102 protein-coding genes and 10 pseudogenes (2 of these 112 only partly in view) are annotated in these 115,343 nt (G+C 32.9%); 85 read left to right on the top strand and 27 right to left on the bottom strand.

Features of this window, described 5'->3' with window-relative positions; translation table 11 throughout:
- Positions 1-394 carry the 5' portion of a cupin domain-containing protein gene (locus AC0IXC_RS05015; protein WP_326997824.1) on the bottom strand. 239 nt of this gene lie to the left of the window's left edge, so the window shows 394 of its 633 coding nt (coding positions 1-394); the start codon lies at positions 392-394; its stop codon lies off the left edge, out of view.
- Positions 395-687: 293 nt separating this feature from the next.
- Positions 688-2,070 (bottom strand): HD domain-containing protein, encoded by a 1,383-nt coding sequence (locus tag AC0IXC_RS05010; protein ID WP_471652659.1) that lies wholly within the window; start codon positions 2,068-2,070, stop codon positions 688-690.
- A 219-nt stretch (positions 2,071-2,289) separates the two neighbouring features.
- Between AC0IXC_RS05010 and AC0IXC_RS05005 the strand changes: the two are divergent.
- The 3 genes and pseudogenes from AC0IXC_RS05005 to AC0IXC_RS04995 form a co-directional block, all read left to right on the top strand.
- Positions 2,290-2,571: pseudogene (locus tag AC0IXC_RS05005) on the top strand (luciferase domain-containing protein); the annotation flags it as partial.
- A gap of 94 nt (positions 2,572-2,665) precedes the next feature.
- On the top strand, positions 2,666-3,976 hold the full coding sequence (locus tag AC0IXC_RS05000; protein WP_193653835.1) for a phytoene desaturase family protein: 1,311 nt from the start codon (positions 2,666-2,668) through the stop codon (positions 3,974-3,976).
- Entirely contained in the window at positions 3,954-4,823 is an 870-nt protein-coding gene (locus AC0IXC_RS04995; protein ID WP_193653834.1) for a sigma-70 family RNA polymerase sigma factor, read from the top strand. Before AC0IXC_RS05000 ends, AC0IXC_RS04995 begins: the two co-directional genes overlap by 23 nt.
- A 35-nt stretch (positions 4,824-4,858) precedes the next feature.
- Here the strand turns inward: AC0IXC_RS04995 and AC0IXC_RS04990 are convergent, their stop codons facing one another.
- Positions 4,859-5,017, bottom strand: a complete 159-nt coding sequence (locus tag AC0IXC_RS04990; RefSeq protein ID WP_002085567.1) for a hypothetical protein — start codon at positions 5,015-5,017, stop codon at positions 4,859-4,861.
- Positions 5,018-5,322: 305 nt separating this feature from the next.
- Here AC0IXC_RS04990 and AC0IXC_RS04985 point away from each other — a divergent pair, with 305 nt between their 5' ends.
- The 3 genes from AC0IXC_RS04985 (at position 5,323) to AC0IXC_RS04975 (ending at position 8,235) form a co-directional block, all read left to right on the top strand.
- Positions 5,323-5,916: an O-methyltransferase gene (locus tag AC0IXC_RS04985; protein WP_002085565.1), complete on the top strand. Its 594-nt coding sequence runs from the start codon at positions 5,323-5,325 to the stop codon at positions 5,914-5,916.
- A gap of 348 nt (positions 5,917-6,264) precedes the next feature.
- Positions 6,265-7,377 (top strand): toxic anion resistance protein, encoded by a 1,113-nt coding sequence (locus AC0IXC_RS04980; RefSeq protein ID WP_002085564.1) that lies wholly within the window; start codon positions 6,265-6,267, stop codon positions 7,375-7,377.
- Between the two features lie 24 nt (positions 7,378-7,401).
- Positions 7,402-8,235, top strand: coding sequence for a DUF3974 domain-containing protein (locus tag AC0IXC_RS04975; protein WP_002035109.1), 834 nt, complete (start codon positions 7,402-7,404; stop codon positions 8,233-8,235).
- 56 nt (positions 8,236-8,291) lie between these two features.
- On the opposite strand, the gene AC0IXC_RS04970 is transcribed toward AC0IXC_RS04975, so the two are convergent.
- Positions 8,292-9,851 (bottom strand): glycoside hydrolase family 10-like protein, encoded by a 1,560-nt coding sequence (locus AC0IXC_RS04970; protein WP_002035110.1) that lies wholly within the window; start codon positions 9,849-9,851, stop codon positions 8,292-8,294.
- Between the two features lie 226 nt (positions 9,852-10,077).
- Here AC0IXC_RS04970 and AC0IXC_RS04965 point away from each other — a divergent pair, with 226 nt between their 5' ends.
- The 7 genes from AC0IXC_RS04965 to AC0IXC_RS04935 all read left to right on the top strand — a co-directional run bounded on the left by AC0IXC_RS04965 (position 10,078) and on the right by AC0IXC_RS04935 (position 16,451).
- Positions 10,078-10,383, top strand: a complete 306-nt coding sequence (locus AC0IXC_RS04965; protein ID WP_000865888.1) for a PTS sugar transporter subunit IIB — start codon at positions 10,078-10,080, stop codon at positions 10,381-10,383.
- A gap of 11 nt (positions 10,384-10,394) precedes the next feature.
- Positions 10,395-11,678, top strand: coding sequence for a PTS sugar transporter subunit IIC (locus tag AC0IXC_RS04960; protein ID WP_002035111.1), 1,284 nt, complete (start codon positions 10,395-10,397; stop codon positions 11,676-11,678).
- A 78-nt stretch (positions 11,679-11,756) separates the two neighbouring features.
- Complete coding sequence (locus AC0IXC_RS04955; RefSeq protein ID WP_002136308.1) at positions 11,757-12,023, top strand: hypothetical protein; 267 nt, start codon at positions 11,757-11,759, stop codon at positions 12,021-12,023.
- Between the two features lie 21 nt (positions 12,024-12,044).
- Positions 12,045-13,196, top strand: coding sequence for an anhydro-N-acetylmuramic acid kinase AnmK (anmK, locus tag AC0IXC_RS04950; protein WP_471652775.1), 1,152 nt, complete (start codon positions 12,045-12,047; stop codon positions 13,194-13,196).
- Positions 13,197-13,214: 18 nt separating this feature from the next.
- Entirely contained in the window at positions 13,215-14,114 is a 900-nt protein-coding gene (locus AC0IXC_RS04945) for a BadF/BadG/BcrA/BcrD ATPase family protein (RefSeq protein WP_002035114.1), read from the top strand.
- A gap of 135 nt (positions 14,115-14,249) precedes the next feature.
- Complete coding sequence (plsY, locus tag AC0IXC_RS04940) at positions 14,250-14,798, top strand: glycerol-3-phosphate 1-O-acyltransferase PlsY (RefSeq protein WP_033709641.1); 549 nt, start codon at positions 14,250-14,252, stop codon at positions 14,796-14,798.
- A gap of 69 nt (positions 14,799-14,867) precedes the next feature.
- Complete coding sequence (locus tag AC0IXC_RS04935; protein WP_137076831.1) at positions 14,868-16,451, top strand: aminotransferase class V-fold PLP-dependent enzyme; 1,584 nt, start codon at positions 14,868-14,870, stop codon at positions 16,449-16,451.
- Positions 16,452-16,578: 127 nt separating this feature from the next.
- Here AC0IXC_RS04935 and AC0IXC_RS04930 read toward each other — a convergent pair whose 3' ends face one another.
- Positions 16,579-16,716, bottom strand: a complete 138-nt coding sequence (locus tag AC0IXC_RS04930; RefSeq protein WP_002127410.1) for a DUF3956 domain-containing protein — start codon at positions 16,714-16,716, stop codon at positions 16,579-16,581.
- Positions 16,717-17,059: 343 nt separating this feature from the next.
- Here AC0IXC_RS04930 and AC0IXC_RS04925 point away from each other — a divergent pair, with 343 nt between their 5' ends.
- Positions 17,060-17,272, top strand: a complete 213-nt coding sequence (locus AC0IXC_RS04925; RefSeq protein WP_000416118.1) for a hypothetical protein — start codon at positions 17,060-17,062, stop codon at positions 17,270-17,272.
- 247 nt (positions 17,273-17,519) lie between these two features.
- Here AC0IXC_RS04925 and AC0IXC_RS04920 read toward each other — a convergent pair whose 3' ends face one another.
- Entirely contained in the window at positions 17,520-17,849 is a 330-nt protein-coding gene (locus AC0IXC_RS04920; protein ID WP_002035120.1) for a YkvA family protein, read from the bottom strand.
- A gap of 217 nt (positions 17,850-18,066) precedes the next feature.
- Between AC0IXC_RS04920 and AC0IXC_RS04915 the strand changes: the two genes are divergently transcribed.
- From AC0IXC_RS04915 to AC0IXC_RS04900, 4 genes and pseudogenes are all read left to right on the top strand, one after another.
- Positions 18,067-18,321 (top strand): hypothetical protein, encoded by a 255-nt coding sequence (locus AC0IXC_RS04915; RefSeq protein WP_080683282.1) that lies wholly within the window; start codon positions 18,067-18,069, stop codon positions 18,319-18,321.
- A pseudogene (locus AC0IXC_RS04910) lies at positions 18,275-19,283 on the top strand (N-acetylmuramoyl-L-alanine amidase); the annotation flags it as partial. The gene AC0IXC_RS04915 and the pseudogene AC0IXC_RS04910, both read left to right, overlap by 47 nt.
- Positions 19,284-19,325: 42 nt before the next feature.
- Complete coding sequence (locus AC0IXC_RS04905) at positions 19,326-20,225, top strand: exosporium leader peptide-containing protein (RefSeq protein ID WP_471652774.1); 900 nt, start codon at positions 19,326-19,328, stop codon at positions 20,223-20,225.
- 66 nt (positions 20,226-20,291) lie between these two features.
- Positions 20,292-20,493 (top strand): annotated as a pseudogene (locus AC0IXC_RS04900) (N-acetylmuramoyl-L-alanine amidase); the annotation flags it as partial.
- A gap of 216 nt (positions 20,494-20,709) precedes the next feature.
- Here the strand turns inward: AC0IXC_RS04900 and AC0IXC_RS04895 are convergent.
- Positions 20,710-20,898 (bottom strand): annotated as a pseudogene (locus AC0IXC_RS04895) (hypothetical protein); the annotation flags it as partial.
- Between the two features lie 18 nt (positions 20,899-20,916).
- On the opposite strand from AC0IXC_RS04895, the gene AC0IXC_RS04890 reads away from it, so the two are divergent.
- The 8 genes from AC0IXC_RS04890 (at position 20,917) to AC0IXC_RS04855 (ending at position 29,282) form a co-directional block, all read left to right on the top strand.
- On the top strand, positions 20,917-21,186 hold the full coding sequence (locus AC0IXC_RS04890; RefSeq protein ID WP_240379987.1) for a hypothetical protein: 270 nt from the start codon (positions 20,917-20,919) through the stop codon (positions 21,184-21,186).
- Between the two features lie 73 nt (positions 21,187-21,259).
- Positions 21,260-22,612 (top strand): DEAD/DEAH box helicase, encoded by a 1,353-nt coding sequence (locus AC0IXC_RS04885; protein WP_193653830.1) that lies wholly within the window; start codon positions 21,260-21,262, stop codon positions 22,610-22,612.
- A 256-nt stretch (positions 22,613-22,868) separates the two neighbouring features.
- Positions 22,869-23,504 carry a TetR/AcrR family transcriptional regulator gene (locus AC0IXC_RS04880; RefSeq protein WP_002069302.1) on the top strand — a complete coding sequence of 212 codons (636 nt, stop codon included), beginning with the start codon at positions 22,869-22,871 and terminating at the stop codon, positions 23,502-23,504.
- A 46-nt stretch (positions 23,505-23,550) separates the two neighbouring features.
- Positions 23,551-24,813 (top strand): MFS transporter, encoded by a 1,263-nt coding sequence (locus tag AC0IXC_RS04875; RefSeq protein WP_471652658.1) that lies wholly within the window; start codon positions 23,551-23,553, stop codon positions 24,811-24,813.
- Between the two features lie 6 nt (positions 24,814-24,819).
- Entirely contained in the window at positions 24,820-27,159 is a 2,340-nt protein-coding gene (locus AC0IXC_RS04870) for an ABC transporter permease (RefSeq protein ID WP_098635010.1), read from the top strand.
- Positions 27,160-27,171: 12 nt separating this feature from the next.
- A complete protein-coding gene (locus tag AC0IXC_RS04865) occupies positions 27,172-27,933 on the top strand; it encodes an ABC transporter ATP-binding protein (protein WP_471652657.1) in 762 nt (253 codons plus the stop codon).
- A 106-nt stretch (positions 27,934-28,039) separates the two neighbouring features.
- Entirely contained in the window at positions 28,040-28,750 is a 711-nt protein-coding gene (locus AC0IXC_RS04860) for a class I SAM-dependent methyltransferase (protein ID WP_002189612.1), read from the top strand.
- A 118-nt stretch (positions 28,751-28,868) separates the two neighbouring features.
- Complete coding sequence (locus AC0IXC_RS04855; protein WP_326997925.1) at positions 28,869-29,282, top strand: VOC family protein; 414 nt, start codon at positions 28,869-28,871, stop codon at positions 29,280-29,282.
- A gap of 176 nt (positions 29,283-29,458) precedes the next feature.
- Here the strand turns inward: AC0IXC_RS04855 and AC0IXC_RS04850 are convergent, their stop codons facing one another.
- Positions 29,459-30,091 carry a type 1 glutamine amidotransferase family protein gene (locus tag AC0IXC_RS04850; RefSeq protein WP_002017047.1) on the bottom strand — a complete coding sequence of 211 codons (633 nt, stop codon included), beginning with the start codon at positions 30,089-30,091 and terminating at the stop codon, positions 29,459-29,461.
- 273 nt (positions 30,092-30,364) lie between these two features.
- Here AC0IXC_RS04850 and AC0IXC_RS04845 point away from each other — a divergent pair, with 273 nt between their 5' ends.
- From AC0IXC_RS04845 to spoIISB (AC0IXC_RS04825), 5 genes are all read left to right on the top strand, one after another.
- Positions 30,365-30,841: a MarR family winged helix-turn-helix transcriptional regulator gene (locus AC0IXC_RS04845; protein ID WP_002017049.1), complete on the top strand. Its 477-nt coding sequence runs from the start codon at positions 30,365-30,367 to the stop codon at positions 30,839-30,841.
- Between the two features lie 153 nt (positions 30,842-30,994).
- Entirely contained in the window at positions 30,995-31,732 is a 738-nt protein-coding gene (gene gpmA, locus AC0IXC_RS04840) for a 2,3-diphosphoglycerate-dependent phosphoglycerate mutase (RefSeq protein ID WP_326997715.1), read from the top strand.
- A 341-nt stretch (positions 31,733-32,073) separates the two neighbouring features.
- Positions 32,074-32,814: a type II toxin-antitoxin system SpoIISA family toxin gene (locus AC0IXC_RS04835; RefSeq protein WP_002189615.1), complete on the top strand. Its 741-nt coding sequence runs from the start codon at positions 32,074-32,076 to the stop codon at positions 32,812-32,814.
- 112 nt (positions 32,815-32,926) lie between these two features.
- Positions 32,927-33,052, top strand: a complete 126-nt coding sequence (locus AC0IXC_RS04830) for a hypothetical protein (protein ID WP_002069312.1) — start codon at positions 32,927-32,929, stop codon at positions 33,050-33,052.
- A gap of 75 nt (positions 33,053-33,127) precedes the next feature.
- A complete protein-coding gene (spoIISB, locus tag AC0IXC_RS04825; protein ID WP_002141782.1) occupies positions 33,128-33,304 on the top strand; it encodes a stage II sporulation protein SB in 177 nt (58 codons plus the stop codon).
- Positions 33,305-33,347: 43 nt separating this feature from the next.
- On the opposite strand, the gene AC0IXC_RS04820 is transcribed toward spoIISB (AC0IXC_RS04825), so the two are convergent.
- Together AC0IXC_RS04820 and AC0IXC_RS04815 are read right to left on the bottom strand one after the other, a co-directional pair.
- Entirely contained in the window at positions 33,348-33,527 is a 180-nt protein-coding gene (locus tag AC0IXC_RS04820) for a hypothetical protein (protein WP_201052116.1), read from the bottom strand.
- A 121-nt stretch (positions 33,528-33,648) separates the two neighbouring features.
- Positions 33,649-34,179, bottom strand: coding sequence for a hypothetical protein (locus tag AC0IXC_RS04815; RefSeq protein WP_471652656.1), 531 nt, complete (start codon positions 34,177-34,179; stop codon positions 33,649-33,651).
- 321 nt (positions 34,180-34,500) lie between these two features.
- Here AC0IXC_RS04815 and spoIISB (AC0IXC_RS04810) point away from each other — a divergent pair, with 321 nt between their 5' ends.
- Positions 34,501-34,677 carry a stage II sporulation protein SB gene (gene spoIISB, locus AC0IXC_RS04810; protein WP_002189619.1) on the top strand — a complete coding sequence of 59 codons (177 nt, stop codon included), beginning with the start codon at positions 34,501-34,503 and terminating at the stop codon, positions 34,675-34,677.
- 18 nt (positions 34,678-34,695) lie between these two features.
- Here the strand turns inward: spoIISB (AC0IXC_RS04810) and AC0IXC_RS04805 are convergent, their stop codons facing one another.
- Positions 34,696-35,085, bottom strand: a complete 390-nt coding sequence (locus AC0IXC_RS04805; protein WP_002189620.1) for a YxeA family protein — start codon at positions 35,083-35,085, stop codon at positions 34,696-34,698.
- Between the two features lie 217 nt (positions 35,086-35,302).
- Between AC0IXC_RS04805 and pepD the strand changes: the two genes are divergently transcribed.
- On the top strand, positions 35,303-36,772 hold the full coding sequence (gene pepD / locus AC0IXC_RS04800; protein ID WP_471652655.1) for a beta-Ala-His dipeptidase: 1,470 nt from the start codon (positions 35,303-35,305) through the stop codon (positions 36,770-36,772).
- 650 nt (positions 36,773-37,422) lie between these two features.
- Here the strand turns inward: pepD and AC0IXC_RS04795 are convergent.
- Positions 37,423-38,778, bottom strand: coding sequence for an exosporium leader peptide-containing protein (locus tag AC0IXC_RS04795; protein ID WP_471652654.1), 1,356 nt, complete (start codon positions 38,776-38,778; stop codon positions 37,423-37,425).
- Positions 38,779-39,694: 916 nt separating this feature from the next.
- On the bottom strand, positions 39,695-40,165 hold the full coding sequence (locus AC0IXC_RS04790; RefSeq protein ID WP_002189624.1) for a DUF5065 family protein: 471 nt from the start codon (positions 40,163-40,165) through the stop codon (positions 39,695-39,697).
- 454 nt (positions 40,166-40,619) lie between these two features.
- Between AC0IXC_RS04790 and AC0IXC_RS04785 the strand changes: the two genes are divergently transcribed.
- The 21 genes and pseudogenes from AC0IXC_RS04785 to AC0IXC_RS04685 all read left to right on the top strand — a co-directional run bounded on the left by AC0IXC_RS04785 (position 40,620) and on the right by AC0IXC_RS04685 (position 64,796).
- Positions 40,620-41,279 (top strand): CatB-related O-acetyltransferase, encoded by a 660-nt coding sequence (locus AC0IXC_RS04785; RefSeq protein WP_471652653.1) that lies wholly within the window; start codon positions 40,620-40,622, stop codon positions 41,277-41,279.
- Between the two features lie 716 nt (positions 41,280-41,995).
- Positions 41,996-42,757: an ABC transporter ATP-binding protein gene (locus tag AC0IXC_RS04780; RefSeq protein ID WP_098635016.1), complete on the top strand. Its 762-nt coding sequence runs from the start codon at positions 41,996-41,998 to the stop codon at positions 42,755-42,757.
- A gap of 16 nt (positions 42,758-42,773) precedes the next feature.
- Complete coding sequence (locus tag AC0IXC_RS04775) at positions 42,774-44,621, top strand: FtsX-like permease family protein (RefSeq protein ID WP_002189632.1); 1,848 nt, start codon at positions 42,774-42,776, stop codon at positions 44,619-44,621.
- 322 nt (positions 44,622-44,943) lie between these two features.
- Positions 44,944-46,110 (top strand): annotated as a pseudogene (locus AC0IXC_RS04770) (hypothetical protein).
- A gap of 347 nt (positions 46,111-46,457) precedes the next feature.
- A complete protein-coding gene (locus AC0IXC_RS04765; protein WP_002189634.1) occupies positions 46,458-47,144 on the top strand; it encodes a response regulator transcription factor in 687 nt (228 codons plus the stop codon).
- On the top strand, positions 47,141-48,223 hold the full coding sequence (locus AC0IXC_RS04760; RefSeq protein ID WP_016101995.1) for a sensor histidine kinase: 1,083 nt from the start codon (positions 47,141-47,143) through the stop codon (positions 48,221-48,223). Before AC0IXC_RS04765 ends, AC0IXC_RS04760 begins: the two co-directional genes overlap by 4 nt.
- Positions 48,224-48,388: 165 nt before the next feature.
- Positions 48,389-48,691, top strand: a pseudogene (locus tag AC0IXC_RS04755) (SDR family oxidoreductase); the annotation flags it as partial.
- Between the two features lie 448 nt (positions 48,692-49,139).
- Positions 49,140-50,453 carry a D-alanyl-D-alanine carboxypeptidase family protein gene (locus tag AC0IXC_RS04750; protein ID WP_113769428.1) on the top strand — a complete coding sequence of 438 codons (1,314 nt, stop codon included), beginning with the start codon at positions 49,140-49,142 and terminating at the stop codon, positions 50,451-50,453.
- A 754-nt stretch (positions 50,454-51,207) separates the two neighbouring features.
- Positions 51,208-51,723 carry a transglycosylase SLT domain-containing protein gene (locus AC0IXC_RS04745; RefSeq protein ID WP_326997836.1) on the top strand — a complete coding sequence of 172 codons (516 nt, stop codon included), beginning with the start codon at positions 51,208-51,210 and terminating at the stop codon, positions 51,721-51,723.
- Between the two features lie 142 nt (positions 51,724-51,865).
- Positions 51,866-53,023, top strand: a complete 1,158-nt coding sequence (locus AC0IXC_RS04740; protein WP_080019327.1) for an acyltransferase family protein — start codon at positions 51,866-51,868, stop codon at positions 53,021-53,023.
- Positions 53,024-53,112: 89 nt separating this feature from the next.
- Positions 53,113-53,244: pseudogene (locus AC0IXC_RS04735) on the top strand (Fic family protein); the annotation flags it as partial.
- Between the two features lie 162 nt (positions 53,245-53,406).
- A complete protein-coding gene (locus AC0IXC_RS04730) occupies positions 53,407-54,438 on the top strand; it encodes a VanZ family protein (RefSeq protein WP_044440859.1) in 1,032 nt (343 codons plus the stop codon).
- Between the two features lie 169 nt (positions 54,439-54,607).
- Entirely contained in the window at positions 54,608-55,201 is a 594-nt protein-coding gene (locus AC0IXC_RS04725) for an SGNH/GDSL hydrolase family protein (RefSeq protein ID WP_002141809.1), read from the top strand.
- Between the two features lie 450 nt (positions 55,202-55,651).
- Positions 55,652-57,625 carry a penicillin-binding transpeptidase domain-containing protein gene (locus tag AC0IXC_RS04720; RefSeq protein WP_471652652.1) on the top strand — a complete coding sequence of 658 codons (1,974 nt, stop codon included), beginning with the start codon at positions 55,652-55,654 and terminating at the stop codon, positions 57,623-57,625.
- Positions 57,626-58,020: 395 nt separating this feature from the next.
- On the top strand, positions 58,021-58,725 hold the full coding sequence (locus AC0IXC_RS04715) for a response regulator transcription factor (protein ID WP_002085493.1): 705 nt from the start codon (positions 58,021-58,023) through the stop codon (positions 58,723-58,725).
- Positions 58,726-58,727: 2 nt separating this feature from the next.
- A complete protein-coding gene (locus AC0IXC_RS04710) occupies positions 58,728-59,714 on the top strand; it encodes a sensor histidine kinase (RefSeq protein ID WP_002017026.1) in 987 nt (328 codons plus the stop codon).
- 128 nt (positions 59,715-59,842) lie between these two features.
- Positions 59,843-60,613 carry an ABC transporter ATP-binding protein gene (locus tag AC0IXC_RS04705; protein ID WP_002017024.1) on the top strand — a complete coding sequence of 257 codons (771 nt, stop codon included), beginning with the start codon at positions 59,843-59,845 and terminating at the stop codon, positions 60,611-60,613.
- Positions 60,588-62,525 (top strand): ABC transporter permease, encoded by a 1,938-nt coding sequence (locus AC0IXC_RS04700; RefSeq protein WP_341085859.1) that lies wholly within the window; start codon positions 60,588-60,590, stop codon positions 62,523-62,525. Before AC0IXC_RS04705 ends, AC0IXC_RS04700 begins: the two co-directional genes overlap by 26 nt.
- Before the next feature lie 35 nt (positions 62,526-62,560).
- Entirely contained in the window at positions 62,561-63,241 is a 681-nt protein-coding gene (locus AC0IXC_RS04695) for a lipoprotein BA_5634 family protein (RefSeq protein ID WP_471652651.1), read from the top strand.
- A 204-nt stretch (positions 63,242-63,445) separates the two neighbouring features.
- Positions 63,446-63,979, top strand: coding sequence for an RNA polymerase sigma factor (locus AC0IXC_RS04690; RefSeq protein ID WP_002127457.1), 534 nt, complete (start codon positions 63,446-63,448; stop codon positions 63,977-63,979).
- Positions 63,969-64,796, top strand: a complete 828-nt coding sequence (locus tag AC0IXC_RS04685) for an SH3 domain-containing protein (RefSeq protein ID WP_341085858.1) — start codon at positions 63,969-63,971, stop codon at positions 64,794-64,796. Before AC0IXC_RS04690 ends, AC0IXC_RS04685 begins: the two co-directional genes overlap by 11 nt.
- 11 nt (positions 64,797-64,807) lie before the next feature.
- Here AC0IXC_RS04685 and AC0IXC_RS04680 read toward each other — a convergent pair whose 3' ends face one another.
- Positions 64,808-66,568 carry a peptidoglycan D,D-transpeptidase FtsI family protein gene (locus AC0IXC_RS04680; protein ID WP_471652650.1) on the bottom strand — a complete coding sequence of 587 codons (1,761 nt, stop codon included), beginning with the start codon at positions 66,566-66,568 and terminating at the stop codon, positions 64,808-64,810.
- Between the two features lie 409 nt (positions 66,569-66,977).
- Between AC0IXC_RS04680 and AC0IXC_RS04675 the strand changes: the two genes are divergently transcribed.
- Together AC0IXC_RS04675 and bla are read left to right on the top strand one after the other, a co-directional pair.
- Entirely contained in the window at positions 66,978-69,113 is a 2,136-nt protein-coding gene (locus AC0IXC_RS04675) for a peptidoglycan D,D-transpeptidase FtsI family protein (RefSeq protein WP_060751857.1), read from the top strand.
- 282 nt (positions 69,114-69,395) lie between these two features.
- Positions 69,396-70,322, top strand: coding sequence for a class A beta-lactamase Bla1 (gene bla / locus AC0IXC_RS04670; protein ID WP_431179596.1), 927 nt, complete (start codon positions 69,396-69,398; stop codon positions 70,320-70,322).
- 7 nt (positions 70,323-70,329) lie between these two features.
- Here bla and AC0IXC_RS04665 read toward each other — a convergent pair.
- Positions 70,330-70,416: pseudogene (locus tag AC0IXC_RS04665) on the bottom strand (undecaprenyl-diphosphatase); the annotation flags it as partial.
- A 607-nt stretch (positions 70,417-71,023) separates the two neighbouring features.
- On the opposite strand from AC0IXC_RS04665, the gene hblC reads away from it, so the two are divergent.
- From hblC to AC0IXC_RS04645, 4 genes are all read left to right on the top strand, one after another.
- Positions 71,024-72,343 carry a hemolysin BL lytic component L2 gene (hblC, locus tag AC0IXC_RS04660; protein ID WP_341085856.1) on the top strand — a complete coding sequence of 440 codons (1,320 nt, stop codon included), beginning with the start codon at positions 71,024-71,026 and terminating at the stop codon, positions 72,341-72,343.
- A gap of 62 nt (positions 72,344-72,405) precedes the next feature.
- Positions 72,406-73,635 (top strand): hemolysin BL lytic component L1, encoded by a 1,230-nt coding sequence (hblD, locus tag AC0IXC_RS04655; RefSeq protein WP_471652773.1) that lies wholly within the window; start codon positions 72,406-72,408, stop codon positions 73,633-73,635.
- Positions 73,636-73,666: 31 nt separating this feature from the next.
- The gene (gene hblA, locus AC0IXC_RS04650; RefSeq protein ID WP_002016983.1) at positions 73,667-74,800 is read left to right on the top strand and encodes a hemolysin BL binding component B; all 1,134 of its coding nucleotides are present in this window, start codon (positions 73,667-73,669) and stop codon (positions 74,798-74,800) included.
- A gap of 511 nt (positions 74,801-75,311) precedes the next feature.
- The gene (locus AC0IXC_RS04645; RefSeq protein ID WP_471652649.1) at positions 75,312-77,921 is read left to right on the top strand and encodes a putative mucin/carbohydrate-binding domain-containing protein; all 2,610 of its coding nucleotides are present in this window, start codon (positions 75,312-75,314) and stop codon (positions 77,919-77,921) included.
- 681 nt (positions 77,922-78,602) lie between these two features.
- Here the strand turns inward: AC0IXC_RS04645 and AC0IXC_RS04640 are convergent.
- On the bottom strand, positions 78,603-78,857 hold the full coding sequence (locus tag AC0IXC_RS04640) for a DUF5065 family protein (RefSeq protein WP_078177185.1): 255 nt from the start codon (positions 78,855-78,857) through the stop codon (positions 78,603-78,605).
- Between the two features lie 524 nt (positions 78,858-79,381).
- Between AC0IXC_RS04640 and AC0IXC_RS04635 the strand changes: the two genes are divergently transcribed.
- Both AC0IXC_RS04635 and AC0IXC_RS04630 read left to right on the top strand, forming a co-directional pair.
- On the top strand, positions 79,382-80,581 hold the full coding sequence (locus AC0IXC_RS04635) for an NAD(P)/FAD-dependent oxidoreductase (RefSeq protein WP_016120229.1): 1,200 nt from the start codon (positions 79,382-79,384) through the stop codon (positions 80,579-80,581).
- Between the two features lie 66 nt (positions 80,582-80,647).
- Positions 80,648-82,084: an MBL fold metallo-hydrolase gene (locus AC0IXC_RS04630; protein WP_002141829.1), complete on the top strand. Its 1,437-nt coding sequence runs from the start codon at positions 80,648-80,650 to the stop codon at positions 82,082-82,084.
- Between the two features lie 502 nt (positions 82,085-82,586).
- Here AC0IXC_RS04630 and AC0IXC_RS04625 read toward each other — a convergent pair.
- The 4 genes from AC0IXC_RS04625 to AC0IXC_RS04610 form a co-directional block, all read right to left on the bottom strand.
- Entirely contained in the window at positions 82,587-83,714 is a 1,128-nt protein-coding gene (locus AC0IXC_RS04625; protein ID WP_471652648.1) for a Ger(x)C family spore germination protein, read from the bottom strand.
- Positions 83,711-84,814, bottom strand: coding sequence for a GerAB/ArcD/ProY family transporter (locus AC0IXC_RS04620; RefSeq protein ID WP_002127474.1), 1,104 nt, complete (start codon positions 84,812-84,814; stop codon positions 83,711-83,713). Before AC0IXC_RS04620 ends, AC0IXC_RS04625 begins: the two co-directional genes overlap by 4 nt.
- On the bottom strand, positions 84,801-86,309 hold the full coding sequence (locus AC0IXC_RS04615) for a spore germination protein (RefSeq protein WP_002085466.1): 1,509 nt from the start codon (positions 86,307-86,309) through the stop codon (positions 84,801-84,803). Before AC0IXC_RS04615 ends, AC0IXC_RS04620 begins: the two co-directional genes overlap by 14 nt.
- Positions 86,310-87,137: 828 nt before the next feature.
- Positions 87,138-88,181 carry a Fic family protein gene (locus tag AC0IXC_RS04610; protein ID WP_098636732.1) on the bottom strand — a complete coding sequence of 348 codons (1,044 nt, stop codon included), beginning with the start codon at positions 88,179-88,181 and terminating at the stop codon, positions 87,138-87,140.
- Between the two features lie 1,112 nt (positions 88,182-89,293).
- Between AC0IXC_RS04610 and AC0IXC_RS04605 the strand changes: the two are divergent.
- Positions 89,294-89,494, top strand: a pseudogene (locus tag AC0IXC_RS04605) (helix-turn-helix domain-containing protein); the annotation flags it as partial.
- Between the two features lie 179 nt (positions 89,495-89,673).
- Here AC0IXC_RS04605 and AC0IXC_RS04600 read toward each other — a convergent pair.
- Positions 89,674-90,801: an alpha/beta fold hydrolase gene (locus AC0IXC_RS04600; protein WP_050000495.1), complete on the bottom strand. Its 1,128-nt coding sequence runs from the start codon at positions 90,799-90,801 to the stop codon at positions 89,674-89,676.
- A gap of 147 nt (positions 90,802-90,948) precedes the next feature.
- Here AC0IXC_RS04600 and AC0IXC_RS04595 point away from each other — a divergent pair, with 147 nt between their 5' ends.
- Positions 90,949-91,524: a TetR/AcrR family transcriptional regulator gene (locus AC0IXC_RS04595; RefSeq protein ID WP_002016995.1), complete on the top strand. Its 576-nt coding sequence runs from the start codon at positions 90,949-90,951 to the stop codon at positions 91,522-91,524.
- Between the two features lie 288 nt (positions 91,525-91,812).
- On the top strand, positions 91,813-93,189 hold the full coding sequence (locus tag AC0IXC_RS04590) for a lytic polysaccharide monooxygenase (protein ID WP_002016996.1): 1,377 nt from the start codon (positions 91,813-91,815) through the stop codon (positions 93,187-93,189).
- 153 nt (positions 93,190-93,342) lie between these two features.
- On the opposite strand, the gene AC0IXC_RS04585 is transcribed toward AC0IXC_RS04590, so the two are convergent.
- Together AC0IXC_RS04585 and AC0IXC_RS04580 are read right to left on the bottom strand one after the other, a co-directional pair.
- Positions 93,343-94,758: a phosphatidylinositol-specific phospholipase C gene (locus AC0IXC_RS04585; RefSeq protein ID WP_471652647.1), complete on the bottom strand. Its 1,416-nt coding sequence runs from the start codon at positions 94,756-94,758 to the stop codon at positions 93,343-93,345.
- 421 nt (positions 94,759-95,179) lie between these two features.
- Positions 95,180-95,749, bottom strand: a complete 570-nt coding sequence (locus tag AC0IXC_RS04580) for a methyltransferase (protein WP_471652646.1) — start codon at positions 95,747-95,749, stop codon at positions 95,180-95,182.
- A 600-nt stretch (positions 95,750-96,349) separates the two neighbouring features.
- Between AC0IXC_RS04580 and AC0IXC_RS04575 the strand changes: the two genes are divergently transcribed.
- The 13 genes from AC0IXC_RS04575 to AC0IXC_RS04515 all read left to right on the top strand — a co-directional run bounded on the left by AC0IXC_RS04575 (position 96,350) and on the right by AC0IXC_RS04515 (position 109,454).
- A complete protein-coding gene (locus AC0IXC_RS04575; RefSeq protein ID WP_002189658.1) occupies positions 96,350-97,192 on the top strand; it encodes a metallophosphoesterase in 843 nt (280 codons plus the stop codon).
- A gap of 216 nt (positions 97,193-97,408) precedes the next feature.
- Positions 97,409-97,660 (top strand): hypothetical protein, encoded by a 252-nt coding sequence (locus tag AC0IXC_RS04570; RefSeq protein WP_002017002.1) that lies wholly within the window; start codon positions 97,409-97,411, stop codon positions 97,658-97,660.
- A gap of 184 nt (positions 97,661-97,844) precedes the next feature.
- Complete coding sequence (locus tag AC0IXC_RS04565; RefSeq protein ID WP_326997854.1) at positions 97,845-98,570, top strand: ABC transporter ATP-binding protein; 726 nt, start codon at positions 97,845-97,847, stop codon at positions 98,568-98,570.
- Positions 98,567-99,586, top strand: a complete 1,020-nt coding sequence (locus AC0IXC_RS04560; RefSeq protein WP_471652645.1) for an ABC transporter permease — start codon at positions 98,567-98,569, stop codon at positions 99,584-99,586. Before AC0IXC_RS04565 ends, AC0IXC_RS04560 begins: the two co-directional genes overlap by 4 nt.
- Positions 99,587-99,610: 24 nt before the next feature.
- Complete coding sequence (locus AC0IXC_RS04555; RefSeq protein ID WP_002065518.1) at positions 99,611-100,264, top strand: TetR/AcrR family transcriptional regulator; 654 nt, start codon at positions 99,611-99,613, stop codon at positions 100,262-100,264.
- A gap of 4 nt (positions 100,265-100,268) precedes the next feature.
- Positions 100,269-101,237: a YbgA family protein gene (locus tag AC0IXC_RS04550; RefSeq protein ID WP_471652644.1), complete on the top strand. Its 969-nt coding sequence runs from the start codon at positions 100,269-100,271 to the stop codon at positions 101,235-101,237.
- A gap of 216 nt (positions 101,238-101,453) precedes the next feature.
- Positions 101,454-102,599: an acyl-CoA dehydrogenase gene (locus AC0IXC_RS04545; protein WP_002189664.1), complete on the top strand. Its 1,146-nt coding sequence runs from the start codon at positions 101,454-101,456 to the stop codon at positions 102,597-102,599.
- 15 nt (positions 102,600-102,614) lie between these two features.
- Positions 102,615-103,952, top strand: coding sequence for an acetyl-CoA carboxylase biotin carboxylase subunit (locus tag AC0IXC_RS04540; RefSeq protein ID WP_016101963.1), 1,338 nt, complete (start codon positions 102,615-102,617; stop codon positions 103,950-103,952).
- 26 nt (positions 103,953-103,978) lie between these two features.
- On the top strand, positions 103,979-104,194 hold the full coding sequence (locus AC0IXC_RS04535; protein ID WP_001985297.1) for an acetyl-CoA carboxylase biotin carboxyl carrier protein subunit: 216 nt from the start codon (positions 103,979-103,981) through the stop codon (positions 104,192-104,194).
- Between the two features lie 21 nt (positions 104,195-104,215).
- Entirely contained in the window at positions 104,216-105,127 is a 912-nt protein-coding gene (gene mvaB, locus AC0IXC_RS04530) for a hydroxymethylglutaryl-CoA lyase (RefSeq protein ID WP_002017011.1), read from the top strand.
- A gap of 4 nt (positions 105,128-105,131) precedes the next feature.
- Positions 105,132-105,920: an enoyl-CoA hydratase gene (locus AC0IXC_RS04525; RefSeq protein WP_002017012.1), complete on the top strand. Its 789-nt coding sequence runs from the start codon at positions 105,132-105,134 to the stop codon at positions 105,918-105,920.
- Positions 105,921-105,922: 2 nt separating this feature from the next.
- The gene (locus AC0IXC_RS04520; protein ID WP_002017014.1) at positions 105,923-107,464 is read left to right on the top strand and encodes an acyl-CoA carboxylase subunit beta; all 1,542 of its coding nucleotides are present in this window, start codon (positions 105,923-105,925) and stop codon (positions 107,462-107,464) included.
- 49 nt (positions 107,465-107,513) lie between these two features.
- The gene (locus AC0IXC_RS04515) at positions 107,514-109,454 is read left to right on the top strand and encodes an AMP-binding protein (protein ID WP_002189670.1); all 1,941 of its coding nucleotides are present in this window, start codon (positions 107,514-107,516) and stop codon (positions 109,452-109,454) included.
- 443 nt (positions 109,455-109,897) lie between these two features.
- On the opposite strand, the gene AC0IXC_RS04510 is transcribed toward AC0IXC_RS04515, so the two are convergent.
- Positions 109,898-110,095: a hypothetical protein gene (locus tag AC0IXC_RS04510; protein WP_002189672.1), complete on the bottom strand. Its 198-nt coding sequence runs from the start codon at positions 110,093-110,095 to the stop codon at positions 109,898-109,900.
- Positions 110,096-110,412: 317 nt separating this feature from the next.
- Between AC0IXC_RS04510 and AC0IXC_RS04505 the strand changes: the two genes are divergently transcribed.
- A complete protein-coding gene (locus AC0IXC_RS04505) occupies positions 110,413-110,628 on the top strand; it encodes a hypothetical protein (protein WP_002085442.1) in 216 nt (71 codons plus the stop codon).
- A gap of 239 nt (positions 110,629-110,867) precedes the next feature.
- Here AC0IXC_RS04505 and AC0IXC_RS04500 read toward each other — a convergent pair.
- Both AC0IXC_RS04500 and AC0IXC_RS04495 read right to left on the bottom strand, forming a co-directional pair.
- Positions 110,868-110,924: pseudogene (locus tag AC0IXC_RS04500) on the bottom strand (exosporium leader peptide-containing protein); the annotation flags it as partial.
- A gap of 197 nt (positions 110,925-111,121) precedes the next feature.
- Positions 111,122-111,490: an FtsB family cell division protein gene (locus AC0IXC_RS04495; protein ID WP_002141846.1), complete on the bottom strand. Its 369-nt coding sequence runs from the start codon at positions 111,488-111,490 to the stop codon at positions 111,122-111,124.
- Between the two features lie 346 nt (positions 111,491-111,836).
- On the opposite strand from AC0IXC_RS04495, the gene AC0IXC_RS04490 reads away from it, so the two are divergent.
- Together AC0IXC_RS04490 and AC0IXC_RS04485 are read left to right on the top strand one after the other, a co-directional pair.
- The gene (locus AC0IXC_RS04490) at positions 111,837-112,007 is read left to right on the top strand and encodes a hypothetical protein (protein WP_471652643.1); all 171 of its coding nucleotides are present in this window, start codon (positions 111,837-111,839) and stop codon (positions 112,005-112,007) included.
- A 166-nt stretch (positions 112,008-112,173) separates the two neighbouring features.
- Positions 112,174-112,578: a hypothetical protein gene (locus AC0IXC_RS04485; RefSeq protein WP_471652642.1), complete on the top strand. Its 405-nt coding sequence runs from the start codon at positions 112,174-112,176 to the stop codon at positions 112,576-112,578.
- Here the strand turns inward: AC0IXC_RS04485 and AC0IXC_RS04480 are convergent.
- A complete protein-coding gene (locus AC0IXC_RS04480; RefSeq protein ID WP_471652641.1) occupies positions 112,552-112,854 on the bottom strand; it encodes a hypothetical protein in 303 nt (100 codons plus the stop codon). The genes AC0IXC_RS04485 and AC0IXC_RS04480 overlap by 27 nt on opposite strands.
- Positions 112,855-113,403: 549 nt before the next feature.
- On the opposite strand from AC0IXC_RS04480, the gene exsK reads away from it, so the two are divergent.
- From exsK to AC0IXC_RS04460, 4 genes are all read left to right on the top strand, one after another.
- On the top strand, positions 113,404-113,718 hold the full coding sequence (gene exsK, locus AC0IXC_RS04475; protein WP_000535565.1) for an exosporium protein ExsK: 315 nt from the start codon (positions 113,404-113,406) through the stop codon (positions 113,716-113,718).
- 135 nt (positions 113,719-113,853) lie between these two features.
- A complete protein-coding gene (locus AC0IXC_RS04470; RefSeq protein ID WP_088039415.1) occupies positions 113,854-114,375 on the top strand; it encodes a GNAT family N-acetyltransferase in 522 nt (173 codons plus the stop codon).
- 46 nt (positions 114,376-114,421) lie between these two features.
- Positions 114,422-114,976, top strand: coding sequence for a nucleoside/nucleotide kinase family protein (locus AC0IXC_RS04465; RefSeq protein ID WP_471652640.1), 555 nt, complete (start codon positions 114,422-114,424; stop codon positions 114,974-114,976).
- A gap of 70 nt (positions 114,977-115,046) precedes the next feature.
- Positions 115,047-115,343 carry the 5' portion of a DinB family protein gene (locus tag AC0IXC_RS04460; RefSeq protein ID WP_033728072.1) on the top strand. 162 nt of this gene lie beyond the right edge of the window, so only the first 297 of its 459 coding nucleotides appear in the window; the start codon lies at positions 115,047-115,049; its stop codon lies beyond the right edge, outside the window.

Raw genomic sequence — 115,343 nt, 5'->3', positions numbered from 1 at the left:
TAACTTCTGGGGTTGGGGCGTCGAATATAGCTAATAAATGAGTATTATCTGCTGAAGCAATTTCATAATGCCACCACGCTTGTGGAATGTTGGCAACTTGCCCTGGTTTTATCGGTAAGTTTAATATTTGATTCGTAAATGGATTAAGTAAAGAAACGACAGCAGATCCTGAAATACAGTAAACAAGTTCAGCTGCATTTTGATGGATATGTGGTTCTACAACGTTGCCTGTACTTAAATAAATATCTAATAAAGAAGTACTTTCTAAAGTGTTTAATTGTTTTATGCCAAGTACATTTATATAATTTTGGGCATCTTTCTTAAAAAAATTACTTTTACTTAAATCATAAGTGAAGTTCGTTGAAGGAGAGGTGTAGTCAATAGTAGAAGTCAATCGTACTACCTGCCTTTCTATAGGTAAGTATGGATACACCTTTAGGATATGTGCCTAGTGTTAGTTATGTGCATTTGTCTGTATCATAATAAATTCACCTGTTTTATAAAGAATATAGGTTGTGCTTCGTATTTCTCATAATGTAAATACGGATAAAAATTAGAGCGAACTAATGAAAGTCGGAATTATTGATGTTAGGTTAGGAGTAAAAATATTGAAATTTATTTCGTATATTTTAATGGTTACGTTATATGAAAAGACCAATGCCTTATAGAAAGGAATTGGCCTTGGATTTAAGATAGTTTTTGATGAATCATTAATTGTGCTTTAGCAGTATTGGCGTAATTTAGCCACTCTAATTCCAAGTTTTGTTTTAAATCGAAATGGATTTCGATGACGTCAAAATGAGATACCTTTGTTTTAAGTGGAACAGGCATCCCATTTACTTTTTTCATGCTATGTGCAATTTTTGGAAATGCAGAGAAAGAAAAATCAATGATTGTAGCACCATCAGGTAAATAAACTGGTTGTAAATCTGTAGTATAAGCTGTAATAGTATTTTCAAATAGTTCATACGATACTAAACTACGGAAAGTGATTGGATCTGTAGTTAATAAATTGTTATTCACAATTGTATCATCCATTATTTTATAAGATATTGCTTGAATATTTGCAGTTCTATCATTCAATAAAGAAAAAATACCGTTATCTTTCAACGTTTTTGCTATTTGTGTTTGAATGATAATTGTTTGTTCAGCATCATTCATATTGACTTTAGTTTTTAAGTTGTTATTAAAATGGCTATTTTCAAGTGCTATATTATCCTCGAAATAGTTTATAGTCGGTTTATATAATTGATGTATTATTCCAAGAATTTTATAGCAATCTAGTACACTTGTAGTTGTAATACAAATTTGTGAAATACCTGATACATTTTGTATTTCTTGTAATTGTGAGTATGCAGTATATACTGGGGGAAACTCATAGTTTATTTCAAATGAAAGGTTTGTATTAGAAAAAGAATGTATCCCTTTTCTTAAATGAGTTATATTTTTTTGAAGGTGTGGCACATATTCGGTTAAAAATTTATGTACTTCAGTATATCTTTCTTTATGTAGATATTGAAAAGCAAGATTTTCTAATTCATGCTGGATTGTATATAACCCTAATCGCTTTGCAAGTGGCGCAAATAGTGTTAATGTTTCATTCGCATAAGCTACTTGTTTTGCGGGTTTTTTAACACTCAATGTTTTTATATTGTGAAGGCGATCTATAACTTTAATAATGCCAACACGTATATCTTGTTGAGAGGATACTAGTAATTTTTTAAAATTAATTGCTTCGTATAATACTTTGTTTTGATCTTGTAGTTTTTTTCCTTTTGTTAATCCATTTACAATATATTGAATAGTCGCACCAAAATGTGATTCAATTTCTTCTAGAGAGTATTCGGTATCTTCTACAACATCGTGTAATAAAGCAGCAATCAATGTTGTAATGTCAGCTTTATAATTTAGCAGTATTTCTGTAATCGCGAAAGGGTGAATAATATATGGTTCTCCAGTTTGACGGTATTGTCCATCATGTGCTTGCTCTGCAAAATGTATAGCTTTTTTCAAAAGCTTTAATTCATCAAATCGTAGATAATTTGCCTTTTGTAATAATACCTTGCTCATATATATCCATCCCTTAAATTTATTTTTAATAATAATTCTATATAATAGAATAAATACCCTTTGAAATTGTTTTAAGTGTGTAAAAAAATAAAGATATTGAGATTAAACTATATTCGTATATCCATTCATACTTTGGATTGATGGAAAAAAGTAATGAACGTGTTAATTTAATATTACATCAATCATTAAAAAGGGGTGAAGGTTCATGTCATTTAGTGAAATGAAGTACTTGGCTGGGCAGGTGTTTCTGAAAAACCGCATCGATTTGGTGGTATTGAAATAAATTATGGTAAGAAAGAACTTGGTCATTTGCATGGCGATAAGTTAGTTGATTTACCATTCCCAAAGGTAAAGCGGGATGAATTAGTGAGCCAAGGATTGGTGAAACCACATCACGTATTACCTGAATCAGGATGGATAAGTTATTATATAAAGAGTGAAGAGGATATTCCATTTGCAATTGAGTTATTTCGTATGCAATATGACAGAATAAAAAAATAATGAAATAAAATAGATAAGTAAAAATATATTTTCATGTCACATCCTTCCTTAATCGTTCGTCTCGTATGTAGAACGGATAAGGAGGGATTTTATTATGAAACATTTTGAGGTAGCAATTGTTGGTGGTGGGCTTGCTGGATTAACAGCATCTATATATTTAGCGAAAGCTGGAAGGAAAGTTATTGTATTAGAAAAGTCCAGTCACTTCGGTGGTCGAGGGATGACTATAAATAAAAACGGCATTTGTATGAATCTTGGTGCACATGCTTTATATAGAGGTGGAGAAGCGTTTATAACTTTTAATGAGCTAGGAGTAAATCTTCCAGGTGGAATCCCATCTACAAAAGCACATGGAATATGGAAAGGGGATATTTATACCATTCCAACAGATTTTCGCTCTATTTTATCAACACCGTTACTTTCATGGTCTGCAAAAGTACAGTTCGCTCGTCTTATGATTCATTTAGGAAACTTAGATTTAGAAAAAGTTCCGAAAATAAGCCTAACTACATGGGCAGAAAATGAAATTAAAGATCCAATGGTTCGAAATATATTTTATGCATTATGCCGAACAACAACATATACGTATGCTCCTACAATACAATTAGCATCTTCCGTACTAAAGCAAATACAGCTTTCTATGAAAGAAGGAGTACTTTATGTAGATGGTGGTTGGGAGACGATAATAACAAATTTAAGAGGAATAGCGAATGCTAGTGGTGTACAATTTCTGGCTAAAAAGCATGTTTTAAAAATAGAGCATTGTGAAGGAAAACAAAGAATACATTGTTTTGACGATGAAGTATTTGAAGCAGGGGCAGTTATTGTAACAACTCCACCGAAAGAGGCATGTAAAATTATAAAAGGTACAGAAGGAACAAGTTTGCAAAAATGGAGTGAACAATCTATACAAGTGACCGTGGCAGCGTTAGATATTGGTTTAAAACAATTACCGAATCCTTTGCATCATTTTGCATTGGGATTGGATCAACCTATATTTTTCACGAATCAATCGAGAGCAGCTAAATTGAGTGAAGATGGATCAATTGTAGTGAGTCTAATTAAATACCATAACCCTGTACTAGAACTGAATCATATTCAAGAAGAGAAAGAACAGTTAGAAAATATGATGGAATTGTTACATCCGAATTGGAAAAGAGAAGTTGTTGCACAGCAATATTTACCGAAAATTACGGTAGTACATGATTTTCCTCATATTGACCGTGTTGAAAAACCAGGCCCTAGTATACCTGAAATGCCAGGTGTTTACGTTGCAGGAGATTGGGCTGGGCATGATGAAATATTAGCTGATGCTGCGGTAGCAAGCGGGAAACGTGCAGCGTTACACATTTTAAAGCAATTTGAAAGTGAGGCAGTTCATCATGGAAACGGAGCAGTTATATGAAGCGTATCAACCATTATTATTTTCGTTAGCATATAGAATCCTTGGGAGTGTTATGGATGCTGAAGATATCGTCCATGACGTATTTATATCGTTTAATAATATGGAGGACGTTCAATCTATAGAAAATATGAGAGCCTATTTATGTAAAATGGTAACAAATCGCTCAATTGACAAATTACGTTCGGCAGCACATAAACGTAACGTATATGTCGGAATGTGGTTGCCAGAGCCATTTGTGGAAGAGATTGATGATCCATCAGAGTCATTTGTAATGAAAGAATCAATTTCTACGGCATATTTATTACTTTTACAACAACTGACTGAGGTAGAGAGGATTGTTTTCATATTAAGAGAGGTTTTTAGTTATGACTACGAAGAAATCGCTTCGATTGTAGAAAAGAGTAGTGTGAACTGCCGAAAAATCTTTCAACGTGCACGAAAAAGTATTTTGGATAAGCCGAAGCAGTCAACATTAAGTACGAAGAAGATGGCTGCTTACGTGGAGAAATTTGTATCAGCATTGCAGTGTGGGGATGCGCAAGGCATGTTAGAAGTATTAAAAACAGATGCGATATTGAAAGCTGATGGTGGTGGTAAAGTTACAACTGCAATTAATCCGATTTATTCTGCAGATAAAATTATACGTTTGTTCTTTGGAATTGCAAAACGATTGCCAGAAAAGTATAGTGTTGATTTCAAAATAGTAAATGGTGCACCAGGCGTTATAGTTACAATAAATAATAAAGTGACGTATGTACTTTCATTCATATTTGAGGATGAGAAAATTTCAAACATTTATATGATGGTTAATCCAGAAAAACTTATGCACTTAAATGTAATAGTATAAAAAAGACGCATTTCTTTAGAAGTGCGTCTTTTTTTTTATTTTTCTAACATTTCAAGAGGTACATCTTTTTCGCCGGCTACCTCGAATTTAATTTCCCCGTCTTCTTCATAAATGCGTTTAATAATCGGTATAGTTATCATTAGTTTTTTATGCTGTTTACGTCTTCTAGCAGCATCTAAGTTAATCACGTTCATGTGTAAGCATCCTTTCTTACAGAAATATATAAACAAAAGAAAATGCGTCCGAAAAGGGCGCTTAGTTGAATTAGAAATACCGATTCATTTAAATGGGGTTTAGATTATCTTATAATTGAAAACTGATTGTAAAATAATGTGAATTAAATAATTGCACGTAGAAATTAACTTTACCAAAAAACGAAACAATATGCTATAAAAAATTTTAATTCTTTGTCGTATAACAGGAAAAAGGTGTGCATTTCGCATATAATGAAAAGTAGACGGGCATCATGTACTTTTTCATCATATTGCTTGGAAAGGCGATGGAGAAAATGAATACTCTAGATTCATTATTATTGCAACTTGAACAATATGGAGAAGAGCATGATCGACATAAAGAAAAAAGAGAAGAAAAATTAAGAAATATTTCTCGTGAAATGGGGCAGTTTTTATCAGTATTAGTAAAGGGCTGCAATGCAAAAAAAATTTTAGAAATTGGAACTTCAAATGGCTATTCTACATTGTGGCTAGCAAATGCGGTAGAAGAAACAAATGGAAATGTTATAACTGTAGAACTTTCTTCAGAACGGGTTGGAGAGGCACTTGGAAATTTTGAAAGGGCAAATCTTACACAGAGAATCGATATTCATAATCAAGAGGCTGGGGCATTTTTAGATTCGCAAGTAGATCGTTCATTTGATTTTATTTTCCTAGATTCAGAGCGCACGCAATACATGTGGTGGTGGGAACATATAAAACGTATTTTAGAGCCAAAAGGTTTTCTTGTAATTGATAATGCAACTTCTCATGCGGGGGAATTAGCTGGATTTATAAAGATGATTGAAGAAGACGTTACGTTTGAAACCGTGTTATTAGCTTTTCAAAAGGGAGCATTTGTTGCGCGGAAGAATAATTAGAAGTGGACCTAATATAATTATCACATTGAAAGATAGTATATGTCAAAAGATAGAGCATTGTATGAATTTAAGAAGGTAACTAAATGGAATTTCAAATTAATAGTCAGTGGTGATAAGTAAGGTAAGCTATGAAGAATCCGTCTTCAGTATGTTGTTCTCTAGGTCTTAAGTCTGAGGAAAATAATGACGAGAACAGGTATACTTATACTATGAAACAGGGAATGACTGCATAAGCAGGTATTTCTTGAAAAATCGATTTCAAGCAAGCAAAAATGTATATGAAATACGATATATTAGATGAAATATAGTGCACATAAATTCGCACATATAAATAAAGGAGCGATTTTGTTGACTGAACTCGAGAAAAAAGAACCTGTATCGATTGTGAAAGATAATAATGTAGAAGTAGTAGTGGATACAGTAATAAAAGATGCAGAACTTGAAGAACTGAATAAAGAAGCAGATCTTTATGTACAAAAGTTAAATAGCGAGCAAAATACAGATTTATCAAAAGTATTGTCGCAGCTTGGAGACTTAGGGGATAAAGAGCAGCAAGCGGCAGGACAAACGCTATCAGCTTTAAAACGTCCTGTGACAGCGATGATGAATGGAAAGAATGAAGAAATTCCAAATACATTGTTAGAATTACGAAAAGTGGTATCAGAACTTGATCCAAACTCATTAAAAGCAACTGGTATGAAGAAACTTATGTTTAAAGTGTTTAAGAAAAATCCGCTTGAAAATTACGTGCATAAATATCAATCTATAGATAAGCAAATCGAGGAGATTATAAGATCACTTCTCATTGGCCGTGATAACTTGCAAGAGGATACGGTTGGTCTTGAAATGTTAAAAGAGCAATCACACGATAAAATTCACGCTCTTGATAAACAAGTATACTTAGGAAGAAAACTTGCTGGTATGCTTGAAGCTGAGAAACAAAATCCAGAACGTCAAAGGGATATTCCGTTAATAAATGATGCATTAGAAAAGATACTTGTGCGTACTCGTAATATGCAACAAGCAAAAAGTGTATTATTACAATCTATCGCATCTGTAGACATCATTAAGAAAAATAATGAAAAGCTATCAGAGGCAATTCGTAATGCAATTACGATGACGCAAAACGTTATAACGGTTTCAGCTGCAATTCAGCTCGCATTAACAAATCAACGTAAAACAATTGATGCTGTTAATGCAACAAATGAAGCGATTGAATCAATGGTATTAAGCAATTCACAAGCATTAAAACAAAATACAGAAGAAACAACAAAACTCCTAGAAAATCCTGCAATTAGCATGGATAAATTACGTGAATCATTCCAAAATGTATTTGCCGCTATTGAAGCATCTGAGAAATCGTCAGAACGTATTATTGAGTCTAGTAAGAAATTTGTAATTGAACTAGATACATTTAATGATGAGATGAAGCAGAAACTCATTCAGCGTCCAAGGAAATAACAGACTTTTAGAGGAGGTGAAAAAATGAGTTTCATTCAAGGAGTATTATTACTATTAGGATCATTACTTTTAATCGCATTTACTGTCGTTGTTTTAGTTGTATACTTCGGACGTAAACTTTATTTTTCATGGACGAAACCATATAAGAGAGCACAAGATTCCATTGAGAAATTATCAAACAAATCGACACCGTTTTTACAAGAGTTTACGCAACATCCACTCTTTTATCGCTGGATTCGTACGGAAGGAAAGAAAGAACAACATACATTGAATACTCTTTTCTGTACATCAGGTCAACGTACGAGAGAACAAGTATTTTCAATGTTACCGAAAGAAAAACAGAAAAAAGTGCATGTAATGGCAAAAACAACGAAAAAGCTTACAAATGAAGATATCGATGTGGCCGCGATGAAAGTGAAAGATTTCTTAAGACAAGAAACGCAGCAAACTGTAAAACCGACAGACTTATCGTTTTATAAATTGTATTTCTATGATCGATATCCAGATGCATTAAATACAATTCAAGCATATAAACGCTCGATTAATCCTTCACTACAAAGAACAGTTGATGACATTACAATTTCAGTATTAAATGCATTGCCGTACTATCAAGAACAACGCATGTTTGAACAACAACATAAACTTGAAACGTTCTTAATGAAAGATTTAACAGCGATGTTATCATTAGTGGTACAATTACCACCATCACAACGTCCTGAAAAAGAAGAAGAACTAAAAATATACTTGCAAAATTTCCAAAAAGAAATGGAAGTAGTAGAGCGTGATATTCGCGACTCCATTGATCATGATTTGAATGTGAAGATGAGAGCAGCGACTGAGAAGTTTAAGAATAAATAAAAAAGGCGCCTTAAAAGCTAAGTATTTCTCAGCTTTAAGGCGTTTTTTTTGAGATTTTATTTTGCCTTAACGGTAGTAAAACTAGAAGGAATGCTTTCATTATGCAATCGATCAACTGCAGTTACCACATACGTATACGTTTCTCCAGAAATAGCCGTTTTATCTACGTAAATTTCTCCAAGTTTTGTTTTTCTTACAGTAGTAAGTAAATGTTTTGGGTTTTGTATATCCACTTCATTTTTTCCATTCACACGGTAAATGGCGTAATAAGAAGAGTCATTATCTCTATTGTCAATTATTCCTACGGCAATACCTTCATCTCTTGGAATGGCACCTTTTAAAGTAGGTTGTTTTGGCGGATCATGATCAAGCCAAGGCATAGGTGGAATTAATGCAGGGTGTTTATATATGTCTTTTGAGAGTCTATCTTTAATTCCAAGTGGATTGTTATTTATATCTTTTAAACTGAAATGCATACTACCTTTTATTTGTGGATATTGATGGTTTAAAGCGATTTGCTTTGGATATTCTTCTGGCTCAGACCAAGCAGGCACAGAGTTGTTATTTATTTTATAAGCCGCTTGACCGATGTATAGGTGAATCGGTTTATTATTTGTTTCTTTTACCCACCAATCTACTAATATATCATATGCAGCAGGTGTGAAACCTATATTCCAATATATTTGAGGTGTAATGTAGTCAATGTACCCTTTTTGTATCCACTCACGTGTGTCAGCATAAAGGTCATCGTAGTTTCTTTGACCTGCGGTTGTATTAGAGCCAGTTGGATCGTCAGCTATATTTCGCCATACGCCAAATGGACTAATGCCAAATTTCACGTATGATTTTTCTTGTTTTATAGCAGTATTTAAACCTTTTACGAGTTCATTTACATTATTGCGACGCCAATCTTCGATAGTTGAAAAATTCTCATTATTATATGATTCAAATGTTTTTTGATCAGGAAATTCTTCGCCAACTACTTTATAAGGGTAAAAATAATCGTCCATATGAATTGCATCAACATCATAATTTTTTACGATTTCTAAAGCGCCTTCCGTTATAAAGTTTTTCACATCAGGAATACCAGGGTTGTAATATAGCTTCCCGCCGTAAGGTACAACCCAATCGGGATGTTGTCTTGCAGGGTGATTATTTGATAATCGATTTATATCAGTGTGATTCATCGTTATTCGGTATGGATTAATCCATGCGTGGAATTCTATATTTCTTTTATGTGCTTCTTCAATCATAAATGCGAGCGGGTCGTATCCAGGGTCTTTTCCTTGTGTACCCGTAATGTATTCAGACCAAGGACCGTAATTTGAAGGATAGAAAGCATCAGCAGTCGGTTTAATTTGTACAACGACTGCATTCATACCAGTGTTTTTTACATCGTCTAATAGTCTTATAAATTCTTGTTTCTGCTTTTCAATAGGTAAGCCAGTTTTTGAAGGCCAATCAATATTGAGAACAGATGCTAGCCATACAGCGCGTAATTCATGTTTTTTGTAAGTAGTATTTACTTCAGCATAAGTAGAGTGAGGGGAAATGAAAGAGAAAGGAGTAAACAATATGACGATACAGCACATCATTACTAAACGTTTCATAATCATTTATACGCCTCCCTATTATACGATTATTTAAAATAATATATGATGTTAGGTTGGCCCTGCAATTGAGAAAAATAAATATTGAAACATTAATTTAATAGGAAAAATATTTTTAGTGAAATTTACTTTCAGTATAACTAAATCGTTTCATTTCTTCATATGCTAGTTAGTAAAGTGAAACTTTCTTTCATTTGAAAGAAACAATTTATAAGTATAGGAGGATTCAATAATGAAAGTTTTATTCGTTTGTTCTGGAGGAATGTCCAGCGCAATTGTTGTAAACGCTTTAAAAAAAGAAGCAGAGAAAAAAGGTATGAACATGGAAGTGCATGCTATTGGAACAAGTGAGGTGGAGGAAGAAGTAAAGAATGGTTGGGATGTTGTAATGGTTGCACCTCAAGTTAGACATCGATTTGACGCTGTAAAAAAACTTACAGAACAAGAATCTATTCCGTGCGGTATTATTCCGCCGCAAGCATACACGCCGCTTGGTGGACCGACTTTATTAAAAACTGTAAATGAATTAATTAGTTAGGGGGAAGCGTTATGAATAAGTTTGTCACGTTTCTTGATAAAAACTTATCTGGACCGATGGCAAGGCTTTCTGAACAGAGGCATTTACAAGCAATCCGTGATGGAGTTATTTCGGCGTTACCATTTATTATCGTAGGGAGTTTCTTTTTAATAGTAGCATTTCCACCATTACCGAAAGATAGTTTCATATCAGCCTGGGCATTGAAAAATCAAACAAGTATATTAATACCATATCGTTTAACGATGTTTATTATGTCTTTATATATAGCATTTGGTATAGGATACAATTTAGCGAAAAGTTATAAGTTAGATGCTTTATCAGGGGCACAGTTAGCAGTATGCTCACTACTTTTAACATTGACGCCCGAATTAATCGATAAAAAAGGATTTATGCTTCCGATGACAAATCTCGGAGGGCATGGATTATTCGTAACGATGATCGTATCTATTTTATCAGTAGAGATTTTAAGATTTTGTAAGACGAAAAATGTAATGATTAAAATGCCAGAACAAGTACCGCCGTCTGTTTCACGTTCGTTTGAAGCACTTATACCTGCTGCATTCGTAATTATTTTAATGAGTTTAGTAACTGTCGTTTTTAGTATTGATTTACATCATGTAGTTGATAAATTAGCGGCACCGTTAGTAAAAGCTGGTGATAGTTACTTCGGTGTAATCATTCCAGTATTTTTAATTACATTTTTTTGGTCATTCGGAATCCATGGTGTGTCGGTTGTTGGAACTGTTGCCCGGCCATTATGGGAAGTATATTTAGGGAAAAATGGTGAAGCAGTTGCTAGTGGAGCAGATCAGTTGCCATTCATATCACCAGAGCCGTTATACCAATGGTTTATATGGATTGGTGGTTCTGGTGCGACGTTAGGGCTTGTATTAGCTATGATTGTATTTGGTCGATCAAAATATTCGAAAGCATTATCAAGAACTTGTATTGTTCCTGGTATTTTTAATATTAATGAACCTGTTATTTTCGGATTACCGATTGTACTAAATCCAATTTTAATTATCCCGTTTATCATTACACCACTAGTAACAGCAACTGTTGCATATTCAGCAACTGCGATGGGATTTGTAACGCCAACACATATTATGCCGCCGTGGACATTACCAGCTCCAATTGGCGCGTATTTAGCCACAGGTGGAGATTGGCGTGCAGTAGTATTAGTTTTTATAAATATAGCAATATCATTCCTTATTTACCTACCATTCTTTAAAATGTACGACAAAAACATGCTTGAAATTGAGAAAAATGGTGATGGGGAATCTGTTAATCCGTAAGTTTTATATTTTATTTTTGAGTGATAGGCATTTTGTCTATCACTTCTTTCACATTAAGTCCAGAGAGGGTGAAATAGAATGAATATAAAATTTAGCTATAAAGGTGTATTTTTATTGTTATTTGGAGTGATATGTGCAAATTTACTTTTCGTACCTTTATTAAGAATGCTAAATCTATCACAAATGCATAGTATATGGCTCGTTACAAGCTTTGCGGCAAGTATTTTGCTTACGGTAGTTGTTTCTTTCATTGATGGATCGTTTGCATCGAAAGCACAGTTGTTTTTTAGATTTATATTGTTTTCTGTAGGTTGTACGTTGTTTACTTACATAATTGTTTTTTAGTGAATAGGGGGCATGCATATTATGTATATTGCAGGGATAATGTCCGGTACATCGTTAGACGGAATAGATGTAGCGCTCGTTCATGTAGAAGGAAGCGGTGTAGATTCTAAAGTCGAACTCATTCATTTTACTACTGTTCCATTTTGTAAGGATATAAAAAATGAGATACTGCAGGCTTTATCAATTGATACATCTAATGTTCAATTGATATGCAGTTTGAACTTTAAGCTTGGTTTATGTTTTGCCAATGCTGTGGAGGAAGTTTGTAAAAAGGCTGATTTGTCATTGGAACAATTAGATTTAATAGGCTCTCACGGACAAACGATTTATCATCAGCCAAAGCAAGAAGGCAATAGTATTTCTTCGACATTGCAAATTGGAGAACCAGCAGTTATAGCATATGAAACGAACACTACGGTTATCTCTAATTTTCGAACGATGGATATGGCAGCAGGGGGACAAGGTGCACCACTTGTGCCATATTCAGAGGTCATTTTGTATCGTCATCAAACTAAAAATAGATTACTACAAAATATTGGCGGAATCGGTAATGTTACAGTAGTACCAAGTCATCTAAGTGATAAGAGTGTTATTGCTTTTGATACTGGCCCAGGAAATATGGTAATCGATGATGTATGTCAAAGATTATTTCAGTTGCCATATGATCAAAATGGTAGGATTGCAAAACAAGGAGTAGTTGTAGATGAAATTTTGACATATTGTATGAACCATCCATTTTTGAAAATGAATCCACCGAAATCAACTGGTAGAGAACAGTTTGGAGAAAAGTTTGTAAGTGAATTATTGAAGCGGTTTGAAAAGCATGGTAAAGAAAATCTTTTGACGACTGTCACGATGTTTACAGCAAGTTCAATTGTTCATCATTATAAGGAGTTTATTCTGCCGTATTATGAAATCGATGAAGTAATTTTAGGTGGTGGGGGCAGTTATAATCGTACACTTGTTGAAATGATACGAAATGGATTGAAGGAAGAAAAGTGCGCGATATTCATTCAAGAAGATATAGGCTATTCTTCAGAGGCGAAAGAAGCAATTGCCTTTGCGATATTAGCAAACGAAACGCATCATCGTAATCCGAGTAATGTGCCAAGCGCAACAGGTGCAAAGCAATCTGTAGTTTTAGGGAATATAACATTCCCTCCAATAAGATGATGAAAATGAGGCGAACATATGAAGTATATGATTGGAGTAGATGGTGGGGGCACGAAGACAGAAGCAATTGCATTTGATCAAGACGGAAACGAAGTTGTAAGAGGTACGAGTGGGTTTGGAAATATATTAATAGATTATGAAAAAGCAGTTTCGCATATTATGGAGGCGATCGATCAATGCAAGAAAGCTTTAATAGATGGGCACTGCGTTTGTATTTGTTTAGGGTTAGCGGGTGTAAGTGGAGCAAATACAAATGAATTAACAGTACGTCTAAAAAAGAAGTACCAAACACAAATTGAAGTTTTAAATGACGCAATGATTGCACATGCAGCTGCTTTAAAAGGTAAGAATGGAATATTAACTATAGGTGGTACAGGTGCAATTTGTATAGGAAAGAAAGACGAAGTGTACGAGTATAGCGGTGGATGGGGACATATTTTAGGGGATGAGGGAAGCGGTTATTGGATTGCGTTACAAGGTTTAAAGAGAATGGCAAATCAATTTGATCAAGGAGTTAGACTTTGTCCATTAAGCTTAAGGATTCAAGACGAGTTTCGACTTTTAACATCATCTCATATAAAAAGACTAGTATATAGTTCTTCAAAAGATAAAGTTGCAGCAATTGCACCATTAATTATAGAGGAAGCGAGGAATGGGAATGATGATGCACATAAAATTATTCTGCAAGCGGCTAAGGAATTAACGATAATTACGGTGAATATTTACAACAAGATGCAGTTTGATTTATCACCTTTAATTGCAGTAAGTGGCAGTATATTGCGTTTCGTTCCTGAGATATATGCTGAATTTAAGAAATGCTGTGAGAAAAATATGGGAGAAGTTATATTCGTATCACCATCAGAAATGGCAGTGAAAGGAACATATCATTTAATGAAGGGTGTATATTTTATAAAATAGAAGTATGAGAATTTTTGTATGATTTGTAAAAATATGATGTTAAAATATACAAAGGGATGTAAAGCAAGAAAAAGTACAATATACATAGTCATTGAATATTGTATAAGTACTCCCATGTAGAAAGTGAATGATTACATGATTAATAGTATGCAATTTTTGTATTTGGTGGCTTCTTATTTATTTGGAAACATATTGACCGCTTATATAGTAACGAAATGGAAACATAATGTTGATATTCGTGAAGAAGGAAGTGGTAATCCTGGCGCAAGAAATATGGGGCGCGTATATGGAAAAGGGTATTTCGTCGCTACATTTTTAGGTGATGCGATCAAAGGGGCAATCGTAGTTTCTATTGCAAAATACCTTTTCGAAGATTCTACATTTGTAATGTTAGCTTTACTGGCTGTTATACTTGGACATATTTACCCAATTTTATTTAAAGGCAAGGGCGGAAAAGGCATTTCAACATTTATTGGAGGGTTAATTGCATTTGATTATTTGATAGCGCTTACTCTTATTGCTGTGTTCATTATATTTTATTTAATCTTTAAAGGATTTACTAAGCCCGGACTAATTACAATCGCTTGTTTACCAGTTTGCATGATTTTGTATTCTTACTCTATTGTTATGACTATTTTAAGTGCACTAATCATTGTACTTATTTTATATGTAAATCGAGAATGAAATGAACTTTTAATAAGTGGAGTTAATCTCCACTTATAATTTTTATTAAATACATAAAGGAGATACAACATGGGGTTAATTTATAAAGTTGCTGATCAAGCTTGGGAATTTGAAAGTATACATAAATTGAATTATAAAACATTTGTAGAAGAAATTCCGCAACATGAAGAAACGAAAGATCGTGTTCGTATAGATCATTTCCATGAAGAAAATACATATTTAATTTGTTTAGATGACGATAAGTTAGTAGGTATGGTTGCATTGCGAGGAAAACGACCATTCTCGTTAGATTATAAAATTCCAAATCTAGATTTTTATTTGCAAGAACATGGAGAAAATGTATATGAAATTCGTTTACTTTCAGTAGAACGTGAATATCGAAATGGAAGAGCATTGTTAGGTTTAATTCGCTTTTTACATCGTTATTTGCTTCTAAATGGATATGAATTGGCACTCATTTCTGCTACAACACGTGAACTACTTTTATATGAGCAAATGGGATTCAAATCTTTCCATACGTTAGTTGGTACTGAAGAAGCAGCCTTCCAGCCAATGTATGTTACCCCAGCTATGTTTGAAGAGTCGAGTGTTGGGGGTATTATGACGAAAGAATATACGTTTTTACCTGGTCCAGTGGATATTGAAGAAAATGTTCGAAAGGCATTTTCTACTAAGCCTATTTCGCATCGTTCTAAGTCATTTCAAGTGACAATGGAAAATGTAAAAAAACGTTTACTGCAAATGACAAAAGCAAAACGTGTGCAAATAATGTTAGGAACAGGGACGTTAGCGAATGATGCCATTGCTTTACAGTTGAATTCTTTAAAAGGGAAAGGACTAGTTTTAACAAATGGGGAATTTGGAAATAGGTTAGTGGGACATGCAACACGTGCGCAATTACATTATGATACGCATAAAAAAGAAATGGCAGAGCCGTTTATTTATACAGAATTAGAAAAAATAATGGCAACTGGAAATTATGAATGGCTTTGGTTTGTTCACCATGAAACATCAACTGGAATGTTAAATAATTTAGAAGAACTAAACATTCTTTGTAAAAAATATCAAATGAAACTATGTGTAGATTGTATAAGCTCAATTGGAGCAATATCAATAAATTTGAAGGATGTATATTTTGCAAGTGGTGTTAGCGGCAAAGCGATTAAATCATATACAGGATTATCTTTCGTTTTTCATAATCACATGATAGAGAAAAACGAAGCAATACCTGTGTATATGGATATTGGTATGTATGAAATGAATGATAGTATTCCATACTCCCATTCATGGAATTTAATTTATGCATTGCAAGAAGCATTGAAGCGACTTGAAGATGAAGAGGCATTTGAAAAAATAAAAGAGGCGTATGCTTATATTGAACAAGCTATTAATACTATGGATTTAAAGCTTGTTTCACCTAAAGATCATGCCGCTCAAATTGTTCTTACCATTCAATTAAACGAAGGGCAGTGTTCTAAGGCAGTAGGTGATGCGTTAGCGTTACAAGGATATATGGTTCATTATGAATCAGCATATTTACAAAAGAATAACTGGATTCAAATAGCATGTCTGAATCACTATAAAGAACGTGATATGAAGAGGATGTTAAATTGTTTGCAGATGTGTGTGTTAAAGAAAGTTCTTTTAACGTAAATGCTTGTATATTTATTATATAATTTCTACAAGGCTATGAGTCACACTTGCTAAGTGTATAGAAGTGCATTTTTTGACAAGAGTTTAAAAGAGAGCGAAAGCTCTCTTTTAAACTTACTTAAATGAATTACCCACAGATTGGAATACCGAGAACTCTCAAAGCTAGTGCTACTTGAAGAGTAATTTCCAATCTAGCAATTTCGATGCCAGCAACTGTGAGTACTAAAAAAGGTTGGCCGTTTACGAACACAATACAACTTTCCATATATACGCCTCCTTTCTAGTGATCTACTACAGTATATGAATGAAACTGTAATACGTTATAGTTGGATTTATGAATTTTATAAAAATAATAGATTTACCCTATGTTTACGAAACAAATGGAGTTTCATAGTGTTAATAATTTAATTGTTAGACAAGGAAGCATCTATAATAAGATGCTTTTTATTATATTTACGTTTCAGCGTGACAATAAATAAAGTTAATCAATGACGAATTGAGAGGGAAATATATTGATAAATATTTGTATGAGGTAAACTAAGAAGGTTTTAGAAAAACGAAAAGGAATTTTTATACTTGTAACATAAAAATTCTAGGGGGATGTTAATATGGAAAAAACTATGATGGTAGAAACAACAAACATGATGATGTCTATGGAAAAAATGATGTGTGAAATGAAGTGTATGAAAATGATGATGAATAACATGATGCAAATGGATGTAGAAATGGATAAGGCAATGATGGTGAAAATGAATGAATGTGATGAAATGATGAAGACTACTATGTCTATGATGAAAGCGATGAAAGAGAAATGTTGTTGAAGTAGCAAAGTATAGCGTAAAATGATGATGATCTTGTAAATTTAAATTAGTAAAGAGCCTGTTTTAGTTGGTAAATTAAAATAGGCTCTTTTAACTATTGTTCAAAAATAAATTGAGTTGACAAAAAAGAACTAAAAGATTATTTTAGTTCTTTTTTCTGTATTAACACTGTTCAAATCATTTGTTTAAAAGCTATAGATGATGGTTAGGCAGTGAGCAAAGACAAGTAAGAGCCTATCTTTCTTCGTTAAATGTGTGCTGAAGTAAATAATGATTCCATTTTTATTTTACTCTTTTCTCTAATTTCAGCATCAGCATGTCGCATAACATATTTATGCGCCACAGCGATTGCTAAAACATCATCTAATAAGCCAATCCCAATAATAGCAGCTATATCTGGAATGAAATCGATTGTTAATACGTAATAGGATAAAGCGGCTAATATAATGAGTTTCGCTTTAGTAGGTAACTCTTTCTTTTTCATTGTGTAAAATAAAATAATACTTTCATATACGCTTGATTTCCCGAGGTTTACTGAGCTTTTTTTGAATTTTTTCCAAAGTGTCTGTTTCTCCATATAAACACTCCTTTTCCAAAAAATAGATTTTTTAAAAGGATGGACAAAGAAGCGAAAGAATAATCAATTTTATTGTTTTTTCTTATTGTATATTTCGATATTTATAAGCGAATACCTGTTCAAAATAAAACAATGCTTGTTAAGCGGATACGATTATGGAGATGGATGAAGAGAAAATCTGTTTTGGAAAGCAAATAAGTTTCCGATAGAGGTTTCAATGAATTATTTGCGTTCTGCAACGAAGGCAGAAAAAACTTTTGATTTCTTAATACCAGCTATCTTGACAATAATTATTAGATTGTTTATAGCGTATATGAATCCGAATACAACAATAATATTGAAAGGAATTAAGGATATAAATAATCAATCACTTACATTCATTCCAATTTTAGCTGGTTTTAATATAGCTAATTACCTCGTTCCTTATGATTCTAGTACTTGCTGGTTCATTTGCTACAAGTGTTTTTGCTGATAGAAAGTTTTTTATTCCTAATTTCCCAAAACAACCATATCGTTTTGGCGTAGGTATTTATGAGGGCGTAGTAGCTCATAGTACAGCGACTTCTGAAATATTCAAAAGTATGAATCTCGTACATGAAGAAACGTATTTGTTCAATATGCTGTTGATTGAGATGAAACAATCCAAATCGCTAATATAAAATACATTGCATATGGCGGTGGACCTGCTGCTAATAAACGATTTGTACATGTAGAGTTATGTGAAACAGCAGACCATACAAAGCTCGAGCGTTCATATGAAAAATACGTAAAACTTTTAGCGGAAATCTTAAAAGATAACAAGTTATCTGTAGGAAAAGGATTGTGGATTCACTACGATGTGATTAAATATCTTGGCAGTACAGATCATGAAGATCAACTTGATTATTTAAAATCTCATGGGGGATCAGGAGCTCAATCCCGTGCTGATGTACAACGGGCATACAATAATTCTAGTGTGGATGTTTCTGTACATGAAAGCCACCTAAACCAACAGAAGTACCAACAGCTGTAACCGATGGTATAGCTTATATTGAAGGCTACAACGTTAATTTACGTAAAGGACCAGACACAAGCTATTCTAAGATTCATCAACTAAATAAATCAGAAGCTTATGTTGAATGGGGCGAAAAGCCTGGTTGGTTAAACCTTGGTGGAGAGCAATGGATTAAGAACACTCCATCCTATGTGAAGTTTAGTAAGAAAAGTACAGTAGATTCTTCTATTGTAGGAAAGCGTGTTGTTTCTAAAGTTAACATTCTACGTTTCTATGATGCTCGACCTTGGTAGGATAGAGACGTGGATGGTTTTGTAGATGTAGGTGAGGTATTTACAATTTTTAGGAAGTTGAATATGGAAGGTTCAGTACAATTTAAGGCGCACAATAGTATAGGGAAAACATATTATATTACGATCAATGAAGTTTATGTATATGTAACTGTATTACTACAGTATAGTACACTCATAGGAGGTAGTTATGTGTTTGATAAAAATGAAATACAAAAGGTAAATGGGATACTTCAAGCTAATGCATTAAATCCAAATTTAATTGGCCCTACACTTCCCCCAATCCCACCATTTACTTTACCCACAGGTCCAACAGGAGGGACAGGCCCAACGGGAGTAACGGGTCCAACAGGAGTAACGGGTCCAACGGGGGTAACGGGTCCAACAGGAGTAACGGGTCCAACAGGAGTAACGGGTCCAACAGGAGTAACGGGTCCAACGGGAGTAACGGGTCCAACGGGAGTAACGGGTCCAACGGGGGTAACGGGTCCAACAGGAGTAACGGGTCCAACAGGAGTAACGGGTCCAACGGGAGTAACGGGTCCAACGGGAATAACGGGTCCAACAGGAGAGACAGGCCCAACAGGAGGAACTGAAGGTTGTCTTTGTGATTGCTGTGTTTTACCTATGCAAAGCGTTTTACAACAACTTATTGGAGAAACTGTTATTCTTGGCACTATTGCAGACACACCCAACACGCCCCCGCTTTTCTTTCTATTTACTATCACTTCCGTGAATGATTTTTTAGTTACAGTTACAGATGGCACCACAACCTTTGTGGTCAATATATCTGATGTAACAGGGGTAGGTTTTTTACCACCAGGACCACCTATTACATTACTTCCACCTACCGATGTAGGATGCGAGTGTGAATGTCGTGAACGACCAATTAGACAATTACTGGATGCGTTTATCGGATCTACAGTAAGTCTTTTAGCAAGTAATGGTTCTATTGCAGCAGATTTTAGCGTGGAACAAACAGGACTTGGGATAGTACTAGGGACATTACCTATAAATCCAACTACAACCGTTAGGTTTGCAATTTCAACTTGTAAAATTACAGCTGTGAATATAACCCCTATTACGATGTAGTCTATTTCTTTCAGAAGTATCTGTTGCTACTCGATAAGAGAAGCACAGTTTATTTGTCCACCTTGAAAACGTATTGTTTTCAAAGTGGACAATCTACGTTTCTAGGATGCTCCATCTTGGAAATATAAAGATGGAGCTGATTCTGTAGATGCAGGGATTTATGATTGATGCAAAAGTGAGTGCCAATGGTTCGCCACAGTACAAAGCACACAGCAGTAAAGGAAAAACATACTATGTTACTGCAAATGAAGCCTATTTATTCATCTAACGCACTATACCTTCATGAGTAATTAACCATGCCCCCTTAATCTTTCTATATCCTTCATTTGTAAATTTCTTACTACTATATTATTGGCGTACAATATATGGCTAAATGTATCTAATTGGTTTTCTAAACGCACAAAATTCCCAAATTGATATGGTAAGGCTATAAAAATTATAATGAAAAATAATAAATATCTCTAATGCACTATTAGGATTTTTCCATTTTATATTGCAAACCATCTTTCTGAAAGATAAGCTCATATGCTAAATCAAAATGAAGGTTATATAATGCTTTCGTATTACATATTAAATTGTAGAACATAGTTCCTTGATGTACATATTGGTGTAATTTATTTTGAATTGGTGAAACAATAATTTTTAAAATTCCTTTAATATCTTCATTAAAGAAGTTATAGGAGGGAATAACTTGGACTCATTATTTGATGTAATAGCAAATGTTATTTTATTTTATCCTCGAAATGACATGAAATTAAAACACCATATTGCCAAATTAAGCGAATTTGAGTGGTTTCGAAGGTTACACGAAGATCCGAAATATACAAGTTTAATTTGGAGTAATAGAAAAATTAAAAAGTATATTTTGACTTCTGCAAATATGGAAGCATTAATAAAATCCGAGAAAAAACAAAAAGAATTTGTTCATCTAGTACAGGATGAATATAAAAAAAGAAGATAAGAATTTTTTTATTTTTCATATTTGGCGAAACAAATGGTACAATGAAAGCTAATGTGAAAAATAAGGAAAAGAAGTGGTCTATTTGAAAAACTTTTTAGAATTAGGAATTAGTGAAACTTTTAATCATACATTACGTGAAAATGGAATTACAGAAGCAACACCGATTCAGGAGAAGGCAATTCCTGTTATTATGTCAGGTAAAGATGTTATTGGGCAGGCGAAAACAGGAACGGGTAAAACGTTAGCATTCGTGTTACCGATTTTAGAAAAAATCGATCCAGAGTCTAGTGATGTTCAGGCTTTAATTGTTGCACCAACAAGGGAACTAGCACTGCAAATTACAACTGAAATTAAAAAAATGCTTGTTCAAAGAGAAGATATTAATGTACTAGCGATATATGGCGGACAAGATGTAGCACAACAATTGAGAAAATTAAAAGGTAATACACATATTGTTGTAGCGACACCAGGACGATTATTAGATCATATACGACGTGAAACAATTGATTTAAGTAATCTTTCAACGATTGTACTAGATGAAGCAGATCAAATGCTTTATTTCGGATTCTTATATGATATTGAAGATATTTTAGATGAGACACCTGATAGTAAACAAACGATGTTATTCTCAGCAACGATGCCAAAAGATATTAAAAAATTGGCGAAACGTTATATGGAAGAGCCGCAAATGATTCAAGTACAAAGTGAAGAAGTAACGGTAGATACAATTGAGCAGCGTGTCATTGAGACGACAGATCGTGCAAAGCCAGATGCACTTCGTTTTGTTATGGATCGTGATCAGCCATTTTTAGCAGTTATTTTCTGTCGTACAAAGGTTAGAGCAAGTAAGCTTTATGATGATTTAAAGGGACTTGGTTATAATTGTGCTGAACTTCATGGTGATATACCTCAAGCGAAACGTGAAAGAGTTATGAAGAGTTTCCGCGAAGCTAAAATTCAGTACTTAATCGCAACGGATGTAGCAGCTCGTGGACTTGATGTAGATGGTGTAACGCACGTATTTAACTTTGATATCCCTGAAGATGTAGAAAGTTATATTCACCGCATTGGCCGAACAGGACGTGCAGGTGGGTCAGGTCTTGCAATTACGTTCGTTGCAGCGAAAGATGAAAAACATTTAGAAGAAATTGAAAAAACGCTTGGTGCACCAATACAAAGACAAATAATCGAACAACCGATGATAAAAAATGTAGATGAAAATGGAAAACCGGTACAAAAGCCGGCTCCAAAGAAATCAGGTCAATATCGTCAAAGAGATAGCCGTGAAGGTTCAAGAAGTGGTTCAAAAGGTGGTCCAAGAAACGATTCAAGAAATAGTTCTAGAAATGATAACAATCGATCATTTAATAAGCCAAGTAATAAGAAAAGTAGTACAAAACAAGGTCAGCAAAGACGTGGCCGTTAAATAGTTATTATTCAAAAAGAGTCGCAAAGTGTTGCGGCTCTTTTTTGTTTTTATACAACGAAGTCGATATAAGTACAAGGTTGATTGCATAGAAACAACCTTTAAAATTTCATTCACCGTATTAAAAATAAATTTTAAAATTCATAAAGGAAATATAAAGTAGGTTGTTGTATATGTACGATAACAGGAAACTTTTCACATACTAAACATATACTTTAAATAAACCGACAGTCGGTCCGTAGGAAGGAGTACATGAATGAGGATCGTAAAAGAATATGGGGAACGTAGAAATGAAATTTTAGAAACTGCTGAACGTTTGTTTGTTACAAAAGGGTATACGAAAACTACAGTAAATGACATTTTAAAAGAGATTGGTATAGCAAAGGGGACGTTTTATCATTATTTTAAGTCGAAAGAAGAAGTAATGGATGAAATTATTATGAGGATTATTAAAGCGGATGTTGCTAAAGCGAAAGCAATTGTCTCTAACCCTAATATCCCAGTTTTGGATAAGTTATTTCGAGTTTTAATGGAACAATCACCAAAATCAGGAGATGTAAAAGATAAAATGATTGAACAATTTCATCAGCCAAATAATGCGGAAATGCATCAAAAAAGTATAGTACAATCAATTATTCATTTATCTCCTGTTTTAGCAGAGATTTTAGAACAAGGAATCGCTGAAGGCATATTTTCTACTCCATACCCACAAGAAACGATTGAATTATTACTCTCTTCAGCACAAGTCATATTTGATGAGGGTTTATTCCAGTGGAAGCCGGAAGAAATGATGAGGAGGGCTAAAGCTTATATCAAAATGATGGAAGCATCTGTTGGAGCGAAAGAGGGAGCCTTTGATTACATGGTGGAGGTTTTAATCAAACAGAAATAGTAATTTTCTGTTTGGATATTATCGACCGACAGTCGGTCTGAATCGAATGAAAGGTGTGATAAGGATGTCAGCTAGTATAAGGTCTTCGATGAAAGATTTTCACTTAATGGTGAGTGGACAAATTATTACTATTTTAGGTTCAACACTTTTACGTTTTGCCCTGTCATTATATGTGCTAGATATAACAGGGCGTGCTGATATATTCGCAGGATTATATGCGGTAACGAGTATTCCGTTTTTACTAGCTCCTCTCGGCGGAGCGATAGCAGATCGTTTCAATCGCCGTGATTTAATGGTTATTTTTGACTTCATCAACGCTGCGATTGTATTAAGCTTTATAGTTTTGTTATTTACTGGACCTGTATCTATTATATTGATTGGAACAATTATGTTTTTACTAGCAGTCGTTAGTGCAATGTATTCACCTGTTGTAATGGCGAGTATTCCGCAATTAGTTCCAGAGAATAAGTTAGAGCAAGCAAACGGTATCGTAAATGGTGTGCAAGCATTGTCAAATATAGTTGCTCCTGTATTTGGAGGAATATTGTACGGCATAATTGGTTTGAAAATGCTCGTAATAATAAGTTGTCTTGCTTTCTTTTTATCTGCGATTTTAGAAATGTTTATTAAAATACCTTTTATAAAAAGAGCACGAGAAAGCCATATAATACCGACAATTGTAAAGGATATGAAAGAAGGATTTATATATGTTTTAAAACAACCATTTATTTTGAAATCTATGCTTTTAGCTGCATTACTAAATTTAATACTTACACCGCTATTTGTTGTTGGCGCTCCAATTATTATACGAGTAACAATGGAAAGTAGCGACACGTTATACGGAATTGGAATGGGATTGATCGATTTTGCTACTATTTTAGGTGCATTATCGATAGGTTTTTTTGCGAAAAAGCTACAGATGAAAACATTGTATTACTGGATGCTTTTAATAGCTTTATTAGTACTACCAATGGCACTATCAGTTACGCGAGTTATTCTTAATTTAGGATACTATCCACCATTTATCCTCTTTATACTTTCTTCTATTCTAATTGCAATGATCGTGACAATTGTATCCATCTATGTGATTACTGTAGTCCAAAAGAAAACACCAAATGAAAACCTAGGAAAAGTAATGGCAATTATAACAGCGGTATCTCAATGTATGGCACCAATTGGGCAAGTCATTTATGGTTTTATGTTTGAAGGATTCAGTATGAAAATTTATTTACCTATATTAGTTATTAGTTTCATAATGATAATAATAGCGATAGTGACGAAGAAAATATTATGGAATGAAGGGAACTAGCTCCATATGATTAGGAGAATGTTAAAAAGAGATTTCTCTCAAAATAAAATGATAATTACTATTCTATTTATGTTTATCATGTTATCAAGTCTTTTAATCGCAAGTGCTTCAAGTAACGTTATAAATCTATTGAACTCAACGGATCAATTGTTTAAAGTATCAAACGCACCGCACTTCGTACAAATGCATGCCGGAGAAATAAACCAAAAGTCAATCGATTCATTTGTAGCGCAAACTCCTTTTGTAAAAAAACAACAAACAGCAGAGATGGTTCAAATAGGCGGATCTAACATTTTTATAAAGAAGAAAAATCAAGCGGAACATAATAGTGTAATGGACATTAGCTTCGTTAAGCAAAATACTATTTTTGACTTTTTATTAGATTTAAATAATGAATTGATCGATGTTAGGAAAGGGGAAATAGGTGTACCAATTTATTATATGCAAAAATATAATTTGCGTATTGGAGATAAAATTTGGGTTGTTAAAAATAATAATGAGCTAGAATTTACTATTTCGGCATTTGTTCGTGATGTTCAAATGAACCCATCACTTGTTAGTTCAAAACGATTTGTAATAAGCGATGAAGACTTCGAAAGAATAAAGGGGAATTTTGGAGAAAGTGAATATCTTATTGAATTCCAGCTAACAGATTTAACTAAAATAAATGAATTTGAAACTTTATACCAGTCATCAAACTTACCTCAAAAAGGTCCCTCTATTACGTATTCACTCTTTAAAACACTCAATTCATTAACAGATGGAATAATAGCTGCAGTACTTATCATAATAAGTGCATTATTAATGCTAATCGCGATTTTATGTATTAGATTTACGATTATGACTTCAATGGAAGAAGATTATCGGGAAATTGGTGTTATGAAAGCTATCGGCATTCAAAGTAAAGATATTCAAAAACTATATGTAACAAAATATGTTGTTATTTCCGCTATCGGATGTATATGTGGATATATCCTTTCGTTATTTGTTACAAAAATATTTACCTCTAACATCGCACTTTATATGGGGACAGCTAATAAAAGTATTTTATATTATGTTGTGCCATTGATAGTCACAACATTGTTATTTCTAGCCGTTATCCTTTTTTGCCGCATCATTTTGCGGAATTTCAGGAGAATTACAGCAATAGACGCTTTACGATCAAGAGATAAACTAGGAAAAAGAAAGATTAGAAGATTTTTTTCTCTCTATCAAACTAAAATTACAAATGTAAATATATTTATTGGTATACAAGATGTAGTGAAACGATTTAAGTTATATCGAGTATTAAGTATCGTTTTAATTATTGCAGTGTTCATGATTGTTGTACCAGTTAACTTTTTGTACACGATTCAGTCACCGCAATTTGTTAATTATATGGGAACAGGAAAGAGTGATATACGAATAGATTTACAGCAATCTGAAAATATAGAAAAACGGTTTAATGACGTTATATCGTATGTCGGAAACGATGAAGAGGTAGAAAGATATGCAGCATTTGTAACGAGTACATTTAAAATGGTGAAAGCTGATGGTACACATGAAAACTTAAATGTAGAAGTGGGAGATTTCGCCCAATTTCCAATAGAATATGTTAAAGGTATGGCACCAAAAAATGAAAATGAGATCGCTCTCTCTTATATGAACGCAAATGAATTAAAAAAGAATATAGGGGATGAAATCGTTTTATTTGTAGAAGGAAAAGAGAAAATGCTAACTATTAGTGGTATATATCAAGATGTAACGAATGGAGGAAAAACAGCTAAAGCGAGTTTTTCTTATAATAAAGAAAATATATTATGGTACGTAGTAAATGTAGATATGAAACCCAAAGTAAATCTACAAGAAAAAGTGAAGGAGTATAAACAAAATTTTAATTTTGCAAAAATAACAGATACGGATAATTATTTATCTCAAACTTTAGGAGAGACAATTAAACAATTAAGACTCGTGACACAAGTGGCAATTTTGATTGCTATATTGATATCGGTTTTAATAACTGCGATGTTTTTTAAAATGTTATTGGTAAAAGATTCTTCGCAAATATTAATTATGAAAAGTATCGGCTTTTCCTACAAAGATATTCGTATACAATATGTTACTCGTTCTATTTCTATAGTATTAGTAGGTATTTTAACAGGGACATTTATAGCTGCTACGTTTGGAGAAACACTAATAAGCTGGTTAGGTTCATTTATGGGAGCAGCTCACATAAAGTTTGTTGTTAATCCGATCATTTCTTATGTAATATGTCCAGCTATTTTATTTATATCTGTGACCGTAGCAACACTTTTCAGTAGTTTTACAGTGAAACAAACAAATGATTTAAAGCAAAATGGGGAGTAGGAGGTGTGTAATTTGAAAAAAATTTTAGAAGTAAAACAATTAAATAAAAAATACGCAATGGATGGAAATAAAACTTACCATATGTTAAAAAATATAAATTTAGAGATTTATGAGGGAGAGTTTATATCGGTCATGGGACCTTCTGGTTCAGGGAAATCGACGTTACTATATAATATTAGCGGAATGGATCAAATGTCATCAGGAAGTGTGAAAGTTGATAGTAAAGAAATAACATGTATGAAAGAAGAGGTGTTAGCAAAATTACGACTCAGCGAAATGGGATTTATTTTTCAACAGAGCAATCTTCTTAGAAATTTGAATCTTTTTGATAATATAGTTTTACCTGCGTATTTAGCAAAATTTGAGAGCAGGAAAATAATAAATAAACGTGCACTTGAATTGATGAAAAAAATGGAGATTAGTCAAATTGCAACTAATAATATAACTGAAGCATCAGGAGGAGAATTACAAAGGGTATCTATTTGTAGAGCACTCATAAATAAACCTAATATTATTTTTGCTGACGAACCAACGGGTGCTTTGAATTTAAAAGCGACAGAAGAAGTAATGGATATTTTAGCAAATATAAACCGCATGGGAACTACAATTTTGCTAGTTACTCATGACGTAAAGGTAGCAGCTAAAACAGAAAGAGTTCTTTTTATGGTGGACGGAGAAATTGTTAGCGAAATACAGATGGGTAAGTATAGAAACGATGATTTGAAGGTGCGAGAAGAGCAGTTGTTAAAATGGTTAACTGTACTTGGATTTTAAAGAGATAATATTTTTGACTCCTATTGAATATAGGAGTTTTTTCTTTGTTTGAAAGTTTAAAAAGAGATATAATAATTTTCTGACTATTGATTATGGAGGGGTATAAATGAAAAGTGAAACGTTACACACTCAAGAAGATATATTAAAAATGCTTGATTTATTATTAAGACCCGCAGTACCATTTTGGAATGAATTTTACACGAATAGAGAAAAGGATGTTCCTTTTTTTGCAAATGTTCCAGATGAGAATTTAGTTTCATATATACAAACAGAATGGATTTCAAAAGAGAAAGTGTTAGAGCTTGGATGTGGTCCAGGAAGAAATGCAATTTATTTAGCGAAACAAGGGTTTGATGTAACAGCCGTAGATTTGTCTATAGAAGGAATTAATTGGGCCAAAGAGAGGGCGTTAGAAAATGGAATAGAAATACAATTTGTTTGTGAATCGATTTTTAATTTGGATTTTCAAGATGAATATGATTTTGTATATGATTCCGGTTGCTTGCATCACATTCCACCACATAGAAGAATGAATTATGTTGATCTAGTTAAAAACTCATTAAAATCGGGTGGTTATTTCGGATTAACATGTTTTGCAGCAGGTGATTTGAATGAGCGAAATGGATCGGAAATAACGGACTGGGATGTGTATAGAGGATGGAGTTTGCAAGGTGGTCTTGCATATTCAGAAGAAAAGTTAAGAGAGATATTTAAAGAATTTGAAGTAATTGAAATTAGAAAAATGCAGCAAATTGAACAACCAAATAATATGTTTGGAGAATCATTTCTTTGGACAGCATTATTTAAGAAGAAATAAAACATAGATAATTGACAAACTCATCGTTTTTATAGACAATACACTTATGAGAATATACGTTCGGTTTTATTGTCCGATGTATGTTTTGCATAAATACATAACAAGGGGATGTCTCTAAATGGGTAACACAAATCAAAAAATCACTACGTTTTTAATGTTTGAGGGCAAAGCTGAGGAAGCGATGAATTTTTACACATCGCTATTTAATCAATCAGAAATTGTAAGTATCTCTCGTTATGATGAGAATGGACCAGGTAAAGAGGGAACTGTAATTCATGCAACTTTTACGCTAAATGGACAAGAGTTCATGTGTATTGATAGTTATGTAAAGCATGATTTTACATTCACTCCAGCTATGTCTCTTTATGTAACTTGTGATACGGAAGAGGAAATCGAAACAGTTTTTAATAAACTAGCACAAGATGGAAAAGTTCTTATGCCTTTAGGTTCATATCCGTTTAGTAAAAAGTTTGGCTGGTTAAATGATACGTATGGTGTGTCTTGGCAGTTAACTCTTGCTGGAGATGAATAATTAAAATAATATGGTGATATTAATGTTATAAAAAATAAAAGGGATGATACAAGATAAATATGTATCATCCCTTTTATTTTTTGTTTTACAACCGTCATCGGTTGTATTTATAACGACTTTAGGGGTGCTTTTTAAGTTTTTTATATAATATAAAACTGCTAATTTAATTTTTCAGCTTATCTAGTAATTGAATTCATTAACTGGAAGAAGTATTCAGGCTTATAAGTCTTATTTAGATTATACCATGAATGTAACGTATCTGGTGCAAATACATCAATTTTTTTCAATACTTCCATTGCAAATTCCAGAGGAGCTACTCCTGATGCAGTAATCAAATTTTCATCACATACTGCAGGTTCCATCTTATAAAGTTGTTCTCCTTTATAATTAGGACAAACCATTTTAATATATTCTAAATCATTGCTTGTATGTTTTCTAGAATCTAGGTATCCAAAATTCGCTAACCCCTCAGTTGCACCACAAATGGCAGCAACAATAGTGCCGAGTTTTAACGCTTCACCAATTTTTTTTAAGATAGGGTGATGAATGCTTTCCCCCCAAGTAGTCCCTCCAGGTAAAACTAAAAGATCGTTACTCTCAAGAGTACATTCATCCAGGGAAATATCTGGCTTTATGCTCAGTCCTCCCATCGTAGTAATAATTTCATTATTAGCTCCTACTGTAACTACCTTTAAAGGGGCTAACTCTTTTTTGAAATATCTTCCTGAGTTTAGTTCTGCAATTAAATGTCCATATTCCCAGTCTGACATCGTATTAAATACATAAAGATAAACTTTTTTTGTTTGCATACAATAACACTCCAATCACAATTGAGTTTTTAAAAAAATATTAATAAATAAATTTTACAATATTTATCATTTGAATTTAACCTATTTCCTTAAGAATTCTTTAAAAAATAATTTGGATACTTTATTTGAAGGTATGATTTACGAATTAAACAACCTTCAAAAAATATAATAGTTGAAATTTGTTGGTTTTAGAATGAAGAAATTAGGCTCAATATACCAACTTAATTATTCATAATTGAGTTGTGGTATAATTTACATACAGGGGGAAAGTAGATGACACAACATAAAGAAGAGCAAATGAATGAGGCATTAGCATTATTTTACTTTGCATATAAAACTTTTACAGAAAAACCAGATGAAATAATAAAAGAGTATAGTATACAGCGTGTACATCATAGAATTCTGTTTTTTATCGCTCGTTTTCCAGGGCTTAGTGTAAATGAACTGCTATCACTTTTAGAAATAAGTAAACAAGCTCTTCACGGACCGTTGCGCCAACTGTTAGATAAAGGACTTATTGAGAGTAATGAAGCTGCACATGATCGTCGTGTGAAACAGCTGTCTTTAACAGAAGAAGGAACAGACTTAGAGAAAAAACTGAGCGATGTTCAAAGAGAACAAATGGGAGCTATTTTCTCACAGTTTGGCGAATCATGTGAAGAAAATTGGCATCAAGTTATGAATGAAATGGCAAATAGCCGTTCAGGATTTGATGCATGGACGTCTAAGCGTGAAATACCAGTAGAATAAAAGATAGAAACAGTATCTTGTTTTGTAGTTTGAAAAATCATAAATTTTTATCTGTATATTTGGCAACTATGGATAAAAAATTCACATTGCCAAAAACTTTATATGTGTACGTATTGAAATTTTAAAATTCATATTTCCGAGAGGGGAATTATAATGATAAAACTTGTACTCATTCGTCACGGACAAAGTTTGTGGAATCTTGAAAATCGATTTACAGGATGGACAGATGTGGATTTATCAAAGAATGGATTAAGTGAAGCGAGAGAAGCAGGAACAATATTAAAAAAGAATGGATATACATTTGATGTTGCGTATACCTCGGTACTAAAACGAGCAATTCGTACATTATGGATTGTACTGCATGAAATGGATCTCACTTGGGTCCCTATACATAACTCATGGAAGTTGAATGAACGCCATTATGGTGCACTACAAGGATTGAATAAAGACGAAACTGCAAAAAAATATGGAGATGAACAAGTTCATATTTGGAGAAGAAGTATAGATGTGAGACCGCCTGCACTTACTGAAGATGATCCTCGATATGAGGCGAACAATCCAAGATATAAAACGTTAAAAAAAGATGAATTCCCATTGACTGAATGTTTAGAGGATACGGAGAAAAGAGTAGTTGATTATTGGCATTCAGAAATTGCACCGTCATTAAAAAGTGGTGAGAAAGTAATTATTTCATCGCACGGTAATACAATTCGTTCGCTAGTGAAATACTTAGACAACCTTTCAAGTGATGGTGTGGCTTCATTAAATATTCCAACTAGCATTCCGCTTGTTTATGAGTTAGATGAAAAATTACGTCCGATTCGTCATTATTACTTAAGTATGGATGGAGAAGTACCTGAAGGGGAAATTCCGAAACATATTTCTTTTTAACATGAAAATTTGAAACGCATGCTTGTCTACATATACAATGTAGATTCATGATAAAGTGAAACTTTAATCAGTGGAGGGTGTTCATCCCGCACTGATTATTAGCCTTCACCAATCGGGCTTTTATGGGCAGTTGATCCCTCACCTAACGTCTTTGCTTTCGCTGAATTTTGAGGTGGGGGGGGGGCTTACTGCCCGTTAATGCGGGATAAAAGACGCGGCCTCCTTCTAATGTATATGCGATGTAGCTAAATTTAGAAGCTTGTCCACGTCTTTTGTCATAAAGAGAGCTGCTTGTGCATGTAATGATATCGTGAGTAGTTTTTGAATGGAGGGTGATATGATTGGTAATCTCTAACATTCGAATCGGCTTATTTATTTTAGCGATCATTTTTGTAGTTCTTGTTTTCTTTTATTGGAGAAATGAAGAGTTATACGAAGAGAAAAAGCAGCGAATTCGAAAAACTTGGTATGGATTATTCATAACATCAGTCACAGTTTATTTCATGATAAAAGGAATCGATTTAACCCTCTGGAAAAACTTATTAATGTTTACTGCGATGGTCATTTTCGTTGATATTGCATTTATTTTAACACCTAACATTTCTGAAATATGGGGAGCGAAATTTAGCGATATCGGTAAAACTGTTCAATCCATAAAGCGGTCATTAATCGCCTCAAAAGCAAGAGGAGAAATATATACGAACATTATCCAAAATATTAATCCAGCAGCATTTGGGACGATGGAATGGCATACGGAAGAGGAATATACAAAAAGCTTAAACGCATTTTTAGATTCATATGGGGAAAAAATTGGAGCGAAAATTGTTGTATTTGAAGCGGTGAAGGAATTAAATACAAACTTTCGTGGTATCCGCTCTCAATTTAGTATTATTGTTCCATTAGAACACATCGAGCAATTGAATGAGCAGAAAGCGGTGCAAGTAGAAAATGTCGGAATTATACCAGCAAAAATAGTTAGTGATGTTTTCATTGTTATTGATGGGAAGAAAAATAACCTTCAAGATCGAGATTTTGAAAATGTATATAATTTAACAATTCATCATAGTTATTTTAGTAAATAAGGACAGAATCTTTTTCTGTCCTTTTCACCTATACATAAAGGGAGAACAAATTCAGACAAGCTTGTATAAAATTGGACAATCATTCCTACACTAGCACATAGAGGTGATTGTAGTGATAAAAGATTATGACAATGATTTTTTTAAAGAAAATAATGAAGATACAACAGATTTCTCTTTAATAAAAGGAGATACTTTGCAGCAAGTAGAAGAGTTAGAAGAAGAATTAAAAAGAAAATGATACGTGTACACTCTGTCTGCATTTGCTATATAATATAAATAAAAGGTTGTATCTTTTTGAAAAGGGGGAGAAGAGATGGCTGAAATAAATGTACAAAATTCTTCGTTTTTTAAAGAAAAAAAAGAAGAAGCAAATACAGATTTCTCTCTTGTGAAGGGTGCATTGACTCAAGATGTGAATCGATTAGAAAAATTTATGGAGGACACCCCATATAAGTATATAAAAGAAGATAATTTAAAAGAGAATGCGTAAAAGCATTCTCTTTTAAATTATCTTCTTATGATTTGTTTATGCACTATTTCTTTTTTTGTTTAAAAATGATTTTATACATATAATACCCAAGAGCTGCAAAAATAAATCCGACAGTAGCACCAACTACTTCTTTCATAAACAATAAGTATAACGAAGCAATAATTAGGGCAAATAATATTAAAAGTAGTATATACTTTGAAATAAATTCTAATCCTTTGTACACTAGTAGAATTACACCTGAAAGAACAGTGATGATAGGTAATATCCTATTTTCAAAAAGGCTTTCCTTTTTTTATTAGAATTCTGTTGTTTATTCAATATAAATATACTCCCGTCTTAAAGGATTAATGTTTTATTAGTTTTTCTATTTCATTTTCGAAAAGATTTTTGGTTAAATAAGTTATATCAAAGGAATCATTTATTCTATTTCGAGTTAATAGCCATTGAGTGTTTGGTGATTCAATAACAAAGAATCCATTATCAGAAATAACTTCATCCTTTTCTGTTGTATCTAGACGCATAATAGTATAGATAGACTGCGTTGTTTTTAAATCCTTTATAAAATTCTCAGCATATAAGGAATTAAAGCCATTCTCTATTAACATTGTTTTCCCTTCTTGAATAGACAGTGGGAATAAGTCTTCGATATTTTGTACCAGACGGTTTGGGAGAGTTCCTACAATTTTGCTTTCTTTTTCCCCTTCTTGAAATACTATCTGCAATAAATTTTTAGATTCTAAAAATAAACTATCGTCTGAAATTGCTTCAATTTTATGTGCAATATCATCTAAGCTCTGATATGTAACGTTTGAAGTGTTATCAATATATATGTTAGCAGTAGCTTCTAATAATTCTGGAGTCACGATAATATTCAATATGGTTAACCTTCTTATATGAGAAATTATTTTAATCAAAAATATATTAGGTGATAATCCCATTAAAATCTACTTTTATATAATATCAAATATTATTATTAAATAGTAGATTAATATTGGTAATTTTATGATAATTAACAAAAATACAAAAGATAGAATGCCAGGTAGAAGTTGAAGATACAAGAGATTTCTCTTTAATAAAAGGAGATACTATGCAGCAAGTAGAAGAATTAAAAAGAAAATGATACATGTACACTCTGTTTGCATTTGCTATATAATATAAATAAAAGGTTGTATTTTTTTATAAAAGGGGGAGAAGAGATGGCAGAAATAAATGTACAAAAATCTTCGTTTTTTAAAGAAAAAAAGGAAGAATCGAATACAGATTTCTCTCTTGTGAAAGGTGCACTAACAGAAAATATAAATCGTTTAGAAAAACTTATGAATAGAAACAGTTCGAAATATATACGAGTGAAAAAAACAAAAGAAAATGCATAGTGCATTTTCTTTTGTTTTTTATTTAGCATTTAACTTTTCTTTTACTTTTGCAGGTAACTCAGCTTCCTGAACCTCTTCATATGACTTCACTTCAATTGATGATATTTCATTTTTGCTCTTATCATCTTGATCTACATAAAGACATAAAAATGCCTTTTCATTTAATTTATGTTCGTTTGATGCTTTCTTACTTCTAAATGTAATTTGTTTTTTTACTCCGTCTTCGTCATAGGCGGGCAACGTGTAGTTTCGTAAGTTTTTACCTTCTACTTTTTCGATAGTCCCTTCGCCTTTTATCTGCACATAATACACATCTTTACCAATTCGATTTAGTGATGCTCGCTCACACCCAATAGTAATACTAGAAAATAATAAACATAGTGTAATAATTGATAAAAACTTTTTCATTTTGTTTATCTCCTTAAATTTGTTTCTTTACACAGTATACGGCTATTATGAAATGAGGAAAATCGATATAGCTTACAACACCCTTACAATATTGTAAGAGTGTTGTACATAAAATGAATAATATATTAAAAAGTTAAAAGAAAGGTAAAATAATGAATCATGGTATAATGATTAAAGACTTACATATTATTTTGTCATTTTGAGAGGAGCTTGAAAAATGTATTCTACTTTAGAACAATTAACAAAGCACCCTGTATTTTATCATTTTACAGAAATTTCAAAGATTCCTAGAGGATCAGGTAATGAAAAGGAAATTAGTGATTATTTAGTGAGCTTTGCAAAAGAGCGTAATTTAGAAGTGATTCAAGATGAAGCATTGAATGTCATTATAAAAAAAGAAGCAACTGCTGGCTATGAAAATGTACCAGCTATTATCATTCAAGGTCATATGGATATGGTATGTGAAAAAAATCAAGCAATCGTACATGATTTTGAAAAAGATCCAATTGAATTACGAATTATTGGGGACATGTTATATGCAAATCAAACGACTTTAGGAGCGGATAATGGTATCGCAGTTGCGTATGCAATGGCTTTATTAGATGCATCAGACATTTCGCATCCAGCACTTGAAGTAGTTATTACTACTGAAGAAGAAACAACAATGGGCGGGGCTTTCGCTGTTGATGCAAATCACTTTGAAGGAAAGATTTTTATAAATATTGATTCTGAAGAAGATCATAAATTACTTGTAAGTAGTGCAGGTGGTGCGAAAGCTGTAGAAACAATTCCAGTAATATGGGATGAAGCGCCAGTGAATATGGATGCATTCCGTCTATATGTTGGTGGTCTAAAAGGCGGACATTCTGGTATGGAAATTGATAAACAACGCGGTAATGCGAACAAAGTATTAGGACGAGTATTACGTGATTTATCAGCAAATATCCAATTTGATGTAAGTGAGGTTCACGGCGGATTAAAAACAAATGCAATTCCGCGTGAAAGTGTGGCTACAATTGTATTGCGTACGGAAGATATAGAGAAAGTAGAAGAAAAACTAGAATCATGGACAAGAGTATTACAAGAAGAAATGCGTGCTGTTGATCCAGATGTTCATGTAACTCTTACAAAATTGGATGAGAAAGTAGAAAAAGTATTTGCTAAAGAGACACAAAAGCAACTTATTTCATCATTATTCTTAATTCCGAATGGCATTCAAAGTATGAGCATGGATATTAAAGGTCTAGTAGAAAGTTCAACAAATTTAGGCGTTATTGAAACGTTGCAAAATGAAATTAAATTACGTAACGAAGTGAGAAGTTCTGTCAGTAGTTTAAAACAACATGTTGCAGATGAAATTAAATGTATTGCCGAATTAGTTGGTGCAACATTTGAAATAGAGTCAGAGTATCCAGAATGGCCATACAATCCGAATTCACAGATTCGTAATTTGTTTGAAAAAGTGCATCAAGAAAAATACAATAAAGATGTTGAAATCTTTGCTGTGCATGCAGGGATCGAATGTAGTGTATTCGTTCAAAAGATGCCTGAATTAGATGCAATTTCATTCGGTCCAGATATATTCAACGTTCACACTCCAGATGAGCATATTAGTATTTCTTCTGTTGTGAATAACTGGGGATTCTTCGTTGATGTAATGAAGGGAACGAAAGAATTAGTTAAGTAATAATGATGAAATGAAAAGTAGCCTATAAAACTTTATAGGCTACTTTTTTTGTATAGAATTTTATTAGAAATTCATTTTTCATCAGTATGTAATATTAAGTTTTACAGTTAATAATGATTAATTGCTGTTTTTTTAGTACTTATGAAGGGGAAAATATACTTTATTGTATATATACTTCTGTTTATTTTATATTTTATATTTTATTTGTGTTATAGCAAAATCGTCATATGTTACATTTTAATGTATTAATATATATCCGAATTAATGCATAGGGAGATGGTACATTATATTTTGGTTAGGATGTATTTTAGGATACATTGTAGGACTGGTTATTACAAGTGCATTACTTTATTTTGGTTTTAGATCCGAGGAAGAACAAAAAGAAGATATACAAAGAAAAATGATAGATGTATTTGTAAAAAAGGAAATGGAGCCACTGACGGAGATAAAGAATAATGGGAAGAAAGTTCAATGGAATTTGAATTTTGTTAAGAAATAATTACTTTGTTTATCATATAGATTCATTTTTGAATATTGGATTTACTTAGAAACGAAAAAAGTCTCTCCAATAAGATTTGAAGAGACTTTCTCTCATATACCATAACAACTTAGCTTGTATAGAAACAGGGTTTAAGTTCTTTCTAAGGTATTTATGGAGTACCGATAGTTCCTGCGAGCAATGAAGCAATTCTATCTAAAGCTTCCTGTACTGTTGTAGGAGGAGGAGCAGCCCAATTTATTGGATTGATAGGTGCATAAGCTAAATCGAAAGCGTCATCAACTCTAATTAAAGAAGTATTTGTTCCTATAAGAGTTATTCGGGAACGAATAGGTAATGAATCAACTGTCGCTCTGACTCTTGTAATAATGTTATTAACGCCATTGACATTTAAATTACCTGAATTAGGACTGGGATTAAAAATGTTTTCTGTAATAGCAAAACTGGTTAAATTTAAAGGGTCAATTGGAATATGACCAGATTGTACATTAATAATGACATTACCATTTATTCCTCCACCAACTAAATTGACTTGAGTATCTGTGGTCGCTTGTGAATTAATAGTAATATTACCATTAGAAACGAATGAAGCAAACATCACCATGTTAATGCCATTTTGAGTATAACCAGCGGATAACATTGAGTCACGGATATTAACTTGATTCACAGAAGTAGATAAAGCTGTGAATATAGGAGTAGGGGTTATATTAACGCTAACAAAGAATAGTTTACCTGAAATACTTTGCGCTGTTTGAAAGTTAAAATCAAGTGGCCCACTTATTAATGACAGATTGACAAACCCAGATCTAGGATCTTGTGAAAAATTCAAATCAAACCAAGTCGGATCATTTATATCAAAAGGAATTTGTAATCTAGTTAATAAAGTACTAGTCCCAATCAATTGAATGTTAGCTTTTAAATGAATTAATGGTTCAATATAGGTACCGGGTCCAATTTTGATAGCATAACGTTTAGTTATATTTAAAGGATCCGGAAATGGCGCTATTGCATCCGTTATTGATGCCATTGCTGCAGTAACTGTTAAAAACGGTGCACATTCAGAACCATCAGCGGTAACGTCATTACCAGCTTTGTTTACATAGACTATTTGAGTGAATATTGGTAGTGGCTCTATACATCCAGGTCCAGTGGGCCCAGTAGATCCAGTGGGCCCAGTAGATCCAGTGGGTCCAGTGGGTCCGGTAGGTCCAGTGTCCCCAGTAGATCCAGTGGGCGCGGTAGGTCCAGTAGGTCCAGTAGGTCCAGTGCTCCCGGTAGGTCCATCAGGTGGCCCAGTAGGCCCAGTAGGTCCAGTAGGTCCAGTGTTACCAGTAGGCCCAGTATCACTGGTAGCTCCAGTGTTGCCAGTAGGTCCAGTAGGTCCAGTGGGCCCGGTAGGTCCGGTGTTGCCAGTAGGCCCAGTAGGAAGTGTGAATGGTGGAATAGGTGGTAAAGTAGGTCCGACTAAATTAGGATTTACTGAAGAAAAAGATAAAAACTCGTCCATAATAATTTCACCTCTGAAAAATTAGTATTACTAATAATAAATGCAGAAGTAGAGAAAAGCGAAATGGACAAGTGAAGAATTAGACAATGGAATTTTCATAAAAGCGTTATTTGAAAGAAAAGGAGAATGAAGATGGATCAAAAAAATAAAAGGGCATTTTATATTAGGAATTGGATATCACGGTCTAATCATAAAGATGAACTTACTTTATAACAATTAGAATACGACCCAAAAATCCAGAAAGAGTTGGGAGCTTTCTTCGAGCAAGAGTGAAAAGAATGGTCAGCAAATTATATTGATGGTGGATGGAGTTTTGAAGAGGAAGATATTTGAATAGAAAGTGACAGCTGAAATGTTTGGGGCGTATTAGCTGTCACTAAAATAGATATTAATTTTTATTATTAGTTTTTTTTAGTTAGTATTTTTTCTCTTATTTCTAGAGGGAATTGTACCAAAGATTGCTCCGGATATTGCTCCAATTAAAGTCATAAAAATTGCACTCCATGCTGCAAATGACATTATTACACCTCCAAATAATAAATTATTGTTTCTTAGCCCTTTGAATAGAAATGATAATTGCAACACCTATTAAGAAAATAAGAGGAGACCAAGAAAAGAAAGACATTTAATATTCTCCTTTCAATATTAATTTTAAAATTTTGTATAAATAAATTATCAAATATTTAAAGAGTGAACATATAGAATATGCAATATTGCATATCGGATTGTAGAACATAAAGAAGTGAAAACGGTTAGTGAATAAAAATGCTAATTTATAAAGAAAGTAAGGATTTCTTCTAGCCCTAAAAAGGGGAAACAATCAAAAAATCCCCCCCTTATATAAGGGGGCTTTTAAAATGGTCTTTGTCTAATAACAATAGTATTTAACATTTAATTAATGGCGAATTTACGTTAATTATTTTGAGATTTTAAAGCTGCCCCCATAATAATAATTTTCTCCAAGTTTCATAACAGCTACATATGTTCCTGGATTATAAACCTTAGTAATAGGTGTTACAAATCTACCATAATTATGTGTTATACCTGAGTCGTAAATGGTTTTATATCTATGCAAGTTTATTTCATCATTTTCATTTCCACTCAATTGATATATTTTTACAATACCAGTATCCTTACCACCAGTATATATATTAACATCGAATGTATCTCCATGCTTTAAGTCACCAACTGCTAACTCTTCTAAAAAATCTGCATTATGATGTAATAAAAAATAGTTTTGCCACCGCCAATTATCTAAAAGTTGTGATTCTTTTTGTGTAAGTTGCGATTCAGCAGACACGGGTGGGAGTGTACCAATTGTATTCGAAAATAAAAATCCTCCAACAGTCAATGCGCCAATAATTGTTGATTGCCTTAAAAGTTTCATGTTCTAAACCTCCTATTTACTTAAGGATTCAGAAATCGTATTTGTGAAAAACTAGCTGTGAAATCTAATGGATGATAATATCTTCTATAATCATATTAACATTTATTGATTTATCAGACAAATTAATAAATAATAAAATTATATCGAGGGAGTGAAGGCTAATATAAGAAAGAAGTTAGAGATATAGCTAATAAATCTTTATTATATGTAATTGCGATTTATTATTTGAAAACATGATTATTTTAAAACTGAAATTTCAATGCACGCGTTAAGTTTGAACACATAATTTTACAATTTGACTTATATAATTTATCACGTTATGATTTTTTTATTATAAAAGAAGGGCTTGAATATAATGATTCGTCGTTTGAGAAAGCTAAAAAATGTAGCAGTCGTATTAAGCTTCTAAGTGAATTACAAAGATCTACAATACTTAGAAGCGAGGAATAAAGTTATGAAGCATCCATTATATAATCATTGGTCAGAAACGAAGTATTTAAAAGATATAGTAACAAATCCACTCATTGAGGTAGGAGAGTACTCCTATTATTCAGGGTATTATGGTCATCAAAATTTTGAAGATGGCTGTGTAAGGTATTTGTGGGGGGATGCTAAGTCCCGAGTACTTTTCAATCCAATTGAACAGATGGGATGGCATCTTGATAAACTCATAATTGGGAATTATGTTTGTATTGCCAGTGGAGTAGTCATATTAATGGGTGGTAATCATAATCATCACTCAGAATGGATTACAGTATATCCATTCGCTGAGCAAATTGAACAATCATATGAACCGAAGGGTGATACAGTCATTAAAAGTGATGCTTGGATTGGAATGAATGCTATTATAATGCCTGGCGTTACAATCGGTGAAGGTGCAATTGTTGCAGCAGGATCTGTCGTAAGTAAAGATGTTCCGCCATATACGATAGTGGGCGGTAATCCTGCTAAGGAAATAAAGAAACGGTTCACTGATACAGAAATGAATATGCTAATGGAAATGCGTTGGTATGATTGGGATAGAGAGTTGATTGAGAAGGCAATTCCTCTTTTATCTAGTCCAGCCATTGAACCATTATTTGCTTTTTATAAAAATGAAGTAAAAAATAAATAAATCAGCTAGAAAAACTACATTCAATATAGGATGTAGTTTTTTTATTATTTGTACTAGAAACAATTATGAAATAATCTCCCCATTATGGTTTAGTTTTTATAAATTATCTTAAGAAAAATTAAGAAATATAACCAGTAGTTCTTAATATGTTTTATTTATAATTCAAATGATTATACAAAATTGTTTCTTCATTTTCCCTTCAAGGTGTTCCATCACGAATTACTCGCCCGGAGGTAGAAAAGGTAGCTTATATGTTAGAAGTTTCAGCGATACTCCAAAAGCATCCACCTGAAGTATCTAGTGGGCAGCAACATGTATACTTGTGCATGAGCCAGCCATTATAAAGTTTATAAAGGCTGCAGCAATGATTCTTTTTTGTGAGATGGCGAAAAGGGATTTTTTATGTGCAATTCATTGTGTTTTCTTAACAAAACACCTAGTGCTTTCTTATCTTAAAGGGGAACATATTTATTACTTAGATTGTCTATTATGTGTATTACTAAAAATAGATATTCAAATTAAATACAATAAATCCCGTTTGATACCTATTTTTATGTATTACAAAAGTATGAAAGGACTTATTATTTTGAAAAATAAAAGGATGTGTATTCGTGGTGGACAAGTTTAATACTTTTACAGATGAAGCATTGCAAGTGGAAACGAAAAAGACATAACTCAAACAGTAGCTTATCAATCATACAAACGTAGGAGGATATATGACGAAACCAGTTGTAGACGTGAAAAACGTTCAAAAAGTGTACGGTAAAAAAGCTGAGAATCAATCACACGCATTAAAAGGTGTTTCATTCTCGATTCAAGATGGTGAGTTTGTTGGGATTATGGGGCCATCTGGTTCTGGCAAAACAACATTATTAAATGTAATTTCGACTCTTGATAAAGCGACAGGTGGCGTTATTGAAATTGCAGGAACGGATATTACGAAAATGAAGCAAGGTGAGCTTTCTGATTTCCGTTCGCAAAAGTTAGGATTCATTTTCCAAGACTTTAATTTATTAGAGAATTTATCTATTTACGAAAACATTGCACTTCCATTATCTCTTCAAGGTGTCCCATCACGAAAAATTGGGCCGAAAGTAGAAAAGGTAGCTGATATGTTAGGGATTGTAGCAATACTTCAAAAGTACCCATCTGAAGTATCTGGTGGACAGAAACAGCGTTCAGCAGCAGCACGTGCGTTAGTGCATGAGCCTGCAATTATTTTAGGGGACGAGCCAACAGGAGCTCTTGATTCTAAAAATGCAACTAGTTTACTTAATGCAATGACAAATTTAAATAAAGAACAAGGTGTATCTATTATGATGGTTACACATGATCCATACAGTGCAAGTTACTGTCAGCGTATTTTATTCATTCAAGATGGTGAGTTATATAAAGAAATTCACCGTAATGGTACACGTGAAGAGTTTTACAAAGAAATTTTAGACGTGCTTGCAGACTTAGGCACACAAAAAGCATAAGAAAGGAGGTTTGGGCATGTTATTTAAACTTTCCATGTCAGGGCTAAAAAGTAAGTTACAAGATTATATTGTATTACTTATTGGTCTAATTGTATCTATTTCAACTTTCTATATGTTTCAAACGCTATCACTAAATAAAACGTTCCTTGAATCTAATGCAAACGTTGGTCCTATTGTATTAATATTCCAAATAGGTTCCTTTTTATTAGCGATTGTAACATTTTTTTACATTATGTATGCAAACTCTTTCTTATTATCTCTTCGCCAAAAAGAGTTTGGTATGTATATGATGTTAGGAGCAAAAAAGTATAAAGTTACATTACTGATGTTCCTTGAAACAATTGTATTAGGTGCGGCATCACTTGTAATTGGGATCACAATTGGTGTAGGACTTGCAGAAGGTATCGGACAGTTATTAATGAAACAATTGGAGTTAACTGGAGAAGGTTACAAAGCTTTGTACATTCCATCTATGGTTGCTACTTGCATCTTCTTCTTTGCATTATTTGTACTATCAGCAAGTATGAATAGTATTAAATTATCACGTATTTCTGTATTACAACTTGTACATGCAGATGCACAAACAGAGCGTGTCGCGGTAAAAGGAAAAATGACAGTTGTAGTTGCATTCCTTGGTCTGATTTTGTTAGGTATTGGTTATGCATCACTGCTCTATATACCACAGGCAAAAAATCTAGGAACCGTTCCTACATTAATGGCTCTTGGATTAATCGCAGCAACTGTTAGTACTTACATGTTGTTTGGATCACTTCTCCCAGTCATGATAAAAAAAATAAAAAGTAATAAAAAGCGTAGTGAAAAAGGGCTTAATGCTTTTACCTTTGCTCAATTAAACTTCCGCATTAATGGCCTAACAAATGTGCTTGCGACGGTAGCAATCTTAGTAGCCCTTGGAGCAGGTGGAATTGCGTGTGGTATGGCATTTAAAAATGACGTTTTAAAGCAGACTGATAAAGGAACAATTTACGATTCGGTAGTTCATAATCCAACAGCAGAAGAAAAGAACATTTTGAGTAGTATTTTATTTCAAGAGAAACTTGAATATCGTTACAAAGTAGATGATAAGTATGTTTATTATATAAAAGAAGAGCTAGAGAACAATCGTCCTTTAGTAAAAGATAGAAAAAATGAGAAGATAATGAAAGTTTCAGAAGAGATTCCCATGGATGCATTTGCATTGTCAAGACAATGGGGTAAAGAGGATGCGGAATCAAAACAATGGAGAGAAGCTTTCGAAACAATTCAGCCAAATTATATACATCCTGATCATAAAATAAAAATTGTAGATCAAAACATATACGATAGTATGAAAGATACAGAAAATACGGTGTTTATTGGGAAAACAGATGTTTTTGGAGCATACGTAAAAGAATGGAAAAAAATTGATGAATTGCAGGTAGTTAAATATAAAAATGTGAAAGTGGAAGAACTGGATAGTAAGTATCAAACATATAAGGCGAATCAAAGTTTTTCCAGCGGACTAATGTTTATGGGGTTCTTCGTTGGAATTGCGTTTTTAGCAATGATGGCAAGTTGCTTAATGTTTAAAATTCTATCTGGCGCATCTAAAGATAGTATACGTTATCAAATGCTTCGTAAAATTGGTGTTCGCCGGGAATTATTAACACAATCGATTTATAAGGAGTTATCCTTCGTATTCTTAGTCCCAGCAATTATCGGTATTGTTCACATATTAGTTGGTATGAATATGTTTGGCCCTCTTTTAATCGATCCGTATTTTCGAATTTGGTTACCAATTGTTATTTTCATAGTGATTTACTCGATTTACTACTGGATTACAGTTCAATTGTATAAAAGAATTGTACTTCCGAAAGAAGGTTAATGTAATAATGTTATGTATACTAAATATCATCATAATTGGCCCCCGTTATGATGAAGGGAAAGGAAGAGGAAAAATAGCATCGTTCCTACATTGAGTACTACTTTAACCTTATTTGTAGGAACTCTTGCACTATCCCCTTACAATAAAATTGAATAATCATCCAATATTAATTGTTAACTATAACCGGAATTTTGACAGGATGGAACAATTATCAAAATAATATCGTGTATAAATTGTGTCTGCACCAAAAGAGTGTAAATAAACATAAAACTTGTAAACCTTACTCATCATAAGGATTATCGTTTTAGAAAAGGAGTGTGTGTTGAAAAAATTTTTAAAGGTAATTTTAATCTTATTAGTAATATTTATAGGAATTATGTTGGGAAGCATAATTTTAAATAAAACATAGCATACAGAGTTTAAGTCTTTAGATAATACGGATCAAAAGATGTTAAAAGAATTAGCTACTATTTATAAGAGCTTTGAAGAATCGAGTGATAAACTTTGGAATGAAGATTATCGCTTCGAAAAAATGCCATTGGTTCTGATACGTAGTAATAAAGACGGGGGATTCTTTAGACAAGAAGCTTATGCAGTTAATGTAACGGGATTAGAAAATAGTATTTTTGCAAAGGAAATAAAAGTCTCAAATTCTCTGCATCTACCTAAAGTCTATCGCTTAACTCGTTTTGATTTTAGAACTATTTCTACCTGGATTCCTTGGAATTTTGGGACAATAAATATTAATGATATGGATGTATTTTATTTAAAATATCATCCTAAAATGTTTAGTAATCCAGATTTATATTTTGATTTTTCATCTTTCTTATTACATGAAGGTTTTCATGCTTATAAACAAAAAGATTGGACATATGATGCAAATGGTGGAGAGTTTATTCACGAATATCCTATTAATAAAGAAAATTACGCGCTAATGGGATTAGAATTTAAGCTATTAGATAAAGCAATGATTGATACAAGCCCAGAAAGTATTAATCAGGCATTATATGATTGGACAATTGTACGTAACTATCGCTATAAAAAATGGCCTCAATTAATTGGAGAAACAAAAACTGAAGCAATAGAAGGTTCAGCACGATACTTAGAGTATCGTTATAGTAAGTTAACTGGTGGAAATCTTATGGTACTTGCAAAGAAACAGAAGCCATATCATGTTACTTTTATGGAGGCGTTCAACTTCGTTGCTAATGGACAGGCAGAATCTCCAAAGTTTTTAGAGCGGAATATGAGATATGAGACTGGTTCAGCCCTTGAATTAAGCATGGACAAAGCAAATATTCCATGGAAAGAAGCTATTGAAGATAGTGCAACCAAACAAGGAAAGACACCATATGAAGTATTAAATACGTACTTTAATATAAATAATACGCCCACAATTGAAAATAAAATCAAAGAAATTAAAGAGAACAATGACTATGAAACACTTTTAGAACAAGGAGAAAAACTGGTTAAAATAAGTAACGAGTAAAGAAAATAAGATTTGAAAAAGAATTTCCTTTAATGAGCGTATTGAAGAGGATTCTTTTTTCATTTTATAAGTTATATAAACTACAGGTGTAATCAAAAAAGTTTAATTAAAAGAAGGAATCTCAAAATAATTATTTTTTATTAAAAGCTAAATTTAATGAAGAAGAAAACTTATTAATTGTAAATGGATCTAAAGAAAATTTTGAACAATATTTAAGACATTATCTTTTATACCGATTATGTTATTTTGGCGCTTTTAATTGCAAGTATATACTAAAGAGAGGATAGAAATGTACCACCTGCTTTTGCCTTTAGTTGTTCAATACGAGAAAAATGTGGAGGAATATGATGGAGTCAAAAATTCTTATTGTTGATGATGATAAAGAGATTAGAAATCTTATCTCTGTTTATTTGGAAAATGAAGGTCTGAAAACTCAAAAGGCAGAAGATGCTATTGAAGCTTTAAAATTGTTAGAAGAAAAGAAGTTCGATCTTATTATTTTGGATGTCATGATGCCTAATATGGATGGTATTGAAGTGTGTATGAAGATTAGGGAAGAACGAAATATGCCTATTATCATGCTATCTGCAAAATCAGAGGATATAGACAAAATCCAGGGTCTAGCTTCTGGTGCCGATGATTATTTATCAAAACCGTTTAACCCGTTGGAGTTAATCGCTAGAGTAAAATCCCAATTAAGAAGGTTTAAAAAATACAATATGCATACAGATAATAATAAAAGCATCTTAGAAATTGGTGATTTAACCGTGAATACAGATACACGTCAAGTATGGGTAAGAGGAACGGAAGTAAGGCTAACTCCAAAAGAGTTCGATATACTCAAACTACTTGCTCGTAACAAAGGAATTGTTCTCAGTGTTGCAAAAATATATGAAGCAGTTTGGAAAGATGCTTTTTATAAATCGGATAATACTGTCATGGTGCATATTACAAAAATAAGAGACAAAATTGAAGAGGATTCTAAACATCCAATTTATATTAAAACTGTTTGGGGAATTGGGTACAAAATATGAAGAAGGTTAGTTTTAGAAATAAGATAATTATAAAACTTCTTGGTGCTGTTGCAGTTAGTTTTTTTGTTTCGTTTGGTTTAACAATCCTCACTTTTCTATATGTCATAATACCATTAAATCTAAATCACTATCTTGATGATCTTAGTACATTTGAAAATAATATGCTTACATTTCTTATATTCGCGTTAGCAATCTTTACTTTTATAATCATTTTTTTGATATTGGTTCGAAAGAAAATAATATATTTAAAGCTCATTTCTGATAGTGTTAATGATATTGCCAATGGAAAGCTGGGTTTGACAATTGGGATTGAGGGAAAGGATGAATTGACTCATCTTGCTCAAAATATTAATTATATGTCCAAGGAATTGGAGAATACATTTGAACAGGAAAGACAATTGGAACGTACAAAAAATGAACTCATAACCAACGTATCTCATGACTTACGCACACCGTTGACATCTATTATCGGCTATGTAGATTTATTAAAAAGAGGGCAATACGACAGTAAAGCACAATTACAGGAGTATCTCGAAACCACTTATTTAAAATCACAGAGATTGAAATATCTAATTGATGAACTATTTGAGTACACCCGTTTATCAGACATCGATGCTAAGTTAAACATTAACGAAGTTGATTTATCAGGCTTGTTGGAGCAAATAGTTGGAGAATATATTCCTATATTTGAAAAGGCAGGTTTAAGTGTTCAAAAATCAATAACGGAAGAAACAATACCTATTTTCATGGATGTAGAAAAAATGGTACGTGTTTATGAAAATCTGTTTATGAATGCGATAAAGTACAGCATGAAACCATCCGAATTATCAATATGTCTTGAACTAATAGGTAACAAAGCAATTTTGAAAGTATCAAATAAAGTCGAGAAGCCGCCTGTTAGCGATCCTAATAAATTATTTGAAAGGTTTTTCAGGGGTGATAAGGCAAGAAAAGATGATCAAGGAAATGGACTGGGACTCGCTATTTCAAAAAGAATTGTTGAACTTCATAATGGTAATATACATGCAGAATATAAAGTAGGCTGGATGTCCTTTATTGTTGAACATCCAATTAAATAGAATGGCTTATGGAATGAAAGGTTCCATAAGCTTTTTTTTAAAACTTAAGAAACTTCTTAAGTTAATAATTCAAGTAGGCCATTCATAGTAGAAATGATACTGACAAATTATTTTATTTATTACTATAAGGTGAATACTGGAATGAAGGGGAAGTTCATTGATATCTCTCCGAGTGTTTTTGCCTACAGTATATTTCAGGGGGCAATAAATACACTCACTCGTACTTTAGCACAACAACTTAGTGCCCTTGGTATTACAGTAAATGCAATTCTCCCGGGCATAATTAATACAGAAATGAATGCCGAGACATTGGGGAATCGAGATGGACAGAAATATGCTGCAGATTTATCGACTTTTAATAGGTGGGGAGAACCTAAGGATATAGCTGATATTGTAGGTTTTCTTTCTTCATCAGACAGTCGTTGGGTAACTGGTGAGTTAATTGATGCAAGTGAAGGAAAATGCTAAAGATGTAATTAGAGAAGAATAGCAAAAGTCATAGTAATACGTGGTTCTGGTGCAAATATAGTAATTTTTGAAAAGTGACTGACAGACTCTGTCAAGTAGATAATAAGAAAACGGCTAAGCTACCAGTGTGTTTCGATATTTAATCGGGGCACACTGGTTTTATTTTTTTATAAATGTGGAACAAATGTATTACTTAGATTGTCTATTAAGTGTAATCCTAAAAGATATGAAAGTACAGATCATTTCGAAAAATACAAAGGTATTAAAAAGAGGGATATGTGTGGGAACACTAAGTGTCAGTGTGCCTAAAAGGGTGGGATGAGATGGCCTATATGAAAGTGGTTCTAATGTCTTATATGTATATAGAATTTGATAACGCTGTCTATTTTTTGGAGGATTATGTTAAAATAACGTTTTTTTGAGTACAAAGATATTGGAGGTAACAGAAGTGAAAAGTATGTTTTGCAAGAGATTTATTACAATAGTAACAGTGCTTACACTATTTTGTAGCATGGCTGTTCCATTTGGAAGAGCATCAGCGGAAACAGTTCCTGCTATAGACGTAGAAGCAGGATCAGCAATTTTAGTAGAAGCAAATTCCGGGAAAATTTTATATCAAAAAAATGCAGATGAATCATTAGCAATTGCTAGTATGACAAAAATGATGAGTGAATACTTAGTTCATGAAGCGGTGGATAAAGGAAAACTTAAATGGGATCAAAAAGTTAAAATTTCTGAATATGCATATAAGATTTCGCAAGATCGCTCATTATCAAACGTTCCATTAGAAAATGGTGGCTCTTATACGGTCAAAGAGTTATATGAGGCAATGGTAATCTACTCTGCAAACGGTGCAACAATTGCTTTAGCTGAAGAGATTGCTGGAAAAGAAGTCAATTTCGTGAAAATGATGAACGATAAATCAAAAGAGTTTGGAATGAAAAATTATAAATTTGTAAACTCTACAGGTTTAACAAACCATGATTTAAAAGGACATCACCCAGAAGGAACAACTCCAGACGAGAAAAATAAAATGTCCGCAAGAGATTGTGCGATTTTAGCACAACGTCTTATTCAAGATTTCCCGAAAATATTAGATACAGCAAAAATCCCTAAAAAAACATTCCAAAAGGGTGGCAAGTATCCGATTGATATGACGAACTTTAACTGGATGTTAAAAGGCTTAATTAAGCAATACGAAGGTGTAGATGGGTTAAAAACAGGAACTACTCCAGAAGCCGGAGATTGTTTTACTGGTACAGTAGAAAAAAACGGTATGCGTCTAATCTCTGTAGTTATAAAAGCAAACTCTCATACAGCACGTTTTGATGAAACAAAGAAATTATATGATTATGGATTTGCAAATTTTGAAGTGAAGAAGGTCTATGGAAAAGATTCAGTAGTAAAAGGTCATGAAACAGTGCGAGTAGCAAATGCAAAGGACAAAGATGTAGTTGTTCAAACGAAGCAAGCTGTTTCACTTCCAATGCCAAAGGGCAACAAAGACGTTTATAAAAAAGAATTTAAAGTATCGAATAAAGAACAAGAAGCGCCTATTAAAAAAGATGTAACAATTAGTAAAATGACTATATCACCTAAAGATAGTACAGATCCTGGATTTTTATCAGGTAAATCATTACAAGTAGACCTTGTAACAAAATCTGAAGTAGAACAAGCAAATTGGTTTACACGTTTAATGCGCGAAATAGGATCTTTCTTTAGCGGTATGTGGAATAGTGCGGTTGATATAGTAAAAGGCTAACTTTGTAGGATAAAACTAAATATTAGCCTGAAATAAAAGGTTTCAAAGTATTATAGATTCTTATGTGGATGGCTTGGAATGGAAGATTGCATTAATTCTCAAATCTGGTTCTTCGGAACTTTCGGTATTGCAATCAAGCTAAGATAAATTTGTATCCATATAATCAAAAAACGCTATTCTTTTTGTAGAAATATACAGAAAGGATGGCGTTTATTATGAATTGTTCGATTCAAAGGGTTCTGGTGCAAGGCTAGTTTAATAAAGTTACATGATGAAAATACATTCATTATTCCATCAAGTGACAATAAAAATAAATACCTGGTACTTATTCCTGTTATTAAATTTTATAAAAATTTAATAAAATCTTTTCTTCTTATTAAATATTTTGTTTTAAATTAATTATATAAAGAAATGGAGGCCGAAAAATGAATTTTTTAAAGAAATTTAAGTATCTTTTTATAGTGTTTATCCCTATGTATATAGTTATTCTTTAATTTCAATCGAATAAAAAAGCAAGGTATTCGAGAAAAAAGTACGGTACCATACAGAGAAAACGCTCTCCCATACAAAAGTAAATTGTACCGAAAGTGATAAAAGCGAATGTTATATGGAGGGAACTCCCTAATAAATTCACCTAAAAATCGGTAATTAATGAAACAAACAATAACAAAATGATACATGATTACGAGTTAATATCCCCAAAAGATAGGATTACTAGTGACAATCTTTGATACTGACAAGTGAGGTGACGTCGATGAGAGGGACATTAATAAAAAGTGGAGTATTTATTTTAGTTTTAACAGGAGGGGTATATCTTACAAAATACGCATATGACCATCATACTAACCGAGTTAAAGTAAGAGACACGATTCAACAAATATCAATAGAGCATGGTATACCGCCATGGATTCCTTTATCTATTGCATTCCATGAAAGTAAGTTTGATCGAAACGCAATTGGAGATCAGGGCACATCATTTGGACTGTTTCAGCTTCATCGAGGTGGACTAGCACCTAAAGATTTAACGAACGAAGATTTGAAAAATGCAGAAACCAATACTCGAATTGCAATATCTAATATGATAAATGCATATAACCGTGGTTTACAGCAAAATTTAAAAGGACCAGAGCTATTAAAATATGTTGCTAATACCTCAGGGTGGCCTGGGAATAAGGGTGTTCAATGGACAAATAAGCAGACAGACTATAACGAGGGTTTAGAAAACAGTTTTAAAATGTTTTCTAAACGACAATATGATTTTATAGAATGAAATTTCTTTTTTCTTTCTATTATTATATAACTTATGCCTAAATACGAAAGTTTCCTAAAACAGATACATAGATTGACTTTGTACTGCTTATATTAGGAATTTAAAGAAACAATATGTATAATTCTCCCACTACAATAGTATAGTGGCCTTTATTAACAGCAAAATCTACAATTTACAAGGAGAACATTTTATGAGTAAGAGAATAAAAGAATTAGATTCCATACGAGGGTTAGCGGCACTGACAGTGGTATTTGGACATTTTTGTTTAATGCTACCATCGTTGCCTAATTCTATTAAATTTTCTCCGCTTAGGTTTTTATGGGCTGGCGGGGAAGCTGTAATCGTTTTTTATGTACTCAGTGGTTTTGTGTTATCTATGGCACTTTATCATTCAAAAACAAATTATTGGGGATATTTAATTAAGCGATTTGTACGAATCTATATTCCTTATTATTTTTGGATAATCAGTACCTTTGCTTTATTTATTTTGTTCTCGCCGTATGAAGTGGCTGGACTACGGGATTGGTTCTATGATAGGTGGCAAGGGTCTATAACAAAAATAGATATTATAAACCATTTTGTGCTTCTTAATAACTTTTTTACGGAAAATTATAATCCAGTTATCTGGTCATTGGCTCAAGAAATGCGTATATCTATTGTGTTTCCGTTGTTATTCCTTCTTTTTTATAAACTGAGTTGGAAGAAAACGATACTATTTGCTTTGAGCTTTTCTTTAATTAGTGTTTTCCTTAATATGTTGCATATAGGGAAAGCAGAGGGATTTTATAATGGTTATGCCGATACACTGCATTTCACATCGATGTTTATGGTTGGAATGTTACTTTTTAAGCATCAGGAAAAGCTTATCTACTTATATAGGAATATGAAAAAATTTAATAAAGGATTTCTTATTGCATTAGGGATTATTCTATATTTATATTCCATTTTAATTTATGGTTTTTCCCGTAATGATACTACTTTCTTATTAAAAGATTGGGGTGTCGTAATCGGTGTTAGTATATTTATAATAATGGCCATGAGTAACCTAAAAGTGAAAGCATTTTTAAATAAGAGTGTATTTGTATACTTAGGAGAAATTTCATACAGTATCTATTTGTGTCATTTTCCAATCATGATGGTACTATTTAAACTTTTGTATACAAAGATACCTATCTTTTTCCTTCTTGCTTTGTGTATTTCAATGACAATACTTTTTTCTATAGTTTCGTATCATTTAATTGAAAAGAAATGTATCAACTGGGCAAAACAAAGAACAACAAATTTTCGAAAAAAAGTGTAATGCTTGAAGGAATTTTATTTCTTTAGTAAATATACGAATATGACCGATTCCTAAGTATATTAGGAATCGGTCAATTACGGATTCTATATAAATATACTAAAATTGAACAAATTTTTAATTTTATACTTAACTCCAAAAATCCTCTTACTAAAGAGAATCTTCGTAACGTTTTTCCAGACATAGCCGAAAGTACAATTAGTAAAACGCTAGTTTCCTTGTAGCTGCTTGGTCAAATAAAGCTGGTTTCAAGAGGAAGAAATGCTCAATGTATACAGGTTTAATTCTGTATTAATAATTATTAGGGGTAACAACACATCGCTATCTATATCTAAAATGTTATATAAAACTATTGAATATTTTATTCGTAAAAACAGAGGTGTAAAATGAATTTTATTTCCGAACTACTTGTTACCTTTGCAATTCCTACAATACAACTCACATTCTTGTTACTACTCATTTTTGTTTTTAGCTACTTTGTAGTATACAAAAAGGTATGTAAAGGAGGGGGGGAATTTACCGTACAACAAGTTATATTGTTTATATTGATAATAGGATATTATTCCCTTGTATTATCAGCTACTTCATTTGGTCGTCCAGATGATATAACTTTTGCAAGAACAATTGACTTTGATGTACTTAGTGTTTATAAAAAAGCATGGAATACCTTTTCATTTTCTTCTTTTTTCCATATCATTGTGAATATAGGTATGCTTTTTCCGTTAGGAATTTTATTACCTTTATTTAGTAATGTTTTTCAAAAAACAAAATGGATGTTAATCAGCTCAATTATAGCAAGTTTATTGATTGAAATCCTTGAATTTACAATGCAACGTGGAAGTATGGAACTAGCCGATTTACTTCATAATACTTTAGGAATGATGCTAGGATATTCTATGTTAAATATAGTTCTTATATTGTTGAAGAAAAAAGAAACAGATACACAAATGACCAAATATTTATTTCTTCCGATTACAGTAAGTTTTGTTGCACTTGGAATAATGATTTCGTATCAAATGAAGGAATTTGGGAATATGCCTTTAGATCCCATTACAAAAACAGACATGACTGATGTCACTATAAAAACATCAATAGAGTTAAAAGACGAAGGTAATAAAATGCCTGTTTACAAAGAGGAAATTACAAAAATGCCTAATGACAATGAGCCAGTTACAAAAAAATCACATATTCGAGATGTCGAAATTCTGTCTCCCAAAGAAGTATTTCAAAAACTAAAACAAGGAGACTTTGATCCTATAATATCTTTCAAAGCAGGTGATACATTAGTCATTACAGATTATAATATAGATTACTACGCTGATACAAAAGGCTTTTCTCAACCTATATATGTTTTTCAAGTACGCTTAAATGATAATGGGAAAGATAGTTGGTCTCAACCTATTTCTGCGAGAAGATAACGTAGATTTTCATGTTTTTGTTCATGTGAAATAGTTTAATCGAGTTGTCTTGCTCATTTGAAAAATCTCCCATGGAATTTAATTGAAATTGAAAAACATTTAAGAAGAACAATTACGCTGTGGGCTATTGTATAGTGTAGATATGAATAACAAAAAAGGGGGACTATATATGTGGAAGCGATTTGTAGCGATTGGTGATAGTTTTACAGAGGGGATAGGGGATGAAGTTGAGGGAATAGCATTAAAAAGCTGGGTAGATCATTTTGTTCAACTGTGTGTAGATGATTTAAAATATGCTAATTTTGCAAAACGTGGGTTAGTAACTAAAGAAATTCGCTCACAGCAATTGGAACAGGCATTAACTTTTAATCCAGATTTGGTTAGTCTAATTGCAGGTGCAAACGATGTTTTAAAAGGACGTTGGAATCATCATGCATATAAGAACGATATGGAATTTATGATAGATACATTAAGTAAAACAGATGCTGATATTATTATAGCAAACCTTCCAGATTTTACAGTTCGGCTTCCGTTTCCTTCTGAAAAAAAACAAGTATTAAAAGAACAATTATTAGAGGCAAATGAAGTTATACTTTCACTGAGTAGAGAGTATAAGCTACATCATGTTGACTTTTGGAATCATCATTTAGTTAATGACAATACGCTTTGGTCTACGGATTTAATTCATCCAAACTCAAAAGGATATGTAAAAGTTGCTGAATTGATTTTTAGTAGTTTGCCTGTACATGACTCTTTTAAATAAGCTGTAGAATGACCTAAACTCCTGTCGCATGCTGTACAGGGGTTTTTGGTGCGAAAAAGAAGGATATAGAGTGCCTATAAATTATACTTTAAGTAATTCTTTTTATTGTTTATATTTTTGTTATTTTCTGTTGCAGAATCCTTATTATAAGGATTCTTTTTTTGTATCAATAATCTATAAAGAAAAAAGATGAAATTGGCGGAAATGAACTAAAAGGTATTTTAAATGAATTGTTAAAACAACACTAATAATGATAACGTTCGCTAAATATATTCGTCGTTTGTAAGAATCTTAAAATCCTCCCTTTTGGATGCAGCTTACCCATAAATTTAATTTTTTTGTAAATGTGGAACTATTTCATTACTTACACTGTCTATTAAGCGTTAAAACATTTTTTATTTAACATATTTAGAAAGGAATAATCATTTTTAATTAAGGGAGAAGATTGAATTGAAAAAAATATGGATGCTGCTTTTCTTTTGTTTTGGAGTTATGTTGGTAGGATGCAATAAAGATGAGCCGCCAAAACAAGCATTTGAAGAATATATCAATTTATGGAATGATAAAAAATTTGCAAATATGTATGATTATTTATCAGAACATGCAAAAAAAACGATTTCTAAAAAGGAGTTCACAGAGAAATATCAAAAAATTTATGAGGGTATTGGAGTTAAGAATTTAAAAATTAAAACGAAAGGAGCGAATACTAAAGATAAAGAACTTTTTCTTTTTGAAGTTAATATGGATACGGATGGAGGAACAGTTTCATTCATCCATGAAGCAAAACTCGTGAAAGATAAAGATAAGGAATCTTGGAAAATAGATTGGACACCAGACTTCATTTTCCCAGGTATGAAAAAAGATTACAAAGTACGTATGCAAACAGAGCAAGGAAAACGCGGAGAAATATATGATCGAAATGGAAAAGGGCTTGCAACGAATGGTAAAGCGACTGAAGTTGGAATTATTCCAGAGAAACTAGGTGAAACGGCAGCGCAAACAAAAGAAATAGTAGCACAATTACTTGATATGTCTACAGAAGAGGTCGATCAGAAACTCGCAGCGAAATGGATAAAACCAGATTCCTTTGTACCAATTGGTATTTTAAAAGAGGGAACGAGACAGAATGATTATATTGAATTAGAAGGGGTTTTATCTCGCCCAGTAAATATTCGTACGTATCCATTAGGAGAAGCAGCGGCACACTTAACGGGATATATAGGAAAGGTAAATGCAGAGGAGTTAAAATCGCTTCAAAAAAAAGGTTATCAAGCAGATGATTTAGTGGGTAAGACAGGTTTAGAGAAAGTATTAGAGAATAAATTGCGTGGTGAAAAGGGTGGACGCGTATTTATGGAAGATGAGAACGGGAAAGAGATTAAAAACGTAGCAAAACAAGAAGCAAAAAAAGGGGAAAATGTTACGTTAACTATTGATGCTGCAATTCAAGAAAAAATCTTTAATGAGATGAAAAATGAAGCAGGATCTAGTGCAGCGGTCAATCCTAAAACGGGTGAAACAATCGCACTTGTAAGTAGCCCTGCTTATAATCCAAATACAATAGTTAGAGGAGCATCAAAAGCTCAACGGGAAGCATGGAATAACGACTCGAAACTGCCAATGATGAATCGCTTCACACAAGCATTTGTACCAGGTTCCGTATTTAAAACGATTACAGGTGCAATTGGTTTGGAAACAAACACAATAAATCCTAAGGAAGAATTTAAAATTCAAGGATTAAAGTGGACAAAAGATTCATCTTGGGGAAATTATTATGTAACACGTGTGAAGGATGCTAGTCCAGTTGATTTTGATAAGGCAATGAAGTACTCTGATAATATTTATTTTGCTCAACAAGCTTTGAAAATAGGAAAAGATCAGTATGTAAATGAATTTAAGAAATACGGATTTCATGAAAAATTACCAATTGAATACGAATTCCCTATTTCAATTATTGCAAAAGATGGGATAAAAAATGATATTCAACTAGCAGACACGGGGTACGGACAAGGACAAGTATTAATGACACCTCTTCATTTAGCATTGACTTATGCACCGATCGTCAATGAGGGTAACATTCCGTCACCGCATCTTATAAAAAAAACAAAAGAAGCGGGAAATTGGAAAGAAAATGTGATTTCTACCAAGAATCAAGAGATATTAAAAAGTGCGTTAATAAAGGTTATTAATGATCCTGATGGTGCCGGGAGAATTGCTAAAGTTGATGGTGTAACTCTCGCTGGTAAGACAGGTACAGCAGAACTGAAAGAATCGAAAGAAGCAGAGGGTAAAGAACTTGGATGGTTTGCAGCTTTCGATGCAAGCGCGCCAAACATGATTGTTACCATGATGATTGAAGATGTAAAAGGAAGAGGCGGGAGCAACGTTCCAGGTGAAAAAATAAAACATGTTTTTCAGAAATAATGCTTAATTAGTAGGTGAAATTTACTTCTTTAGTAAATATACAAACCTTACTGATCCAAGATTATATTAGGAATCGGTTAATTTATTTCTAAACGCAGATTTTATGATTTTAATAATCGTATTTAATTACGTGTTTTTTACACAATTAAATACGATTATTTTTTATTTGAAAATTATAAAACAACAAATTTAAAAATATTAAATTAGATAATTGAAATTTAAAAAATAAGAGCTATTATACTTAAATTTATTTTCAGAAATATTACAAAACTGTTAGTTTGAAGTAAGGTTATTCAATATAAGTAAGAGGGGAATTTCTTTATACTAAAAGATAAAAGTATTAATTAGATATTTCTAGATAATAAATAGATACATAAATAAAAGGAGCTAAATATATGTATAAAATCATGATTGTAGAAGATGACCAAAAAATTTCTAAACTACTTCAATCCCATATTAATAAGTACGGGTATGAAGGGAATATTACAGAGGATTTTGAAAATATTTTGGCTAACTTTGAAAAAATTCAACCTGATTTAGTTTTATTAGATGTAAATTTACCGAGTTTTGATGGTTTCTACTGGTGCCGACAAATTAGAACGGTCTCTACTTGTCCCATTATATTTATATCAGCACGTAGTGGAGAGATGGAGCAAGTTATGGCACTTGAACATGGTGCAGACGATTATATCACTAAACCGTTTCATTATGAAGTTGTAATGGCAAAAATCCGAAGTCATCTTCGAAGAATTTACGGAGAATACGCACCGAAAGCGGAAGAAAGAGTTGTTCAGCAATCCGGTTTAATACTTTATCCAGAAAAAATGGAATTAAAGCTAAATGATAGCATGTGTATACTGTCAAAAAAAGAAACTGTTTTACTAGAAACTCTCTTACGACAATCTCCTAGTATTGTTAGTCGAGAGAAAATTTTAGAAAAACTTTGGGATGACTATACGTATGTAGATGATAATACGTTAAGTGTAAATGTTACACGTGTCCGAAAAAAATTAGAGGAAATCGGAATAAAAAATGCATTAGAAACAGTTCGTGGTGCTGGATATCGTTTGAAAATAACTTGGAAGAATGATGAGGTATAATAATGAATTTATTTTTACGTGAACATATCCCTTTCATCTGTTTCTCAATCATTCAGCTATTTGTCGTTCTAACTGTTTATTGGCTGGACGGATATAACCACTTATCTACTGCGTTATATAGTGTGTTTTTAGGAGGATGCTTTTTAATTGCGTTTTTACTTTATCGCTACTTTAGCCATCGTAGATTTTATAACAAATTATCCAACCCTTCTGAAACATTAGAGGACTCCTTAGAAGAACTCGATTCCACTCCATTATCAGTAGCACTTCAGCGTGTGTTAAAGACACAATACAGTCAATATCATCAACAGTTAAAGACTTGGGAATATAAACAAAAAGAGCACCTTACATTTATTAATCAATGGGTGCATCAGATGAAAACGCCCCTATCAGTTATTGAACTGATCACACAAGAAGAGAATGGGGAGGTTTTTGAAAGTATTGTGGAAGAAGTAGATCAAATGCAGTACGGATTAGAAATGGTCTTATATATGGCGCGATTACAAACGTTTGAGCAAGATTTTTATGTGGAAAGAGTTTCGTTACAGGAAATCGTTCAAGAAGTAATCCGTGAAAATAAACGTCTGTTTATCCGTAGCTATGTTTATCCAGAAGTAAAAGTAAAACAAACTATTATGGTAGAAACCGATAGAAAGTGGCTTCGGTTTGTTATTCATCAAGTGATATCCAATGCCATTAAGTATTCAGCAGGAAGTAGAAAAAACGTTACTATTACTACATTAGAAGAAGAGCGCTCAGTAATCCTTGAAATACACGATCATGGTGTGGGAATCCCAAAAGAAGACCTCCCGAGAGTATTCCGCCCATTTTATACGGGAATAAACGGTCGGAAATTTAAGGAATCTACTGGGATGGGATTATATCTTGTGAAAAATATTATAAAAAGATTGGAACATGATATTGAAATAAAGTCGGAAGTAGGAAAAGGAACAACAATCTGTATTATTTTCCCTTATGCAAATCGTTAGAATGGTATTTATTTTGACTTTTCAGAAATATTACAGACCTGTTAGATATATGAAAGGTTAATCGATATGAGAAGAAGGGACGCTTAGATAAACTTAGGTTATTAAAAGATAAAAAGGAGCAAAACGATATGGAAATATTAAAGGTCTGTGAACTGAGTAAAATCTATACAGGAAAGGTATCTTATGAAGCGCTCGCCGACATTAATTTGAGTGTGAAAAAAGGGGAGTTTGTAGGAATAATGGGACCATCAGGAAGTGGAAAAACTACTTTGTTGAACATGGTTTCTACTATTGATTCTCCCACATCAGGAGAAATATTGATTAATGGAGAAAATCCATATCAATTATCTCAAAATGAACTGGCATTATTTCGAAGACGTGAATTAGGTTTTGTGTTTCAAGCATTCAATCTTCTTACAACATTAACTGTAAAAGAAAATATTGTTCTTCCTCTGACGTTAGATGGTACTAAAGTTGAGGATATGAATCAGCGTGTAGAAGGTATTGCAGAAAAATTAGGCATTCAAGATATATTAAATAAACGAACATATGAAATATCGGGCGGACAAGCACAAAGAACAGCAATTGCACGTGCTCTAATTCATAAACCTAAATTATTACTTGCAGATGAGCCGACAGGAAACTTAGATTCAAAAGCGGCTAATGATGTAATGGAGTTATTAAAACGATTAAATAAAGAACAAGATGCAACAATGATGCTTGTTACGCACGATCCAGTGGCTGCAAGTTTTTGTGATCGCGTTGTATTTATTAAAGATGGAAAATTATATAACGAAATTTATAACGGAGAAAACCAACAAATGTTTTATCAAAAAATTATAGATGTACTTGCATTACTAGGAGGTCGTAAGCATGACTTTTCAAAGATTCGCTTTTAATAATATCATTCGAAGTAAGCGGACTTATGCTGCACACTTTCTAAGTAGCTCATTTTCAGTTATGGTTTTTTTCACATATTCACTCTTACTTTTTCATCCTGATTTACAAGGAGAACTAGCCTCCACAAGTAAAACAATGAGCCTTTTAGGAACAATGGGGATGCAAATCTCTCAATATCTCATTTTTGTATTTTCATTCTTCTTTCTTTTATATTCGGTGAGTTCTTTTTTAAAAACAAGAAAAAAAGAATTTGGAATTTTAATCATGCATGGTATGACACCGGCGCAGTTAAATAAATTAATTTTTTTAGAAAATATGTTAATTGGAGTCGCTTCAATTACATTTGGTATCTTAATTGGTTTGATATTTTCAAAGCTCAATTTATTGGCAAGTGAAAATATATTAGCGATTGATAAGGGTCTTCCTTTTTACGTTCCTATAAAAGCTGTCTTTACGACAACTGGCGCATTTTTGATTCTGTTTCTAGTCATTTCGTTGTTTACTTCTAAAATGGTAAAAGCAAACAAGTTAATTGATTTGATGAAATCAGAGGAAAAGCCAAAACCAGAGCCAAAGGCATCAAAAGCATTAGCATTCCTTTCCGTATTATTAATTGGGTTAGGGTATGGATGTGTGTTCTATTTCGTACTAGAAAGAAACTTCATTATGCCTTACTTACTTGGAGGGGTAGTCTTTGTAGTGATAGGGACATATTTTCTATTTTCACAGTTGAGCGTGTATGTAATACGTGTCTTAAAGAAAAAAGACACTTTGTTTTTTAATAAAACAAACCTTCTTACTATATCTGAATTGGCCTATCGTATGAAGGATAATGCAACTATGTTCTTTATGCTAGCGATTGTTTCCGCTGTGGCCTTCACAGGGATTGGTACATGCCTAGCAATGGGAAATAAGGGATTAACCGAAATGACCAACCCATTTGCATTTACATATACTTCATTAGGAGAAAATGCACAAGAAGAAGAGGACATTACAGAAATAAAAAAACAACTTACTCGCTCAAATTTCTCTTATCAGGTAGCGGTTACGAATCCTAAATTCACGGAAAATAATTTAGTGCTAATCAAAGTATCAGAGTATAACAAGTTTGCAAAAATCTTCGGGTATGAAATGGAAAAGATAGATAATGATCAAGAAGCGATTATAGTACCCTCAATCATTTCGCAAAAAGAAAAGTATGCAAGAGGAAAAGATATACCCGAGAAAATAGATGTAGTACAGGAAAACTTAGAAATGTCCCTCCGGGTCAAGAAGGCGGTCCCACATATAGTTCTCCCAAATTCAATTGGAGCCATTATTGTTGTTTCGGATTCTCTGTACGATAAAATCCCTAACAGAAAGACGGAAGATGATTCTTACGTAATGAAAAGTCAATATGGTTTTGTCGTGGAAAATTGGGAGAAATCAAGAGTGGTTACAAAAAAATTAGAAGAAACAATGGGTAATCATAATTCGGGGCAAGCACATCATTATTTTAAAGCGTTGTATTCTGAATGGATTTCTTCGAAACAAGAGAACGGTATTTTACTTATTGTCAGTGTATTAGTAGGGATCGTATTCTTTACGTTTGCAGCCAGCCTATTATATTTCAGGCTATATGCAGATTTAGAAAGAGAACAACAACAATACGAAATGATTGCGAAGGTCGGTCTAAGTAGAAAAGAACTAAAGAAAATCGTAACACGACAGCTTATACTAATGTTCTTCTTGCCTATCATTATAGCGATTATTCATAGCGGGGTCGCTTTTATAGCCTTGCAACAGCTAATTGACTACTCAGTTTTAAAGATTTCGATTTTAATTATACTAGCCTTTATATCCATTCAAAGTGTGTACTTTTTCACTGTCCGTTGGCGTTATTTACAACGGTTATATAAAAAAATTATGTAGCGTATTGATAAAACAAGCAAAGAGGAGAAAAAGCAATGAAAAAAGTAATGAAAGTGTGCGTGGCAGGGATTGTATCTATTTCTATGTTAGGAGCTTGTTCTTTTGGGAAGAAAGAAGAACCAAGGAATGCCGCTTTATTAATTGGAGGAGAACAATCATTAAAAGGAATAGTAAATCAACATAAAAGTGAAATTAAGACCAACAATTTGTATAAAGTGAAGCAAGCAGAAATTGATGGTAAACAAGTATTAATGATGGATCAAAAAACAGCGAAAAAAATGGTTGGGTTAGGTGTATTAAGAGAGTCAGATAATGATGATGAAGTATGGAGTTCAGACCCAATTAAGTCAGTACCTTCAGTTCCAAAAGGTAAAGCTGTCTTACTAGCTAGTAAGAAAAATAAAAAAATCAAGGAATTAACAATTAATGAAAAGAAAATAGATGTCCAGTATGCTAGTGATACTTGGTTTGGTCACTATCGTAATCCAAATTACGAGGAATTGATTGTAATTGTTGATAATGCAACTTTCAATCAAATCCCTGTAAATGAAACATCAATGGAAATCCTTCATTTCAATAAATCGTATGGTGAAGATAGACCATATAACACAGATGATGTTACGGCTGTACAAGCAGAAACTGAATGGAAAAAACTCACTAAAACTATGGGGAGTCAAGTGGATGTATTAGATGCGGTTTCTATTATAAAAAAATAATGAAAATATATTTAATACAGAAAAACCAGGATGATTTTAAGAATTTATCCTGGTCTTTTTTATTACATTTTTTTTAGAAATATCATCTGTCGAAAAAAAAGATAAACAATGGAACAAATGAAACTTGTATCATGTCTATATATTGAAACCATATTAAAAGTGAGGGCAGCTTTATGTTTATTCAAATAAGTTTGAGGTGTGGAAATGGAACAGAAGTTTATTGAAAAATGTAATCATGATGAGCTTGACTATGTTATAAAAGACTATTGGCAAGATGTATGGAATTATTCATTTATTATTACGAAAGATCCACACTTATCAGATGACATCACACAAGATGTATTTATTAAGGTTTTTAAACATTGGAATTCGTTTCGAAAGGAGTCATCTATTAAAACGTGGATATTAAAAATTACAAGAAATACGGCAATAAACTATTTGAAATCCTCTTATTTTAAAAGGATATCTTTAGTGGGATTTTTTAGTGACGATAAGCAATCTCCATCGGCAGAACAAGAATTTTTTAATCAAGAGGAAATGAATGATGTGTGGGATGTTGTATTAAAACTACCTAAAAAACACCGCGAAATACTAATATTGGACGCGAAATATGAATTATCTTATGAAGAAATGGCTGAAACATTAGGTGTATCCATTGGAACAGTCAAATCTAGGTTAAGCAGAGCAAGAAGTAAAGTTTCAAAATTAATAGGGGAGGGTAGAAGTGATGAACAGTAAAAAAAATCCTGACTGGTATAGCAAATTAAAAAATGGACCAATGGAGCGTCGTAAAGATGAAGAAGCATTTATTTATAAAATAAAGCAATCGATATACCAAAATAGTGAAGTAGACTCTGTACCATACAAGAGACCATTTCGTAAAAAAGCATTGCCTATTGTAGTTGTTTTGGTTTGTACAATGTTATTTTTTATTGTTCAACAACCTTGGCTTGATGATAATAAATCACCGGTACAAAGTAGTACTCAAATTAAGCCTAAAACAAAAGATGAGTCTGCTCAAGATCCATCATTAAAACAATTTATGAATGAGTTATATCGAAGTACAAATTCAAAAAATGAAAATGACCTGTATAGAGCGTTAAATGATGAAGTTCTATTTAAAGGGAAAATTTATCAGAAGGATGAATTGAAGTTTGATGAGGATATTTTTCATGAGTTGCAAGTCGCTCTTACAATGGGGGGAGAATTTGCAAATGATACAAAGAAAGTATACAAAGTACCAAGTGGATTGACAGAAAGTAACCAACCAAAGCAATCGCATTTTATATATGCAACTGTTACTGGAAATAAAACGAAAATTTTAGCTGAACCAAAACGAGAATCACAAGTTTTATATGAAGTATCTAATGAAATGGTAAAAGCTTTGATTCCAGAAAAAGCGCAGAATGATGGATATATAAAAATATCGACAATTAACGGTTATACTGGATATGTACAAAAAGAGTATGTTTTAACTGATAGTAAATATTCTTTCATATTTGAAAAGAATGATGAAGGTATATGGGAAATAACGAATATAGATTCTATTTGGTAAAAGAGGAAGGTTCACTTTAATGAACCTTCCTCTTTATCTTTATCCTCTTTTTGAAGTGAATTCCAGCATTCTAAAATTTCTGATGTAACGAGAGCAGCAATATTTTTTTCTGAATTACTACCAGGAATAACGACAGAAATAGCAATTTTTGGATCTTCGGTAGGAGCATATGCAATGAAAAGAGAATGATTTATCATTCTTTCTTGCTCGTTCGGAGAGCCAGTTATCCCTGTTTTACCCGCGACATGAAAGGGCAAGTTTTTAATCTCCTCTATATTTTGACTCATCCCACCTTGCACGACACTCCAAAATTTCATAGGATAACGATTTGAACTTTCTAAGAGTGGTTTAAACTTTTTTGTTTCCTTATCGTCTTGACCAATAATAGCACTTACGATTTGAGGTTTATATTTATCACCTTTACTTGCCAAAGTTGCTGCATATTGAGCAAGTTGAAGAGGGGTATGCACTTCATTTCCTCCCCAAGATGCATTTAATAAAGCAGAGATTCCATTTTCAAACTTATTAGATGGATGAAATTCATATTCTCCGTCTTCTTCAAAGGGTAAATCAATACCAGTTTTAGAGCGCAGGCCAAATTGCTTTAAATAATCTGTCCATATATTTGCTACTTTTTCTATATTCCCATTATTTTGGTTGAATAAGGGGAGAGCTACTTTTGCTGTCATAAATGTATTTGATGAATTAATGATAGCTTGACTCGGTGTAATTTCACCTGTTGGTGTTCCAGGAGCATTGGTGATGTTATTTTGATTATCATACTGAAAACTACCATTATCCAAATATGTATCCTCAGGTTGAAAAAGCTTTTCGTTTAATCCGATTAAAATAGTAAGTGGCTTTATAGTAGAGGCCATATTTACATAAGATTCACCATACTTTAATTTTTGAATTGCTTTATTTTGCGAAAGGGATTTAATGTTTTCTTTTTTAGATGATACATGTGTATTTAATATATTTGGATCAAAAACTGCCGAATTGGCCATAGTTAATATTGCGCCAGTTTTTACATCGGTTACTACTGCATAACCAGCATTAGCATCAGGTACTTTCTTAATTTGAGATCTTAGTGCTTCCTCTGTTTTTTGCTGCAATTTAGAATCTAAAGCTAGCCGGACATCTTTTCCTTTTTGTACTTTTTGAATGTTCCATAAGAACTTTTTATTATTCATTTTAAAAATCAGAGTTTTTCCGGGTTTTCCTTTTAAATCATTTTCATATTGAAACTCAATCCCACTTTTACCAACAGGTACATTTTTAGAATTAAGGTCATTTTCTACATACCCAATTACTTGTGAAGCAATTTCGTTCTTTGGATAATATCGAATGAATTCGTCTTCGATCACTACATTTTTAGGTTTATTCTTGTTTATGAATGAAATTTCATTTTCATTTATATCAGAGTATAAGGATATTTCATTCATAGTCTGCTTATTACAGGATTGTTGTAATTGAGATTTTATGTCCTCTGTAGAAATGTCATGTTGAAACTCGTTTGAAAATTGATTGAAAAAAGCTAATGTGTTTGATGTATCTTTATTCGATAGTTTTTCATCATTAGAAGTGCAATATAGAGACTTAACTTTCTTATTTGTAGCTAGTATTACACCATTTTGATCCAGAATTTTTCCTCTTTCAGCTGAAGAAGTTGCGATAGTAATTGAAATGAAGTTGATTTTTAATAAAATTAGTAAAATCACACTTACAATAGAAAGAACCGCAAAAAATCTCCATCTTTTCGTATGTAACATATAACCCTCCCTTATGTAGCCTATTCCATCTTATAGTTAATTATTTTTTTTGTAAATGTGGAACAACTTTATTACTTAGGTTGTCTATTAAGTATTACAGCATGAAGAAAGGAACAATCAGTATGAAAAAAAGTACATGTTAATAGTAAGTCTATGTGTAAGTTTAATATGAGTCATTATACAGTTTAGCATTTCTAATGCAGGCGACAAAAAAATAGAGAAAAAACAGGAAGGGAGATTTATCAATTACACGGCTAAACCAAAAGGAATGGATGCTTACAAGGATTTAACAAAAAAGATAAGAAACTATTATAACTGAATAGTGGTTTCTAATATATAGGGAACGCTTTTAGTATATTTATTTACTAAGTATTAGTGAGGATTTCCTGAAGAAGTATATGGAGGATTTATGAAAGAACAAAAAGTAAAGAAACAGAAGACATATATATCTATTCGATTGAATATAATGTTCCTTTGCATATTTGTACTATTCTCAGCTATTATTATGCAGCTAGGAAAAGTACAAATCGTTGAGGGAGAGGCTTATAAGAACCAAGTGGAAAACAGTCAAAATGAAACAACTAGTATACCAGTTCCACGTGGACAGATTCTAGATCGAGAAGGGAAAACGGTCGTTAATAATAAATCTCTTCGCACAATTACGTATACAAGGGTGAAGGGGATTACGAGTGAAGATATTTTAAAAACAGCAAAAGACTTGGCGAAGGTACTTGAAATGCCTGAGCAAGATATAAATAAATTAACCGATATCGATAAAAAAGATTTCTGGATGCAATTGAATACGAAACGTGCGGAATCAAAGATTACTAAAAACGACATAGGAAAGTTTAAAGAAAAGGGAATAGAGGGAAAAGAACTAGACAAAAAAATTCAAGACTTAAGACGAAGTCGCGTTACAGAAGTAGAATTGGCAGAATTAACAGCACAAGATTTAAAGGTGTTAGCTATTAAAAGTAAAATGAGTTCAGGTTATCAACTGACACCACAAATTATAAAAAAAGATGTGACAGATCAAGAATATGCGCGGATAAGTGAAAAACTTGCGGAGTTTCCAGGAGTAGATACAACAGTTGATTGGGAACGTAATTATGTAAATGGTAATTTATTTCGTTCCGTGTTAGGTAATATTACAAGTAGTGAAGAAGGATTACCGAAAGAAAACTTAGATTCTTATTTGGTACGTGGATATAACCGTAATGATCGTGTAGGAAAAAGTTATATTGAACAACGATATGAAGATGTATTACACGGCACAAAAGAAGAAGTGAAAAACATTACTGATAAATCAGGAAACATTATAAACACAGAAATAATCTCTAAAGGAAAAAGTGGTAATAGTTTAACATTAACGATTGATATGGAATTACAAAAGAAAGTGGAAGAAAGTATAGAGAAAAATTTGAGAGCTTTTAAGAGTTCAGAGCCATTGTTGGACCGAGCGTTTGTCGTCATGACAAATCCAAATAACGGACAGATTTTATCTATGGCAGGCAAAAAGATTGTAGAAAAAGAAGGGAAAATAGAGATTGAGGATTTGGCATTAGGTAACATGACAACTTCGTATGAGCTAGGATCAGCTGTAAAAGGCGCAACGTTATTAACTGGATATGAGACAGGGGCAATACAGCCAGGAGATCAATTTTATGATGCACCGATGAAATTTAAAGGTACACAAGCCAAGAAATCATGGAATGTATCCGGATTTGGTAATATTAATGATTTACGAGCTTTACAAGTATCTTCGAATGTATACATGTTCCAGACAGCTTTAAAAATTGCGGGAGTTAATTACGTACCAAATGGTTCATTGGATATTAAACAAGAAGCATTTGATAAAATGCGTTATTATTTTAAACAATTTGGTCTAGGTGTCCCAACAGGTATTGATTTACCGAATGAAATAATTGGGCAAACGAGAAAAGTAGATAGTCAACCTGGGTTTTTACTAGATTTTTCTATCGGTCAGTATGATACGTATACGCCATTGCAATTGGCACAATATATTTCAACTATTGCAAATGGTGGATATAGAATGCAACCCCAAATTGTACAAGAAATACGAGAGCAATCAATAAAAGAAGAAGAGGTCGGTAAAGTTATACGCTCTATAGAGCCTGTCGTATTAAATCGAGTTGATATGAAGAAAGAACATATTGATCGGATAAAAGAAGGCTTTAGATGGGTATTCCAAGAAGGTGATGGAACTGGCGTGAAGTATTTCAAAAATGCGCCATATAAACCAGCAGGAAAGACAGGGACAGCTCAAACTGTATATGGTGGAGATGATCCAATTGGTAGAAATGCAAAAGGAGAACGTATGGAATGTTATAACTTAACATTAGTTGGATATGCTCCATATGATAATCCAGAAGTAGCATTTTCTGTAGTAGTCCCATGGCTTCATGATGATAAAAATGGAATTAATTCTATAATTGGAAAGGAAATTTTAGATGTATACTTTGATTTAAAAAAGCAACGTATACATGGTGAAGCTGCTAGTATAGATAGTTCGAATCAAAATTAGTAAAATTTGTGCACTTTTCTCAGGGGAAGAGACCCTGTTTATATAAAAGCCTTTATAAGTTAAAGAAAAAGGAAGATTTGAAATAAGAGATAGCGGCTATCATAGTTGCTATCTCTTACTTTTGTTAATATCTTGGCTACTAGTTAAAAAGGTTTTAAATTTATGGAACAAACTTGTTTCTTAGATGGTCTATTATGTGTACGTATAAAAACAGGTTTTCAAATAGGATACAGTGTATTGAATTTACTACTTGTTTTCAGTATTGAAAATTTGAAAGGAATGATGATTTTGAAAAACAAGAGGATGTTAAAAATAGGTTTATGTGTTGGTATATTAGGTTTAAGTCTTACAAGCCTAGAAGTTTTTACAGGAGGGGCATTGCAAGTTGAAGCGAAAGAAAAGACCGGACCAGTTAAACATAAAAATCATGCGACGTATAAAGAATTCTCTCAACTTGAGAAAAAATTTGATGCTCGATTAGGTGTGTATGCTATTGATACTGGTACAAATCGAACAATTGCTTATCGACCTAACGAAAGATTTGCCTTTGCATCAACCTACAAGGCATTAGCGGCAGGAGTATTGCTACAGCAAAACTCAACTGAGAAATTAAATGAAGTTATCACTTATACGAAAGACGACTTGGTGGAATATTCACCCATTACAGAGAAACATGTAGATACAGGCATGAAACTTGGGGAAATTGCAGAGGCGGCTGTTCGTTCCAGTGATAATACCGCCGGGAACATTTTATTTAATAAAATAGGCGGACCTAAAGGATATGAAAAAGCACTTAGACAGATGGGTGATCGGGTTACTATGGCTGATCGCTTTGAGCCAGAGTTAAACGAAGCTACTCCAGGAGACATTCGTGACACTAGTACAGCGAAAGCCATTGCTACCAATCTTAAGGCTTTTACGGTCGGAAATGCACTTCCAGCTGATAAACGTAAAATTCTTACAGAGTGGATGAAAGGAAATGCTACAGGAGACAAACTTATTCGTGCAGGCGTACCAACTGATTGGGTAGTTGGAGATAAATCAGGAGCTGGAAGTTATGGGACACGAAATGATATTGCTATCGTTTGGCCACCGAACAGGGCACCTATTATCATTGCGATCTTATCTAGTAAAGATGAGAAAGAAGCTACCTATGATAATAAATTAATTGCAGATGCAGCTGAAGTTATAGTTAAGGCTCTTAAATGATAATTTCTCAATCCTTTATGTAATGTAATTGAAAATAGTAACCTAGAAAGCGATTCTTTTTACTGTGAAAAGAATCGCTTTTTTGTATTCCTATAATGAGTAGTAAGTATATAAGCGAAAATTATTATTTCATGGACAATTTATCCCCTAAAGTGCATGAGGGAAATTTTCTCCTGTGGTGTTCGTAGCAATATGATTGTTATGTATACGATAATAATATTTTGGAGTAGTTAAGCTAGATACTCCTATATGGATATGTAATTTTACATATCCATATAAAAGACACATATGTGTTAATCACTATTAAATTATATTGAAATCATTTTTAAGTAAGGGATTCATATAGATTTAAGGGAATCAAAGAATTTTTATGTTTAATTATCATAGTATAATTATTTCACTTTATGAAATGAAATTTGTATTTAACTTTTTTAAATATAATATTTTTAAATTCGAATAATAAATATCTGAAAAATTAAATTTAATCAATGTGATTTTCAGGTTTACTTATGAAAAACATAGTGTTTAAAATGAGGGGGAAGTAAGGTCCTTATATTATATCAAAAATAAATAAAAAACGAGATACGATTACTCTATCGAAAAAATTTCTATCCTCAAGTGTGTGTGATGAAATCCTAACGTTAGGTTGTACAAAATTTACGATTAAAACTGTAAAAAACAATAGTGAAGAGGTGTACGGAATGAAGAATAAAATTATGACAGGATTTTTAATAACATCAATCGTTACTGGGGCGACTATTCCTATCAATACTCTCGCAATGCCAATCGTTCAGGCAGAAACGAAACAAGATAATATAGATATTTCCTCAGCATTACGAAAAATAGGTGCACACTCCAAATTAACACAAACCTTTATAGATGGAGCCTTAGCGAGTCCGAATGTACAACTTGAAGAAGTTCCATCTTTAAATACAACTCAATTTCTAATTAAACAAGATATGAAAGAGTGGTCATCAGAACTATATCCAAAATTAATTCTACTAAATTCAAAAAGTAAAGGATTTGCAGCCAAATTTAATAGCTATTATCCAACATTAAAAGGATTTGTAGATAATAAGGAAGATAAAGAAGGGTTTATAGATAGACTGGAAGTTCTTCAAGATATGACTATAACAAACAAAGAAAACGTGCAACGTCAGATTAATGAGTTAACAGATCTTAAACTACAGGTAGATAAGAAACTGAAAAATCTTGATACAGATGTGGTAAAAGCACAGAGTGTACTTAGTTCAGAGGGAACAGGAAAAATAGACAAGTTAAAAAATGAAATGCTAAATACAAAAAAATCAATTCAAAATGATTTAGAGCAAATAGCATTATTACCAGGAGCTTTAAATGAACAAGGGCTAAAGGTATTCCAAGAGATTTATAGCCTATCAAAAGATATCATTGAACCGGCTGCTCAAACAGCGGTAGTAGCGTATAACAAAGGAAAAGAAATAAATAATACTATTGTAGAAGCAGAGAAGAAAGCAGAGCAGGAAGCAACAGAAAAGGGAAAATCAGCTATAGAAATTGAAGCTGCCAAAAAAGAAGCACGTGAAGCGATAGAGAAAAGTAAAAAAGGTGAAATTGCTGCAGCTGCAGTTACAAAAACGAAAGAGTATGATCTTATGAAAGTGATTGATCCTGAAAAAATTAAAAAAACATATAGTACCTTTGCCGAAATTAATAAACTAACAGCAGAGCAAAGAGTATATTTAAATGATTTAGAGAAACAAAATCAGAAATTATATGACTTAACAACTAAATTAACAGTAGCAGATTTACAAAAATCAATGATTCTTTTCATGCAAAATGATTTGCATACATTTGCTAATCAAGTAGATGGAGAAATTGAGCTAATGAAACGTTATAAAGAGGATTTGAATCTAATAAATAATAGTATTACAAAATTAGTGACTGAAGTTGATACTAGTAACACTCAGTCTCAAAAAGATACATTAAGACGACTAAAAAATGTAACAAATCAACTCGAAGAACAAGTTTATAAATTTTAATATTAAGAATTTAGGTTTAATAAAAAGATAATAACTCAATTGAAAATAAGGAGGAGAATCAAATAATGAAATTTCCATTTAAGGTCATAACTTTGGCCACTTTAGCAACAGTTATAACTGCTACGAATGGTAGTACTATTCACGCACTTGCACAAGAACAGACAGCACAAGAACAGAAAATAGAAAATTATGCGTTAGGACCTGAAGGGTTAAAGAAAGTGTTGGCTGAAACAGGCTCTCATATTCTTGTAATGGATTTGTACGCAAAAACAATGATTAAGCAACCGAATGTAAATTTATCCAACATTGATTTAGGTTCAGGAGGGGGAGAATTAATCAAAAACATTCACCTGAATCAGGAACTGTCACGAATCAATGCAAATTACTGGCTAGATACAGCGAAGCCAAACATTCAAAAGACAGCACGTAATATTGTAAATTATGATGAACAATTTCAAAATTATTACGACACACTAGTAGATACTGTAAAAAAGAAAGATAAGGTGGGCCTCAAAGAAGGAATAGGGGATTTAATCGGTACAATTCATACAAATTCAAATGAAGTTACGGAAGTTATTAAGATGTTAGAAGCTTTCAAAACAAAGTTGTATACAAATACTGTAGATTTTAAAAATAATGTTGGAGGTCCAGATGGACAAGGGGGATTAACGGCTATATTAGCGGGAAAACAAGCACTATTCCCACAACTTCAGGCCGAAATTGAGAATTTACGTTCTACGCAGAAAGCACATTTTGATAATGTATTAGCCTGGTCAATTGGTGGTGGATTAGGAGCAGCTATTTTAGTTATTGGAACGATTGCAGGAGCGGTAGTAATTGTTGTGACCGGTGGCACAGCGACACCAGCTGTTGTTGGTGGTCTAACAGCTCTAGGGGCAGCTGGTATCGGTTTAGGAACAGCAGCTGGTGTTGAGGCATCTAATCATATGAACTCCTATAATGAAATTTCGAATAAAATTGGAGAATTAAGTATGAAAGCTGATTTAGCTAACCAAGCAGTTATTTCACTTACTAATACAAAAGACACTTTAACATATTTGTATCAAACAGTTGATCAAGCAATTATGTCTCTAACAAGTATTCAGCAACAATGGAATACGATGGGAGCGAATTATAAAGATCTATATGATAATATCGACCAAATGCAAGAACATAAACTTTCTTTAATACCTGATGATTTAAAGGCTGCAAAACAAAGTTGGAATGATATTCATAAGGATGCAGAATTCATTTCAAAAGACATTGCTTTTAAACAAGAAAAAACAAATTAAAAATCAATATATATGTATAGGAGGAATTAAAATGAATAAAAACTTTCCTTATAAACTACTTGCTGTATCGACGTTTTTAACTCTGACAACAACTACTGTAGTTTCTCCAGTGGCAGCCTTCGCAAGTGAAAGTAAAATGGAACAAACTAGTACCGAAGATATATCTCTTTCTGTAAACAGCGAAAAGATGAAAAAAGCTTTGCAAGATGCTGGGGTATTTGCAAAATCCATGAATGATTACTCTTATTTGTTAATTAAAAACCCAGATGTTAACTTTGAAGGCATTGACATTAAAGGATATACAAATCTACCTAGTCAAATTCTACAAGATCAAAAGAATGCAAGAGAGCATGCTACGAAATGGGATTCACACATAAAAAAACAACTTTTAGATACACTGACGGGGATTGTAGAGTATGATACTAAATTCGACAATTATTATGACACATTAGTAGAAGCGATTAATGAAGGGGATGCAGACACATTAAAAGAAGGCATGACAGATTTACAAGGTGAGATTAAACAAAATCAAGCATATACACAGAATTTAATACAAGAACTGGCTAAGTTAAGAGATAGTATTGGAGAAGATGTCCGAGCATTTGCAGGTCATAAAGATATTTTGCATTCGATTCTGAAAAACCAAGCATCTGGAATTGATGAAGATGAAAAGCGCCTAAATGAAGTTTTAGAGCAAGTAAGACATTTTAAACAAGTAGAATCAGATGGAATAATAACTGTATCAATTCCCTCAATTCCTACGTGGATTGCTGGTGGTGTAATGATAGGGGTAGCAAGAAATAATTTAGGTACGTTAGAGCCGTTGTTAGCACAATTACGTCAGACTATAGATTATAAAGTAACATTAAATCGTGTAGTTGGTGTTGCGTATAATAATATTAATGAAATGCACAATGCGATTGGATCGGCTATTAATGCACTTACCTATATGTCTGCACAATGGCATGATTTAGATTCTCAATATTCGGGAGTGCTTAGTCATATTGATAAAGCATCCCAAAAAGCGGATCAAAATAAATTCAAATTCCTAAAACCTAATTTGAATGCAGCGAAAGATAGTTGGAAAACATTGAGAGCGGATGCGTTTACATTAAAAGAAGGGATAAAAACATTAAAAATGGATCCTGTTTCTTCAAAAAAATAGCGGAATACAGTATTTGTTGCAAGGGCATTTATACAGTTATAAAATGATTTTTTGTTCTTTATAAATTGAAAAGACGGAGGTATCATCAGGCCTCTGTCTTTTATTTTATTGAAATATTTTTATAATTCCATCCTATATGTAGAAAGTAGTTATACAAGTTTGAATTTTTAAGGTGAATGATTTTTATGAATTTTTCCATAAAACCTAATCTATGATTAGTGAGCTTTATATTCTTATTTTCCTAATTGAATACTTTTATACAATTAGATGGAAGTTAAGAATACTAAATCAAAACATAATAGGTTGTTATTGATGAGTTTATCGTAAAGTTGTTATTTTATGTGTCATCAAATAACATTTATAAACAATTAGAAATAAAGAAAAGGAGACTATTATGAGAAAAAATAGAGTATTAGATACAACATAAATAGCGTAAAAAATTTTTGGTGTAAAAACGTAATAAATAAAATAATAATCCTTAAATGTACTAAGGGAAAATGAGGGAGATAATATGGGGAATAACTCAAAATATAAAACTAGAAAAATACTTGCAGCTACCGCTACAGTAACTATGCTTACGACTGGAATGGTTTCTTCATCAGATGTCTTTGCAGAGGAAACAAAGCAGCAAAAAAAAATATCGACATCACTGCAAGAGGAAAAGTCAGTTAAATCAGAAAACAGAATATATACAGTCCCAGGAAAAGGGGATGTTGAGGTACTGAAACAACAGGAAAGAAAAAGTATGGCATTTAGTCCATATGAACCCACTGGTTTATATGCAAAGCCAAATGAACAAATAACGATTAATGTAGAAGGAAATCAAAATATTCAAGCATACATTGGAACGTATTCGTATGATGCTTCTTGGAGAGAAGACTCTAAAATAAAATCATTTACATTAAAACCTGGTATAAACACAATCCAATCTCCAAATGGGGGGATGATTTATTTTTATAATAAACAACAAGGTGGTACCATTCGAACAACAGTCACAACAGGTGGAACGACTACTCCTTTTTTTGAACTAGGAAAGCATACGAAACAAGATTTAATAAACATGCTGGACCAATATCCCAATGCACATGCAGTGGAGTTAAAAGGAGAACGTGTATTAATTACGGCCAGCCCTGCACGTGTTAAGAAATATTTGTTAGGTTCTAATACAGATCCTGTACAACTTTTAAAAAAGATGGATGAAGCTACTCGAATTCAAGACAAAGTAGCTGGTTTATCCGGGGAACAAGTAGATAAACATTATATTCATTACGTAGAAGAAAATCATTCTCCCGATTATTATATGTATGCAACTTCTTATCGAACCGCATATGTAGGAGATGCAATCCAATACGTGCTAGATATTAATAAATTTATAAAAGATGGCTGGGGTCCTTGGCATGAGGCAGGGCATTTGAGACAGCAATCACCTTGGAAGTTTTATAATATGACAGAAGTACAAAATAATATTTACAGCCTTTCTGTAGAAAAAGCATTTACATCTAATCAATCTTTTAGATTGCAACAGGAGGGCGCTTATACTAAGGCATTTCAATACTTAGAACAACCTAATAAAAATTATGACGAAGTTAGTGATGTTTTTGTTAAGCTTGTTATGCTTTGGCAACTACAGTTAGCATATGGAGAGGACTTCTATCCTAAATTGCATCAATTGTATAGAGACATGTCTTCAAGTGAACTTCCACAAACTGATGAAAATAAAAAACAATTATTTATGATTTCGGCATCAAAAGTAGTCAAACAAAATTTGATACCTTTCTTTGAGAAGTGGGGATTGCGTCCAAATAACGATACCATTCAAAAAATGGCTGCATTAGGATATCCGATTTTAACAGCAGAGATTTGGAAGGGTACGGATTCTAATCCAATTAAACCAGATGTGCCTAATGAAAAAAATATTTTAGAAGGAAGCCAATTTGCATGGTCACTAAAAGGGATTAGTGATTTCGAATTTGCTAAAATCAATTTCAATAAGTCGACAGAAGAAATGCAAATTGACTTAAAAGCAGGCGTACCGCATCATTATTTTAATGAAACATATGCGAGTATTAAAGTGCAAAATGCATCAGGAAAAGTAGTATACAAGAAAGACATTTATGGAAACAAGCAACAAAATGCTGAATCGCAAAAAGTTCCAGTTAAAGTAGGCGATTATATTGAGTTAACACATTTAGAAGGTGTGCATAGAGCTACTTTCACAAATGTAGACAACAGTAAACAAGAAATCTTTGGAAAAAAAGCAATGTATGAAGTCACAAAAGAAGGCTTGAAGAAAGTAGAAAAAATGCCAGAAGCAACAATTTTAGATGGAAATCAATTTGCATGGTCACTAAAAGGAATTAGTGATTTCGAGTTTGCTAAAATCAATTTCAATAAGTCGACAGAAGAAATGCAAGTTGACTTAAAAACAGGCGTACCACATCATTATTTTAATGAAACATATGCGAGTATTAAAGTACAAAATGCATCAGGGAAAGTAGTATACAAGAAAGACATTTATGGAAACAAACAACAAAATGCTGAATTGCAAAAAGTTCCAGTTAAAGTAGGCGATTATATTGAGTTAACACATTTAGAAGGTGTGCATAGAGCTACTTTCACAAATGTAGACAACAGTAAACAAGAGAGCTTTGGAAAAAAAGCAATGTACGAAGTTACAAAAGAAGGTCTGAAGAAAGTAGAAAAGATGCCAGAAGCAACGGTTTTAGACGGAAATCAATTTGGTTGGTCTTTAAAGGGATATAGTGATAGAGAAATCGCAAAAGTAGATTATAATAGGGTAACAGAGAAAATGCAGGTGAATTTAGAAGCAGGCGTACCACATTCTTATTTTAATAATACGTATGCAAGTATCAAAGTACAGAATTCATCCGGTAGTGTTGTGTACAATAAGGAAATAGTGGGAAATAGACAGCAAACTGCTGAAAGACAAACTGTGCCAGTCAAAGTGGGAGATTATATCGAGTTTACCCATATAGAAGGGGAAGCAGTAAAGGAAAAGACACGGGCTACACTTATTAACCTTGAGAATAATAAACAAGAATATATAGGTAAAAAAAGAACCTATCAAGTTACTTCTACGGGATTAAACAAAATAGATTAACATGAAGAACATTCAAATTATTAGTAAGATGCTAAATAGTCGTTCATTATGAACGGCTATTTGGCTTTTATTTATATAAAAGTGAAATATAATCCAATGTTTAATGATTTATTAGAAGTAAAAAGGTAGGTATTATATAAAAGAAAATGAATAATTTATGCAGAGCTTGTATACGGTATTATTATTTAACTATTCTAAAATCAATTGATAAAAACGCTGGAATGTTTTTTAGAAAACAACTGACTCCATAGGTGGAATTTGGAAGATTAATTCTATTTTGGAGTTTATTTTTATAAGGAAATTCACATACGTGGATTAGTATTAAGATTCAAAATGTAAAATATCTAAAGACCTAAGTACAAGCACACATTTTAAATAAAAAAAGTGAGAAGAATGAATAACATTCTTCTCACTTTTAGCAATTAGGGTCGGCATATACATAAATATGCGTTTGAGTGGAATTTTGGATGAAAAATCCACATGCATAGTATACCAAAATATTTAAGGCCCTTCGTATGCAATATTGCATACGAAGAGTAGGTGGATATAATAGTTAACTTACTTCTATTAAAAGTAAAATGTGTTTATATTAAAAAAGGTAAAATCCAATTAAAGCTGGTTAAGATCTTAATTCTTCATAGCTACCTAATTAATCAATTCTAGCTATTGAGTAGGAAAGAGTTAATTAATTTGAAAATGATTTGAGTAGGTAAATTCTCCGTTATACTTAATTACTGCAATATATGTCCCTTTAGTATATACATTTGTAATTGGTGTTCTCCAAATTTCTAACCCTTTAGGCGTAGTAATAAATTCTGGTTCAATTGTAATAAAGCGTTGTAAAGTACCGTCAGGGTGAACCTTGAAAATCTTCATTTTGGCACCAAAATGCGCTCTACCAAAACGTTGAGTTAAGTAGAAAGTATCTCCTGTTATGAGGTGTTCAATATTCCAGTCGGGTTGGTATGTACTATTTTCAGCTCCCTATAAATCAAAGGCTACGGGAAATATGGTAATAGCAATTCTCACATTATTGAGGGACTGGAAAAACAACAAAGACGTTCTCAAATGCATGTATAGATATTTATAACAAAGATTCAAAAAAGAATAGGTAATATAGCTATTGGAATAAGATTGTTTTTGTCTATCTCCTGAAAAAGGAGGATGGACAAACCATACCAAAGAAACTTGCATTTCATTATCTATAGAAGTGTAATGTCATTAAAGTGAGATAGGATACAGGCTAATATTGAGAAATGTAAAGTTTGTAGAGTTTGAAACAAATTAAAGAAGTAACATAAGGGATTTACGCATATAGTAATGTCGATGGATGAAGTTAACGGAATATTCGTTTTAATAAGATAAAATAATAGTATTTTTATCTTATAATATTGTTACTACGATGAAATAAGGCTAATAATTAGTTAACTTAAAAATTAAATTCAGATAGGAAGAGGATAATGAAGACCAGAGATAATTATAAAATTATTGTGATTGGCGCTGGGACTGCAGGACTATCTTCTACTGCACATTTGTTACGAAATGTATCCCTATTGAAAGAAAGTATAGCTATTATCGATTCATCTAAAAAACATTACTTCCAACCACTATGGAGTTTAGTTGGGGGAGGAATTGTTTCAAAGGAATGTACGATGCGTGATCAAGAATCACTTATTCCAAAAGGAGCAACGTGGATTCCTAAAAGTGTTGTTAAGTTGTTTCCAGATCAAAATAAGATACTTTTAGATGATGGAATGCTACTTGAATATGAGATTCTTATTGTAGCAGCCGGTATACAAATAAATTGGGGTGGTATTAAAGGCTTAAAGGAGTCTATTGGGACCAATGGGGTTTGTAGCAATTATTCTTATAAATATGTTGATTCTACTTGGAGAGAAATTGAAAAATTCAAAGGAGGAAATGCGATTTTTACCCACCCCAATACTCCTATTAAATGTGGTGGCGCCCCACAAAAAATTATGTATTTAGCAGAAGAGTATTTTTGTAATGGCGGTTTGAAAAACAGAAGTGAAGTAATGTTTTATTCTGCGAACGCTAACATATTTCAGGTACCGCGTTATGCTGAAACATTAGAACAAGTACTAGAAAGAAAGCAAATTATAACGAACTATAATAAAAACTTAGTAGAAATTATCGCTGAAAAGAGAGAAGCAATTTTTGAAGATACGCAAACACTGAAACGAGAAACAGTACCATATAGTATGATACATGTTGTTCCACCAATGGGGCCACCTAACTTTATTAAAGAAAGTGAGATAAGTGATCATCAGGGGTGGGTAGATATAAGTCCTTATACTTTGCAGCATGTAAAATATAAGAATATTTTTGGACTTGGAGATTGTACCAATTTACCTACATCTAAAACTGGAGCGGCAATTCGAAAACAAATACCTGTCTTAAAACAAAATATTTTGGACGTACTTAATGGAAGAGACTTGCAGGCTAATTATGATGGGTATACATCCTGTCCGATTGTTACAGGATATAAAAGTCTTATACTCGCTGAATTTAACTATGAACATGAGCCTCAAGAAACGTTTCCATTTAATCAAGCGAAAGAACGGTATAGTATGTTTTTACTTAAAAGGTATATGTTGCCCTATATGTATTGGAATTTGATGTTGAAAGGGATTCTATAAGGAAAGATAGAGAGTTGTTGTAACAACCGAGAAGTAATTTGAAATAAGCATTTGGAGGGAATAGCTATGCTTTTAAAATATTTTTATGATGAAAAATTAGCTCATGCTTCCTATTTAGTTGGTTGTCAGAAGGAAGGCGTAGCAATTGTTATTGATCCCAGCCGCTATATAGAACAATATATAGAATTTGCTAAGAAAGAGGGAATGGAAGTAATTGCTGCGGCTGAGACTCATATTCATGCAGATTTTCTATCTGGGTCTAGAGAACTTTCCCTTCTTTTTAATGCAAATTTATATGTATCAGATGAAGGAGATAGTGATTGGAAATATCAAAATCTTAACGAGGGTCGATACAATTTGGTTAGAGAGGGAACAGAGTTTAAGGTTGGTCATATAAAATTCAATGTCATTCATACCCCAGGGCATACGCCTGAAAGTATTTCCTTTTTAGTAACGGATACAAGTCAAAATAATTATATGAATGATAAACCGATAGGAATATTCACAGGTGATTTTATATTTGTAGGAGATATAGGTAGACCCGATTTATTAGAAATTGCTGTTGGTATTAAAGATACCGCAAAAATAGGAGCGAAACAATTATTTGATTCTATACAAAAAATAAAAATATTTCCCGATTATTTGCAAATATGGCCATCACATGGTGCAGGAAGTGCATGTGGAAAAGCATTAGGAGCAATTCCAACTTCCACATTAGGTTATGAAAAGATGTTTAATTGGGCGTTTCAATGTAATGATGAAGATAATTTTATATCGAATTTATTGACGGGACAGCCAGAGCCTCCAAAGTATTTTCCATTAATGAAGCATTTAAATAAGTATGGTCCACCAACTCGTAAGAAGAGAGAGATTACTGCTATTTATATAATAGAAGAACTTCAAGAAGTGATGAGGGGTGTTCAGCAAATAGTTGATATAAGGGATGTAGAGTGTTTTGCTGCTGGCCACATCGAGAAGTCAATTAACATACCTTATAACAATTCTTTCACAACTTGGTGTGGGGGGATATTAGATTATAAAAAAGAAACTTTAATAATTTTAGATGCGGAAAATGTTAAAGTGGAGGAAGTTATTAGAGACTTTGAGTCCATTGGCTTAGATAATATTATTGCTTTTGCACCTTCAAAGGTAATTCAAAGATTCCATAGTTTAGAGATTTATAAGGAAAAAACATCAAATGAATTATATCCGTTAATAAAAGATGGAAGTGTAAAGGTTATCGATGTGCGTAGTAAAAAAGAGTGGGATGAAGGACATCTTCATGATGCAATACATATCACTTTAGGTAATCTACTTGAACGGCTAGATGATGTACCGAAAAATTGTCCAATAGTTTTACAATGTCGAACGGGGTTACGTTCCGCTATAGCAGCTAGCATTTTACAAAAAGCTGATATAAAGAAAGTAGTTAATTTAAAGGGAGGATTTCTTACGTGGAAAAAAGAAGGGCTCCCCTATACAACATGTAATCAAGAAATTTGAAATATATCAAAAGAGTCAAATGGGAAGAAAATAGAATCATTTGAAATAATCTAAGGGGATAAATAATAAAATTCAATTACTATCAGTATGGGATATATAAACTAAAAATGATTTATTAAAGCCGCATTAAACGATAAAATTAAGCACAAATATGCTGATGTGTATCTATTCTATCAAAGTACATAAAACTAAAACTAAGATATTCGAACGAACTCAAAAAGCCGAAACCCCTTAACTTAGGAATTTCGGCTTTGATAATGGGATCTGGCATGTTTACTGCAATAGAGTTATAAGTTCTTAAATTCCTTAAATTAGAAACTTGTACTTGATTACCGTAGTTAAATTGTTGCCCTTTTAAAAGAACTGGTTAGAGAAAAAAGAAAAATCTATTGGTTAGCATTTAACCGAAAGATTTTTCTTTGAATTAGCGTCTTTTATATCATAATTATTGAGGAAGGGAAATTCGACTGAGAAATGCTGTCAAATAAAAGAATAGGCTAATCTAATTTCTAATGGTCCCAGTATCTTTTATTTTGACGTGTGTTTTTACAGTTATTTTAGCCTCTGCTAACGCTTGCAACCAATTTCCTTTTACTTTTTTCCACTCGTTATATTGAAAAGCTCTAGCATATAACGATAATCCGATAGGATCAATTTTATTCTTTTGTAATTCATACAACATATTTTGTAATTTCTTATTAATTTCTTTTTGAACCTCATTTTCTAAATTATGTATGTTTTTTTTATTATCATAATGCTCCTTAATTAAATGTGCGTTAGTTTTTTCTATTACAGCTACATTAGCGTTTATATCGAAATTAAATACAAACTTTCCTTTTTGAAAATTAACATCTATTTTCCTAGTCGCATTCTGTATTAATATAGAAGTGTTTGGTTTTTGGCTGGATTTTTTAGGTGGAAGCACAAGGTGTAGTATCATCCGGCCTTTATTTTTGGGCTTATTTAAAAGATTGAAGAACTTAACATTTTTTTTAGGGATACGGCTTAAATATTTACCTTGTCGATCTAAAAGTGCAATTCCTACCGTGTCGATTTCATTCTTTGTTTTTTTTATAACTGGAACAGCTTGTGTCATTCCTTCTTCATTTTTTTCTCTCATTAATTGTTGAATCGTGGAAGAAACGGATTGATTATTTTGAATGGAGGATTCGATTACACTACTTATGTAAGATGGTAGTGATGGTTTATCGGGCTTATTAATTGTGAAAATTTCTTCTACAGGTCCATCAACAAGTACTACTTTAGCATTAATGGTAGCGTAAGGATCACGGTAAGAAGAATCAAGCTCCTGCATCCAATTTGCTTCTTGGGCCAATTTTTTCCCAATTAAAATGATTTCAGCTTTTGAGGCTGTCATATAGCCCGTTAACTTCGTATCTATTTTACTGAATCCATTATATACAGTGGATGCCCGCGTCCATTGCTCTATAGTACTTCTTTGCTGTTTATGATGAAAGAGTGGTATGCTTGTGCCCACTTTTATGTCTCCATTAGAAGTTCTATCTAAGGCGATTAACAGGATTAATGAAACCTGTTCAAGAGGGATTCTTTGACTACAACCGATTAAACATACACAACAAGTTACAATCCATATCCATTTTCGAATCAAAGTTGTTTCCTCCTAGTTAACCAAGTGAAAAGAATGCTGTATGCGAAAAAAAAGATTGGTAATAGAATAAAAAAAATGATATTTAAGATATCCATAAGAGAATATATAAACAAATATTGATCCACGTCGGGATTTAGAAAAATAAATAAGCCGACTATTAAAAACATAAAACTAACGAGCACCCAATTGCGAGCATTTTTTTGAAGTAAAATGGTCACAGATTCAAAACTGAAAAATAAATACGGATATATTGTAGTAGAAAATACAATCAAATAGTAAGCGATATATATAATTTCTAATCGTTCTATGAATGAAAAACGAACCCCTTTTAACAAATGAAATACTGGCCAAATTACGTCTTTTATCCCCTCCGGACTAAAGTATATATAAGAAAGAATAGTCACATATAGATAGAAAAACATGGTTCCAGTATTCGCTATTAGTATTCCTTTTATGGCTTTTTGTTTTTTTTGTAAGAACGGATAAATAAAATATGCAATTTCTAAGCCAGCATAAGGGGTAATTGTTTCTTTTGTTGCCTTTACAATAGGGGATATGCCATCTTTAAAAATAGGTAGTAGGTGTAAAGGATTGTAGTTACTCTTTAATGAAAACAGAAGAAATAGTGGCATCCAAGCAGTGAAGAAGAAAACAAGCATAGAATAACTAGTAAGAGCCCTTATCCCACTCAATGATAAAATAATAAAAGGCAATAGTAATAATATGGCGATTTGATAAGCAGGAGTGGAAGGGAATATCCACACTTTTATAATGTCAGTTGCCTTTAATAAAGTATTAAAACCAGCAAAAAATAGATAAAAGGCATATAAAAGAAGAAAAATTGTTCCTAGCCATTTACCAAAGTATGTTTTTAAAATCTGTGAGAAATTTTTGCTAGGACTTTTTTGTAACATTAATACAATAAATACGCCAATTATAGAAGTAACCATCCATCCCAGAATGATAGAAATCCAGCCATCTGTGCCAGCGGTAGTAGCAAGTGGGCTTGGCATAATTAACATACCCGATGCAAGTTGCAGTGAATGGATGAAAACAATAAATTCAAATAAAGTTATGTTTTGAAATTTAAGATTCCCCATGCGAACCACCTTCTTTTTTCTTTTTTTGTTCCGGCTGTCCTGTACTCGAGCGGGTGGTGATCATGGAAATAGGAAATCTTACAAAAGAATCTTTTAACTCTTGGAGACGAAATGGTGCAATTGGCAATCCATATGGTGAACCATAGGAAGTTAATGAAACAAAATGAGCAAATAAGAGCATTAATCCACTAACAATACCTACAATCCCATAAAAATAGGCTAATAACATCATTGGAAAACGAATAAGCCGAATACAACTTGATAAATCATAATTAGAAACAATAAATGATGCAATGGCGGTAATAGATACGATAATAACCATAACGTTACTCACAAGACCAGCTTGAACAGCCGCCTGCCCAATTACAATCCCTCCAACAATTCCAATTGTTTGTCCAATTGGTTGTGGTAAGCGAATACCAGCTTCACGTAGCATTTCTAGTGTGATTTCCATTATAAAAGCTTCCAATAAAGGAGAGAAAGGGACTTTAACTCTTGACGTTGCAATAGAAGTGTATAGATCTAAAGGAATGATTTCAAAGTGAAAAGAGACTATAGCAATATAAATTGCGGGTAAAAAAATAGCTATAATAAATCCTGCAAATCGTAATAAGCGAAAAAATGATGCAATGAGCCAATGTATATTATAATCATCTGGAGTCTGAAAAAATCCAATTAAATTCATTGGGACAATCATCGCACCAGGAGATCTATCAATTAACACTGCTACTTTTCCATCAAGTATATGATTAGAAATGGCATCTGGGCGTTCACTTAAATAAGCCTGTGGAAAAGGAGTCCAATTTTGATCCTTTGTAAAATTAGATAATTCTCCAATGCTCAATACCGCATCCGTTTTAATTTTACAGATTCTAGTTTCTATTTCTTGGACCACATCTTCGTTTGCTACATCCCCTAAGTAAATTAAATAGACTAAAGAAGTGGCGCGTTCTCCAATTGTCATTTTTTTAATTTTCAATTCAGTAGAAGGAATATATCGACGAATTAAGCCTATGTTTTTTGTGGCATTCTCAATAAACCCATCATGTGAGCCTTTAATAGTAACTTCTGAAATGGGTTCTTGAATCGCTCTTTCTGCCCAGCCTTTTGTATTTATTAGAAGGGACCTCTTTTCTCCTTCCATAAACAGTACACATTGTCCCTCAAGTAATCCTTCTTTAATTTCATTCCACGTATATACTATTTTGGTATGAGTAGCAATAATATTAGAATTAAATATTTGACTGTCTTCATTCACTTCTTGTAATAATGGTGTAACAACATTTCCTTTTAATGCAACACCATCTGTAAGGCCTTCAAAATAATATAGTAAAATATTCGTGTTTGTTTTTAATTGCAAAGGATGTTCAATCAAATCTGCACTAATATCAAAGATGTTATCTAATGTATTTTTAAGTTCTTTTAAGTTACTTGTTTGGATTTTTTCAATGGTTTTATCTGTCTTTGTTTCTAGGGTCTTTTCATTTAAGGACAAAATTGACACCTCTTTAATATATAACGATTAGTTGTAGTTATTATTTTTATATGTTTGAATTTTATTCACTAATTTAAACGGATTGAGATCAAGAATAACTAAAATTGAAGTACTATATTATAAATTCAATAATTGAGAGTAAAAAAGTAGATGTAATTTGTGTAGAAATCTAAGTATCAAGATAGAAGTGAAATTTGAATAATTATAATAAAAAAGAACCCTTGATAGGTTCTTTTTAATAGTTGGTAAATATGTTGTCAACAATAGATGGCGATAAAGGTAGTAATTTAGATGTCTTTATGTTACTCAGCTGAATTTTGTAGGAAGAATTATTTTTTCATACCTCAATGCTCAATAAAAAAGGACATTTCATTTATTTGAGTGTTTTAGTGTATTTGAATTTTGCACGCTAACAAATTTTGTTTAGGGACAAAATGTGAAGTTTTATTCTGAAATAACAGAAAGTTAATGCGGCAAAATTCCTATTGGTAATTTGGATAGGTATCAAATATTTCTTTGGCCTTATTTTCTTGATATGACCGTACGTTTATATGTTTCTAAGGGAAAGAAATATTTTCATTTTTATTACCATCTATTGTTTGATTAAGATGGTAACATGAAAATAAAACGTTTACAACCAGAAAATAAAGAAAAAATAGTAAAATACGACTTTTTTCGACAAATATTCCTATAAAACGTTTTGTAGGAATTAGTAATAATAGCTTAATATATTAAAGTGAAATTCAATGAATAAGAGTCCAAAGGCATGAATTTAAATGATAAAGTTATAATTTTCTTTTTTGAACTGTAAGTGTTTTACAAGTATAGTTAAACTTTAATCCAACTAGCATTTCTTCCTTTTGTCACTAGCTTAATATGGCCAAACAATTGCAAGGAATTTAAAGCCTTACTGATTGTACTCTCTGCTATGTCTGGATATGTGTTACGAATACACTCCTTAGTAAAGGGTTGTTTTTGTTTAAGGATAAAATCCTGAATTCTCTCCACTTTAGTATGCTTACATATAGAATCTAGAACTGTATTATGAAGATCTTTGTACGCCTCTAATATAATAGTTAAAAACGTTTTTAACCAAAAGCTACTATTATGTTCCTCGCAGTACCAATTTACCGAAGATTTATAAATCGAATTGTAATATTCAGATTCATTTTTCTTAATGTATTTATCCAGACATACATATTTTACAAATGTATTTCCACTCTTAATTAATAGCAATTGCATTAACATAAGTGCCAATCTGCCGTTACCCTGATTAAAAGGGACTATGCAATAAAAATTAAATATAAAACGAGCTATTAATAAAAGTGAATGATGGACCTTACTAGAATTTAATGAGTTATATTGATCACATAATTGTTCCATTACTTGTGGAATAAGCTCATGTGGAAGAATGCGGTAACTATTTAAGTGCATTCCGTTTTCAGGAATACCTGGAATAGTAAACGGTTTTTCGCGCCATTTGGCACTGTCAGAGGTAATGTAATGTATTAATTGAAAATGTAATTCCTGTATAGTCTCTGGATTGATTAATAAATCACAGGAATTCTTATGTACAAAAGTAAGTGTTTGATAAAAACAAAAGATAGCATCTTCCGAAATATTTTGAGGTACTATATCATCTAAAATAAGTTCTTTTAATCTTTTATTTGGGACTTTTATATCTTCATAGGTAGTAGTAAAGTTTTTTATGTAATGAAGTGGTATGGTTTTTTCTAAGCTAGTAAATATATCAGGATTTTGTTCCTGATAAGCAGCTAATTTTCCTTTTAATTCACTAATTTCACTGATTATATTTAATAGTCTCCTTTTTAATTCAATATTTTTATACTTGTCATCGAAAAAATTTCTCATTTTTATTCCCCCTGTAACCCCTTAACATGCTGTTACATAAATCTTTCCATTCTAAAGATAGTTTACAACATTATTTTGAAATAACAATATATTTATTTTGATTTTGAACTTATTTTAGAATCAAAATTGTTATTTAAATTTGATTAACGAGTTAGAACTTATGATTAATCATGTTTGAATAAAGAATGAATATACACAGATAGAAAATATAGTTTGACGTAAATTCCTTTTTATGAATTTACGAGATGAAAATATAATTTTAGAATTATTATTAGTGTAGTTTGCTGTATTATTGCTGGGAATTTACTAGAAAGTAACTAATTTTCACAAATAAAATAAAGAAATCTTAAAGAGGAATCAATAGGATCTAATTTGAATAGGCATAATCCTAACACTAAATGTGCAAATGTACAATAATTAAATGAAAAAAATATGAAAATATCGACTTTTTTCGACAAAATAAATTAAATAGAAAAACAATCTAATGTAAGAAAATTGTTGCTTTAGATGGTCTCTGCATTTCATAAATTAATATTGAAGGAATTATCAAATGGTTTTTACGAGTAATAAAAGAGTAGATATATAAATTAAATTGTGACAAGTATAAAGTTAGTATTCTCCATTTTCATTATTTAATTTAACAAATTTAATAATATTAAGGTGACTTTCTATATTTAATATAAGTATTTGATGGGGTATGCTCATAAAAAGTGTCATTTTCTATATATCCATGTAGCATTTAGCGCTTGTATTGCGAAATATTTTGACATAAGTTAATTTAAATATTAGGTACAGAAACATTTTAAGGAAAAGAGTCAGTATGAAAGTACCCTGAAAAACGTTTCACCCTAAAAACGTTTTTCCTCAAGAAGATTTTCAGGAGCACTAAAGTTTTTTAATTTGTTTCTGTGCCTTATTAGATAAAAATAATGTAATAAGTTGTTTAGAAAAGGTGAAAAATTCCCCCATTATAAAATGAATTCATATCACTTAACGTCCGTATGTTCTAGTTAAAGTAGGAATTTAAAGAAAAGGAAAGGGCTAGCTCTAGTTATAATTAGTGCAATAAATAGGGGGCTACTCAAATTTTTTTGTTTGATTTAGTAAGAATAATTATAAACGAGTTAATTCAGTATAAAAAATGTAATGTTACACAATTGACGAAGCTTTTAAAAATTCCACAATCCACTGTTTCCTAACATTTATCGAAAATGAGGGGTAAGGTGCTAAAGGCTGAAAAAAAGGGTTTAGAGATGTACTATTATATTACTAATCTAAAGGCGAGTCAGATTGTTGGAATTTTAGGTTTGTAAATAAACAAAACTTCACATATTTCATTATAAGTAAAACGCAGAATAATCCCCCACAAATACGTGGGGGATTTCTTTTATGAAAATAATATCAGTCTTTTTGAGTAGTGACACGATGGTCACCATGTTCTAATGTGCTAATAAAAGAAAAATTTTGAAAGTGCTAAAACGCTTCATATTTTTCAATATAATTTATGTCGCAAAAATCTTTTAATTTCATCAAAAGCTAAGTGACGATGACCAGCCTGACAATGTTGTTCACCACCAGTTTTCTTAGTGAAAACTACAGAAGTGATGGAGGCTGCATTACATAGCTCCGATTCGATTTGCGGTAATCGGCTAATTGGAACGTACTGATCGTCTTCACCAGCCAGGAGCAATACTTCTTGATTTATGAACTGACCGATTCCTGCCATCGTATGTTTTTCAAAGTTTTTAAGTAAGTTAAATGGCGTTTTTTCACCTGTATTTTCCATACCTTTTTTAACTTTCCAGTTCAGGTCGATGCTGGTAGCCATCATTTGTTTAAACATGGTATTAATTTTGTCAGCTTCATTAGTAGCCAGAAGCGTGGTCAATTTATTCCAGATATTATCCGGCATGCGCATCTTGAGTGCATCAAGGCCACTATAAAAAATATTAAAGGCGATGACTTTGTCGATTCGTTTTTCAAAAGCGGCGGCACGCATTGCCAAGTAGCCGCCCCAAGAAGCTCCGAGAATACTAACACGGTCAAGTTTGAAATAGTCAATGACTGTGGAAACGGGCTTCTCCCAGTTATGGATGAATTTTAAGCCGTTTTTCAGTGCTGTTCCTTGTCCAGGTCCATCAAAAACTATAATATTATAATTGATTCCTATGAGGTAGTTCATCATCTTCATCATTTCCTCCATGTAGGAATCGTAGCCTCCAAAGAAAAGTAGTGTATTACATGCGCCTGGTGTCATGAATTTGATTGCAGGAAGATAGGAATCTTCATAAGGAATTTGATAGGTTTCATACTCAAAGTCATGAAAGCCCTTATAAAAAGTTTCACGGTATTTTTGGTACACTTTTTCTTTTTTTGGATCGGATGATTCCATATAAAACTCGGCAGCCTGATAATAAACCGAAGCTAGATCGAAGTCTTTCTGATGCTCCCGCATTGCTGCATATTCTATCCAAGTGTTATACCAGCTGTCCGTGTCTGTAAGTCTTGGGATGATGGCTTGCAAATCCTGATTTGCCCGCTCATCGTCTTGATAGAAATCGTTGAAAAAACGGTTAATTTGCAAATTGAACTGTTCGTTGTTTACATACTGTTTAAACATAAAATCCCTCCTTATATTTGACTACAAGGTAAGGATAAGAGAAGTATATTAAAGAAACAACAAGCAGGAAAGGGTAAGAAGTACGAAATCGAACCATAAGGATATAAATGGTTTGATAAGCAACTTTGGGAAGGAGATTGATTATTAATGGGAGAGGATGTTCGCGTTTATAAAACGAAGAAAAATATTTCTAATACACTTATTACCCTCTTGAACGAAAAAGAGTTTGGGCGAATTACAACTAAAGATATTTGCATACATGCTATGGTGAGTAAGTCCACATTTTACAGCCATTTTGCAGATAAATATGATCTTTTGGAAAAATTAGTGCAAAATTATGTCTGCTGGTTCAAGGAAGAAATTGAATTTCGTTTCGCATTAATAGAGAATGGAAATGTGGCTCAAGCTATTAATATGATAACCGATAAGATCTCAGCGCGAAAAAAAGAGATTGCAACTTTACTCCATGTACGTGTTCCCTCAGCGGATTTACGTTTAGAATTAGAATCCATTTTATATAATGCCTGCTATTCCTATTTGAAAGAGCAGCAGGTTGAAGTAAGTGTGCCGATTGACTTTGTAGCTCAGTTGTATACAGCAAACGCAATGGTGTCAATCAATTGGTCGCTGAGCAACGATAAAAATCCAGATGTGGTTGAACTAATCGATAATATGCAGGGATATGTTTTTGATCTGATTTTGTCAGGTGGCGAGAGAATGTAATAAATCATGAAACCTGCTTAATAATGTAGTTATCGTGTGGGGTGTGGTTGTAAAAAATTAAGTAATCGATATTTGGATTTTTTGTGAATCTTTATTGGTTTTTTATAAACTCTTTACTACATAATGTTACAAAATAGAATTAATTTGCTTAATTTAGCCCCATATCAGGTTAATAAATAAACTAAATGTGTTTATGTTATTGAACTATTAATATATTAGTAGGTGATTTGTTCGTTTATCCCTATATTGCTATTATATTAGCATAAACAATATATTGGGGGGACGAGTATGAATTTGAAGTTAACATCTAAGTTAGAAAGATTAAGAAAAAGTAAAAAAGGAATTGGTGCTTGTGTTTTAGCTGTAGGGGTGACGGCAATTACAATGATTCCTCAAAGTGCATATGCACATGGGTTTGTTGAAAAGCCGAGTAGTCGTGCTGCTTTATGTAGTCAGAATTATGGAGCATTAAATTTAAATTGTGGAAATGTAATGTACGAACCTCAAAGTCTAGAAGCACCTAAAGGATTCCCAGATGGTGGACCGATTGATGGGAAAATCGCTTCGGCAGGAGGACTGTTTGGAGGGATTCTTGACCAACAAACATCAAATCGCTGGTTCAAAAACACAATAAAGGGGGGAGCAAATACATTTACATGGAAATACACAGCGGCACATTCTACAAGTAAATGGCATTATTACATTACCAAAAAGGGATGGGATCCTAATAAACCATTAACACGTGCTGAATTAGAACCAATTGGAACTGTGAAACATGACGGTTCGGCAGCATCAAATAATTTAACACATACAATTAATGTACCAACTGATCGCAATGGTTATCATGTTATTTTAGCTGTATGGGATGTAGCAGATACGTCAAATGCGTTTTATAATGTAATTGATGTAAATCTAGTAAATAATGAAGCTCCCGATACAGTAGCTCCAAGTCAACCAACTGGATTAAATGCGTCTAAAGTTTCTGCCAATAGTGTTGAACTAACATGGAAGGCCTCAAATGATAATATAGGCGTAAAAGAATATCAAGTGTTACGTAATGGAGAAGTAATTGGTACGGTACCAGGTACAACTTTTACTGATAAAAAACTAAAAGCAAATACGGAATATACCTATACAATAAAGGCATTAGACGCTGCTGGAAACATATCAAAAGAAAGTGAAAAACTAAAGGTTAAGACAACAAATGAAACTCCAGATAAAGAGGCTCCGACTCAACCAAAAGGATTACATAGTATGGGTACAACAGCGACAACTGTTGATTTGATGTGGAGTGCGTCTGAAGATAATGTAGGTGTTGATCATTATGTTGTATATAGAGAAAGCACTGGGGTTATGAATAAAATTGGGACAGCGGATAATACATCCTTTATGGATAAAGATTTAAAAACTAATACATCGTATAAATATGTAGTGACGGCGGTTGATTTAGCTGGAAATGAGTCTAGTAGAAGTGATGTTTTAACTGTAGCAACAAAACTAGAGGACTCTACTTATGAAAAATGGGATGCAAGAAAAGCATACAATAAAGGTGATAAAGTAGTACATGAGGGAAAAGTGTATGAAGCGATTCAAAGTTATCAAGGGAACGGCGATCCAAATTGGATTTTTGCACTATCGCTTTGGAAGCCAGTTTTAAATAAATGATCAGTGGAAAAGGGTAGTTATCACTTATTCTATGTGCAATACCGGAACAGGGGTGCAATTTTTACTCTTCATCCCAATATATACGAAATGAAATTATTAAAGAACCCCAATGGTATTCCATCAAAAAGGAATTCCATTGGGATTCTTTATTTTTTAATTTGTAATAGCGTATATTTTCACTGTAAATTTGTTAGTGGCACCAAGTGGGCTTGCAATATAATATTTAGTATTCGTATAAGCTTCAGTCCTAGATCCATGTGAAATATTTTTCCAACGAGTAGAATCTGTACCTAGAGAAACGTCAATCATTACATTGAAAGAGATAGAAGAAGGATGATCTTTTTCTGAAGGCTCAATAATCCATTTTAATTCCTTAGTACCTACAGGTAAACTATCAATTTTAAAGTTTTGACTGGATCGATTTTGTTGTCCGGATAAAGGGCTAGATTCGGATGAAATTTGCGAAATTAATATTTCTTTTTCATTCGAATGTATACCATTTAATTTAATGATACTATCAATTAAACCTGGACCAGGAAAATCAGCTGCGATAATACCAGAATGTTTAATTCCACCTTGTTGCAAGAGTTCGGTCCCAAGTGTATTCATTCCACCATAAAATACTTGACCATTTATATCACGAGGGAAATCTTCCCACGCATTAGTTGTAGCTTTTTGAATCATCTTGGGGTTACTATCAGTATTTCTGCTCTCTTTACCACTTGCAACAAACCAAGGATAAACATTATTTAATAATGCAGCAGCACCACCTGTGCCACTAAAATGGTTAAGATAGATTTTATCATTGTTAAAATTATTATTTGCATTTTGAAGGTGGGTTCTCACCGCATTCCATTTTTCATACATTCCGTCTGGTCCGTTTTCAATTTCAAATGTATCTTGTATATTTAAGCTATCGTAATTAATACCATATTGCTGAGAGGCTGTAAAGTTTTGTAAGATTACAATTTTCCCTCGGATGTCTCCTAGAGTAGGGTTATTTCTTTCTGAAGTTGGTACAGAACTCGGATCCCAAAAATAGGAATAATTAAGGTCTTTGTATTTATTAAGTATTTCCTCGAATGATAGTGAGCCACTTTCAGGAGTAGTTTCTTCTTTTAAGCGCATTAAAATTGTTTCTGTAGGATGATCTTTTAAAAATTGAATTGCCTCTTTTAATACATCTTCAAACATTGCTTTTTGATTTACAATCCCATGGTACATTGCAAAAGAATCTTTTACACGTTTAACACGCATATCTACATATCGAATTCCGGAATTTAATTGTTTTGGTAGACTCATAGTTTGATTTCTTGTCAAATTTTCATCAAGAAAACTTGCTCCATGTAAAGCCATTGTACCGTGAGTCCCTGGAATAGATATTTCACTCAATTTTGTTGAATCTGCTACTTTCGACATCCATGCTGGGTTTTGATAGCCTATATTGGATTCATAGGAATAACCTGGATGACTATCAGCAAAAATAGTAGATGGTGTACTTAAACTTGCTAGTGTGAAACAAGTAAGGATACTAATTTTAAAAAAATTCCTCATTTTTATTTTGTTCATTTTATCTCTCCTGACTTTTAAACAATAGATATAATAAAACAAGATGATTTTTTACTACATCTATTGTTTTGATTCTTAAAGTAATGAATTTTTGTGTTTGAAAAAATCAAAATAGGGTAGGAAGTTATTTGAGATTTTAATAGTTTGTTGTAATAAATTGTATCTAATAGTCAAACGGATTCTTAAAGAATTGAAGCATAGATAGGTAAAAAACAAACTTTCCGCTGTACTGTATACAAACAAAACAGAAGTCTTAAAAAAGACTTCTATTTTGTGACATATAATGAATGATAAGGTGGTTAACAAATCAAGATAATGTGACTGAGTGGTAAAAATCTATTTATAGCTGTTTCAGAATTTTTTATAACAAGGTTACTTATGAAAAATGGGACTCTGTTAGGCTAACAAAAATTAAGAAATTCTACTCATTAAAACTTAAACTAACTACAGTTGCGATAGATTGGGCTGCATGTTCCCAGCTTCCATCTATCACTTTTCCAATCTGTTGACCAAGTGCATTTAAATCATTTGGATTAACTGGAATCCCATTATACGCAGCAAGAATTGATAAAAGTGGAGCGGCAAAAGGTGTCCAACCACCTCTATCAATATTAAATGCAGGCTTATCTATTACCTTTCCATCTTGCACTGTAAACTCATAATAAAATTGATCATCTGGACGAAAACTTAAATGATGAGAAATTTGTCCCTTAACATATGTTTTACCGCCACCTAAATTTACTACTTCAATTGGTTTTACATTAAATTCATGCTCAAATACTTTAATTTTTTTAACTTCTGGACCATTTAAGGCAGCTTTAACTGCTGTTTCCAAATTATTTTGTGCAAATGGTTGAATACTCATCTGTGTCTCTTCTTTTTGGATAGGAGCCCCTTTTTCAGCAGCAAACACTGATGTACTTGGTAGTGCACCTGTAGCCAATGTAGCTGCAAGTGCTGTCGTCATCATGATTTTTCTTTTCATCTTCATAGTTTTCTTCCTCCCTTAAAGTTATGATATATAATTTTTTAAAGACTGACATGGGGCAATATTTTATTTCATAATGCACGCAAAAAACTAGTTTAAGAATTATGTGAAATTATGTCAGGAAATTAAAGTTAATTATATATGCACTTACAATGATAGCTATCTACACATATTTTTTCAATTTTCTAATAAATAATACAGTAATACCTTTTCATAAGGCAATTTAGTGTTTCAATTCTCTCTTTGTACGTTTTAAACAAATTAAAATCGTAGTGGTAATAATATATTTGTAATCAAATGTCGTATATACTTCGAGAAAAGTACACAATATTTTTATAAAAAACTATAGGAATTATCATGATATAGTTATCAAACTAAGTAAGATAAATGTTAATATTATGAAGAGATTCCAGTGATCTGCTATAAAATTACTGAAAAATGAGCATGACATCATACACGCATGCGATTGAAAAATTTTATAAGTGGCGTATAAAACTATAACAAATACTACAAATCAATTAAAAAATTTCAGTTATTCTGAATGCGAAGGGCACGTAATATTTATTGTGAACTGTAGTACTGATTAAGATTTTAGGAGGAAGTATGAACAAGAAGATTAAAAGAATCATATTAATTATTGGTATATTAGTAGGCATTAGTATCTTTTTATATTTACAAAACAATTTAATAAGTATAACTGAGGTTAAAATAACCTCTAGTAAAATTCCCTCTTCTTTTAAAGGATATAAAATACTACAAATTTCAGATTTACATAATAAAAAATTTGGTGATAATCAAGACGTTTTAATTCAAAAAGTAAAAAGCATAAATCCAGATATTATTGCTATTACGGGTGATTTAATAGACAGTAAATCGTACGATGCAGAAATGAGTATGCAAGTAATACGAGAACTTGTGAAGGAATATCCGGTATATTTTGTGACAGGAAATCATGAAAAATGGTCAGGAAAATATAACAGTTTAGAAAAAAAATTAAAGAAACAGCATGTCACTGTTTTAAGAAATGAACATGTAATAATACAAAAGGGAGGACACGAAATAAACTTGTTAGGAATTGATGATCCGGAATTTAATACTGGAGATATTGATGAAGGAAGTATTGTAAAAGATGCAATTGTAAAAGCAAAAATTGAAACGCTGCCAGATAGGTATAATGTATTATTATCCCATAGGCCTGAATTTCTAGAAGAGTATGCTGAGGAGAAAGTAGATTTAGTGTTATCGGGTCATGCACATGGGGGACAAGTTCGGTTACCTTTTATCGGGGGATTAGTTGCTCCTAATCAAGGAATACTGCCCAAATATACAGCGGGTTTATATGAACAACAAAATACGTCTATGATAGTTAGTAGAGGATTAGGCAATAGTATCATTCCGCAAAGAGTTTTTAATAGACCTGAGATTGTAGTCGTGCAGTTAAATTAATCTGTACGGCTTTTTTGTTCAGGAGAATAATTTAAAGGTAGTTTTTCTTGAGTACAAGTTTCCATTACAATTTTGTTAAAATTTTTCAACGTTACATAAAGTAACAAAATTTGACCTATTGAGTTTGTTATAGTGTAAATAATCAAAAAACTTAAAAATTAGTCGAGTTAAAATAGTTATTATTAAGCAATATTAAAAATATAAAGGGGTGTACAAATGCATAAAGAATTTGAAATTGAAGAATATACGGCGATTGAGGAGCAAATTCATTATTATAGTACGTCTTTATTAGTAAGTCATCCTGAGCAAATTGTAAAGTATTTAGAAAAACGGTTGGAAAAGTATGCAGAAACGTTACAATATGCACATTTATATCCGGAAACGGTTATATTACCAATACAGCAAATAGTTATCGAATATTCATTAGATGTTGCTAGAATTAGAAGGTATTTAAATTTAAAAACATAACAAAAATCGAATAATTCACAATGAAACAGAGTCGACTTTAAGAAAAGATATTCTAATGTCGACTCTGTTTCATTGATTTAGTAAATAACAGAAAAAATATATGTTTGAAAAGTTTGACATATAATAATTCGAGAGTAAAATAAAAGTGAGTACTCACTCATTTTAAAGAAAAGGGGGATTTTTAGTGCACCAACCTTCAATTATTTTACGAGATGTATCAAAAAGTTTTGGGAAAAAAGAAGTTTTGCATAACCTTTCGCTGCAAGTAGAAAAAGCAGAAATTTTTGGCTTGGTTGGACCTTCCGGATCAGGGAAAACAACACTCATTAAAATGATTGCAGGTATTAATGAGTCAACTACAGGGGATGTAATTGTTTTTAATACAAACATGCCTAATCTAAATGAAATGAAAAGAATTGGTTATATGGCTCAGGCTGATGCATTATACGAAGAACTATCGGCATATGAAAATGCAGATTTTATTGCAACGATGTATGGGTTAAAAGGTAAGCGTAAGAAAGAGAGAATCGTAGAAGTTTTTGAACTTGTGCAATTATCAGAGCATATGAAAAAGCAAGTACAGCATTTTTCAGGTGGAATGAAAAAACGTTTATCATTGGCGATAGCACTCCTTCATGAACCAGAAATATTAATTTTAGATGAGCCAACAGTTGGGATAGATCCTCTACTTCGAAAATCGATTTGGGAGAAGTTTTATGACCTTAAAAAGAAAGGAACAACTATTATTGTAACAACGCACATTATGGATGAAGCTGAGTTTTGCGAACGTCTAGGGCTAATTAGAGAAGGGAATTTAGTTGCGATTGGCACACCGGAGGAATTGAAAAAACAAACATCTTCTGGACGAATTGAAGATGTCTTTATGTTAGAAGGAGTGATTGAATCATGAGAGTTAATGGTGTAGTCATCCGTATCATTCGTCAATTTTTTCGAGATAAGCGTTCTTTAGCAATGATGTTTGGGGCACCAATGTTATTACTTTGGTTATTGTCGCTAGTATTTACACAAAAAGACTATATACCGCATATTGCTGTAGTCGATGTACCTGCTCCTATAGTAAAAGCAATGAAAAATCAAGAAGCATCAATTTATGAATATAGTAAAGACAAAGCAATTTCGGAATTAGAAAAGCAAAAGGTAGATGCAGTAATTCATTTAGAAAATGGAAAAATGAATCTTCTATTAGAAGGCAGTGATTCATCAAAAAAACGTGCGGTACTTCAAGTATTGCAAAAGAGTACAGAGAAGAATAATGTATCAATGATGAAGCCTGAAGTGGATTATTTACATGGCTCTAAAGACATTACGATGTTTGATGGGCTTGGTCCCGTATTAATTGGTTTCTTTACATTTTTCTTTGTATTTATATTGTCCGGAGTATCTTTTGTAAGAGAACGTTTAAGTGGTACATTAGAGAGATTATTGTCCACACCAGTGAGAAGATGGGAAATAGTTGTAGGATATATTATTGGTTTTGGAATCTTTGCATTTATACAATCTATTATAATTGTAAGTTTTTCAGTTTATATTTTAGATTTATATGTAGCTGGCTCAATATGGCTAACGCTACTTATAACATGTATGCTTTCTTTAACTGCACTAACATTAGGCACATTTTTATCGGCATACGCAAATAATGAATTTCAAATGATTCAATTTATACCGCTTGTTATCGTGCCACAAGTTTTCTTTTCTGGGTTGTTTCCAATGGAATCCATGAATACATGGTTACAAATGTTAGGTAAATTATTTCCACTCACATATGGTGCTGACGCTATGAGACAAGTAATGATTCGGAATCAAGGGTTTACAGAGATTGCATTAGATCTTACTGTATTACTACTTTTTTCACTATTATTTGCAGTAGGAAATGTATTTGCATTAAAGAAACATCGCAAAATATAATGATGATAAAAAGGAGCACAATAAATGAAGAAGGATTGGCTGGAAGAATTAGTTGCCGCAACGAATACTGATAAACGTAATGAACGTCAAATGCGTATATTAGAGGCAGCTGTTGATATGTTTGGAGAAAAAGGGTACGCCTCAACTTCAACGAGTGAAATTGCAAAGCGAGCTGGTGTAGCGGAAGGAACAATCTTCCGCTACTATAAAACGAAAAAAGATTTATTGTTTGCAGTCGTGATGCCGACCTTAACAAAGTTCGCTGCACCATTTTTCGTACAAGCCTTTGCAAAAGAAATATTTAAAACAGAGTATGAATCGTATGAAGTGCTTTTAAGAGTAATAATTCAAAATAGATTTGAATTTGCTAAAAAGCACTTTCCAATGATAAAAATATTAATTCAAGAAGTACCATTTCAGCCAGAACTAAAAAGTGAAATACAACAATTAATAGAAACAGAACTGCTTGTACATTTTAAAAAGCTGATTGCTAAGTTTCAAGAAGAAGGGGAAATTATTGAACTTCCGCCTTCTTCTGTATTACGTCTTACTTTATCAGCTGTATTAGGGTTGCTCTTAACGAGGTTTTTATTATTGCCGGAAGAGAAATGGGACGATGAAGTGGAAATTGAAAATACGATTCAATTTATTTTGTATGGACTAACGCCACGGAGGTAATGTGATGCGACAATTTGCTAAACCGATAATTGTTGTAAGTAAATGTTTAGAATTTGATGCCTGTCGTTATAATGGAGAGATGGTTCCAGATTTAACAATTCGAAACTTGCAGCCATTTGTTACATTTATACCTGTATGTCCTGAAGTAGAAATTGGTTTAGGGACTCCTCGTGAAACGATACGTATTGTAGAAAAAAACGGTACGAATAGGCTTGTGCAACCGTCAACACGAGAAGACGTAACTGAAAAAATGGAGCAATTTTCAAATGAGTTTTTACAAACATTACCTGAAGTTGACGGTTTTATTTTGAAGAATCGTTCGCCAAGTTGCGGAACTCGTGATGTGAAAATCTATTCTGGTTTTGAAAAAGGACCAGTAAAAGGAAAAGGAACTGGATTATTTGGCGGAGCAGTAATAAAAAAATTTTCGCATCTTCCAATTGAAGAAGAAGGTAGATTGTCGAATTTTATTATTAGAGAGCATTTCTTTACAAGATTGTTTACAATCGCGCATTACAAAATGATTAAACATACTAAAAACATAAAAGAACTCGTAGCGTTTCAATCAGATTATAAGTATTTATTTATGGCATATAATCAGGTGAAACAAAAAGAATTAGGGCGTATTATTGCAAATCAAAAAAATGAAACAATTGAAGTCGTATTTGATAACTATGAGAAGACTTTATATAAATTATTTATTCGCGCGCCTCGCTATACATCGAATGTAAATATATGTGAGCACATTTTCGGATATTTTAAAACAAAGCTAAAAAAACAAGAAAAAGATCATTTTTTAGAGCTGTTACAGAAGTATTCTGAAAAGAAAATCCCACTTAGTAGTTTACTTGTAATTTTAAAAACATGGGCCATTCGATTTGATGAAAAGTATTTATTAAGACAAACATATTTCGAACCATACCCTGAAGGGTTAGTAGAAATTTCTGATTCGGGAAAAGGTAGAGATTATTAAACAATAAATTACATAATTCGACACAAAAACCCCTATGTTGTTGTAGAACAATGTAGGAATTTTTTTGTGCATTGGTACAGAATCTGTTTTAAAATTAAGTTATGACAGAATTATAGCAATTGTCTAACTAATATTCGTGTCTTTTAAGAAGTAATGTTTGTAGTAGAAACTCGCACGCTGTCGAAACTCAATATTCGATAAGGGGTGTGTAGCGGAATGGAATTTACTCTAACTCGCGAAAAACAAATGATTAAAGAAATGGTACGTGATTTTGCTGAAAAGGAAATCGCACCGAAAGCTGTATATTATGACAAAACTGCGGAATTTCCATATGAAACATTTCAAAAAATGGGCGAACTAGGATTATTAGGTATCCCATTCCCGGAAGAGTATGGAGGTTCAGGTGGCGATACGTTATCGTACGCGTTAGCTGTTGAAGAGATTGGTCGTGCTTGTGGTGGAACAGGTTTAAGCTATGCTGCAACAATTTCATTAGGTGCTTCTCCAATTTATTATTTCGGTACAGAAGAACAAAAACAGAAATTTTTAGTTCCAATGGCGTCAGGTAAAACGTTAGGTGCTTTCGGATTAACGGAGCCAAATGCTGGATCTGATGCAGGGGGCACACAAACGAAAGCAATTTTAGATGGCGATGAATATGTTATTAGTGGTGAAAAGTGCTGGATTACAAACGCAGAGTATGCAAATACAATTATTGTAACCGCTATCAACGGTTTTGAAGACAATGGTAAAAAACGTATTTCTGCATTTATCGTACCGACTACTAGTGAAGGATTAACGATTTCAAGCCCTTACGATAAGATGGGTGTTCGTGCTTCTAATACTTGTGAAATCGTACTTGATGGTGTACGTGTACCGAAAGAAAATATTCTTGGTGATGTAAATAAAGGATTTAAACAATTCTTATATACACTTGATGGAGGACGTATTTCAATTGCAGCATTAGCAGTAGGTATTGCACAATCTGCATTTGAACGTGCATTGCAATATGCGAAAGAACGTCAACAATTTGGAAAATCGATTTCTAATTTCCAAGCGATTCAATTTAAATTGGCTGATATGGCGACTGAAGTAGAATTAGCGCGTAATTTAGTACATAAAGCAGCTTGGTTAAAAGATAACGATAAACCTTTCGGTAAAGAAGCGGCTATGGCAAAGTTGTTTGCATCTGAAGCTGCAAGTCGTATAGCAAATCATGCAGTACAAATTCATGGTGGATATGGCTATATGCGTGAATATGAAGTTGAACGATATATTCGTGATGCAAAACTTTTAGAAATTGGTGAAGGAACTTCTGAAATTCAACGTCTCGTAATTGCAAGACATTTAGGATGTAGATAAAAAGGAGGAGTCACTATGTTTCAAAAAATATTAATTGCTAATCGCGGGGAAATCGCAGTTCGCATTATGAAAACTTGTCAAAAACTTGGCATTCGTACCGTTGCTATTTATTCTGAGGCTGATGAAAATGCCCTTCATGTAAAATTGGCAAATGAAGCTTACTTAGTAGGCGGTCCGCGTGTCCAAGAAAGCTATTTAAACCTTGAAAAAATTATTGAAATAGCTAAGAAGACACATGCTGAAGCAATCCATCCGGGGTACGGATTATTATCAGAGAATCCATCTTTTCCGATTCGCTGTAAAGAAGAAGGAATCGTATTTATCGGTCCTTCAGAAGAAATCATTACTAAGATGGGAAGTAAAATTGAGTCACGTATAGCGATGCAAGCAGCAGATGTGCCAGTAGTTCCAGGCATTACTACAAATATTGAAACTGCTGAAGAAGCAATTGAAATTGCGAAACAAATTGGTTATCCATTAATGCTTAAGGCATCCGCGGGCGGCGGAGGCATTGGAATGCAGTTGATGGAAACTGAGCAAACGCTCACCAAAGCATTTGAAAGTAATAAAACAAGAGCGCAAAATTTCTTTGGTAACGGAGAAATGTATTTAGAGCGCTATATAGCAGATGCACATCATATTGAAATTCAGCTTTTAGCAGATACACATGGTAATACAGTGTATTTATGGGAACGCGAATGTTCAGTGCAGCGCCGAAATCAAAAAGTAATTGAAGAAGCACCTTCACCATTTTTAGATGAGGGTACACGAAAGGCTATGGGAGAAGTTGCTGTACAAGCTGCTAAAGCACTTGGTTATACAAATGCAGGTACAGTTGAGTTTCTTGTAGATGATCAAAAGAACTTTTATTTCTTAGAAATGAATACGAGATTACAAGTAGAACATCCAGTTACAGAAGAAATTACTGGGTTAGACTTAGTTGAACAACAATTACTTATCGCATATGGTGAGAAGCTATCATTTACACAGGATGATGTAAAACGTAGTGGTCATGCCATTGAGGCTCGTATTTACGCAGAAGATCCGAAAACATTCTTCCCATCACCTGGGAAAATTACAGATTTAACGTTACCGACAAATATACGTATTGATCACTTTTTGGAGAATCAAGTAACGATTACACCTTTCTATGATCCAATGATTGCGAAAGTAATCGCACATGGTGAAACTCGTGAAGAAGCGATTTCAAAATTAAAAATTGCTCTAGAAGAGTTAAAAGTAGAAGGTATTAAAACAAACACACCAATGTTACTGCAAGTACTCGGAGACGATGTGTTCAAAAGTGGTATTTATACAACGGGTTTTGTAACGAAACAACTTGTTAAAAAGTAAGATTTATGAATATTAAGGGGGAAAAAATGATGACGAAAGTATATGCATCGATGGCAGGAAATGTTTGGAAGATTGTTGTAGGAGTAGGAGATACAGTAGAGGAAGAGCAGGATGTCGTCATTTTGGAATCTATGAAAATGGAAATTCCAATCGTTTCAGAAGAAGCCGGAACTGTTATGAAAATTAACGTACAAGAAGGCGATTTTGTAAATGAAGGAGATGTATTACTAGAAATTGAATAGGGAGATATAGGGGGAAGCGAATTGAAACTACCTAATTTTGCTGTCATTAAAGAAGTCGGGCCACGTGATGGCTTACAGAATGAAAAAAAGATTGTTGGCACAAAAGATAAAGTAAAATGGATTCAACTACTTACAGAAGCGGGATTGTCGTACGTTGAAGTTTCCTCATTCGTTCACCCTAAATGGGTTCCTGCATTAGCAGATGCAAGTGATGTATTTTCTGAGCTAAAAAGGGATCCAAATGTTACATATGCAGCGCTTGTTCCAAATCAAAATGGTTTGGAACGAGCTTTTTTGCAAAATGTAGATGAGGTGAATGTTTTTTTATCAGCAAGTGAATCTCACAATAAAAGTAATATTAATAAATCTATTAAAGAAGCATTAGCTGTAATTGAAGATATAACAAAACAGGCAACGTTCGAAGGTAAAAAGGTACGAGGCTATGTTTCTACTGTATTTGGATGTCCTTATGAAGGGGATATAAGTGCCACAGCAGTTGACGAAATATGTAATCAACTATTTTCATACGGCATTTATGAAGTTTCTCTCGGTGACACGATTGGTGTAGCGAATCCATTACAAGTAGAACAAGTATTAGAACATCTATTAAAGAAGTATGATGCTTCGCAGTTTGCAATGCATTTTCATAATACGTATGGAATGGCTCTGGCGAATGTAGTTAAGTCTTTAGAATATGGTATTACAACGTTTGATAGTTCTTGTGGTGGACTCGGAGGATGTCCTTATGCACCAGGAGCATCGGGTAATGTTGCTACTGATGACTTAGTGCATATGCTCCATAAGCTGGGAGTCCAAACTAATATTGATGAAGAAAAGTTATTGAGAGCTAGTCAGTTTATTCAAAGTAAGTTGAATATCCAATTACCGAGTCATGTGTATAGAGCGCTTCAACATAAAACGATAAGTAGGTGAGAAGATGCTACAATTACAAAACATTTCAGTTGACTATGTTACACCGCACGTTGTAAAGATTTCGTTAAATCGTGAAAGACAAGCAAACTCATTATCTTTGGCATTATTAGAAGAATTACAAACTATATTAACTCAAATAAACGAAGAATCAAATACGCGCGTTGTTATTTTAACAGGAGATGGCGAAAAAGCATTTTGCGCTGGTGCTGATCTAAAAGAGCGTGCCAACATGAGTGAAGAACAAGTTCGCCATGCTGTGGGTATGATTCGTTCTACTATGGAGATGGTGGAACAATTACCACAACCAGTTATTGCTGCTATTAATGGAATCGCACTTGGTGGAGGTACTGAATTAAGCTTAGCTTGTGATTTTAGAATTGCTTCTGACACTGCGAGTCTAGGTCTTACTGAAACTTCTCTTGCAATTATACCTGGAGCAGGTGGTACGCAGCGTTTACCGAGATTAATTGGAGTCGGTAGAGCAAAAGAATTAATTTATACAGGAAGACGTATTTCGGCGCAAGAAGCGAAAGAATATGGTTTAGTAGAATTCGTAGTACCAGCTGATTTACTAGAAGAGAAAGCAATTGAAATTGCAGATCGAATTGCTAAAAATGGTCCAATTGCTGTTCGATTAGCAAAAGAAGCAATTTCAAATGGTATTCAAGTAGATTTACATACCGGCTTACAAATGGAAAAACAGGCGTATGAGGGCGTAATCCATACGAAAGATAGATTAGAAGGATTACAGGCATTCAAGGAAAAACGCAAACCAATGTATAAGGGGGAGTAAGTATGTTAGATCAAAAACAACAATCTAATTCATTTGAAGAACGAGTTGAAACAATTAAGCAAGGCGGGGCACCGAAATATCATGAACAAAACAAAGCAAAAGGAAAACTTTTTGTTCGAGATCGTTTAGCTCTTTTATTCGATAATGGTGAATATGTGGAAGATGCATTATTTGCAAATTGTGAACAAACCGGGTTACCAGCTGACGGCGTTGTAACTGCAACTGGTAAAATACATGGTCGCACTGCGTGCGTAATGGCAAATGATTCAACTGTTAAGGCTGGATCATGGGGAGCACGTACAGTTGAAAAGATTTTGCGTATTCAAGAAACGGCTGAGAAATTACGTGTACCGTTATTTTATTTAGTTGACTCTGCTGGGGCACGTATTACAGATCAAGTTGAAATGTTCCCTGGACGCCGCGGTGCGGGAAGAATTTTTTATAACCAAGTGAAATTATCTGGAAAAGTGCCACAAATTTGTTTATTATTTGGACCTTCAGCAGCTGGTGGTGCGTATATTCCAGCATTTTGTGACGTTGTTATGATGGTTGAAGGAAATGCTTCTATGTATTTAGGGTCTCCGCGTATGGCTGAAATGGTTATCGGTGAGAAGGTAACTTTAGAAGAAATGGGCGGAGCACGTATGCATTGCTCAGTATCAGGATGCGGAGATGTTTTATGTAAAACAGAAGAAGATGCAATTACGCAAGCAAGACAATATATTTCTTATTTTCCAAGTAACTATTTAGAAAAGACTCCTTTGATTACACCTCAAGAACCGAAACAGTTCGATAAAACGTTAGAAGAAATCATTCCAGAAAATCAAAATGCTCCTTTCAATATGAAAGATCTCATTAACAGAATTATTGATGAAGGTTCTTTCTTTGAAGTGAAAAAATTATTTGCTCAAGAACTAATTACAGGTTTAGCACGCATTGATGGTAAGCCAATTGGCATTATTGCAAATCAGCCGCGTATGAAGGGCGGCGTATTATTCCACGATTCAGCTGATAAAGCAGCGAAGTTTATAAATTTATGCGATGCATACCATATTCCATTATTATTCCTTGCAGATGTACCTGGATTTATGATTGGTACAAAAGTAGAACGTGCCGGAATTATTCGTCACGGTGCAAAAATGATCTCTGCAATGAGTGAAGCAACTGTACCGAAAATTTCTATCGTCGTTCGAAAAGCATATGGAGCTGGCTTATATGCAATGGCAGGTCCAGCGTTTGAACCAGATTGCTGCTTAGCATTACCAACAGCTTCTATTGCAGTAATGGGTCCAGAAGCAGCGGTCAATGCTGTATATGCAAATAAGATAGCAGCTTTACCAGAAGAAGAGCGTGCAAGCTTTATTGCTGAAAAACGAGAAGAGTATAAGAAAGATATTGATATTTACCGTTTAGCATCTGAGATGGTGATTGATGGTATTGTTCATCCAAACAATTTACGTGAAGAGCTAAAAGGACGATTCGAAATGTATATGAGTAAATATCAAGTATTCACGGATCGTAAACATCCTGTATATCCAGTTTAAAAGCCCTATTTAGGGCTTTCTTGCTCAAAAAATCAAGGAGGGGAAAACATTGAAACAAGCAGTTTGGTTTCCAGCAGAAGAATATAAAGAAAAAACGCGTTTATTTGGTTGGATGAAATCATTAGGCTATGAAGATTACGAAGCTTTTTATAATAAGTCAATTGAAGAAACAGCTTGGTTTTGGGGAGAAGCTGAGAGAGCAGTTGGCTATCAGTGGATGAAACCATATACAGAAGTGTTAGATTTAGAAAATGGTACACCGTTTGCACAGTGGTATACTGAGGGAACTTGTAACGTTGTAGAATCTGCTTTATCTCGCTGGCTTGCAGACGATAAAACGAAAACACAAGCAGCGCTTATGTATGAAGGGGAAAACGGAACTTCGAAATCATTTACATATGAAGAGCTTGACAGCTGGGTAAGCCGTGTTGCCAACGGTTTGAAACATGCTGGTATTGAAAAAGGTGATCGTGTAACAATTTACATGCCAATGATTCCTGAAACAGTTGTTGCTATGTTAGCGGTAATGAAAATTGGAGCGATTATTTCACCAATATTCTCAGGTTTTGCTGCTGATGCAGTAATGACACGTGTACAAGCGGCTGGTTCAAAAATGGTTATTACCGCAGATGGCTTTTCACGCCGTGGGAAAATTGTTTCATTAAAAGATGAAGTAGATAAAGCTTGTGAACATTGTCCAACTGTTGAAAAGGTGGTAATTGTTCGTCATGCAGGAAATGATTTTACACCGCATAATTATGATTTTTCATGGAGTACGTTAGAAAAAGAAAAACCATTTATACATGCTGAAGAAATGAACAGTGATGATCCATTAATGCTTATATATACATCTGGAACGACTGGTAAGCCGAAGGGGACAGTACACACACATGCTGGTTTCCCGCTAAAATCTGCATTTGATGCAGGGTTTGGAATGAATATAAAACAAGGCGACCGAGTATTATGGGTAACTGATATGGGCTGGATGATGGGACCATTTTTACTATTCGGCTCTTTAATTAATGGCGCAACAATGGTTATGTATGAAGGTGTCCCAGACTTTCCAGAAGCAGACCGCTTATGGGAGACAGTCGATAAATATGAAATTACTCATCTCGGTATTTCACCAACGTTAATCCGTGCATTAATGGCAAAAGGTGATGAATATGTAAATAAACACTCGTTAAAGAGTTTAGAAGTATTCGCATCAACAGGAGAACCTTGGAATCCAGACCCATGGATGTGGTTATTTAATACAGTTGGTAAAGGTAAAGTACCAATTTGTAACTATTCAGGTGGAACTGAAATTTCAGGTGGGATTTTCGGGAATGTCCTAATTAAGCCGATCGCACCGATTAGTTTTAACGCATCTTTACCAGGAATGGCAGCGGTTGTACTTGATGATCAAGGTAAACCAATTCGAGATGAAGTCGGAGAATTATGTTTAGAAAAACCTTGGGTAGGTATGACGAAAAGTTTCTGGGAAGATGATGAACGTTATGTAAACACATATTGGTCACGCTTTGAAAATAAGTGGGTTCATGGTGACTGGGTCATTTATGACGGTGAGCAATACATCATCACAGGACGTTCAGACGATACGCTAAATATTGCAGGGAAACGTATTGGGCCTGCTGAATATGAATCTATTCTTGTGAAACATAATGATGTAATAGAAGCAGCGGCAGTTGGTGTACCGGATGATGTAAAAGGAGAAGTTTGTCATTGTTTTGTTGTATTACGAGATGGTGTAACATTCTCAAGAGAATTAAAGAAAGAATTAATGAGTTTAGTAAACTCTCATATTGGTAAAGCTTTATGTCCAAAAGACATCCACGTTGTAGAAGATTTACCAAAAACACGAAATTCTAAAGTAATGCGACGTGTTATTAAAGCAGCTTACTTAGGAAAAGAGTTAGGAGATTTATCGTCACTTGTAAATCCTGAAGTAGTTCCGTTTATTCAGGGATTACAGTCTAGCAAACTATAAAATTACGAATGAGCTCTATGTAAATAGAGCTCATTTTTAATGTTTACAAAAAGATAAGAGAGAAAAAGTAAATTTGAAGTTAAAAAATCTACTATTAGTGTTAAGTATATCTGTTTGTTTTTAGTTTTTATCAAAATAGGATACTATAGCTGTCTATTCAATGGAGTGATTGAATTTTGTTAAGAATGAAAATTTAGTGAAGAAAAAAGTAATGAATAAAAGGAGAAATCCCTGGGGGACAGGGATTCAATAAGGGAGATATTATTGTCGTTCAATGTCGAAATTTGGCGTATCCGACAAATTAATATTATCACGAATTTTCAGGAGATTGTGATAGTGGATGTGTCAAAAATGTGTACGGGTTTCATATAAAAGTGTTATTTAAATAGGAAAAGGGAAAAGAATTAAGTTCACTCGTTCTTAAGATTTTTTCCCTTTTAAATTTACTGTTTGTTCGTTGTTCTATATACATCTGAAATTGGTAAATCTTCGCCATGTAAAGCTTGAGTACTGTCCTTTTTGTTTGAATTATGTGCCTCCTGAGAGGTTTCTTGCAGTTGTTCTTGGGCCTTACTAGGGGTATTCAGCGCATCTAATGACACAGAATCAAGTTGTTGACTTAATAAATCTTTTTTATCCATGTTATGTAGCTCCTTTTTGAACTTAGATATAAAAACAAAGTATTTTTAAATAGTTACGTGGGTATTATGTATCTTTGAATGGAATTATATACACAAACTATATTGAGAATTTAACTAATTATAAAAATTACTTGTGCTGACAAGCTTAAGAAATATAAAGATCATTAGTTCTTAATAAAAGCGTTATTTTAGTAGGGTGTTACGAAATTTCATTTGAAAGGAACATCCCAATGATAAAAAAGAGCACTGTAAATCAGTGCTCATCTTATTAGATATTGCTTAGTCCTTAAAAATAAAACCGTTACGGACAATTCACAATGGTAATAGTGACGCTAGCCATTGTTCCAGGAGAATCAAGAAGTGAAGCAGTAACGGTTACTGTTCCAGGCCCATTAGCGGCTAGAAATACAGCGGTAAAGTTACCTGAAGCATTGGTAATGACCGCAAGAGGAACCATGAAAGCAAGAGAAGGGTTACTAAATGAAAAACTGACCACTACTCCTGGAGTAGGACTACCGTTTACTAATACTTGACCCGAAAAAAATAAAGTATTATTTCCTTGAGTGGATACACATGCTGTGGTTTCGTTAGAAGTCAAAGTAATAGATGCAGGCCCAGCAGGAAGATTAAATCCGGTTGGTCCGGTTGGTCCAGTTGGTCCAGTTGGTCCGGTTGGTCCGGTTGGTCCAGTTGGTCCAGTTGGTCCAGTTGGTCCGGTTGATCCAGTAGAACCAGTAGGACCGGAAGGGAATTGAAAGGGTGGAACAGGTGGAAGTGTAGGCCCAATAGAACCCGGATTAAGTGCAGCAAAAGATAAAAACTCGTCCATTATATATCACCTCTAAAAATCGTATTACTAATAGTAAATGTAATGATAGAGCAAAGTGAAATGGACAAGCGGTTGTATTTTAATAAATTAAACAAAATAGTTATTTGATAGAAAGAGAGATTAGTATGATTACTTTAGAAATTAAATATAAAAAGGCGATTATCTTCATATCGCCTTTTGGATAATGCAGTGTAATTTTATTCAGTTATTTGAAATATAGTTTCATTCGGTTTAGAAAATCCATACAGTTTCCTTGCGAATTTTAAAATTTCTTCTTCACTACCTGTTAAAGCCTTAACATCATTTTTAAGGGTATGACCATCCTTCTTTAAAGAAGATAATTTTTGTTGCTCCGTATTAACCGTGATTTGTTTCTCTTTAATCATTTCTTGCTGGTTATTAAGAGAATATTGAAGGACAAAAATTATAGGTAATATAAAAGCTAAAGTAGTTATAATACGGCGTCTTGTTTTTTTATTATTACCTTGTTTGGTGTTAGCGTTCACTTGCTGTGAGGGTATCTTAGGATTTGATTGTTGTGATGATATTTTTGGGATGTTTCCCATTAAAATGCCTCCATTACTGATTGTAGAATTTAAACCGTTTAAAAGTATTATAAATGTTCAATGGGAATTTTAGAAGATAGTTTAATATAGGTGAGTTTTGTAAAGTTTAAACAAAATCCTTATTTAAACAAAATCCTTATTTAAATAAAAGGAACCCCGATTGTCTGCGGGGGCTCCTAAGGGTAATCGTCAAGTAATGACGTACTCGACTAGTTAACGATATCATGAATTTTTTGGTAAATATACTGGTAAATGCGTCCAAATTAATGAGAGCATTATTTGAAACAAAACGCTATTTTAATAGGGAGGGGAATAATGATGATTCCATGGGACAAGCGAGTATACATTGTATCAAGGTGATCATTTTATTACAGAGGGGACAATTTTAGAGGTTAGTGAAAAGGCGAATCAATCATTATATTGGCTTTGGTGCATATTAGCTCCAAGCTATGAAAAAGTGTACGGTAATAGTACAAAGCGACTTCGGTTGATTCGGATAGATGATGATGGAGAATGATATAAAAATTTCATTTTGTAGAGAAATGAGGTGATTAAGGATGGGCATAGAATATGCCATGATTGTATTAAAAAAGAGCAGAATTTAGCCTATATATAAAGATGTTGGAATTGTTCTAAAGGGGGGAATATCTGAAATATAAATAATTGAGGGGAGTGAACTAATAATGGAAACTAGTACTTTTTTAGGATTGTTTTGGGGATGGATAACGGTTATCGTATCGGGAATACTTTTCGTACGTCCATCGGTACTACGTGAATTGAAAAAATTAGTGGTTGAAGACAGAGGATTTGGTATTATGTATGGTTTTCTATCGATTTTCCTAGGGTTAGGTAGTGTAATCCTACATAATGTATGGGTATTCAACTGGCAGGGGTTCCTAACGGTTATTGCATGGCTTGCATTATTAAAGGGAATCTACATAATTGCATATCCTGAACCCTCCAAGAAAACAGACTTTGAATTAAGGGTACTATCTACACGTATAGCGCTCGCTATCATTGGCGCCTTGGCTTTTTGTATATTACATTCTAGTGTTTATCGGTCACAAAAGACATGTTCTCTCTTTTAAGTCGATATCGAAAATATTACCAATTTTTTCTTTTACAATGACAACAAATAAAGAAACATTTACAACGACACTTATTTCGTTTAGAACTCCAATCATCATCACAATGATTCTTTTCTTTAGATTTCCACCAATCATCATCACAATGCTTTTCCTTAGAACTCCAATCATCATCACAATGATTCTTTTCTTTAGATTTCCACCAGTCATCACAACAATGCCTTTTCTTAGAACTCCAGCAATCATTTTTCCAGGACATTCTTTTATACCTCCCTTCAATAGGATTCATACTATTCTATGTTTTAGTAAAAGAATGGCTTGTTTATTAACCTATTATTTTACCTTTATATGATAGAGTGCTTTCTACTAGATATAGAATTCATACAAACTATGCTGATTTTCAAGAGATAGTTGAGAGAACTACTGGTTATGATATTAATCAACAAACACCTGTTGAAGGAAACGTTAAGATTTTAAATAATATCTTATTTTGGAGTACGCTTTTCTGAATGTATATTTCAAAACAGCAAAGGTACTATATTAATGCAAACAAAGCCTATGTATATGGTATATGTGAAGTAATAGGAAAAGCTGGGGACTCTTAAAGGAGCTGACTTATAAGAGGTTGTCTAAACTTTAAATTCAGCAGAATTAAATCTAATTCCCCTCATTAAACAAGCTTCTAATTGTTAGAGGCCTGTTTTTATAGTTAATAAAGAAAAGAATGTCTAATACAATTGTTTGTTTTTTCCTTTCTATGTGTTTGTCTCTTACACTTTTAAGCCTGTGGACATACTTTACTAATAGAAAGGATTAGGGGGTGAGGTTTTGGGTTCTCGATTTAATAATTGTAAAAAGAAGTGTACATGTAAACAGGATGATTGTTGGGATGCTTTCGAAGAATGTAAAAAAGAACAAGAAGAACAAAATAAAAAATGCGATTGTTGCTGTGTACAAGGAATTAGAGATGAGCTTAAAAAATTAGTAAACAGAGCCGTGCGAATTACTACAGTAGGAAATAATTATGCAGGAACTGTTTCTTCAGTAACTTGCGATGTTGTAAAGCTTGCTAATAGTGCTGGGGTAGTTACGGTAATTATTTCTGTTTGTAAAATTGAAGCGATTGAACTTTTGTTGACATAGGAAAACAGCATAATTATGCCGTTTTTTGTAAAGCCATTCTTATGAATGGCTTTATTTTAATTTCGTATAAAAGGAGAATATATTCTTTATATAGAAATAGGTTTGAGGCTATAAAGAGTGATGTACGAAAGGAGAATGAGAGTGATTAAATTAGTACCCTTTAAAAGATCTGATTTCAAACAATTAATAAATTGGATTAATTCCGAAGAATTTTTAATACAATGGTCGGGAAATGCATTTACATATCCTTTAAATGAACAGCAATTAGAGAAATATACAGAAAGTGCAAACACACTGGCATTCAAAATAATAGATGAAGAGACTAAAGCAGTTATTGGTCATATTTCTCTTGGACAAATAGATAATATAAATAAGTCTGCTAGAATTGGAAAAGTGCTAGTTGGTAATACGAAAATGAGAGGGCGTTCTATAGGGAAACATATGATGAAAGCCGTACTTCGTATTGCTTTTGAAGAATTAAAACTACATAGAGTAACTCTTGGTGTTTATGACTTTAATAAGTCAGCTATTTCTTGTTACGAAAGAATAGGTTTTGTAAAAGAAGGTTTATTAAGAGAGTCAAAAAAAGTAGGAGAAACGTATTGGAATTTATGGGAAATGAGTATGTTAGAATATGAATGGAACAATAAAAAATAGTGTTTTATAATTATATTATGTTAACAAAAGGGGTTTGGTGGGAATCGTGAATAAAAAAACAAAAATAATTTCAATTGCAGCTGTTTCAGGGGGCGGTAAAACTACCATTACAGAAAGTTTAGCTCATGAGTTGAAAAAATCAAAGGCTCTATATTTTGATAGATATAAATTTGATAACTGTCCGGTTGATATTTGCAAATGGATTGATGATGGAGCTAATTACGATGAATGGGTACTAACACCATTAATTGCAGATATTCAGCATCTACTACAAAATAGTAATTTAGACTATATTATAGTAGATTATCCCTTTGCTTACTTAAATAGTGAAATGCGGGAATTAATAGATATAACTATATTTATTGACACCCCTTTAGATATTGCGATGGCTAGGAGGATTTTGCGTGACTTTACAGAAGATAAAATTAGTGAAATACATAATGATCTAAAACACTATATAACACATGCGAGAAAAGCTTATTTAGAGGCGATTAATACAGTAAAGCCGAATTCAGATATCGTTTTGGATGGATCTTTATGTGTAAATGAAATAGTTGTGCAAATAGTAGAGAAATTCAGTAGAAGAAATGTGATTTTGTAAAGTTGATTGAAAAATGAATCATATACGAATGGAACATTTATGGCTATATAAAAAAGTGGGGTGCTTCAATTTGAAAACGCTATTTTATTACAATTGGCAAGTAAGAGATGATTGGTTTAAATGGTGTGAACAACTTACAAAGGAAGAATTGCTTCGCAAACGTGTTGGAGGTGTTGGGAGTATTTTAGAAACACTTTTCCATATTGTAGATGTTGAGTATAGCTGGATTAGTGCGCTTCAAGAAAAAGAGGATAACGAACCACAGTTTAAAGATTATCAATCAATCAAAAAAGTGAAAGCGCTATCTGATTCATATCGACGAGAATTAGAAGAGTTTTTGCAAATATGGTCTGGTGACCTAGAATAT

It is taken from the genome of Bacillus sp. AC266, from assembly GCF_979253805.1.
Note: the sequence above shows the minus strand (reverse complement) of the source record. Positions and strands in the feature narration are given on the sequence as shown.

Excerpts from the sequence above, each read along its gene's own strand:
- AC0IXC_RS04780 (WP_098635016.1), top strand. The coding sequence starts at position 41,996 with ATGACGAAACCAGTTGTAGACGTGAAAAACGTTCAAAAAGTGTACGGT.
- AC0IXC_RS04635 (WP_016120229.1), top strand. The coding sequence starts at position 79,382 with ATGAAGACCAGAGATAATTATAAAATTATTGTGATTGGCGCTGGGACT.
- AC0IXC_RS04680 (WP_471652650.1), bottom strand. The coding sequence starts at position 66,568 with ATGTTACATACGAAAAGATGGAGATTTTTTGCGGTTCTTTCTATTGTA.
- AC0IXC_RS04610 (WP_098636732.1), bottom strand. The coding sequence starts at position 88,181 with ATGAGAAATTTTTTCGATGACAAGTATAAAAATATTGAATTAAAAAGG.
- AC0IXC_RS04725 (WP_002141809.1), top strand. The coding sequence starts at position 54,608 with ATGTGGAAGCGATTTGTAGCGATTGGTGATAGTTTTACAGAGGGGATA.
- AC0IXC_RS04845 (WP_002017049.1), top strand. The coding sequence starts at position 30,365 with ATGACACAACATAAAGAAGAGCAAATGAATGAGGCATTAGCATTATTT.
- AC0IXC_RS04995 (WP_193653834.1), top strand. The coding sequence starts at position 3,954 with ATGGAAACGGAGCAGTTATATGAAGCGTATCAACCATTATTATTTTCG.
- AC0IXC_RS04960 (WP_002035111.1), top strand. The coding sequence starts at position 10,395 with ATGAATAAGTTTGTCACGTTTCTTGATAAAAACTTATCTGGACCGATG.
- AC0IXC_RS04580 (WP_471652646.1), bottom strand. The coding sequence starts at position 95,749 with ATGAAGATGAAAAGAAAAATCATGATGACGACAGCACTTGCAGCTACA.
- anmK (WP_471652775.1), top strand. The coding sequence starts at position 12,045 with ATGTATATTGCAGGGATAATGTCCGGTACATCGTTAGACGGAATAGAT.
- AC0IXC_RS04855 (WP_326997925.1), top strand. The coding sequence starts at position 28,869 with ATGGGTAACACAAATCAAAAAATCACTACGTTTTTAATGTTTGAGGGC.
- AC0IXC_RS04690 (WP_002127457.1), top strand. The coding sequence starts at position 63,446 with ATGGAACAGAAGTTTATTGAAAAATGTAATCATGATGAGCTTGACTAT.
- AC0IXC_RS04630 (WP_002141829.1), top strand. The coding sequence starts at position 80,648 with ATGCTTTTAAAATATTTTTATGATGAAAAATTAGCTCATGCTTCCTAT.
- plsY (WP_033709641.1), top strand. The coding sequence starts at position 14,250 with ATGATTAATAGTATGCAATTTTTGTATTTGGTGGCTTCTTATTTATTT.
- hblC (WP_341085856.1), top strand. The coding sequence starts at position 71,024 with ATGAAGAATAAAATTATGACAGGATTTTTAATAACATCAATCGTTACT.
- spoIISB (WP_002141782.1), top strand. The coding sequence starts at position 33,128 with ATGGCTGAAATAAATGTACAAAATTCTTCGTTTTTTAAAGAAAAAAAA.
- AC0IXC_RS04495 (WP_002141846.1), bottom strand. The coding sequence starts at position 111,490 with ATGGGAAACATCCCAAAAATATCATCACAACAATCAAATCCTAAGATA.
- AC0IXC_RS04955 (WP_002136308.1), top strand. The coding sequence starts at position 11,757 with ATGAATATAAAATTTAGCTATAAAGGTGTATTTTTATTGTTATTTGGA.
- AC0IXC_RS04555 (WP_002065518.1), top strand. The coding sequence starts at position 99,611 with ATGAAGAAGGATTGGCTGGAAGAATTAGTTGCCGCAACGAATACTGAT.
- AC0IXC_RS04930 (WP_002127410.1), bottom strand. The coding sequence starts at position 16,716 with ATGGAAAGTTGTATTGTGTTCGTAAACGGCCAACCTTTTTTAGTACTC.
- AC0IXC_RS04570 (WP_002017002.1), top strand. The coding sequence starts at position 97,409 with ATGCATAAAGAATTTGAAATTGAAGAATATACGGCGATTGAGGAGCAA.
- AC0IXC_RS04795 (WP_471652654.1), bottom strand. The coding sequence starts at position 38,778 with ATGGACGAGTTTTTATCTTTTTCTTCAGTAAATCCTAATTTAGTCGGA.
- hblA (WP_002016983.1), top strand. The coding sequence starts at position 73,667 with ATGAATAAAAACTTTCCTTATAAACTACTTGCTGTATCGACGTTTTTA.
- AC0IXC_RS04710 (WP_002017026.1), top strand. The coding sequence starts at position 58,728 with ATGAATTTATTTTTACGTGAACATATCCCTTTCATCTGTTTCTCAATC.
- AC0IXC_RS04925 (WP_000416118.1), top strand. The coding sequence starts at position 17,060 with ATGGAAAAAACTATGATGGTAGAAACAACAAACATGATGATGTCTATG.
- AC0IXC_RS04525 (WP_002017012.1), top strand. The coding sequence starts at position 105,132 with ATGCTACAATTACAAAACATTTCAGTTGACTATGTTACACCGCACGTT.
- AC0IXC_RS04935 (WP_137076831.1), top strand. The coding sequence starts at position 14,868 with ATGGGGTTAATTTATAAAGTTGCTGATCAAGCTTGGGAATTTGAAAGT.
- AC0IXC_RS04535 (WP_001985297.1), top strand. The coding sequence starts at position 103,979 with ATGATGACGAAAGTATATGCATCGATGGCAGGAAATGTTTGGAAGATT.
- AC0IXC_RS05010 (WP_471652659.1), bottom strand. The coding sequence starts at position 2,070 with ATGAGCAAGGTATTATTACAAAAGGCAAATTATCTACGATTTGATGAA.
- AC0IXC_RS04985 (WP_002085565.1), top strand. The coding sequence starts at position 5,323 with ATGGAGAAAATGAATACTCTAGATTCATTATTATTGCAACTTGAACAA.
- AC0IXC_RS04485 (WP_471652642.1), top strand. The coding sequence starts at position 112,174 with ATGGAAACTAGTACTTTTTTAGGATTGTTTTGGGGATGGATAACGGTT.
- AC0IXC_RS04540 (WP_016101963.1), top strand. The coding sequence starts at position 102,615 with ATGTTTCAAAAAATATTAATTGCTAATCGCGGGGAAATCGCAGTTCGC.
- AC0IXC_RS04675 (WP_060751857.1), top strand. The coding sequence starts at position 66,978 with ATGAAAGAACAAAAAGTAAAGAAACAGAAGACATATATATCTATTCGA.
- AC0IXC_RS04920 (WP_002035120.1), bottom strand. The coding sequence starts at position 17,849 with ATGGAGAAACAGACACTTTGGAAAAAATTCAAAAAAAGCTCAGTAAAC.
- AC0IXC_RS04550 (WP_471652644.1), top strand. The coding sequence starts at position 100,269 with ATGCGACAATTTGCTAAACCGATAATTGTTGTAAGTAAATGTTTAGAA.
- AC0IXC_RS04805 (WP_002189620.1), bottom strand. The coding sequence starts at position 35,085 with ATGAAAAAGTTTTTATCAATTATTACACTATGTTTATTATTTTCTAGT.
- AC0IXC_RS04505 (WP_002085442.1), top strand. The coding sequence starts at position 110,413 with ATGGTAATAGTGACGCTAGCCATTGTTCCAGGAGAATCAAGAAGTGAA.
- AC0IXC_RS04700 (WP_341085859.1), top strand. The coding sequence starts at position 60,588 with ATGACTTTTCAAAGATTCGCTTTTAATAATATCATTCGAAGTAAGCGG.
- AC0IXC_RS04595 (WP_002016995.1), top strand. The coding sequence starts at position 90,949 with ATGGGAGAGGATGTTCGCGTTTATAAAACGAAGAAAAATATTTCTAAT.
- AC0IXC_RS04970 (WP_002035110.1), bottom strand. The coding sequence starts at position 9,851 with ATGATTATGAAACGTTTAGTAATGATGTGCTGTATCGTCATATTGTTT.
- AC0IXC_RS05000 (WP_193653835.1), top strand. The coding sequence starts at position 2,666 with ATGAAACATTTTGAGGTAGCAATTGTTGGTGGTGGGCTTGCTGGATTA.
- AC0IXC_RS04695 (WP_471652651.1), top strand. The coding sequence starts at position 62,561 with ATGAAAAAAGTAATGAAAGTGTGCGTGGCAGGGATTGTATCTATTTCT.
- AC0IXC_RS04470 (WP_088039415.1), top strand. The coding sequence starts at position 113,854 with ATGAGAGTGATTAAATTAGTACCCTTTAAAAGATCTGATTTCAAACAA.
- AC0IXC_RS04870 (WP_098635010.1), top strand. The coding sequence starts at position 24,820 with ATGATTAGGAGAATGTTAAAAAGAGATTTCTCTCAAAATAAAATGATA.
- AC0IXC_RS04590 (WP_002016996.1), top strand. The coding sequence starts at position 91,813 with ATGAATTTGAAGTTAACATCTAAGTTAGAAAGATTAAGAAAAAGTAAA.
- AC0IXC_RS04685 (WP_341085858.1), top strand. The coding sequence starts at position 63,969 with ATGAACAGTAAAAAAAATCCTGACTGGTATAGCAAATTAAAAAATGGA.
- AC0IXC_RS04575 (WP_002189658.1), top strand. The coding sequence starts at position 96,350 with ATGAACAAGAAGATTAAAAGAATCATATTAATTATTGGTATATTAGTA.
- AC0IXC_RS04585 (WP_471652647.1), bottom strand. The coding sequence starts at position 94,758 with ATGAACAAAATAAAAATGAGGAATTTTTTTAAAATTAGTATCCTTACT.
- AC0IXC_RS04510 (WP_002189672.1), bottom strand. The coding sequence starts at position 110,095 with ATGGATAAAAAAGATTTATTAAGTCAACAACTTGATTCTGTGTCATTA.
- AC0IXC_RS04790 (WP_002189624.1), bottom strand. The coding sequence starts at position 40,165 with ATGAAACTTTTAAGGCAATCAACAATTATTGGCGCATTGACTGTTGGA.
- AC0IXC_RS04715 (WP_002085493.1), top strand. The coding sequence starts at position 58,021 with ATGTATAAAATCATGATTGTAGAAGATGACCAAAAAATTTCTAAACTA.
- AC0IXC_RS04975 (WP_002035109.1), top strand. The coding sequence starts at position 7,402 with ATGAGTTTCATTCAAGGAGTATTATTACTATTAGGATCATTACTTTTA.
- AC0IXC_RS04850 (WP_002017047.1), bottom strand. The coding sequence starts at position 30,091 with ATGCAAACAAAAAAAGTTTATCTTTATGTATTTAATACGATGTCAGAC.
- AC0IXC_RS04875 (WP_471652658.1), top strand. The coding sequence starts at position 23,551 with ATGAAAGGTGTGATAAGGATGTCAGCTAGTATAAGGTCTTCGATGAAA.
- AC0IXC_RS04880 (WP_002069302.1), top strand. The coding sequence starts at position 22,869 with ATGAGGATCGTAAAAGAATATGGGGAACGTAGAAATGAAATTTTAGAA.
- AC0IXC_RS04545 (WP_002189664.1), top strand. The coding sequence starts at position 101,454 with ATGGAATTTACTCTAACTCGCGAAAAACAAATGATTAAAGAAATGGTA.
- AC0IXC_RS04560 (WP_471652645.1), top strand. The coding sequence starts at position 98,567 with ATGAGAGTTAATGGTGTAGTCATCCGTATCATTCGTCAATTTTTTCGA.
- AC0IXC_RS04775 (WP_002189632.1), top strand. The coding sequence starts at position 42,774 with ATGTTATTTAAACTTTCCATGTCAGGGCTAAAAAGTAAGTTACAAGAT.
- gpmA (WP_326997715.1), top strand. The coding sequence starts at position 30,995 with ATGATAAAACTTGTACTCATTCGTCACGGACAAAGTTTGTGGAATCTT.
- AC0IXC_RS04990 (WP_002085567.1), bottom strand. The coding sequence starts at position 5,017 with ATGAACGTGATTAACTTAGATGCTGCTAGAAGACGTAAACAGCATAAA.
- spoIISB (WP_002189619.1), top strand. The coding sequence starts at position 34,501 with ATGGCAGAAATAAATGTACAAAAATCTTCGTTTTTTAAAGAAAAAAAG.
- AC0IXC_RS04915 (WP_080683282.1), top strand. The coding sequence starts at position 18,067 with ATGAATTATTTGCGTTCTGCAACGAAGGCAGAAAAAACTTTTGATTTC.
- AC0IXC_RS04860 (WP_002189612.1), top strand. The coding sequence starts at position 28,040 with ATGAAAAGTGAAACGTTACACACTCAAGAAGATATATTAAAAATGCTT.
- AC0IXC_RS04520 (WP_002017014.1), top strand. The coding sequence starts at position 105,923 with ATGTTAGATCAAAAACAACAATCTAATTCATTTGAAGAACGAGTTGAA.
- AC0IXC_RS04645 (WP_471652649.1), top strand. The coding sequence starts at position 75,312 with ATGGGGAATAACTCAAAATATAAAACTAGAAAAATACTTGCAGCTACC.
- AC0IXC_RS04965 (WP_000865888.1), top strand. The coding sequence starts at position 10,078 with ATGAAAGTTTTATTCGTTTGTTCTGGAGGAATGTCCAGCGCAATTGTT.
- AC0IXC_RS04745 (WP_326997836.1), top strand. The coding sequence starts at position 51,208 with ATGAGAGGGACATTAATAAAAAGTGGAGTATTTATTTTAGTTTTAACA.
- AC0IXC_RS04600 (WP_050000495.1), bottom strand. The coding sequence starts at position 90,801 with ATGTTTAAACAGTATGTAAACAACGAACAGTTCAATTTGCAAATTAAC.
- AC0IXC_RS04620 (WP_002127474.1), bottom strand. The coding sequence starts at position 84,814 with ATGGGGAATCTTAAATTTCAAAACATAACTTTATTTGAATTTATTGTT.
- AC0IXC_RS04785 (WP_471652653.1), top strand. The coding sequence starts at position 40,620 with ATGAAGCATCCATTATATAATCATTGGTCAGAAACGAAGTATTTAAAA.
- AC0IXC_RS04730 (WP_044440859.1), top strand. The coding sequence starts at position 53,407 with ATGAATTTTATTTCCGAACTACTTGTTACCTTTGCAATTCCTACAATA.
- AC0IXC_RS04765 (WP_002189634.1), top strand. The coding sequence starts at position 46,458 with ATGGAGTCAAAAATTCTTATTGTTGATGATGATAAAGAGATTAGAAAT.
- bla (WP_431179596.1), top strand. The coding sequence starts at position 69,396 with ATGATTTTGAAAAACAAGAGGATGTTAAAAATAGGTTTATGTGTTGGT.
- AC0IXC_RS04705 (WP_002017024.1), top strand. The coding sequence starts at position 59,843 with ATGGAAATATTAAAGGTCTGTGAACTGAGTAAAATCTATACAGGAAAG.
- AC0IXC_RS04945 (WP_002035114.1), top strand. The coding sequence starts at position 13,215 with ATGAAGTATATGATTGGAGTAGATGGTGGGGGCACGAAGACAGAAGCA.
- AC0IXC_RS04760 (WP_016101995.1), top strand. The coding sequence starts at position 47,141 with ATGAAGAAGGTTAGTTTTAGAAATAAGATAATTATAAAACTTCTTGGT.
- pepD (WP_471652655.1), top strand. The coding sequence starts at position 35,303 with ATGTATTCTACTTTAGAACAATTAACAAAGCACCCTGTATTTTATCAT.